This is a genomic window from Candidatus Accumulibacter contiguus (assembly GCF_012940005.1).
Taxonomy (GTDB): Bacteria; Pseudomonadota; Gammaproteobacteria; order Burkholderiales; family Rhodocyclaceae; genus Accumulibacter; species Accumulibacter contiguus.
Window position 1 is genome coordinate 1 of the sequence record NZ_SPMX01000003.1, and the last position, 114,248, is coordinate 114,248.

A 114,248-nucleotide genomic window follows, 5' to 3' on the forward strand; every position below is an offset into this window, starting at 1 on the left:
GAGGCGTTCTGCTGCGTCGCCTGGTTGAGCTGCCCCATCGCGCCATTGATCTGGCCGACGCCGGAACTCTGCTCCTGCGATGCGGCAGCGATTTCCTGCACGAGGTCGGAGGTCTTCCGGATCGATGGCACCATCTCGCCGAGCAGCGAGCCGGCGCGTTCGGCGAGTTTCACCGAGTCCTTGGCGACATTGCCGATCTCCTGCGCGGCGACCTGCGAGCGCTCGGCGAGCTTTCGCACCTCGGCGGCGACGACGGCGAAACCCTTGCCATGCTCGCCGGCGCGCGCCGCTTCGATGGCGGCGTTCAAGGCCAGCAGGTTGGTCTGGTAGGCGATGTCGTCGATGATGCCGATCCGGTCGGCGATGCTCTTCATCGCCTCGACCGTCCTGGCGACGGCCTCGCCGCCTTCGACGGCCTGCCGCGCAGCGGTCGAGGCCATGCCGTCGGTGCGCCTGGCATTCTCGGTATTCTGGACGATCGACGCGCTCATCTCTTCCATGCTGGCAGTGGTTTCTTCGACCAAGGCAGCCTGCTCGCTGGCCAACTGAGACAGCAACTGGGCGGTGTTTGACACCTGGCCCGAGGCGCCAGTGAGATTGTCCGCCGCACTCCTGACTTCGCCGATGACTTCGGCAAGCCGGGAAACCGTTTGTCCGATTGCGAAGGCGAGGCTGTCGTTGTCGCCGGCCCGTGTCTGGATCTGGACGGTGAGGTCGCCGCCGGCAACCTGGCGCATCACGTCACGTACGTAGGCAGGTTCGCCGCCAATGCTGTTCATGATGGCGCGGGAAATCATCAGCGAGATGATCGCGCCCAGCACCAACAAGCCGCCGCCGGCGCCGATCATGACGAGGAAAATCTTGTTGATGTCGGCCGAAATGGCCTCGACCGCTGCGCGGCAGGCCGTCGAAGGCGGCGAGGCCGTCGCCAGGACGGTCGAGGCGATGAAGAGCATCGCCGACCGGATCGGCATCATCGACGACATCGCCTACCAGACCAACCTGCTGGCCTTGAACGCCGCCATCGAAGCGGCGCGCGCCGGCGAGCATGGCAAGGGTTTCGCCGTCGTCGCCGCCGAGGTGCGAAAGCTCGCCGAGCGCTCGCAGGTCGCCGCGCAGGAGATCGGCAATGTCGCCAAGGACTCGGTGAAACTCGCCGAACGCGCCGGCTCGCTGCTCGGCGAGATGGTGCCATCGATCCGGAAGACCTCCGACCTCGTGCAGGAAATCGCTGCCGCATCGCAGGAGCAGAGTTCCGGCGTCGGCCAGATCAATGGCGCGATGGGGCAGCTCAACCAGGCGACGCAGCAGAACGCCTCGGCGTCCGAGGAACTCGCCGCCACCGCCGAGGAAATGGGCGCGCAGGCGCAGCAACTACAGGAATTGATGGATTTCTTCCAGTTGACCGATCACAGGCAGGGGTGCGAATAGATATGAAATTCGGCCAGAAATTGGTTCTCCTGGTCACGCTGCCGCTCTTGTCTTCCGCCGGATTTGGCATCTGGTTGTGGATGGTCGTCGGACACATCAACGATTCGGTAAAACAGACCCGGGACGAAAGTATCGTCTACGCCATGTTGGCGAAAGACATGGAGAAAGACGTCATTCAGGTGCAGCAGTATCTTTCGGACATCTCGGCGACCCGTGCTCTGGACGGTCTGGACGACGGCATTCAGAAGGCACAGGAGGCTCATGACAATTTCATGAAGAAGGCAGACCGCTTCCGGCAGATGTACGCCGCCGAAAACAACCCGCAGGCTCTGCAGGAAATGGAGGCCATCCGGGTCCGTCTTGGCGCCTATTTCAACATTGGCAACAAAATGGCCCAGGCCTATATCGCCGGTGGCCCGGCTGCAGGAAACCAGTTGATGAGCGACTTTGACGGTGCCAGTGAAGCATTGCAGGATGCCCTGGGCCCTTTTGTCGAATCTCAACTGCATGAAGCAACAAGCAATCTCAATGAAACCGAAGACGCCACACGGCAGCTGAGAAAGATCGCTGCCTTGCTGAATCTTGGCATCATTGTCGCTTCCTCGATCCTGGCAATCCTGCTGATCCGCGGCATCCTGGCGCAGTTGGGCGGCGATCCGGCGCAGGTGGCGAAGATCGTCGCGCAAGTCGCCGAGGGCAAGCTGAGCGTGCAGGTCGACATCCGCAGCAACGATTCCAGCAGCATGCTGGCCGGCATCAAGACGATGATTGCCAGACTCACCGAAATCATCGGCGAAGTACGTACCGCCGCCGACAACCTCAGCAATGCCTCGGGCCAGGTCTCGGCGACCGCCCAGTCGCTCTCGCAATCCTCCAGCGAGCAGGCGGCTTCGGTCGAGGAGACGACTGCGAGCATGGAGCAGATGAGCGCCTCGATCGTCCAGAACACCGAGAACGCCAGGATCACCGACAGCATCGCCTCGGCCGCTTCCCGGCAGGCTATCGAAGGCGGCGAAGCCGTCGGCCGAACCGTCGAGGCGATGAAAACGATCGCCGACAAGATCGGCATCGTCGACGACATCGCCTACCAGACCAATCTGCTGGCCTTGAACGCCGCCATCGAGGCGGCGCGCGCCGGCGAACACGGCAAGGGTTTCGCCGTCGTCGCCGCCGAGGTCCGGAAGCTCGCCGAGCGCTCGCAGGTCGCCGCGCAGGAGATCGGCAATGTCGCCAAGGACTCGGTGAAACTCGCCGAACGCGCCGGTTTGCTGCTCGGCGAGATGGTGCCATCGATCCGGAAGACCTCCGACCTCGTGCAGGAAATCGCTGCCGCATCGCAGGAGCAGAGTTCCGGCGTCGGCCAGATCAATGGCGCGATGGGGCAGCTCAACCAGGCGACGCAGCAGAACGCCTCGGCGTCCGAGGAACTCGCCGCCACCGCCGAGGAACTCGGCAGCCAGGCCGTGCAACTGCAGGAACTGATGACTTTCTTCCAGCTCGCCGACAGCAGCCGTGGCAGCACGGTGGGCGTCAGCGCAATGGCAGCGGCGGCTGCCGCTCCTGGCAAAGACTTCGAACAGTATTAAACGCCATGTTCAACCACCCGCTACCCGCCATGCAGCTTCCCGCATACTCTCCGAGGGCCTGCTGATGAGCAACCCGCGTGACCTCGAGCGCCTGGCGCGCCACGTCAATCCCGGCGGCTGGGCGATCGAAAACGAACGACCGATCGCCACCCTTCTCGGCTCCTGTGTCGCCGTCTGCCTGTGGGACCCGCAGCTCCGGATCGGCGGACTGAATCACTTCATGCTGCCGAAATTCGAGAAATCGGCCAACAAGGATCTCGACGTCCTGCTCTGCGGCAACTACTGCATGGAGGCCTTGATGAACGGCATGCTCGCCCGCGGCGCACAGAAGAAGCGCCTGCAGGGCAAGGCTTTCGGTGGCGGTAACGTCATTTCGTCGCTGACCGGCGTCAGCATCGGCCAGCGCAACGCCGAGTTCGCCCGCGAGTGGCTGGCGCGCGAGGGCATCCAATTGCTTGCCTCGGACATGATGGGTCCGTGGTCGCGCAAGGTGATCCTCGACCCGCAGACCGGCGAAGCTTTCTGCAAGCGTGGACAGACCAACCAGAGCATCGCCGAAGCGGAACAAAGCTACGCCAGCACCCTCTTCGTCGCGCCGAAGAAGACCGACATCGAGCTATTCTGAGGGCCTATGAACGATCCTGAATCCCCGATCACCGACCAGGAGTTCGCGCTCTTCCAGCGGTTGATCTACAAACTGGCCGGCATCAGCCTGTCGGATGCCAAGCGAGTGCTGCTCGTCGGCCGCCTCGGCCGCCGTCTCAAACATTACCGATTTGACACCTACTCCCAGTATTATCGGCTGCTGTCCTCCGGCGAGCATCCCGATGAACTGCAGCAGATGGTCGATCTGCTGACCACCAACGAGACCTACTTCTTCCGCGAGCCACAGCATTTCGATTTCCTGCGCGACGTACTCCTCAAGGATCGGTGCGGAGCAGGCACTTTCCGTATCTGGAGCGGCGCCAGTTCGAGCGGCGAAGAGGCCTACTCGATGGCGATGGTGCTCGCCGAGCATCGCAGCGATGGACCCTGGGAGGTATTCGGGTCGGACATCAGCCTGACCGTCCTGGCGCGAGCACAGGCCGGGGTGTATACGCAGGAGCGTATTTCCGGCATTCCGCCAGACTACTTGCGCAAGTATTGCCTGAAGGGCGTGCGCTCGCAGGAAGGCAAGCTGCTGATCGACAACCGACTCAAGCAGCGCGTCCGTTTCGCGCAGGTAAACCTGACGCAGCCGATCACCGGCGTCGGCGACTTCGACGTGATTTTCTTGCGCAACGTGATGATCTATTTCGATGCCGAAACGAAGCGCAAGGTGATCGAGAACATGCTGCCGCACCTGAAACCGGAGGGCTATTTCATCGTCGGCCATTCGGAATCGCTGCACGGCATCAGCACCCGGCTGCAGGCCCTGAAGCCGACCATTTATCGGCGAGCAAGGTAAAGGTAAAGGCACCGGCCTGCGAGCCTGGCATGCAGTCGTGGCGACCAACTGCACCGCCCTGGAAGCGGCGATGTTCACCGGACGTCTGGTTTTTTCACGGGCGCGCAATGGTGCTGACCTGCAAGCCAGGGATATCGTTCGCCCACACCCGTTCGTTAAGGAGCATGACTCGGGCGTTCAGCCAGCGCAGATGCTCTTTCAATTTCTTCCGGTGAACATCGAGTCTTGGCTTGATTGCTTGCGAAGTTAGTCCGTGGCTATCGATTTCCATCCAGAGAACGACGACCAGTTGTACCTTCGGCGATGCGCAGGCCTTGCCAATTCTCGTCCAGTCACGATCGAAAGTTCGTCCCGCGCCGACAATACCGGCGATACTGTCGCGAACCTTCTGCGCGACTTCGCGAGCCAAGTCCCCGGTTGATGCGTCGATACGGTCCCGGTTTTGCGTGTGATATGCTCTGAAGTCCTTGACTTCGATAAAGAACACGACCTCTTCATCAGACGCTTGCCCGCAAAAATCGACTGCTCTTGATCCCTCCACTGCTTTCTGCAGAGCCTTGCTGCATGCTTCGTCGTCGTACTTGGCAACGATCCATTGGTCGCCGAAGGCAAACCGTTGGCGCCCTTCATGAAACTCGACCGGACCACGCCTCACTTTCTTTCCCCTTTCACTGATGATGCTCCGGCCTGTTTGTTCAACAAGCGGCGCATGAACTCTGACTGACGGTCGTAGTGGTCTGCAAACTCGCCGACTAGATCGTTGTCTGTCAGATCGGCCAAGGTATTCCCGGTTTGAACAGTGAAGTCTGGACTGACGCTCAAGCCGAAGAATCGGATGTCCGCACTTTCCGCCATCGGAAAAAGTTCGGAGAACTCCATGGCCATCGACAATTCACTGGTCAGGAGATAATCGTGGGTGGAAACGAATATTTGAATGCCAAAGGCGGCCAATTTGCGTAGTATCTCGGCCACCACGCTCACCAATCGAGGGTTCAGGTTGGCCTCGGGCTCATCCCAGAAAAGCACGCTGTTTTGCAATAGCGACCCGTTCAGAACCAAATGAGTAAGGCTGGCAAGTTTGCGGTGACCTTCGGCGACCAGGTGAGCCTCGAGATTCCCTTCAGGCGATGTGAGGTAGAAGCGGTTCCCTGTCAGGCGGACACTACCGCCGAGAATCTTTTCTAGTGGTTCAGCGAGGGATCGGGCACGCGCTAGGCGAGGTCCGAGGAGAGGACTGCCCGACAAGAGCACGCAAATGTCTCTATAGGTTTCATCGAAAGAAAGTTCTCGGGTTTCATAGGCCTGGATGAAGCCTTCGTACATTGCCAGTGTTTCTCTTGAGGGCAGAAAGATCGCCGGGCCACTCATGCTGGCTTCGACAGAGTCCACATGCAAGTTACCCAGGGTAGTCAACCGCCAAGCAATCTTGCCGCTATCGGTGGTAACGGATATTGTTGCTTTTGCGCGCCCGGTTGTTCGGGTGACTAGCCGACTGATGGCTTGGCCGTCAGGTTTGAAAACGCCCGCCAGTTTTTTTTGCTAGTTCCTGCTGAAAAATGCGCGCACGGTCTGTCGTTTGATCAGGTGGAAGGCTCTTGATGATCGCATAGAGCAGTTTCATCAGGTGAGACTTGCCACTTCCGTTTTTCCCAATGAATACGTTCACTCCCGGTGAAAAGTCGAAACTGGCCTGTTTCAGTACGGTGAACTTGCGAATATCTGCGCCTAGAATTTTCATGCTAAATTGCCTTCGATCGATTATCGAGGCGATATTCGCCTCACTTGAGGAGCAACCGGAATACCTAATGGTTGAACATAAATTCTTCAAATCCCCGCAACAGAACATCACCGAAGCCGATCAGGCTTTCAACAACTCTTCCCGATTTCCCAGCCAGCGCTGCAAATGCCGCCCGGCGCGCTCGGGATCGGTGCGCAACAGGTGCACGGCCAGGGCTTGCGCGAGTTCGACGAGATCGGCATCGCCTTCGAGGTCGGCGTAGCGCAGCAGCGGCACACCCGACTGGCGGCTGCCGACGAACTCGCCGGGACCGCGTAGATGCAGGTCCTGGCGAGCGATCTCGAAACCATCGGTGTTTTCAAAAATGATCTTCAGACGTGCCCTTGCGGTCGGCGACAAGGGCTGCTGATAGAGCAGCACACAGACCGAATCATGGCTGCCACGACCGACGCGTCCGCGCAACTGGTGAAGTTGCGAAAGTCCGAAGCGCTCGGCGTGTTCGATGACCATCAAGGTGGCGTTGGCGACGTCGACACCGACTTCGATGACAGTGGTCGCGACCAGGACATCGATCTCGCCGGCGACGAAAGCGGCCATCACTGCCGCCTTTTCATCGCTGCGCAGACGGCCATGCACGAGACCGATGCGCAGATCGGGAAGTTCGGCACGGAGCACTGCGCAGGTTTCCAGCGCCGCCTGCAGTTCGAGCTTCGCCGACTCCTCGACCAGCGGACAGACCCAGTACGCCTGGCGTCCTCCGGCAACGACCGCGCGCACCGCGGCAATGACCTGCTCCCGACGAGTATCGGAAAACAGCCGCGTCCTGACCGGCGATCGTCCCGGCGGCATTTCGTCAATCACCGAAACGTCGAGGTCGGCGTAGTAGCTCATTGCCAGCGTGCGCGGAATCGGTGTCGCGGACATCATCAACTGGTGCGGGTTGCCGCCCTTGCGCCGCAACTCGAGCCGCTGCATGACGCCGAAGCGGTGCTGCTCGTCAACGATGGCGAGACCGAGACGGGCGAAATCGATGCTCTCCTGAATCAGCGCATGCGTTCCGACGACCAGTTGCGCGGTCGTCGCGGCCTGTAACTGCCTGGCCTGCTTGACGCTCTTCCTGAGGCTGCCCGCCAGCCAGAGGACTTCGACAGCGAGCGGCTCGAACCAGGCGCGCAGCTTCAGGAAATGCTGTTCGGCGAGGATTTCGGTCGGCGCCATGAAGGCCGTCTGATAACCCGCCTCGATGGTCTGACAAGCAGCCAGTGCCGCGACGATGGTCTTGCCGCAGCCGACATCTCCCTGCAGCAGACGCTGCATCGGGTAAGGCTCGGCAAGGTCGCCGGCAATCTCGGCCGCGACGCGCTGCTGCGCGCCAGTCAGCGCAAAGGGCAGCGAGGCCTTGAAACGGCGGGCGAGCCGACCGGCGCCCGCCAGCACCGGCGCACCCTTGCTGCGGCGCGCCAGGTAGGCCCGGCGCAGCGAGAGCTGTTGCGCCAGCAGTTCGTCAAACTTGATTCGCCGCCAGGCAGGGTGGCTGCGGGTCTGCAGCGCCGCTTCCGAGGCTTCGGGCGGCGGCGCATGCAGGAGGGTCACAGCGGTGCCAAAAGGCAGCAGTGAATGACGCTTGCACCAGTCGAGGTCGAGCAATTCGGTCAGGTCGGCATTCTGCAGCGCGCGCGCGATGAGTCGGCGCAAGCTGGCCTGCGACAAACCGGCCGTAGTGGGATAGACGGGGGTCAGGGACTCGGGCAGCTTCTCTTCATCGGCCAGGATACGGTAGCGTGGATGCACCATCTCGGGGCCCAGGAATCCGCAGCGGATTTCGCCGAAAAGGCGCAGCCGGTACCCGCATGCGCGCGCGTTTTCCAGCGCCCGCTGCTGGCTGCCGTAGAAACTCAGGAAACGCAGGTCGAGAACGCTGCTGCCAGCGTTCGCATCGCTGACCCGGACCAGCAGTTGGCGACGCGGCGCCGGCCGGACCGAAAGATCGATGATCCGGACCTCGACCTGCACCGGAACACCGCAGGGGGCGTCAGCGATGGCGGTGATGCGCGTTTCGTCCTCGTAGCGCAGGGGAAGATGCAGGACGAGATCGTCGCGCCGATGCAGACCCAGCTTTTGCAGCCGGTTCCGGATGACTGGCGGCGCATCGATTGCGTCCTCGGTCGGCATCAGCCGTCGACCACCATCACCGCGTCGGCTTCAACCAGCGCGCCGCGCGGCAGGGAAGCCACGCCGACCGCGGCGCGGGCCGGAAAAGGCTCAGAAAAATAGCAGCCCATCACCGAGTTGACGGTCGAGAAATGTGCCAGGTCGGTGAGAAAGACGTTGAGCTTGACGACATCGGCCAGCGAGCCGCCAGCCGCTTCCGCCACGGCCTTGAGGTTGTCGAAAACGCGAACGATCTGCGCGTCGATCCCGTCGACCATTTGCATGCTGGCCGGATCCAGGCCGATCTGGCCGGAGAGATAGATGGTATTGCCGACCTGGACCGCCTGCGAGTAGGTGCCTATCGCCGCGGGCGCATGCGGGGTTGAAATGATCGTTCTGGCCATGCTGATGTCCTCTACAATGAGTGCTTGAAAATGGAGATGGTAAATGACGACGACGCTGATCGCCAATCTCGAAAAACTGCTCGGCGGCCCGCGTGACGGCGCTGTGCTGCGTTATTCACTGGGCAACGAGTATCTCAAGGCCGGCCACTTTGAACAAGCGGCAATGCACCTGCGGGCAGCGGTCGAGATCGATGCCCGCTATTCGGCAGCATGGAAACTGCTCGGCAAAGCGCTGCGCGAGAGCGGTCGCAGCGCCGAAGCCCTCGCTGCCTATGAACAGGGGATCGTCGTCGCCGAAAGCCGGGGGGACATTCAGGCGGCCAGGGAGATGACCGTTTTTGCCCGCCGCCTGCGCCGCCAACTGCCGGCGGCAGAGAACTGAGCCATCAAGGCCGGCTGACCTTGCCGACCGTGATCAGTCCGTCGATCCCAAGCCCCTTGATCTTTCGGCGAGCCGCCTCGGCCTCGGCACGCGTCCGGAATGGGCCGAGCTGCAGGCGCAGCTCCATGCTGGCAGGGATGCCTTCTGCGACAAACCTTGCCTGCAGCGCTTCGGCTTGACGCACATCCGGCAAGACTCCGGACTGCACGACGTACCCCGACAGCAGGCGTGCTGCTGGCACAGCGAGCGGTTCGGCCGCGGGAGCGCTTTCTTCGCCAGCCGCCGCGGCAAGGTTCGCTTGGCCGGACGGCGACGACGACAGTTCCACCGATGGCAGCCCCTTCTCAAGCGCTGCACCGCTGGCTTGCGGCTCCGCGACGAGTGGCACGAGCGGCGGCGTTTCGGCAGGCGGTGCAGCGGCTTTCTCGGGGGGGAGGCGGTTTTCTGACCGGCACCGGCTGGGTGAACCGTGGAGCCGCGGGCATCTCTTCATCGGCCATATTCAGGTAATCGAGCAGCAGCAGCGCAGCCAGTGCAGCCAGGATCAAGAGCGCGGCAACACCCATTTGCCACCACAACTGACGCTTGAGATCGGCTTGCCCTGGCCAACCCGACGCGGCAATGGCGGGTGTAGCCGGTGGGGAAGCTGCTGGCTGCGAGTGGCCTGGCGGTCGAGTCGCCATTTTCCGGGCGCGGCTAACGATCATGACTTTTCCAGGCACCCCCGATCATGAAAGTCATGACCGTTTCCCTCTCCCCCGACCCCTCCCCCGCGAGGGGGGAGGGGAGATTCGTGAGTCGCATACGCGACTTTCACATTAAACACCCTCGTAGCGGTTGCGCGCCAGCGCCACCACCAGGTCTGCCTCGGCACGGGCAATGCCGCAATGATGCGCGATGGTGGTCGCGTCATGCCCCTGGATCGCCATTTGCATCGCATCATTGTAGAGTGGCGATGCCGTCTGCGCCGATCCCGTCGATTGCCCGGCCTGTTGCCGGAAATCCTCGCGCGCGGCCAGCACTTCAGCGCGCAACTCATCCACCTCGCAGCGCAACTGATAAACTTCGCGCTGCAGGGAATCGATCCACGCCTGCCCGGGAATCTCCGCTGGTGGCTCGTTCCAGGCGAATTCCGGCGGCTGCGGATCGGCATGTGCCGGCGAGCCAGGGGCGACGGACGCTCCGGTGGACGGGGGAGCTTCGACCGCAGCGGCTGGATCGACTACTGCCACGCTGGCCACCGACGCCGGTTCCTGGACCGCGGTGTAGGCGGCCACCGCTGCTTGCGCCGCCAGCGGCGGTAGCGCAGCGACGCCGCGTTGCAGACGCCGCATGCGCAGATAGAGGACGATGATGTAAGCGACCAGCAGCACGATGACCGCGATCAGGCCTTCGCGCCAGCCCAGACTGCCCAGTAGATCGAGATCCATTGCACGCCTTCGTGACCTTGTCCGGCGGACATTATGCCAGACACTTGCGCTGCCTCAAGCACCATCTTGCAGCGCTGTCCAGGTCCGCACTCGCCGCCAAGGCACGAAGGCACGAAAAAAGCCTCGACCGGAAAATCCGGACGAGGCCATCGACCAGCCAGAGAAATCCTAGCGGATCGCTTCGAACAGCCCGGCAGCGCCCATGCCGGTACCGATGCACATGGTGACCATGCCGTAGCGCTGGCCGGTGCGTTGCATCCCGTGCAGCAGCGTTGCCGTCCGGATGGTTCCGGTGGCGCCGAGCGGATGACCGAGAGCGATCGCTCCCCCGAGCGGGTTGACCCTGGCCGGATCGAGGTTCAGTTCGCGGATCACGGCCAGTGCCTGCGCGGCAAAGGCTTCATTGAGTTCGATCCAGTCCACCTCGTGCTGCCCGATTCCGGCCCGCTTGAGCAGCCGCGGAATGGCTGCGACGGGGCCGATGCCCATGATCTCGGGCGCCACGCCGGCCACCGAGAAACCGGCAAAGCGTGCCAGCGGCTTGAGGTTGAACTGCTTGAGGATCTTTTCCGAAACGACCAGCACGGCGGCGGCACCGTCAGACATCTGCGAGCTGTTGCCGGCAGTCACCGAACCGCGCGCGGCAAATACCGGCCGCAGCCTGGCGAGGCCTTCGCTGCTGCTGTCCGAACGTGGTCCCTCGTCGTTCTCGGCCAGGTATGACTTGACCGTCACTTCACCGCTCTGCAGGTTCGGCACGCGTGCCGTGACCGGGTAGGGCGTAATCTCGGCCTGGAAGTGGCCGGCGGCGATTGCCGCACAGGCTTTCTGGTTCGAGGCGACGGCAAAGGCGTCCTGGTCCTCGCGCGAGATCTTCCACTGCGCAGCGACCTTCTCGGCGGTGATGCCCATCCCGAAACCGATCGCGTAATTCTCTTCCTTCTCGAATATCGCCGGGTTCATGGCGATCTTGTTGCCCATGATCTGGTTCATCAAGGACATCGTTTCGGTACCGCCTGCGATCATCACATCGGCTTCACCGAGGCGAATGCGATCCGCGGCCATCGCCACCGTCTGCAGGCCGGAAGCGCAGAAGCGGTTGACGGTGACACCGGGAACGGTGTTCGGCAAGCCGGCCAGCAGCAGGCCGATGCGCGCGACGTTCATGCCCTGCTCGGCTTCGGGCATTGCACAGCCGACGATGACGTCCTCGACCAGTGCCGGGTCAAGCCCCGGCGCCTGCGCCATGACCGACCGGATGGCGTGCGCCAGCATGTCGTCGGGACGAACGTGGCCCAACATGCCCTTGCGTCTGCCCACCGGCAGGCGGGTGGCGGCGACGATGTAGGCGTCCTGAATCTGTTTGCTCATGATCTGTTCTCCTTGCTCGCTCAGTTACGCAGCGGCTTGCCGGTTTCCAGCAGGTGCTGGATACGTTGCTGGGTTTTCGGGTTCTTCAGCAGTTCGACGAAAAGCTTGCGCTCGACGCTCAGCAACCACGGCTCATCCACCAGTGATCCGGTCTCGATGTCGCCACCACACAAGGCGGTCGCCGCAGCCTTGGCCACCGTGTAGTCGTGTGCCGAGATCATGCCGCCTGCCTGCATGTTGGCGAGCATCATTTCGCAGTTGGCGATGCCGGTACGCCCGGCAACCTTGACCCCGCGCGGCGACAGGCGCGGGTAATAGCCCGCCTCGGCGAGGCCGCGCGCTTCGCGCAGCGCCACGTACAGCAGCTCGTTGGCGTTGAACACGATCTTGTCCGAATCGACGGCAAAACCGAGTTCTCTGGCTTGCGCACCGCTCTTCGACACCGTGGCCATGGCGATGGTCATGAAAACCGGCTGGATGAACTCGAAGGGATCGTTGCCCGCAGTCTTCGCTGCGTGCTGCGCGGCGCGCATGGCGAACTCCTTGCAGCCACCGCCGGCTGGAATCAGGCCGACACCGGCTTCCACCAGACCGATGTAGCTCTCGAGCGCGATCACCCGCTTGGCCGCGTGCATGACGAATTCGCAACCGCCACCCAGGGCCATCCCCTGCACCGCTGCAATCACCGGCACCTTGGCGTACTTGAGGGACATCGACGTGTTCTGGAATTCGCCGACGTATTTTTCGAGCAGCTCGAAATCGCCGGCGGCAATCGCCTCGGCAACTTCCTTGAGGTTGGCACCAAAGGCGAATGGCGCTTCGTGCCACAACACCAGTCCCTGATAATCGGCCTCGGCACGCGCCACCACTTCCTGCAGACCGATGATGACGTCACGGCCGAGCGTATGGTTGCGCGATTTGATGCTGGCGATGGCGATACCCGCATCGATCTGCGGCAGCGTCCACATGCGGACGCCTTCGTTTTCCCAGACCGTGCTGCCGGCGACTGCCTGTTCACTGAGGATGCGCTCGGGGAAGATCTGCCGCTGATACACCGGCAAGGTCGAGCGCGGCCGGTAGGCGTCGGCACTCGCTGAGTAGGAACCCTGCGTGCCATGCACGCCTGCCTGTGCAACCCGGCCAAAGACCCATGCCGGCAGCGGGGCCGGGCTCATCGCCCGGCCGGCGTCGATGTCGGCCTGGACGGCTTCGGCAATCGCCTGCCAGCCAGCCGCCTGCCAGCTCTCGAACGGGCCCTGCGACCAGCCGAAGCCCCAGCGCATCGCGAAATCGAGATCGCGGGCGTTGTCGGCAATGTCGGCGAGGTGATAAGCGGCGTAATGGAAGATGTCGCGGAAGATCGCCCACAGGAACTGCGCTTGCGGATGCTCGCTGGCGCGCAACTGGGCAAACTTCTCGGCCGGGTTGCGATTCTTGAGGATCGTCAGCACGCTTGGGTCGATTTCGGCCGCACTGTCACGATAGTCCTGCAGCGTCAGGTCGAGCACCTTGATCGCCCGGCCATCCTTGCGGAAAATGCCGCAGCGCGTCTTCTGGCCGAGCGCGCCCTTGCCGATCAGTGCCGCCAGCCATGCCGGCACGCCGTAATGGGCATGCCAGGGATCTTCGGGCAAGGTGTCCTGCATGGTCTTGACGACATGTGCCAGGGTATCGAGGCCAACGACGTCGGCGGTACGATAGGTGGCACTCTTCGGGCGACCGATGATCGGACCGGTCAGTGAATCGACGACGTCGAAACCGAGTCCGAGGCGCTGCGTGTGATGCATCACCGCGAGCATCGAGAAGACACCGACACGGTTGGCGACGAAGTTCGGCGTATCGCGCGCACGCACGATGCCCTTGCCGAGGCGCGAGACCAGCCACGCTTCGAGATGGTCGAGCAGCACCGGATCGGTGGTTCTGGTCGCGATCAGTTCGACGAGATGCATGTAACGCGGCGGATTGAAGAAGTGGATGCCGCAGAAGCGCGAACGCAGCGCTTCCGGCAGACCTTCGGAGAGGCGATTGATCGACAGCCCCGAGGTATTCGAGGCGATGATCGCAGCGGGCGAAACGAAGGGTGCGATCTGGCGATACAGATCGTCCTTCCACTCGGTCTTTTCGGCAATGGCTTCGATGATCAGGTCGCAATCCCTGAGCAGATCGAGGTGCTGCAAATAATTGGCGGCGTCGATGTAGCCGACGCGATCCTTCGTCGCCAGCGGTGACGGCTCGAGCTTCCCGAGCGCGTCGATGGCTTTCCTGACGATCCCGTTGGGATCGCCTTCCTTGGCCGGCAGGTCGAAAAGCACCACCGGCACTTCGGCATTCGCGAGGTGCGCTGCGATCTGCGCGCCCATCACGCCCGCTCCGAGTACGGCGGCCTTGCGTACGATGAAGTTGCTCAAGCTGTCCTCCTTGTCTGGTCGTCTACGCTCGCCGGGAACACCCCGCAGCGGCTCTGCACAAAGCCGCTCAAACGAACGTTTGAATTATACGCTGTCTGGGTACACCGTCAACCGAAATGGGAAGAATCTTCAGGGCAATGCGCTCGTCACAGGCAAAAGAAAAGCCCCGGAATCCGGGGCTTTTCTGGCGAACCGTGGAGCGCGATCAGAAAGCGATCGAGTACTGTGCGCCGAGAATCCAGACGCTGGAATCGTAGTCACCAATGACCGTGCCACGACCTTCAGCGCTCTTGTTGCTGTTGATCTTGGTGTTCTGAAGGTACAGATACGCCAGGCCGAGTTCAAGCGTCTGTTCCTTGGCCGGCTTCCATTGGGTGCCGAAGGTGAACCATGTACGATCGTTGTCCGGCAATGCGGTCAATCGTGTACTCGCATTCTTGACCGGCGTCTGGTCATAGGCGAGACCAAACATGAATTTCAGCGTGTCGGTGTAACGGTAGTTCGCCCCCAGGGCAACACGCCAGGTATCCTCGAAGAGCGCGGTCAGCGTCTCCGCAGTCCGGCCGGTCTGCGGTCCCGAGGTACGGACGATGTCTACATTCTTGATCGAACTCCAGCCCGTCCAGGAGACATCTCCCAGCATCTCCCATTGATCGCTGAGTTTCTGCGTCACGCTCAGAACGAAGGTATCCGGCACCTTGATATCGGCCTTGACCTGGCTCTGCCGGCCGGAGTTGATCAGCGCCAAGGCCGTCGCGTTGGCTGCCGGCGTGCCATTGCTGCTCAGTCTGGACGTGCCATCGGTATGGTATTGAATTGCCGAGCGATACGATACGCCGACCTTGGTCGTCGGCGAGAGGGTAAACAATGCACCGAGGTTCCAGCCCCAGGCATCGTCGTCGATACTCAGGTGCGCTCTGACCCCGGATGCGCCCGGGACGATGGCTGCCTGACGATAGTAATCCGCCTCGATTTTCTGCCAGCTCACGCCGGCGCCCAGCGATACCATGTCGTTGACCCGATAGGCAATCGACGGATTGATATTGATTGTCTTGATGTCGAACTCGTCCGACTGCGCACTGCCCTTCCAGGGTTTGTCGTACTTCGTCTTCAGGCCAAAAGGTGCTCCGATGCCCAGACCAAGGTACAGATCCCGGTTTACCGCCCAGGACAGGTAGCCATTCGGAACGACCGCCCAGCCACCCGCGTCGCCACCGTCACCCGCGGCATTGAAGACACCCACCTGGGACGCGCTGTTGTCGAACTTGAAACTCGGTTTCACCGCCGTCAGGCCACCGGAGACTTCACGCGCCTGCAGTTGCGTCATTCCTGCCGGGTTCCAGAAAATCGTGCTGGCATCGCTGGCCTTGGCTGCGGAACCGGCGTAGGCATTACCCAGGCCGCTACCCTGCTCAAGCAACTGGAAACCGGACGCACCTGCACTGCCTGACAAGGCCACCAGCAACAAGGCCGGAATCATCTTCATCGTAACTTTTTGTGACATGGTCATCTCCCCTCTGGATGTGATCTTTCCGTGGCTATTCCGCCACGCGTCAAAAGTAATTTGCCGCCCTATGCTAAGACCACCGTCCAGAAAAATCTTCAGCTATTCAAGGTTTGGCAGCTCCCTTTTCTGGCCCTGTTGGTTAATTGCAACAGGTCAGGCAGCTTGACTCCCCAGATAATTCAGCGGTCCGCCGGTGAAGGGCGCAAATCCGGTCCCGAAGATCACTCCGGCATCGGCCAGATCGGCATCGGCGACGACCCCGTCGTTCACCAGTTGCTGCGTGCGCTCGAGCAGCGGTTTGAGCAGACGAGCGGCGAGTCCGGCCGGGACGCTCCCGGCCAGACCCTTGTTCGGCCGGCCACCGGGGTAATCGTAGAAACCCCGGCCGCTCTTCTTGCCGAGGTGACCGGCGTTGAAACGTTCCAGCAGGCACCTCGGTGGCTCGGCAGCAGTCCCTGCGAGGCTCTTGCCAGCAGCCATCGCAACGTCGAGTCCGACCATGTCAACGAGTTCGATCGGGCCCATCGGCATGCCGAAAGCGAGCATCGCTTCGTCCACGGTTTCCGGTGCGAGGCCCTCATCGACGGCGCGCATCGCTTCGAGCAGGTAAGGCCCGAGAACGGCGTTGACCAGGAAACCCGGCGCGCTCTTCACCGGCAGCGGCAGTCGCTCGATCTGTTTGACGAAAGCGGTGGCGCGTTGCTGCATTTCCGGGTCGGCAGCCGCCGTGGCGACGACTTCGACGAGCGGCATCTTCGCGACCGGGTTGAAGAAATGAATCCCGATCAATCGTTGCGGCCGGACCAGTACCGTGGACAAATCCTCGATGCGCAGGCTCGAGGTGTTCGTCGCCAGGACCGCGTCGGGCGGGATCACCGCTTCGAGTTTGCTGAGCAGCTCGCGCTTGGCGTCGAGGTCTTCGAAAATCGCCTCGATCACCACGTCCGCCTGGCGTGCTCCGTAGCCTTCCGGGTCGGGAATCAGCCGGTCCATCACCTTGCGCAGTTCGCGCGGGTCTTTGATGCGCTGGCGCCACGCCGCATAGGCGCGTTGCAAGGCCGGGGCGATGCGCTCCATTCCCTGATCCTGCAGGGTGACGGTCAGCCCGCGCAACGCACACCAGGCCGCGATGTCGCCGCCCATCACGCCAGCGCCGACGACATGCACGCGCCTGGCCGCGAAGCTGCCCGCCTTGCCGAAACTCTTCAGGCGCTCCTGCAGGAAGAACACGCGCAGCAGATTGCGCGCCGTCGGCGAACGAACGATGCGGTCGATCAGTGCCGGTGCTGCCAGCGCATTCCCCTGGTGATTGGCCCAGATGTCGATGATCGCGTACGGTGCCGGATAATGCTCGCGGCGCGCGCGCCTGCCGACCTGCTTTCTCGCGGCACTCGCCAGCAGGCCCTTGAACGGACCATTGAGCAGGCGCTGCAGCAGGGGCGGACGGCGGCGCGGCTGATCGGCGAGCACCAGCAATGCCGCGGCGCTGTCCATGACGCGCGCCGGTACGCAGTCGTCGGCAAGGCCAAGGCGTTTCGCCTTGCCGGCATCGATCGTCTTGCCGGTCAGCATCATGTCGAGTGCCGCCTGTGGGCCGATTCGTTCCGGCAGGCGCAGCATGCCGCCCCAGCCCGGCACGATGCCGAGCATGACTTCCGGCAGGCCCATCCGGGTCGAGGGCTCGTCGACCGCCAGCAGGTAACGACACGCCAGCGCCAGTTCGAGGCCACCACCGAGGCAGTGACCGCGTACCAGCGCCAGCGTCGGATACGAAACGGCGGCCAGACGGTTGAAGAGCTGCCAGCCACGTGTCACCAGATCGAGCCCCTTTTCAGGCGTATCGAGCTGCGTGAACTCCTGTATGTCGGCACCGGCGATGAAGCCGGCCGCTTTCCCCGAACGGAAGATCAGCCCTTGCGGCGGGCTGCGATCGAACTGATCGAGAAGCAAGGCGAGTTCGTCCATTACCGCACTGGAAAGTGAATTGGCCGATTCGCCAGCCTTGTCGAGCGTCGCCCAGGCGAGACCTGCGGCATCGACATCGAGCCGCCAGTGCCGGTAGTCATTTTCATGGATGTGCATGCTTTTCCCCGTCTTGCCCTGGTCGGTTGATCGTTTCCACCAGCATTGCCCCGCCCTGGCCGCCACCGATGCAGATTGCGGCGATGCCGCGCCTTGCCCTGGCGTGCTGCAGCGCCTGCAGCAGATGCAGGACGATGCGGGCGCCGGAAGCGCCGACCGGGTGACCGAGTGCAATGGCGCTGCCGTCGACGTTGAGACGCTCCGGCTGGATCACGCCGAGCGCGCCCGGCAGACCGAGCTGCTCGCGGCAGTAGTCGTCCGACTCCCAGGCAGCGAGGCAGCCGAGCACCTGCGCCGCGAACGCCTCATTGATTTCCCAGAGGTCGATGTCCGCCAAGCCGAACTGATGACGCTGCAGGATCGGCGTTGCGGCATGCACCGGACCCAGCCCCATTTGCGCCGGATCGAGACCGGCCCACTGGCTGTCGGTAATGCTGCCGAGCGGCTCGAGCCGCCATTTGTCGACCGCTGCCGCCGAGGCCAGGAGCAGCCACGCGGCCCCGTCGGTGATTTGTGAGCTGTTGCCCGGGGTCACGCGGCCATATTTGCGATCAAAAAAAGGCTTGAGCCTGGCAAGTCCGGCCATGCTCGAATCGGCGCGCACCCCGTCGTCTTCGCTGTAGACCTTGCCCTTGCCGTCAACGAGAGGGACGATCTCGCCGAAACGTCCGGCGGCTTGTGCAGCGACTGCGCGCTGGTGACTGCGAACACTGTATTCGTCCATCTGCTGGCGCGAGATGCCGAAGCGCCAGGCAAGGTTTTCGGCGGTCTGACCCATCAGCAGACCAACGACCGGGTCGGTCAGTCCCTTCAACAGGCCGATCACCGGGGACAGCGCCTGCGACGGACGCAGGCGGGCGAACATGCCGATCTTCTGACTGAACGTCCGGGCCTGCATCATCTGTGCAAACCAGCGCACCATTGCCTCGTTGTACAGCAGCGGCGCATGCGAGAGCGCGTCGACCCCGCCGGCAAGCACCAGTTGCGAGCGTCCATTCTGGATGTTGGCCATCGCCGAGTCGATCGCCTGCATGCCGCTGGCGCAGTTGCGCATTACCGTCCAGGCCGGCACCTGATGGCCGCAACCGAGACGCAGGGAAACGACGCGAGCGATATTGACTTCGTCGGGCGAGGGACTGGCACAACCGAGAATGATCTCGTCGAGTTCGGTCGGTGCGAACGGCTGGCGAATCAGCAATGCGCGGCCGGCCTGCACCGCCAGATCGCTCGCAGCGAACGGCCCGGGCGCATTGCGCCCCTTGAGGAAAGGCGTTCTCGCGCCATCGACGACATACACGGGCTGAAATCCCATGGGTTCTCCTTCTGCCAAACACGAAAGGCACGGAACAACGGCTCCGCGCCTTCCAGGGTTCGCTGAGCGGCGGTCTAGGCGGCTTTGTGCAGCAGCGGCTGTTGCCGCGCATGCCCGAGATCATGCGGGAAATCGTCGACGCGGATGACGATGTCGCGCAGTTCATTCCGCCGCTTGAGCACGGCGTACTCCGCAGCGGTGACGATGCCGGCAGCAAAAGCCGCGTGCGCCAGATCGCGGACGTTGGCGTCCGGATTGTCGGCCAGCACACCGCTCTTTTCGGCGGCACGAATCTTGGCTTCGATCGGTTCGGCGGCAATGGTTGCCGCCAGCGCCAGTTCGAGTGCGCCGACGGCTTCGCTTTCAACCTTGGGCAGGTAGGATTCGGCGGTCAGACGGTCGCGCGCAGCCGACGGTTCGATCAGCAGCTTTGCCACCTGGTGACCAATCCGGTCGGAAGGCACGTCGTAGGGGTGGCCGAGCGGGAAGACGAGACGGTAGAGCATGCGCGCGATCCAGCGCACCGGGAAGTTGGCAATCACCCCGTCGAACGCCATCTGCGCCTTGTACATCGCATCCCACATCGCCCAGTGCATCAGCGGTGCGTCGGCCGGTTGACGCCCTTCCGACTCGTAGCGCTTGAGCGTCGCAGAGCACAGATACAACATCGACAGAATGTCGCCGAGCCGCGCCGAGAGTTTTTCGCGGCGTTTCAATTCACCTCCCAGAACCAGCATCGAGATGTCTGCGAGGAAGGCGAAAGCCGAAGAGAAGCGCGTCAGCTGCTGGTAGTAGCGCCTGGTTTCCGGAGCGACATTGGCCGGCACGGAGACGAAATGCGAGCCAGTCAGTCCCTTTCTCAGCGCACCGAAGGCATGTCCTATGGTGAACAGGAGATGGCCGAAAAAGGCCTTGTCGAAGTCGCGCAGACCCTGTTCCTCATCGGGGTTGAAAGCCGACTTCATCTCCTTGAGCACATACGGATGACAGCGGATGGCCCCCTGGCCAAACAGGATCATGCTGCGCGTCAGGATGTTTGCACCTTCGACGGTAATCCCGATAGGCAGTTGCTGATAGGCACGGCCGATGAAGTTCGATGGTCCCAGACAGATCCCCTTGCCGCCGACGATATCCATACCGTCATTGACGACCTGGCGGGCAAGCTCGGTGACATGATACTTGGCGATCGCCGAGACCACCGACGGCTTCTCGCCGAGGTCGATGGCGCCAGCCGTCATCGTGCGCACGGCATTCATCATGTAGGTGTAGGCGCCGATGCGCGTCAGCGGTTCTTCAACGCCTTCGAAGCGCCCGATCGCCATCTTGAACTGACTGCGAACACGCGCGTATGCACCGACCGTGCGAGCCGTCAACTGTGCCATGCCGGCGTTCGATGACGGCAGCGAGATCGAGCGGCCAGCCGCCAGACACTCCATCAGCATCCGCCACCCCTGGCCAACCATCGCCGGGCCACCGATCACGTAGTCGAGCGGCATGAAGACGTCCTTGCCGCGCGTCGGGCCATTCATGAACATGGCGTTGAGCGGGAAGTGGCGGCGACCGATTTCTGCGCCGGGGGTGTCGCGCGGCACCAGGGCACAGGTAATGCCGATGTGCTTGCTGCTGCCGAGCAGGCCATCCGGATCATAGAGATGGAAAGCCAGACCCAGGATGGTGCACACCGGACCGAGAGTAATGTAACGCTTGTCCCAGGTCACGCGCATGCCGAGCACTTCCCGGCCCTGCCACATGCCCTTGCAGACGATGCCGACGTCGGGGATCGAGCCAGCGTCGGAACCGGCCCAGGGACTGGTCAGGGCGAAGGCGGGAATCTCGATCCCCTTGGCCAGCCGCGGCAGATAGTGGTTCTTCTGTGCCTCGGTACCGTAGTGCAACAACAGTTCGGCCGGACCGAGCGAGTTGGGCACCATCACCGACACCGACAACGCCGAACAACGCGTCGATAGTTTGGTGACGATCTGCGAGTGGGCATAGGCCGAGAACTCGAGACCGCCATACTTCTTCGGGATGATCATCCCGAGGAATCCCTTGTCCTTGATGTACTGCCATGCCTGTGGTGGCAGATCGTGCAAATCGTTCGTCACCTGCCAGTCATCCACCAGCGCACAGGCCTGCTCGACCTCGTTGTCCATGAAGGACTGCTCTTCGGGCTTGAGTTTCGGCACCGGATAGGCGAGCAGCTTGTTCCAGTCGGGATTGCCGCGGAACAGTTCGCCGTCCCACCACACCGTCCCGGCCTCGAGCGCGACGCGCTCGGTTTCCGACATCTGCGGCAGAATCCGTTTGTAAGTACTGAAAATGGGCCGGCTGACCAGCGCTCGCCGCAAGGGGCGAACGCCGAACAGCGCGACAAGACTCACCAGTGTGACACCGATGATGATCGAGACGACCGTTGTGATCATTGCTGCTTCTCCTATTGCTGGTCCTGGGTCTTGGGTGTTGTAGCTTGGACCTTGCGCTGTGCGCCTTGTCCCTTGAATATCAGACCGTCTTCGAGGACGGTTCTTGTTGTTACTATGGAAGTCGCGAGCGACTCACGAATCTCCCCTCCCCCCTCGCGGGGGAGGGGTTGGGGGAGAGGGGAACGGTAGCTCATGAAACTGTGGCAAGGGTGCCCGCAGGCCACCGAGCAGGAAAGGCATCAGCCGCTGCGCCAGGCGTCTGGCCAGCGCGGTGTCGCCCGGATCATCGGCGCTCTCGCCTGCGAGATCGCCCAATTCACAGCCGGTGACGACCTGCAGCACATCGGTTCCGGCGATCGCGTAAGACATGGCGCCAAGCATGAAATGCAGGCGCCAGACAATCTCCGCTTTGGGAACATCCGGCAAGGCGCGAAATAGTGCCAGCTTGTAGCGATCGATCACCTGCGCATACTCACCGGCAAAAAAGGTGCGGATGAACTCGGCCGGTTCGGTCAAGGTACGGCCGAGCAATCGCAGAAAGGTCATGCCACCCAGCGACGGATCCTCCCCCATCCGCAACAAGGTGCCGAAAAACGCTTCGAGTATCTGCGACGGCTTGAGCGGTGCACCGGCAGCCTGCGCTTCGAGTTCGTCAAGTGCCTGCAGGCGCTGCTGGTTGAGCCAGGCCAGGCGACGCCGGAAAACCTCGCACAGCAATGCCTCTTTCGACCCGAAATGGTAGTTCACCGCGGCCAGGTTGACTTCCGCCGCGCTGGTGATGGTCCGCATCGACGTCGCTTCGTAGCCGTTTTCCATGAACAGGCGTTCGGCAACGTCCAGAATGCGCTCACGGGTATCACTCGTTGTTTTCTGATCGGACATAGGATCGCTGGCCCAGGAATAGCGGATTTGCACGCTCGAAATGCTTGTCATCCTCACTTCGATCAAACGTTCGTTTTAATGTTAGGGCCATCGCCTCCCAAATGCAAGAGTTTTTTGCCTCTTTCTGCGTCCATCTTGAGACCTGGCTCGACAACAGGGCATACTCCGGGGATCAGCCACCCGATCGACAAGCCAGAACCATGCGCCGTGCCGCCTCTTCCTACCCTGCAGCCGAGTCACCCGCGGCCGCCGACAGTCATCTCTGGTTGACCCTCAACAAGTTGCTTCCCTATCTGTGGCAATACAAGTGGCGAGTCTTGCTGGCCCTCTCGTGTCTGTTCACGGCCAAACTGGCCAATGTCTGTGTGCCGCTGGTTTTCAAGGAGATGATCGACAGTCTGAGCAGCACGCAACAGGCACTTGCCCTGCCTGCCCTGCTGCTGCTGCTTTATGGTGCGCTGCGTTTTTCGACCTCCCTGTTCACGGAGCTGCGCGAGATTCTCTTTGCCCGCGTCACACAACGCGCCGTACGCCGGATCGCGCTGGAAGTTTTCCGCCACCTGCACCAGCTTTCGCTCCGCTTTCATCTGCAAAGGCAGACCGGTGGTGTTTCGCGCGACATCGAACGTGGCAGCCGATCGATCTCGAGTCTGATCAGCTATACGCTCTATTCGATCCTGCCGACTCTGGTCGAAATCACGCTCGTCCTGATCATCCTGTTTGTCAGGTACGACAGTGCCTTTGTCCTGATCACCCTGGCTTCGCTGACGGCCTATGTGGTATTCACGGTCAAGGTCAGCAACTGGCGGATCGCCATTCGCCGGAAACTCAACGAGATGGACTCGGCAGCAAATACTCGCGCCATCGACAGCCTGCTCAACTACGAAACGGTCAAGTACTTCAATAATGAGGAATACGAGGCCCGCCGCTACGATCAGCAGATGCATCTGTGGGAAGACGCGGCGACCAGGAGCCAGGTCTCCCTGTCCTGGCTCAATCTCGGCCAACAGATCATCATTGCATTGGGGGTCACTTTGATGATGTGGCGAGCAGCCAGTGGTGTGGTCGCGGGCTCGATGACCATCGGCGATCTGGTGCTGGTCAACGCTTTCCTGATTCAGCTCTACATGCCACTCAACTTCCTCGGCGTGGTGTACCGCGAAATTCGCCAGTCACTGGCCGACATCGAGCGCATGTTCGACCTGCTCGCCGTGCACCGGGAAATCGCCGATGTGCCGGACGCCATTCCCCTCATGGCTGGCCCAATGGAGATCCGCTTTTCCGATGTGGACTTTTTCTACGAGTCCAACCGGCAGATTCTGTACGGCGTTGATTTTGTGATTCCGGCCGGGCGCACCCTCGCTGTCGTCGGCGAGTCCGGTTCCGGAAAATCGACCCTGGCACGGCTGCTCTACCGCTTCTATGACATCAGCGGCGGTCATGTCCGGATCAACGGCAGCGATCTTCGCCAACTCACCCAGGCGAGCCTGCGCGCAGCCATCGGCATCGTACCGCAGGATACCGTGTTGTTCAATGACACCATTTTCTACAACATTCAGTACGGCCAGCCCGAAGCCAGCCGCGAACAGGTGCTTGCCGCAGCCAGCGCGGCGCAACTCGCGGCGTTCATCGAACTGCTCCCCGATGGCTACGAAACGCGGGTGGGCGAACGCGGACTGAAGCTTTCGGGAGGGGAAAAGCAGCGGGTCGCCATCGCTCGCGCGCTGCTCAAGAACCCGCCGGTGTTGATTTTCGATGAAGCGACTTCGGCACTCGACTCGAAAACCGAAAAAGCCATCCAGGCGAGTCTCGACAATGCGGCACGTGGCCGCACGACGCTGGTGATCGCCCACCGCCTATCGACGATCATGAATGCCGACGAGATTCTGGTAATGGACGCCGGTCGCATCGTCGAACGCGGATCGCACCTCAAACTGCTCGACGCTGGCGGCCTGTACGCGCAGATGTGGGCCCTGCAACAGTTGGAGGAGTCCGGCGACAAGGCCGCAAGCGAGTCGCCGGCCACGCATGAGTTATGACCAATGCATTCTGCCGGCGAAAAAAAGCCAAGCAGAGCCTGGCTATTGTTCATTCGGCCGACCGGCCGCAAAAGCGATTATTCGGTGACGGCGTCGACTTCCGGCCGATCCATCAACTCGACATACGCCATCGGTGCATTGTCGCCATCGCGAAAACCACACTTCAGAATCCGCAGATAGCCGCCATTGCGGGCCGCATAACGCGGCCCGAGTTCGTTGAACACCTTGACCACCATGTCCCGATCGCGCAGTCGGTCGAAAGCCAGGCGACGGTTGGCCAGGTTCGGGTTCTTGCCGAGAGTGATGATCGGCTCGATGACGCGCCGAAGCTCCTTGGCTTTCGGCAGGGTCGTCTTGATGGCTTCTTCACGAAGCAGAGAAACGGTCATGTTACGCAACATCGCCAGACGATGGGCGCTGGTACGATTCAGTTTACGAAGACCCAAACGGTGACGCATATCAATTCCTTCCTGTTCTTGTCCGGCTGCTCATTTCTCGAGGCCGGCGGGAGGCCAGTTCTCAAGCTTCATGCCCAGTGTCAGGCCGCGCGCGGCCAGCACTTCCTTGATTTCATTCAGCGACTTGCGACCGAGATTGGGCGTCTTGAGCAGCTCGTTCTCGGTGCGCTGGATCAGATCACCAATGTAATAGATGTTTTCCGCCTTCAGACAGTTGGCCGAGCGAACCGTCAACTCCAGGTCATCCACCGGACGCAACAGCAAGGGGTCGACCTGCACCGTCTTCTGATACTCGATAGGCAGCGCCGTCCCGGCGAGGTCGGCAAACACCGAAAGCTGCTCCATCAGGATGCGCGCAGCCGTCCGGATGGCCTCTTCCGGCTCGATGGCACCGTTGGTTTCGATGTCCATGATCAGCTTGTCCAGATCGGTCCGCTGCTCGACACGCGCGCTCTCGACTGCGTAGCTGACCCGGCGAACCGGGCTGAACGAGGCGTCAAGGATCAGCTTGCCAATATTCTTGCTGCCATCGCCAATCTCGCGGAGGTTGCCAGCCACATAACCCCGCGAGCGCTCGACCTTCATTTCCATCGCCAGCTTGCCACCGGCAGAGAGGTGGGCAATGACATGCTCGGGGTTGATGATCTCGACGTCGTGCGAGACATCGATGTCGGCAGCCCGAACAACGCCCTTGCCTTCCTTGCGGAGTTGCAGGACGACTTCTTCCCGGTTGTGCAGCTTGAAGACGACCCCCTTGAGGTTCAACAGGATATCGACCACATCCTCCTGAACCCCGTCAATGGTCGAGTATTCATGCAGTACGCCTTCGATGCTGACCTCGGTCGGCGCATAACCCGGCATCGACGACAGCAGAATCCGACGCAGTGCATTGCCCAGAGTATGCCCGTAACCGCGTTCAAACGGCTCCATGACCACTCGTGCATGCACCGGCGACAAGCTCTGCACATCGATGATGCGCGGTTTAAATAGTCCACTGCTTTGCATGTACTGTCCTTTGCCTGATTCCGTCAAGCCTCGCCACTACTACTTCGAATAGAGTTCGATGACGAGACTTTCGTTGATCGTCGGCGGCAGTTCGCTACGTTCCGGGTGTGCCTTGTAGGTGCCTTTTGCCGCTTTGGCGTCCACTTCAACCCACTCGGGAAAGCCACGCGCTTCGGCAGCGACCAGAGCGGCCTTGACGCGAAGATGAGCTTTCGCTTTCTCGCAGACTTCTACGACGTCGCCGGGGCGAACCTGGTACGAGGGAATGTTTACGCGCCGACCGTTCACGAGTACGCCGTTATGTCTGACCACCTGGCGCGACTCCGCTCGCGACGCCGCGAAACCCATGCGGTAGCAGACACTATCGAGGCGAGCCTCAAGCAATTGCAACAGCACCTCACCAGTGACGCCCTTGCGACGGTCAGCCTCTTTGTACACCTTGCGAAACTGTCCTTCAAGGACGCCATAGATGCGGCGGATTTTCTGCTTTTCCCGCAGGTGAACACCATAGTCGGACAAGCGTTGCCCGGACTTCTGGCCATGCTGACCGGGTGCATACGAGCGACGTTCGATCGCGCACTTGTCGGTGAAGCACTTTTCCCCCTTGAGGAACAATTTTTCGCCTTCACGGCGACATTGACGGCATTTCGGATCGAGATTGCGAGCCACTATTTTCTCCTTAAATCCGACGCTTCTTGGGCGGCCGACAACCATTGTGCGGGATCGGCGTGACATCGGTGATCGCGGTGATCTTCATACCAAGCGCATTGAGCGCGCGCACCGAAGACTCTCGCCCTGGGCCAGGCCCCTTGATACGAACTTCGAGGTTTTTGACGCCACACTCGACGGCAACCCGGCCGGCAGCTTCAGCGGCAACCTGGGCAGCAAAAGGAGTGCTCTTGCGTGAACCCTTGAAGCCGGCCCCACCAGACGTCGCCCACGACAGCGCGTTACCCTGGCGGTCGGTGATGGTGATGATCGTATTGTTGAACGAGGCATGGATGTGAGCAACACCTTCAGCAACGTTCTTTCTGATCTTAACTTTTTTACGAACTTTTGCAGCAGTCTTGGCCATGGTCAGGTCCTAGTCTTTCATCATTTCTTGCCGGCGATCGGCTTCCGCGGTCCCTTGCGAGTACGCGCATTGGTGCGCGTCCGCTGGCCACGAGACGGCAGGCCCTTGCGGTGACGAAGGCCACGATAGCAGCCCAAGTCCATCAAGCGCTTGATGCTCATCGTGACTTCGCGACGCAGATCACCCTCGACACTGTATTTGCCGATCTGGTCACGCAAACGATCCAGTTCAGCCTCAGTCAGGTCCTTCATTTTTGTTGAACGTTGAACCCCAGCAGCATCACAGATTTTCTGTGCGCGCGGACGTCCGATACCGTAAATGGCAGTTAATGCGATCTCGGCATGCTGGTGGTTCGGGAGGTTTACGCCTGCGATGCGGGCCATCGATTCACCCCAAATAATCGAAACTTCAAGTTTATGCCTTCAATCGACTGACGACTCACCATGGGTGGGTCGCAGCGATCAACCCTGACGCTGTTTGTGACGTCGATCCATACAGATCACACGCACAATACCGTGACGCCGAATAATCTTGCACTTGCGGCAGATGCGTTTCACAGATGCCAGCACTTTCATGATTCACTCCTGATTCCCCGGCCCGAGGCGCAGCCAGCCTGTCGCCGGGTTGTTGCTTGGATTGCTGCGTAGATTCTTTGTTGATTCTTGTAGAAACCATTCACTTGGCGCGGAAGACGATGCGCGCACGACTCAGATCATAGGGCGTGAGTTGCACGGTCACCTTGTCGCCCGGCAAAATGCGGATGTAGTGCATGCGCATCTTGCCGGAAATGAAACCCAGCACCATATGGCCGTTTTCGAGCTTCACCCTGAAGGTGGCGTTGGGAAGGTTCTCGATAACCTCTCCCTGCATTTCGATCAAGTCTTCCTTTGCCATTCTATTTCGCCGGTGAGCCTTTGAAGTTAGCCTTTTTCAACAGGCTCTCGTACTGGTGTGACATCGCATAGGCCTGGACCTGCGTCATGAAATCCATCGTTACCACCACAATGATCAAGAGCGAGGTGCCGCCAAAGTAGAACGGCACATTCCATTTCAGGATCAGAAACTCCGGCAACAGACAGACGATGGTGATATAGCCCGCGCCAACCAGGGTCAATCGCATCAGGATCTTGTCGATGTAGCGTGCGGTCTGATCCCCTGGTCGAATTCCAGGAACGAATGCCCCGCTTCTCTTCAGGTTGTCAGCAGTTTCCCTGGAATTGAACACCAGCGCCGTGTAGAAAAAACAGAAGAAAATGATCGCCGCAGCGTACAACATGACATAGATCGGTTGCCCCGGAGAGAGTGCACCGGCGATGTCCTTCAGCCAGCGCACCGACTCTCCCGATCCGAACCAGCCGGCAATGGTTGCCGGGAAAAGGATGATCGACGAGGCAAAGATCGGCGGTATCACGCCTGCCATGTTCAGTTTCAGTGGCAGGTGCGAACTCTGCCCGCCATAAATCTTGTTGCCCACCTGACGCTTCGCGTAGTTGACCAGAATCTTGCGTTGCCCGCGTTCAACGAAAACGACAAACGCAGTGACCAGGACGACCAGAAGGCTGATCACGATTGCCGTCAGCGGATGCATGGCGCCAGTACGAACCAGTTCAAGGAGCCCACCTATGGCGTTTGGCAATCCGGCCGCAATACCGGCAAAGATGATGATCGAGATCCCGTTGCCAATCCCACGCTCAGTGACCTGCTCACCCAGCCACATCAGGAACATCGTTCCAGTGACCAGTGTGGTCACGGTAACGAAGCGAAACAGCATTCCCGGGTCAATCACCAGCCCAGGTTGTGACTCGACTGCGACAGCAATTCCAATTCCCTGAAACAATGCGAGAAAGACCGTACCATAACGGGTGTACTGCGTGATCTTGCGACGCCCGGCTTCGCCTTCCTTTTTCAGCGCCTCGAGCTGGGGGCTGGCGTGCGTCATCAGTTGCATGATGATCGACGCAGAAATGTACGGCATGATCCCGAGGGCAAAAATCGTAAAACGCGAAAGCGCCCCGCCCGAGAACATGTTGAACATGCCCAGAATGCCACCCTGCTGCTTGTTGAACAGCTCGCTCAAGGTCTGTGCGTCGATGCCGGGAACCGGGATGTGCGCGCCAATCCGGTATACGACCAGCGCACCTAGCAGGAACCACAGCCGACGCTTCAGATCGCCGAACTTTCCACCTTTGCTGACCGTGCTGGAACTAGTTACCAAAAAAGATCACCCTTGCCTGCTCGTTATTCCGAAACGCTGCCGCCGGCAGCTTCGATAGCCGCACGTGCACCCGCAGTCGCTCCGACACCCTTGAGGGTGATCTTACGATTGATCTCGCCCGAGAGCACCACCTTCGCCGACAGCGCATGCTGCGAAACCAGATTGGCCTGCATCAGCGTCGCCAGGTCGATCTCATCCACGGGCAAACGCGCGATCTCCGACAAGCGTACCTCACAGTTGCGAGCGTTGGTCAAGGACTTGAAGCCACGCTTCGGCAGGCGGCGCTGCAGGGGCATCTGGCCACCTTCAAAACCCACCTTGTGAAAACCGCCGGCGCGCGACTTCTGCCCCTTGTGACCACGACCACAGGTCTTGCCAAGACCGGATCCGATGCCTCGACCCACACGCTTCTTGGCCGGTCGTGCGCCATCGGCAGCTTGCACGGTATTGAGTTCCATCTCAGCCCTCACACTTCAGGAGGTACGAAACCTTGTTGATCATCCCGCGCACCGCCGGTGTATCTTCAAGAACCGAAATACTATTTACACGTCGAAGGCCCAGACCGCGCACCGTCGCGCGGTGAGATTCCTTGGTGCCGATCAGGCTCCTGACGAGTGTCACTTTCACTTTCTTCTCAGTCATTTCTCACCCCAGGATTTCGGCAACGGCTTTGCCACGTTTGGCGGCAACCTCCGCCGGTGTGGTCATCGCCCGCAAACCGTTGATCGTCGCGCGGACGATGTTATAGGGATTGGTCGACCCGTGCGCCTTGGCGACCACATTGGTCATTCCAATCACATCGAAGACAGCCCGCATGGCGCCACCTGCGATGATCCCGGTACCCTCGGGCGCCGGTTGCATCATTACTCTCGACGCGCCATGATGGCCGACGACGGTGTGCTGCAAGGTTCCACTCTTGAGACTGACCTTGATCAGATTCCGGCGCGCCTCTTCCATGGCCTTCTGGACCGCTACCGGAACTTCGCGCGACTTCCCCTTACCCATACCCACCCGACCGTCGCCGTCACCAACCACGGTAAGCGCTGCAAAACCGAGGATACGACCGCCCTTCACCACCTTGGTCACTCGGTTGATCGAGATCATCTTCTCGCGCATGCCGTCGTCAGGCTTTTTCGGCTTGTTGAGGTTTCCTGCTTTGCGGTTTAGCCATTGATTACTCCAATTCTTTGCCGTGCGATCAGAACTTGAGACCGGCTTCACGCGCCGCATCTGCCAGCGCCTTGATCCGCCCGTGGTACCGGAAACCGGAACGATCGAATGCCACCTGGTCGATTCCGGCCTGTTTCGCGCGTTCAGCGATCAACTGACCGATCGTTTTTGCCGCACTGATGTCTCCACCGTTTGGCAGCGTCTTGCGTACTTCCGGCTCCAGCGACGATGCTGCTGCAAGAACCCTCGTCCCGCAAACCGAAATCACCTGTGCGTAGATGTGGCAGTTGCTGCGGTGCACGGACAAACGTACTGATTTGAGTTCGGCAATCTTGGCACGGGTCTGGCGAGATCTGCGCAAACGCGCCTGTTTTTTGTCAATCATCTGAGCACCCTTACTTTTTCTTTTTCGTTTCCTTGATCACGACGACTTCGTCCGCATAACGCACGCCCTTGCCCTTGTAGGGCTCCGGTTTGCGATAGGCACGAACCTCGGCCGCTACCTGGCCAACCAGCTGCCGGTCAATCCCCTTGATCACAATCTCGGTCTGTGTCGGAGTCGCAGCACTGATGCCTTTCGGCAACTGGTAGGCGACGGGATGCGAAAAGCCAAGGGTCAGGTTGAGCGTATCACCCTGCACCTGAGCACGGTAACCGACGCCAACCAGGCTGAGCTTACGCTCAAAACCCTTGCTGACTCCGGTGACCATGTTGGCAACCACGGCACGAACGGTTCCGGAAAGTGCATCGGATTGAGCCACCCCATCGACGGGTTTGCACAGCAGGCTGTCGCCCTCCTGCTCGACGGTCACCGCCGGGTGGGAGACAAAATCCAGAGCACCTAGAGGACCCTTGACCGAGATGGATTCTGCCGAGAGATCGACGGTGACACCCGGAGGGAGAAGAATTGGTTTCTTTGCAACGCGGGACATGGCTAACCCTTACGCGACGAAGCACAGCACTTCGCCACCGACATGGCTAGCGCGCGCCTTACGATCAGTCATGACGCCCTTGGGTGTCGACACGATCGCCACCCCCAGCCCGTTCATGACCTGCGGAATATCACCTACACCTCGATAAATGCGGAGACCTGGCCTCGAAACACGATCGATGCGCTCGATCACCGGACGGCCAGCATAATACTTCAGGCCAATCTCGAGAACCGGCTTACCGTCATTCGGACTCACAGCAAAGTCCTCAACATAGCCCTCGTCTTTCAAGACCTGGGCGATGGCGATTTTTACCTTGGAAGACGGCATGGCGACGGAGCCCTTGCTTGCCATCTGGGCATTTCGGATGCGTGTCAGCATATCGCTGATCGGATCACTCATACTCATTATGTTCTCTCCTGCCTACCAGCTAGCCTTGATCATTCCCGGCACCTCGCCTTGCATCACGAAATCGCGCAGCTTGCCACGACCCAAACCGAACTTCCGATAGACGCCCCGCGGACGGCCGGTCAGCGAACAGCGGTTACGGAGCCTGACCGGGCTGGCATTGCGTGGCAAGGCCTGCACTTTCAAGCGCGCCTCAAAGCGCTCTTCCACAGAACGACTCTGGTCGGACACAACGGCTATCAGTTCAGCACGCTTTTTGGCGTACTTTTCAACCATCTTGCGCCGCTTTTCACCACGGTTGATCACAGCGAGTTTCGCCATTTCGTCTCAGTTCCTGAAGGGAAATTTAAACGCGCCAAGCAAGGCACGCGCCTCTTCATCGGTCTTGGCAGTAGTAGTGACACTGATGTTCATGCCGCGAAGCGCATCGATCCTGTCGTACTCGATTTCAGGAAAGATAATCTGCTCCTTGAGGCCCATGTTGTAGTTGCCACGTCCGTCGAAACCTTTTCCGGAGATGCCGCGGAAGTCGCGAACCCGCGGCAGTGCAACGGTAACCAGGCGGTCGATAAATTCGAACATGCGCGGTCCGCGAAGAGTGACCATGCAGCCGATCGGATAGCCGGTACGTATCTTGAAACCGGCAATCGACTTGCGAGCCTTGGTGCTCACCGGCTTTTGCCCGGCAATCTTGACCAGGTCGCTCATCGCGTTCTCCAGAATCTTCTTGTCGGCGACCGCCTCACCGACCCCGATATTCAGGGTGACCTTGGTGATCCTCGGCACTTCCATTCTCGACTTGTACCCGAACCTCTGGGTCAACTCGTTCACCACAGTGGTGTTGTAATAATCCAGCAAACGCGCCATGACTACTCCTTAGGCCCCCAACACTTCGCCATTCGACTTGAAAAAAACGCACCTTGGTGTTGTCTTCAAGTGTTCTGAAGCCGACACGATCCGCTTTTCTGGTCACCGGGTTGTAGAGCGCGACATTCGAAATGTGCAGCGGCATTTCTTTTTCGACAATGCCGCCGGCGATACCCTTGACCGGATTCGGCTTGACATGCTTTTTGGCACGATTGACGCCCTCCACCAGGACATGCTCGGCGTCGACACGGCGAAGCACGTTTCCACGCCTGCCCTTGTCCTTACCCGCGATCACGAGAACGTCGTCGCCTTTACGAATCTTTTCCATGGCCTTCCTTACAGCACTTCCGGAGCCAGGGAAACGATCTTCATGAAACGGTCACCACGCAACTCGCGTGTCACCGGCCCAAAGATGCGCGTTCCAATCGGCTCCATCTTGTTATTCAGGAGTACAGCCGCGTTGTGGTCAAACCTGACGAGCGACCCGTCAGGACGGCGTACGCCCTTGGCGGTACGCACCACCACGGCGCTATAGACATCACCCTTCTTGACGCGCCCACGTGGCGCCGCATCCTTGATGGTGACCTTGATAATGTCGCCGACACCAGCGTAGCGGCGCTTCGATCCGCCTAACACCTTGATACACATCACCGAGCGTGCACCGGTGTTGTCGGCGACGTCGAGAGTACTCTGCACTTGAATCATCTGTCACTCCAACTTGGCCCGCTGAGGCGGTCAGTCTTGGAACCCGCAAGGGGAGGAACGCTCAACATCGAAATACCGTCGAGCGCGGGAAAACCTAGAATTATAGCGGCTTTAGCAACAAAAAGCAAGCTCTAAATCGCAATAGCACGTTCCAGAAGCTTCGTGACCACCCATGTCTTGGTCTTCGAAAGCGGACGAGACTCCTGAATTTCAACAACGTCACCGATTTTCGCCTGGTTGTTGTCGTTGTGTGCGTGGTACTTGCTGGAACGGACGATGATCTTGTTGTACATGGCGTGCTTGACGCGACGCTCGACGATCACCGTGACGGTCTTTTCCATACGGTCACTGACGACGCGCCCGATCAGAGTGCGCGTGTGGCTGGTGGTCTCGCTCATTGTTGAACTGCCTTTTCATGAAGAAGCGTGCGCACGCGCGCGATCTGACGACGCACTTTGCCAATCTGACTGTTATTCGACAACTGCTGTGTAGCAAGCTGCATGCGCAGGCCAAACTGGGCTTTCAGCAGGTCGAGCAATTCCTTGTTCAACTCGTCGACGGTTTTTGCTCTGAGTTCACTGACTTTCATGATCAACCCACCATACGCGTAACGAAAACCGTTGGAATCGGCAGCTTGGCGGCAGCAAGCGCAAAAGCTTCACGCGCCAGGCTCTCGGCGACCCCATCCATCTCATAGAGAACCTTGCCCGGCTTGATTTCAGCCACGTAGTACTCCGGGTTACCCTTGCCGCTGCCCATCCGGACTTCGGCGGGTTTCTTGGATATCGGCTTGTCCGGGAATATGCGGATCCAGATCCGGCCACCGCGCTTGATGTGCCGCGTCATGGCCCGCCGCGCTGCTTCAATCTGGCGGGCTGTCAGCCGCCCGCGACCAATCGCCTTGAGCCCGTACTCACCAAAACTCACCTTGGCACCCCGCAGCGCAAGGCCGGTATTACGGCCCTTCTGCTCTTTACGGTATTTTCTTCTAGTTGGCTGCAGCATCTGTGGTTCCTGCCTTTCTTACTCGTTTCACGGGTGCCTTCGCTTCCGTAGCGGCGCCCTCGGTCTTCACAAGCTCTTCCTGGCTGTCTGACCTTGCCTTCAGCGTACGTGTCCTGTCGGCCGGGTCAGCGGGGCGAGCGGAGCGACGGGGACGGCGCTGGTCGTCAAGTGCCGGCTCGGTGGAAACCGTTGCCGGCTCCTGGCGATTGAGAATCTCGCCCTTGAAAACCCAGACCTTGACGCCGATCAGACCGTAGGTGGTCAGAGCTTCCGAGGTTGCATAGTCAATGTCAGCGCGCAAGGTGTGCAGCGGCACGCGGCCTTCACGGTACCATTCGCGCCGGGCAATCTCGGCACCGTTGAGGCGGCCGGAACTCATGATCTTGATGCCCTGCGCGCCCAGTCGCATCGCGTTCTGCATCGCCCGCTTCATGGCGCGGCGGAACATGATGCGCTTCTCGAGCTGCTGCGTAATCGAGTCGGCGATCAACTGCGCATCCAGCTCGGGTTTGCGGATTTCTTCGATACTCACATGGACCGGGACGCCCATGATCTTCTGCAGAGCTCCCCGCAAGTGATCGATCTCCTCGCCCTTCTTGCCAATCACCACACCCGGACGAGCCGAGAAGACGGTAACGCGTGCGTTCTTGGCCGGACGCTCGATGAGGATGCGTCCAACCGAAGCATGTTTCAGCTTCTTCCGCAGGAATTCGCGAACTCGAACATCTTCGTTGAGCATGCCGGCGAAGTTCTTGCTGTTGGCGTACCAGCGTGACGACCAATCACGCGTAACGGCCAGACGAAAACCAGCAGGATGAATCTTTTGTCCCATTCTTGTTCCTCAGTTGCCGACGGTCAGAAAAACGTGACAGGTCGGCTTGACGATCCGGTTGCCGCGCCCCTTGGCTCGCGCCGTAAAGCGCTTGAGCACCATGCCTTTTTCGACACAGATAGTCTTTACCTTCAGTTCGTCAATATCGGCACCGACATTGTGTTCGGCGTTGGCAATAGCCGACTCGAGTACCTTCTTGATAATTGCGGCGCCTTTCTTTGGGCTGAACGTCAGAATATTGAGCGCCTTATCGACCGGCAAACCTCGAATCTGATCGGCCACCAGCCGACCTTTCTGGCTCGACAGCCGCACACCGCGCAAAACAGCACGAGTTTCCATATTCATTCCTTTACTTCTTGGCCTTCTTGCCAGAGGTGTGGCCTTTGAAGGTACGGGTCAGAGAAAACTCGCCCAGCTTGTGCCCAACCATGTTCTCGGTGACGTACACCGGAACGTGCTGCTTGCCGTTATGAACGGCAATGGTCAGACCCACGAAATCCGGCAGTACGGTTGACCTGCGCGACCACGTCTTGATCGGGCGCTTGTCGCCCGTCGCACGCACCGCGCTCACTTTATTAATTAGATGGGCATCTGCAAACGGGCCCTTTTTAACGGAACGTCCCATGGTTCTCTATCCCTTAGCGTTTTTGGCGGCGCTGCACGATCATCGACGTCGTGCGCTTGTTGCGACGGGTGCGATAACCTTTGGTCTTGGTACCCCAAGGACTGACCGGGTGCATACCCGCTGCTGTCTTGCCTTCGCCGCCACCGTGCGGGTGGTCGATCGGATTCATTGCGACGCCCCGCACTGTCGGGCGAATGCCGCGCCAACGATTGCCACCGGCCTTGCCTATGGAACGCAGGCTATGCTCTTCGTTACCTACCTCACCGACGGTCGCGCGGCACTCGACATGCACTCGACGAATCTCGCCGGAACGCAAGCGGAGCTGCGCGTGCACACCTTCGCGGGCCAGCAACTGTACCGAGGTACCAGCAGATCGCGCCAACTGTGCGCCCTTGCCAGGTACCATCTCGACGCAATGAATCGTTGTACCAACCGGAATATTACGGATCGGCAAGGTGTTGCCCACCTTGATCGGCGCTTCGGAACCACTGGAGACCTGCTGACCAACGGTCAGACCTTTCGGCGCGATGATGTAACGGCGCTCACCATCGGCGTAACAAAGCAAGGCAATGTTTGCGGTCCGGTTCGGATCATACTCAAGGCGCTCGACCTTTGCCGGAACGCCATCCTTGTTGCGCTTGAAATCAATCAGCCGATAGTGCTGCTTATGGCCACCACCCTGGTGCCGGGTCGTGATCTGGCCGTTGTTATTCCGACCAGCGTTCTTCGATTGTGGCTCGAGCAGTGCGGCAACTGGCTCGCCCTTGTGCAAATCTGCATTGACGACCCGGATGACGGCGCGACGGCCCGGCGAGGTCGGTTTGACTTTGACGAGTGCCATCAGACGCCCCCTCCATCGACGAAATTAATCTCCTGACCCGTCTGCAGACAGACATAGGCCTTCTTCCAGTTCTTGCGCTGACCCATCCTACGGCCAAATTTCTTGTGCTTGCCCTTGACGTTCGCGATCTGTACCGACTTGACGGAAACCTTGAACAGCAACTCGACAGCGCCCTTGACTTCAGGCTTGGTCGCATCGGATAACACACGAAAGATCACCTGATCGTGTTTGTCGGCAATGAAGGTGGCTTTTTCGGAGATCTGTGGTGCGAGCAGCACTTGCATCAGACGTTCTTGATTCATCCCAGGATCTCCTCAAACTTGGCGAGCGCACCTTTGGTCATCAGCACTTTCCGGAACTGGACCAGCGATATCGGGTCGGCTTGCTGGACTTCGACAACCAGGATGTTCGGTAGATTGCGCGATGCCAGGAACACGTTTTCGTCGAGAACATCCGTGATCACGAGCACCGAATCGTAGCCCATGCCCTTGATCTTGGACGCAAAAAGCTTCGTTTTCGGAGCTTCGATGGTGATCCTGTCGACCACCGCCAAGCGATCTTCGCGAACGAGCTGCGAGAGGATTGACGCCATCCCGGCGCGGTACATCTTGCGGTTCAACTTGTGACTGAAGTTCTCGTCCGGTGAACTCGGAAAGACTCGGCCACCACCTCGCCAGATCGGCGAAGATGACATGCCAGCGCGAGCGCGGCCCGTACCTTTCTGGCGCCATGGCTTCTTGGTGGTGTGCCTGACATCCTGGCGATCTTTTTGTCCACGGTTGCCGCTGCGACCGTTCGCCTGATAGGCTACCAAGACCTGGTGGATCAGCGCTTCATTGTATTCGCGGCCGAACAGCGTATCGGAAGCTTCGAGACGGCTCGCTTCCTGACCTTGCTCATTGATCAACTTGAGTTCCATTTATGCCCCCGCCTTGACTGCAGGGCGCACAATCACGTCCGACCCCTTGGATCCTGGAACTGCACCCTTGAGCAACAGCAACTGGCGTTCCACATCGACACGAACGACCTCTAGGTTTTGTTGGGTACGTTTGACAGCGCCCAGATGACCCGCCATTTTCTTACCCGGAAAAACGCGACCCGGATCCTGTGCCATTCCGGTTGAACCGAGCGCCTGATGCGAGACAGAATTGCCGTGCGCAGCACCCTGGGATTTGAAGTGATGCCGCTTGATCCCACCTGAAAAGCCCTTGCCGATGGTCTGACCGGTGACATCAACCTTTTGGCCGACGGCAAAGATGCTGACCGGGATCTGGTCGCCAGGCTGCAACGCAGCGAGGTCGGTAGCGGGAACGGGAAACTCCTTCAAGACGTGACCGGCTTCTACACCCGCCTTGGCAAGGTGCCCCGCGAGAGGCTTATTCACGCGCGATGAACGACGCTTGCCGAAAGCCACCTGAACGACCGAATAGCCGTCGTTCTCCGGCGTTTTGATCTGGGCGACGCGATTATTCGACACATCGAGCACAGTTACCGGGACACTCACACCATCGTCGGTAAAAATGCGCGTCATGCCGACCTTGCGCCCAACAAGGCCTAGACTCATGCTTATTCTCCTCTAACCGGCTACGATTGGCCGGCGAGCGCTGCGAACAAAAACGGGCAGTGATCACTACGCGACTGCCCGGCGAAAGGCGGCGATTATAGCCGCCAGCGGGTGCTTACTGCAACTTAATTTCGACGTCAACACCGGCGGGAAGATCGAGCTTCATTAATGCATCGACCGTCTTGTCGGTCGGATCGATAATATCCATCAGCCGCAGATGCGTGCGGATTTCGAACTGGTCGCGTGAGGTTTTGTCAACGTGCGGGGAACGCAGAATATCAAAACGCTCGATGCGCGTTGGCAGCGGCACCGGACCCCGGACGACGGCGCCGGTGCGCTTGGCGGTTTCAACAATTTCCTGGGCAGACTGATCGATCAAGCGATAGTCGAAGGCTTTCAGGCGAATACGGATTTTCTGGCTTTGCATTATTATTCCAAAGAGCGATCGGTGGAGCCGAAGCCCCACCAGAAATGTGCCGGACTACTCGATGATTTTCGCCACCACGCCGGCGCCGACGGTACGTCCTCCTTCGCGGATCGCAAAGCGCAGGCCTTCTTCCATGGCGATCGGGGCAATCAGCTTGACCGTCATCTGGACATTGTCCCCTGGCATGACCATCTCGACGCCTTCCGGCATGGCGATGGCGCCGGTCACGTCCGTCGTCCGGAAGTAGAATTGCGGACGATAGTTGTTGAAGAACGGCGTATGACGCCCCCCCTCTTCCTTCGACAGACAGTACACCTCTCCGGTGAAATGCGTGTGCGGCTTGATCGAACCCGGCTTCGCCAGCACCTGCCCGCGCTCGACGTCGTCACGCTTGGTGCCGCGCAGCAGCACGCCCACGTTGTCGCCGGCCTGACCCTGGTCGAGCAGTTTGCGGAACATCTCCACACCCGTGCAGATCGTCTTCACCGTCGGCTTGATGCCGACAATCTCGACTTCTTCACCCACCTTGACAACGCCCCGCTCGACACGGCCCGTCACCACCGTACCCCGACCGGAAATCGAGAACACGTCCTCGATCGGCAACAGGAAAGGTTTGTCGATCGCCCGCTGCGGCGTCGGAATGTAGGCATCCAGCGCATCCGCCAGCGCCATCACCGACTGCTCCCCCCAGCGGACCCCGTATCGCCTTCCAGCGCCTTCAGCGCCGAACCCTGGATGATCGGCGTGTCGTCTCCCGGAAAATCGTACTTGGACAGCAGTTCGCGCACTTCCATGTCGACCAGCTCCAGCAACTCGGCGTCGTCCACCATGTCGCACTTGTTCAGATACACGACAACGTACGGCACACCCACCTGACGCGCCAGCAAAATGTGCTCGCGCGTTTGCGGCATCGGGCCATCCGCCGCCGAAACCACCAGAATCGCGCCGTCCATCTGCGCCGCACCAGTAATCATGTTCTTGATGTAGTCGGCGTGACCCGGGCAATCCACGTGCGCATAGTGACGCTTGGACGTCTCGTACTCGACGTGCGCCGTATTGATCGTGATGCCGCGCGCCTTTTCCTCGGGCGCGGCGTCGATCTGGTCGTAGGCCTTGGCAACACCGCCAAATTTCTTCGCCAGAATCGTCGTGATCGCCGCCGTCAACGTGGTCTTCCCGTGATCGACGTGCCCAATCGTGCCGACGTTGACGTGCGGCTTCGTACGCTCAAATTTTCCCTTGGCCATTTACCGGTCCCCAAGACGTTAGAAGTTAATAATCTACAGCACCAAGCAGTGGTGCCCATGGACAGAATTGAACTGTCGACCTCTCCCTTACCAAGGGAGTGCTCTACCGCTGAGCTACATGGGCATCGCTCGAGAAGCTTGAAACATAATTTTGCGGCCAACCTGGAGCGGGTGAAGGGAATCGAACCCTCGTCATAAGCTTGGAAGGCTTCAGCTCTACCATTGAGCTACACCCGCAAAAGCATTGCCCGAAGAACGATTTGACAGCATCACCAACAGCGGCGTTTCTGTGGAGGGAGAAGGATTCGAACCTTCGAAGGCAGAGCCGTCAGATTTACAGTCTGATCCCGTTGGCCACTTGGGTATCCCTCCAGCTAACAACCCATAATTCTGACGCCACATTAAAGAACTGTCAAACCATTTTTTTGGCCAACAAGAAATTATAACCCAGCCAGGGTTTCCTCGCCTAGTTCTTTAGTTCTTTCCTCACGGATCGTGCGTCTATCATTTTGCCGTGCAAGTAAACTTGCGGCAGAATGTTAAGCTTGGTGTTGTCGCCTCGAATACAAGGAACCTGATGTCTGAACCGGAAGACTACGATCCGACTTGGTCCGTACGCACACAAGCGGCGCCATCGCCTCCGGCAGTTGAGGCGGCAGCGGGCGGTGACATTGTCGGCAACGCCCTGCGACTGGGTACCAAGATCGGCGAATTCGAGATCACCGACCTGATCGGGATAGGTGGCTTCGGGATCGTCTACCTCGCTCACGATCACTCGCTTGGACGTAACGTCGCGCTCAAGGAATATATGCCCTGGTCCCTGGCAGCGAGAGTCGACGGCCTGACCGTCGTAGTCAAGTCGGCTCGCCTGGCGGAAACCTTTGCGATCGGCTTGCGAAGCTTTGTCAATGAAGCGCGGATGCTGGCACAGTTCGATCATCGCTCGCTGGTCAAGGTGTATCGCTTCTGGGAAGCCAACGGAACGGCCTACATGATCATGCCGTTCTACGAGGGCGTTACCCTCAAGCACGCCCTGCAGAAGATGCCGGGGCCGCCGGACGAGGACTGGCTGAGGGCCGTGATCGACCCCTTGCTCGAAGCTCTGGAAGTTCTTCACAAGGAGAACTGTTTCCACCGCGACATTGCCCCGGACAACATTCTCTTGCTGGCCGACGGCCGCCCGGTACTGCTGGATTTCGGTGCGGCCCGGCGGGTGATCAGCGACAGGACGCAAGCGCTTACGGTGATCCTCAAGCCGGGTTATGCGCCCCTGGAGCAGTATGCCGAGGAGTCGCATGATAAACAGGGTGCGTGGACCGACATCTATGCCTTGTCGGCCGTGGTTTACAACGCGATTACCGGACGGCCGCCGACGCCGTCGGTCGGCCGAACGATCAAGGATACGATGGTGCCGCTGACGCAGGCTGCCGCTGGTCGTTACAACGAAGGCTTCCTGCACGCCATCGATCGCGGTCTGGCGGTCAGACCCGAGGATCGCCCGCAAACGATTGCCGAGTTCCGTAGCCTGCTGGCAAAAAAAGAGAGGCCAAACGGCAAGCCACCTGGCCTGCCCCCGGAGACCGTGACGCCGATGAGCAGTGGGCCGGTAACGGAGAAACGCAGCAAGGTGGCACTCTATACTGGCTTGGCAGGTGCGATGATTTTGATTGCCGGTGGCGCGTTCTACGCCATCAGGTCGACTCCGGACAGCACACCGCCGCAGGCGCCCCCCGCTGCGCTGGCTCCGTCAGCTACCACCGAAGCGCGTTCTGCAGGTACCTCGGTGACGCAGCAGGCGACGGCTGCCAAGCCTGCCACGGCTCCTGCCGAGTCATCGGCAACTCCGACAGCGCATATTCAGACGGCGGACAAGAAGGGACTGACCGAGCAGCAATTGGTGGAACTTCTGCTTGGCAAGAATGGCACGACCAGCCCTTCAGATGGCACCGTCAAGCCGTTTGACCCGGTCGACATGCTGCAGGAGATTTATCAACAGCGCGACCAGGAGCACGTCGTGGCAGTGGTGCCGGAGAAGGCAAAGGTGAGGATCGACCAGGACAAGCTTCGCTTCCGCGTGAGTTCGCTCAAGCCGGGCTATCTGTACATCCTGATGGTGGGTACTGACCACAAGCAGTTCAACCTGCTTTTTCCCAATGCCATCGACGCCGACAACGGGATTGCCGGCGACGGAGAACTGAATCTGCCTCGGCCCGGTTGGGCGATGACTGCGGCTGGGCCGCCAGGGGTCAATCGTTTCGTCGCCATCGTTTCGGAAAACCGTCGGGACTTCACTGCCGCCGGTCTTAAAAAGGTCGATCCCTTTGCCGAGTTCCCGATCAAAGTGGCCGAGCGAATCGCGCGCGAGCCACGTTCCGGTGCCGGCAATCCTTTTGCCGGCAAGGTGGTTTGCCCGGCCGGTCGCCGCTGCTCTGCCAGCTATGGCGCGGCGCTCTTCGCGATCGAAGAGGTGAACTGAGTGGCGCCACCTACCGCGGGGGGGCGCCCGAAAAGCTTTGCCTGCCTTTATTTGTCGAGCCGCTTGATCGTCACACGGCGGTTTTCCGGAGCGTCAGGACGGGCTGGATTGAGCAGTTCGGTCGGTCCCTTGCCAACGGGTTTGAGGCGGCTCCGTTCGACCTGGTGGCTATCGGACAAATAGCCAACGACGCTTTCGGCGCGTGCCTGCGATAACTTCAGGTTGAGTTCGTCGCCGCCGCGCGGATCAGAATGGCCCTCGATGGTGAAACTGAAGGGGACAAGCTTTTCCGAATTCAATGCGCGACCCACGACATCCAGAGACTGCTTGCCTTTCGGCGTGAGAGTTGCCGAGTTGGTCTCGAAAATGATCAGCAATGATGCCGCCGCCGGCTTGCTGGCTGTCGGCGAACTCTCCTCGCGCATGACGTTGATCGAGCGTGATTTCGGCCTCGCTGGCCTCGCTGCCGTCTCCGGAGCGAGCATATCGATCAGCGCTCGCTCGTTGATTTCCTCGGGCCTGAGCACATATTCACCCTGCGCGTACGAGACCATCGGTGCCAGCGCACAGAACAAAAATCCCATAAGTCTGACGTATTTCATGTGATCACTCCCAGAACACAATTCCACATTGATCGAAATCAACCTCGTGCACCATGCTGTCGGCAGCATCGTCACAGTGTAGTGTACTGTTAACCCGCCCGCAGCATCCATCTACAAAATTATCCCGACGCCAGCCGCATCGAACCTCCTCGCTTCTTCGTTCATGATCGCTGCCAATCATGGGTGCGCAAAGCCGCGATGATCCCTGCATCGGCTGCTCCGGTCAGGATCACCCGCTGCATGGCAAGCGCCTGCGCCAGTTCGGCGATACGCTGGTGTGGCACGAACATCGGCGTACTGCGCAGCAAGGAGCGCGCCGGCGCGTCGAGCAGATCGACCAGATTACGCAAGCCTTCGCTCGATGAAATCGTCAGCGCGTCGAGTTGGCCTCTGCGCCATAGTGCCTGCAGCGGGGCCGCGTCAGCCGGTGCCGAGCGCTGGTAGCAACTCACCTCATCGACTTCGGCGCCCCGTTCACGCAGCGTATCGGCCAACAGCCCACGGCCACCATTGCCGCGAAAGATCAGCACACGCTTGCCAGCGACGCATACTCGCTGCATTTCCGGAAGTTCGAGCAGCGCCTCCGAATCGAAGCGCTCGACCGGTGCCAGCGCATTACCAATCCCATAACGGGCGAGCAGCGCGACGCTGCTCTGGCCAATCGCCACCGCTCGCAGACCCGACGGCCACCCCTGGCTGGCAAGAATCGCCGGCAGACTGAAATCGACGGCATTCGGGCTGATGAAGATTGCCAGCGAATAGTTTCCGAGGCGCACGATCGCCGCCTGCAAGGGAGCAGGGTCGGCAAGCGGAGTAATCTCGAGCAGTGGAAAGATCACCGGCTCGCCACCCTGCTCGGCAATCCAGTCAGCCAGACGCGTCGCCTGTGCGCGCGGGCGCGTCACGACGATCGTCCGGCCTCGCAAGGACTTCGTCATTGGCCGACTGCGAGCTTCTCGAGGATGGCATCCGCCCCCTGCTCACGCAGCCTCTGCGCGAGCCTGCGACCGATCGACTCGTCATCTTCCGGCGCGCCGTGCAGGTCCCCGGCGACCATCTGCCTGCCGTCCGGCGTCGCGATGAAGCCACGCAGCCAGAGGCGACCGTTCTCGAGCACTGCGTAGGCAGCGAGCGGCAGCTGGCAGCTACCGCCCAGGGCACGCGAAAAAGCCCGTTCGGCGCGCACGCAGTGCGCGCTCTCATGGTCATTGAGCGGTCCCAGCAGCGCCATGATGTCGGCACGCACCGACGCGACCTCGACTCCGAGGACTCCTTGCCCTGGTGCCGGCAGCGACTGCTCGGGCGTCAGGAGGGACCTGATCCGCGCCGCCAGGCCCAGCCGAATCAGACCCGCGGCAGCAAGGATGATCGCATCATACTCACCGGCATCGAGCTTTCTGAGCCGCGTATCGAGGTTGCCGCGCAGGCCACGGATCACGAGTTGCGGATATCCGGCACGCAGGATTGCTTCGCGACGCAGGCTGGAGGTGCCGACCAGGGCTCTGGCCGGCAACTCGTCGAGTCCGGCAAAGCGGTTCGAAACAAAGGCATCACAAGGATTTTCACGCGCCGAGATGGCCGCAAGGACGAAGCCATCCGGCATTTCCATCGGCAGATCCTTCATCGAATGCACGGCGAGGTCGGCGCGGCCCTCCTGCATCGCGACCTCGAGTTCCTTGATGAACAGCCCTTTACCGCCGATCGCCGACAAGGGGCGGTCGAGAATCTGGTCGCCGCGAGTGGTCATGCCGAGGATCTCGACGCAACTCTGTGGGTATAATTCCATCAGGCGACTGCGAACGTGCTCCGCTTGCCATAGGGCAAGGCGCGACTCACGCGAGGCAATGACAATATGCGAATGAACTGGCTTTGCTGAGTTCAAGGCAGGATTCCGGTTATGTAAAGCCGTACCGCCGACACGCGCAGGCAGCTTCGTCGCCAACCATGCCGACATCAAGAGCAGGATTCTAGCATGCCTGCGAACCCCGTTTGGCGAGGCCAATCGCTGGATGTGTGGACGATCAGGGAGCGAAATGATGGGCGAAGGACTTGACCAGCGGCCACTGCCGGCGACTGACGGGAAGCCGTTCAGGAATGTCGCGCAGCATTGCCTGCCACTGCGTCTCGGCATCGTCGGAGCCACTCTTCTCGAAACCGACAAGCGCCTCCCTGGCGACCAGAACGCTGCGGTGCAGGCGGAGAAACTGCTCGCCAAACTCCTGTTCGAGATGAGACAGCGACTCGTCAAGTAGGTATTCCCGATCACGGGTACGCGCTGTGACGTACTTCAGGTCAGCTTTGAAGTAAATGATCCCGGCCACTGGAATCAGCAGCAAACGACCACGTTCGTGGCAGGTGAGGTGGCTGCGGGCCGCCGGTTGCAGCGGAGCAGGTGACCTTGATGTAGGCGGCCGTAGTGGTCGAACCTTCTGTAAGGCGGCGAGCAAACGCTGCGCCCGCACCGGTTTCAATAGATAGTCCACGACGTTGAGTTCGAAGGCTTGCACCGCGTATGCATCAAAGGCAGTGACAAAGATTACCGCCGGCGGCTGTGCAAGTTCCGACAGACGACGCGCGAGCGCAATTCCGTCCATCCTGGGCATCTGAATGTCGACCAGAGCGACGTCCACCGGTCGGCTGGCGACCGCTGCCAGGGCGAGCAAGCCGTTCTCTGCTTCGGCAACGAGTTCGTTGGGCAGCACCGGTGCAAGATCAGCCAGCAGATCCCGCAAGCGCACGCGCGCGGGCGCTTCATCATCGACAATCATCACGGAAAGGACGCCGGGCGAAACTACGGGAATCATGGCGAGTGATCGCGACAAGGGAGAACGATATGTACCCGATACTCGCGCTGACCGTCTACGAGGAGCACTTTATCGATCTCGATACGGGCTTCCAGATCGTAGTACAGTGCCAGCCGTTCGCGAATGTTATCCAGTGCCATGTGGTTGCCACGCTGATGCTCGGCATCGCCGCCGCAGGGATTGACGAGGTCGATGTGCAATTCGTAGCCACGCCGCAGCATGCGAATACGAATCGTACCGCTCTCCCCGGAAGGTTCGATACCGTGATAGACGGCATTCTCCAGCAACGGTTGCACCATCAGCGGCGGCACCTTGAGATTGGCCGGCAGATCAGTCACCTCCCATTCGACGTTCAGACGTTCGCCAAGACGCAGCTTTTCGAGGTCAAGATACTGCCGACACAAAGCCATCTCTTCGGCCAGTGGGATCAGTTCCCGATGGTCACGCATGAACGCCCGAAAGAGTTCGGCCAACTCTTCAAGCGCTGTCTCGGCGCGCCTCGGATCAAGACGAATCAGCGAGATGATGGCATTCAGACTGTTGAACAGGAAATGCGGCCGGATGCGAGCGGTCAGCGATTGCAGGCGCGCTTCGACAAGCGCTGGCGACAATGCGCTGGCGCGCAAGGCCAAGTAGAACAGCATCAACGCCGCCGCCGCCCCGCCGAGCAGGCCGGCTCTCAGCAGGCGCGACCAGCCACCCTCGTCGAAGGTCAGAAAGCGCCAGAGATCGGACAGGAGGATCGCTGAACCGGCGGCCAGCAGCACCACCAGCGCCCGTCCGATCCAGATGGCAGGGTGCCGCAAGCGCTTCCCGAGCAGTGCCAGAAGGGTCAGGTTGAAGAGCAGCAAGGGTTGCACCCAGACGGCCAGTTCGCTGTAACGCTGCACACTGTCGCCAACCCCTTCGCTCTGCACCAAGGCCGCGAAAAGTGCCAGCAGGTTTACCCCGAGCAGGATGCGCAGTATGACTCCGGCATTACGGAAATCCGGCAACGGCTGACCGGCCAGGTTTTGCTTTATACTTGTCATCACTCGAAATGGCGCCTGCACAAGGTTCTACGAGTGATTTTAGCCCAGGAACCTGTACCTTATGAGCCAATCGGATTCTTCCCTCTATACATGGGCCGGCCGTTTCTCCGAGCCGATGTCCGACCTTGTCAAGCGCTACACGGCATCGGTGGATTTCGACTGGCGAATGTGGCGTCAGGACATTCGTGCCTCGCTGGCACACGCCACGATGCTGGCCCGACAGAACATCATCAGCACCAACGATCTGGCCGATATCGAGCGCGGTATGGCGCAGGTGGTGAGTGAAATCGAGACCGGCAACTTCGTCTGGTCACTTGACCTCGAAGACCTGCACCTGAACATCGAGAAGCGCCTGACCGCTCTCGTCGGCGACGCCGGCAAGCGCCTGCATACCGGCCGCTCACGCAACGATCAGGTCGCCACCGACATTCGTCTGTATCTGCGTGACTCCATCGACGACATCGTCATCCTGCTCGGCAAATTCCAGGACAGGCTGCTCGATCTTGCTGAAAAGGAAGCGGCCACGGCGCTGCCCGGCTTCACCCACCTGCAGGTCGCGCAGCCGATTACCTTCGGCCATCACCTGCTGGCCTATTTTGAAATGGTGCGACGTGACGCCGAGCGCTTTGCCGACTGTCGCCGACGCACCAACCGTTTGCCCCTCGGTGCGGCCGCCCTGGCCGGTACCACCTATCCGATCGATCGTCAGTTCGTCGCAGATTTGTTGGGTTTTGACGGGGTTTGCGAAAACTCGCTCGATGCCGTTTCCGACCGCGACTTTGCGATCGAATTCTGTGCCGCCTGCGCATTGCTGATGATGCACATCTCGCGCCTGTCCGAAGAACTGGTCCTGTGGATGAATCCTCGTTTCGGCTTCATCAGGCTCGCTGATCGATTCTGTACCGGCAGCTCGATCATGCCCCAGAAGCGGAATCCCGACGTACCCGAGTTGGCGCGCGGCAAGACCGGCCGCATCTACGGTCATCTGACGGCCTTGCTGACGCTGATGAAAGGCCAGCCTCTGGCCTACAACAAGGACAACCAGGAAGACAAGGAGCCGCTGTTCGACACCATCGACACGGTCAACGATACCCTGCGCATCTTTGTCGAACTGATTCCCGGTATCACCACCAACCCGGAAAACATGCGTGATGCCTTGCGCCAGGGATTTGCCACCGCCACCGACCTGGCCGACTACCTGACCCGCAAGGGCCTGCCTTTCCGCGATGCCCACGAGGCCGTCGGCCTGGCCGTTCGCCGCGCCGAAGAACTCGGTGTCGACCTGGCGCAGCTTTCACTCGGAGAACTGCAGCGCTTCTCAACGCGGATTAGCGACGATGTGTTTGCGGTACTGAGCATCGATGGGTCGCTGGCGGCGCGCCGCCACGTTGGCGGCACGGCACCGGAACAGGTTCTGGCGGCGATCGCGCGCGCGCGTCGCGGCTAGGCACCCCACCTTGCTGGCATGGAGAAGATCGGCAAATACACACTTGTCCGGGAAATCGGCCATGGCGCAACGTCTACCGTCTACCTCGGGAACGACCCTTTCAGCCAGCGCGAGGTCGCGGTCAAGGTCGCCTTTCCGGACATTCTGAGAGATCCCAAACGGGGCAGGCTATACACACATATCTTTCTCAATGAGGCCGCACTGGTCGGCAAGCTGTCGCACCCGCACATCGTCCAGACTTATGACGCGGTGGTCGACGATCACCTCTGTTATATCGTCATGGAATATGTAGCGGGCGGCACGCTGGAGACAGCCTGTGCAGCCGGTCGGCTGCTGTCATTCGAGCGCATCGTCGAGATCATTTTCAAATGCACGCGAGCGCTCGATTTTGCATTCCGGGCCGGCGTCATTCATCGTGACATCAAGCCAGCCAATATCCTCGTCGAGGGTTCAGACCCGAACGTGGGCGAGATCAAGATCTCCGATTTCGGCGCCGCGATCATTGGCTCGCCCGATCGCACCCTGATTCTCGGCATGGGGTCGCCAGCCTACATGTCACCGCAACAAGTGAAAGATCACACACTCGATCACCAGACCGACATCTATTCTCTCGGCGTTGTCATGTACCAGTTACTGACCGGACAACTTCCATTTCAGGCCCGCAACAGTTATGACCTGATCTACCAGATCATCCACTCGGAGCCGCGCCGGCCTTCGGCGCTACGCCCGGATATTCCGTTGTCGTTGGACAACATCGTCGCGCGCGCGATGAGCAAGAAACTCGAGAACCGTTACGCTAACTGGGCAGAGTTCGCACGCGATCTGGCGCAGACTTGCCGCGGCCGAAGCCTGGACGTTCCCGCTGAGCAGATGGCGGATGTCGAAAAATTCGACACCCTGCGTGCGTTCGCCTTCTTCGCGGATTTCTCTGATGTCGAGCTTTGGGAAGTGCTGCGTTTTTCTCAATGGATCCGCGTTTCTCCTGGTGAGGTGATCATTCAGGACGGCAACGTCGGCGATTGTTTCTATTTCCTCGCCGAAGGTGAACTGAAGGTCCTCAAGAACGGCATGATCCTTGATCTGCTGACCACCGGAGAGTGTTTCGGAGAGATGGCGGTGATCGGCAAAGCGAACTCGACACGTGGCGCGGATATTGTCGCTCTGACCGATGGCAAGCTGGTGAGGATTACCGAAAGCGCTTTACAGGACGCTTCCGCTGCCTGTCGAATGCATTTCTACCAATCTTTTCTGGCTGTCCTCAGCGCGCGCCTGACATCGTCGAACGTCCGTCTGGTGTCCTTCTGAGGCATCCCCAAGATGCGCCAGCCAGCGGACCACTAGTGACCGCAAAATGGAGCCACACCGTTGACGCCCATCAGGGCCTGCCTTTGGTAGCTCGTGCGAACGATGCCGGTAGTGCCATCGAATAGCACATCGAAGCGTGCAAGCTGGTTCCACGCGTCGCAAAACTGCCACTCCCAGACCAGTTCGTCGCGCGCCTTGAAGTAGTTGGTCCACTGCGGCACGGGTGGACCGATCAGACGCAGCACCGACTCCTGGTCGCTCTTCCCCGGCTCGATGCGAGCGAAATGCTCCATGTCGAGTACCGCCTCAATCTGCCGCAGCCGCCCATCGGGATCGATGAAGACCATGAATGTCTGAGCACCTGCCGGCCCACGCGGATACGCCAGTTGCTCGCTGCCGTCAGCGTTCTTCCAGCGGAGTGCCGGCGCGCCCATCGTCGCCATCACTTCCGGCAAGGTCGCCACACCTGGCTGCAGACTCCAGCCGCTGTAGCCGGCGCAAGCCGATAGCAGGGATACACTGACCACGGCCCACAGGTATTGCCAGCTCGAGCGTTCAGTATCCATCTCGCGCTTCGACCATCCGTCAGAGCGGATCGGCGAGCCCTTCGAACAGTTTCTGCAACTCACCCTCTTCATACATCTCGCGCATGATGTCGCAGCCGCCGATAAACTCGCCGCGCACGTAAAGCTGCGGAATCGTTGGCCAGTTGGCATATTCCTTGATACCGTTGCGAATCTCCGCATTCTCCAGCACATCCACGCTGAGGAAGCCGGAAACACCACAGGCTTTCAGAATCTGCACGGTGACCGCTGAAAAACCACATTGCGGAAATTGTGGCGTCCCCTTCATGTAGAGGACCACCGGATTATTCGTGACCTGCTCCTTGATCAGTTGCTGCACATCCATCATCAAACCTCGTCATTACTATAGTTGATAGAAACAATCGGGATTAGTGTACCGCTTGACACCACCCATCGTCAACGCAGACAAGCACCGCTGACTCGTTCGACCTGCGACAGATCCAGCCAGGAAGCCACGTCGGACAAGCCTGCACTCCACAACAGATTACGCACATCGGCTGACTGATTGTAACCGTGTTCGATCAGCAGCCAGCCATCCGGCAGCAGATGTCTGGCTGCACCGCCGATGATTGCGCGAATACAGGCCAGACCGTCGCCGCCAGCGACCCCATCGCTTAGCGCCATCTGCGGCTCGAAGGGCAGACCGTTCTGCTGCAGATGCGGATCTGCATACGCAACATAAGGTGGGTTGGCAACAATCAGGTCGAAACGCGCCTCGCCGAGCGGTGCGTACCAGTCACCAGCAAAAAAGCTCACCTCCGCCGCATGCCGTGCGGCGTTGCGGCCGGCCACTTCGAGCGCCGCCAAAGACAAGTCGACCGCGCTGACAGTGGCTGCCGGGTACAGGCACTTGAGGGTCACCGCCAGTACCCCGCAACCCGTACCGAGATCAACAATCCTCGGTGCGGGTAATGACTGCAGTCGTTGGATTGCCAGTTCGACCAGCAGTTCCGTTTCGGGACGTGGAATCAGCACTGCCGGGCTGACCTGAAACTCGAGCGTGTAAAATTCTGCCGAGTTCACCAGATACGCCAGCGGCTCTCCGCCAGAACGACGCTTGACGAGTGCCGCGAGTCGAGCCACCTGATCGGTCGACAAGGCTCGGGTCGGTCGTACCAGCAGGTCGACATGCGTACAATCGGCAACATACTCGACGAGCAAACGCGCATCCAGTCGATCAATGCTCTGGCTGGCCACACGCCAGGCCTCGCCGATGCTCGTCACCAGCCGCAGCATTCAGCGCAGGCCCATTGGCCCTGGCCACTGCCCAAGACACGCATCAGGGTCTGAGCGATCGCTTCATGCGCTCTCGGCGAGCATCGCCAGCTGATCAGCCTGATACTCTGCGGTCAGCGCAGCGATCAGCTCATCGAGATCGCCGTCCATGACCGCCTCCAGCTTGTACAGCGTCAGGTTGATGCGGTGATCAGTCACTCGCCCCTGCGGGAAATTATAGGTTCGAATTCGCTCCGAGCGATCACCACTGCCAATCAGATTCCTGCGCGCCGACGCGATGTTCGCATGTTGCTCACGTTCCTGCATGTCCCGGATACGCGCCACCAGCACGGACAGCGCCTGCGCCTTGTTCTTGTGCTGCGACCGATCATCCTGACATTCGACGACGATGCCCGTCGGCAGATGAGTGATGCGTACGGCCGAATCGGTCTTGTTGATGTGCTGCCCGCCCGCCCCTGAGGCCCGATAGGTATCGATGCGAATCTCGGTGGGATTGATCTGTACCTCCTCCAGTGCATCGGCTTCGGGCATCACCGCCACCGTACAGGCGGATGTGTGGATACGGCCTTGCGTCTCGGTATCCGGAACACGCTGCACGCGATGAGCACCCGACTCGAACTTGAGTCTGGAGTAGACGCCATTCCCGATAATGCGCGCAATGACTTCCCGGTACCCGCCGAGGTCCGAAATACTTGCGGAAACGACATCCACTTGCCAGCCCCGGCGCTCGGCATAGCGCGTGTACATGCGGAACAGATTGCCTGCAAACAGTGCTGATTCGTCACCGCCCGTGCCGGCGCGAATTTCAAGAAAGACATTGCGATCGTCCTTGGCATCCTTCGGCAGCAATAGTTTTTGCAGTTCTGCCTCGATCTCCGGCAGGCGTTCCCTGGCACCTGCCACTTCAGCTTCAGCCAATTCCCGCATCTCCGGATCAGCCAGCATATCGAGCCCCGCAGACAGATCAGACTGGAGCTGCCGCCAGGCCTGAAACAGGGAAACCACCGGGCCCAGTTCGGCATGCTCGCGCGACAGTTTGCGGTACTCGTCCATGTCGCGTGTCGCCTCGCCACTGGCCAGCATGCGGTCGATCTCGTCGAGACGACCGGTCAGATGCTCAAGTTTGTCGCAAATACTCTGGTTCATTAGCGTGAAAGTCGCGTCAGCGACTGACAAATCCTGATGAGTTGGCACATGCGCACCGTTATTCGCCGAGGTGGGATTCCACATGCAGGTGGAAAAGCTGTGCCGCCAGGGATGGCAAGTCATCCCGGCCTCCGCTGGCCTGACTCAGCGCCTGTGTTGGTGCATGCAGGAACTTGTTGGTCAAACGGAGTGAAAACTGCTCGAGCACACGCGCCGGGTCGTCCCCTCTGGCCAACAACTTGAGTGCATGTTCCATCTCGTGCCGACGCGATCGTTCAGCCGCATCGCGCAGCGCGCGAATGACCGGCACTGTACCACGCGTTGCCAGCCAGCGCAGGAATCCATCGACACGCTCGGCAATGATTGCTTCCGCGTCAACGACTGCTGCCTGACGCGACTCGAGCCCCGAAGCGACCAATTGAGCGAGATCATCAACCGTATACAGGAAGACATCGTCCATATCGCCCACCTCGATCTCGATATCACGCGGGACAGCGAGATCGACCATGAACATCGGGCGGTGACGGCGCATCTTGATGGCACGCTCGACCATGCCCAGACCAATGATCGGCAGCGGACTGGCCGTACAGGAGACGATGATATCGAACTGCGACAATCGCTCGCCAAGCTCTTCGAGGCGGATCGCCGTTCCGCCAAAACGATCCGCAAGCGCCCGTCCACGCTCAACCGTTCGGTTGGCAACAAGCACCTGTTTCGGCCGTTGTTCCGCGAAATGCCTGGCGCACAGTTCGATCATCTCGCCGGCGCCAATCAACAGGAGCCGCTGATCTGCGATCCGCTCGAAGATGCGCTCGGCCAGGCGCACCGCGGCGGCGGCCATGGAAACGACGTTGACCCCGATCGCCGTCGTCGAACGTACCTCCTTGGCGACGGCAAACGAATGCTGGAACAGCTTGTGCAAGGTGGTACCGAGGGTGCCGGCTTCCTCCGCCACACGTACTGCTTCCTTCATCTGGCCGAGAATCTGAGGCTCACCAAGAACCATCGAATCGAGTCCGCTGGCCACCCGGAAAGCATGGCGAACGGCATCACGTTCGGGATAGGTGTAGAGGTATGGCTCAATCTCGTGGTGTGCAAGACAATGATAGTCGGCAAACCACTGGCTTGCCGCCTCAGGCACATCGGTAGCGAAGTACACTTCAGTGCGATTACAGGTGGAGAGAATCGCCGCCTCTTGAACCGATTTGCAGCGCGTCAGGTCGGTCAGCGCCTGGTGCACCCTTTCCGCATGAAAGGCCACCTGCTCACGTACCGACAGAGGTGCTGTGTGGTGGTTGATACCAAGCGTAAACAGCGGCATTCTTGGAGGTCGGTAGGCAAGGCAAATGGCAGGAAAGACAAGGATTATATCATTGACACCACATACCCCCGCGCGAGCCTGCGCATTCAGAGCACATCCGGCCCCGGCTTGCCGATGAAATACCCTTGCGCGTAGTCCACACCAAAACTGCGCAACATGTTCAAGGCGCGTTCGTCTTCAACGAACTCGGCGACGGTCTTCTTGCCGAATCCTCTTGCCACCTCGGTCAGTGCCCGTACAAAGACCTGGTCGTCCGGACTGTCAACCAGCGTGCGCACAAACGATCCGTCGATCTTGACATAATCAACAGGCAATTGCTTGATATAATTGAAAGAAGAAAAACCTACGCCAAAATCGTCGAGCGAAAACGAACAACCGAGTTCGCGCACAGCTTCCATGAACGCGCGGGCAGCAGAAAAATCCGACACGGCAGCCGTTTCGGTAATTTCAAAGACGACATGGCTGGGCAGCAGCGGGTTGCGGGAAAGCTCGTCGCGGATGAAGGACAATAGTCTGACATCGTTGATGCTGACGCCCGACAGGTTGATCGAGAACTTGTAGTATCTCCCGACGGCAAACAAGGCCAACATCTTGCCAAACACCTGATGGATCACGTAGCGATCGATCTCGCGTATCAAACCGCTGTTTTCGGCGACTTCCATGAACGCACCAGGTGGAATCAGCGACCGGTCGGCGTCCCGCATGCGCACCAGCGCCTCGTAGTGACTGACTTGCCGCGCACGGATATCCTGAATCGGCTGGTAATGGACGACAAATCCCCCATCCACCAGAGACCGGTTGATCATCTCTTTCCAGTGCAGACGCTCTTGTATCTTCTCCTGCTCACCTTCACCCTCGGAGTAGAGATGCCAGCCTCCCCCGCCCTTGGCCTTGGCCTGATACATGGCGATGTCGGCATTGGCAAGCAGTTCCTTGACGTCCATCTTGGCCTCGGAAAAAACCACGATCCCGATGCTGGCGGAAACCCGATGGTTCGCTCCCAGTTCGGGAAACTTGATTTCGGCAAGGCGTTTGTTGATTTTCTCGGCCACCTGGATGGCGCCGTCGTGGTCGCACTCATGCAGCAGGAGCCCCAGTTCGTCACCGCCCAGCCTCCCCAGCAGATCGCTGGCACGTGCCAGGTTACCGACCTGGTCGGCGACGATGCGTAACAGGGCGTCTCCCGCCTGATGGCCGCTCACGTCATTGACGTATCTGAACTCGTCCAGGTCGAGATACAGCAAGGCCCCATCATGCCCCGAACGTCGCGCGCTGATCAGGGTTCGATCGAGCTCGTTCTGAAAATGCTGCCGATTGACCAGGCCTGTCAGGGGGTCGTGTTCTGCCAGATAAGTGACATGCGACTCGGCGCGCTTGCGTTCGGTGTGGTCTACCCCGACCGACAGGATCATCATCGCATCGCCAGCATGGCCGGACAGGCGGGAATGGCTCCAGGTGATTTCGTACGACTGGCCGCTCATGCCCAGCAGAATCGACTCCATCTGCACGTGCCGACGATGCCCAGCGGCGATTTCGAGGAAAGCCTGCTGAACAGTCGATACCGACGATGATCCGGCCTGGCCGAGCAACTCGAAAAAACGCTTGCCGAGGAGTTCTTCCTCCCCCCAGTCGAACAACATGCGCCCGTATCGATTGAGCGTGCGGATTCGACCGTCGGCGGACTGCGTCAGGATGATGACCTGCGCGGTATCTAAGAGGCTCTTGTTGAAATCGCGCTCGACCGATATCCGCTGCAACATTCTCTGGGTCGCTGCAGAATGCGCAGCCACCTCCTTCTCCAGCGTCTCCAGGCGATACGACAGGGCGATCGCAGCCTCATCCAGGCTATCGATTTCATCATCGAGCAAACGCCGTGCGCGTGGCGCAATACGTGCACGCGCTTCGGCAAAGGCCCGGCGGCCGAGCAGGGGTATCGCCAGCACGGCCCGGGTCATGCGTTGCAGGGGTGCGTGTACCAGCAGCGCCAGCAACAGCAGCGACAGCAGCGAGGCCAGCAACTCGCCCTGCAAGCGGCTCAAGACCGATTGGCGAATGTCGGCCAGGGCATCGGTCAGATCGTCGATGACCACCATCATCGCCGGCAACTGCTCGCCCCTGGGAGCATCCAGAGCCAGAAACGACAGTTCGAACTGCTTGTCGTCGTAAGGCAGCGAGAGGTAGGCATGGCCACGTGTGTGAAGGATCGGGGGAATCGACCTGAGTTGATGCAGCAACTCCCGATATTTTCCCTTGCTGCTCAACTCGATCACCCGCAAGCCCACCTGTGGCAGGAAGGCCTCGTCTACCGCAAGCCCGGCCGCAGGCGAGGTCGGGATGAGAACCCCGAGATCAGCACCACCAGACACACTTGGAAAGGAGTTAACCACCTCAGCCGGCGAACTGCCCAGGACCACCGCCCCGGCCACCCGACCAGCCGACAGAATCGGTGCCGCCGCAAACTCGGTACACACCTGCCGGCAGCGCGTCCAGTGCATGGCTTGCTCACTCTTGATAACGGCGCGCACCTCTGCATCGTGATCCGGATCGGCCAGCACATTGCTGGGCCAGGTAGCCAGTGGCAAACCGGTCTTCGCATAGACCTGCAGCGAGTCGATACCCAGGCCGAGTTGCAGGGCCGCCCAGTAACTGTCGAGGTGATTTCGCAGCAGTTCATTCCCGGACGGCGTCTGGAACCGGCTCACGCCGACAGAATCGAGAGCAGCCAGCACACCCGCGAGCCCCTGCAGGCGCTGCCCGAAGTCATCGCGCAAAGCGAAGGCCTGCAGAACGAGACGCTTGCGGGTCTCTGCACGCTGCGTTTCGAAGCGCGTCGTCAGATCGTGAAAATGTAGCCAGGACAAGGCCCCGTTGACCGACAGCATCACCGCACCCAGGGTCAGCAGGACCTTCCACCTGAGGCTAAGGAATCTCGAACCGCTGCGCGCTTTCGACGCAGATGGACTATCCGACATTGGCGGCGATTAAAAGCGGAAGGAAGCTTGCAGCATGAAGTTGTCCCAGTAGCGACGCAAAGCCTGCACGCTCGGGTTGTCCTGCACCGCCAGAAAACCCGTACCGTCAACCCGATGCACTTCGGCGCGCAACATGAACTGTGGGGTGACGTCGAAACGAAGCCCAGCCGTCCAGTCCTTGGCAAAGCGGGTAAAACCCGGCATGCCGGTGGCGGCAGCAAATCCCTTGCCGTCACGATCCTGGTTGTCGGCGTAATAGGCGTCGTAACGCAGCAAGGCCTCCCAGCGTGGTGCCAAGCGGTAGCTGCCTTGCAGATAATAGCTGCGTCCATCGGCAGTGCCATTGTAAAAAAACCGACCAAAGTCCGAAACCGAAGTTCGGCGGAAAGCGTATTCGCTGGTCAGGCTCCAGTTCTCGGCGTTGAACTGGGCAGACAGAATCAGTGGCGTCAGCTTGAATCTCCCGGCCAGCAGTCGGTCGCCAAAGCCCGGCTTGTAGCGCAGGTCGAGACGAGTGGCGGTCAAGCCCAGACGATACATCCCGCCAGAGCCCTCGTAGAAGACCTGGAAATCCGGCGCGAGACTGGAATCGAGACTGCCGGGCCGTTGCAAGCCGACCAGAGCCACTTTGGCAGCATCCGTATCGGTCTGCGGCTGGCCGTAAGCGAAACTGGCGAACAGACTTCCGGCATCGCCATAGCGCTCTGCGTAGATCTCGCCCCCGTCGGCTGACACAGTCAGATTACGTGTTCTTTCGAAATAGATCGATTGGGGCAGAATGATGCTGGGGCGTGTGAACGGCACGTCGCGGGTCTTGTTGTACAAACCATAAGCGGTTTTGATCCGTCCCAGGCGAATCCCGGCGCGTCCATCTTCTCTCGACAGCGGCGTCCAGTCGATCAGCCCATAATCGAGCCGCACGCCACCATCATCGGTGCCTCCCGCCCGATGTGAGAGCAGTTCGGCTGCCAGTTGCACATCGGAAGTCAGGCGCCATGACGCATTCGCACCCACTTCTGTGAAATCCCGGCTTACCCGGTCGTCGCTGCGCCCGAAAAAATTGTTGTCGGTGGTGTTCACCAGTGTCAAGGACGCAAAACCGTGCAACTGGAAATCACCGCCCAGCAGGTCCAGTGCACGCACCGCTGCGGTCCACAGCAAGCACACGCCAATCAGCGCGACGCAAGACGCGGCCCTAGCGAATCTTGAGAACACGCACATTCGTATTAACCTCGCTCGCCTTGACGTAACCAATCGCCCCCGGCGTGGATGCCACTCTGGATATCATTTCCTGCGTTGAAGCGACCTGCTCGGGGTATTGGCCCTGCCCGGAAAACACCTGTCGATCCCAGGCCATTCGCAATTGCTGGGGAAACACCTGCAGCACGGTCTTGCTGAAGGTGGCATGTTCGGGCGCTTCATCCCTGAGAACGAATACCTTGACCGGGGTGTCGGTGGGCCAATTCTGCAGGCGCATGCCAAAGATGGCGCGCAGGGAAGCTCGCGGAATGGTCTCTTCGCTGGTCGCCGGGTAGGCGATCGCAACCATCGCCAGCTCCGGCGTCTGGGCATGCGCCACAGCGGCAAGCAGCACGTTCGCCAGCAGGTAGAGCAATAGCGATCGCCACAACAAAGTCACGAATTTAATGGGAATAATTTTATTCATCAAGACACATGCTACCAGACAAAGCCCTCCGCCGACTCGGCCAGCATCGGTCGACAGAGTCTTTGCTCCTGCGCTCAGCCGATAAACCACTACGGCTGATTCAACTAGATTCCCGATCCACCCTCTTCCATGGTCTTTCCTGGTGCGGCAAAAACCCTGATCTGACGAGGCTTGAGCCATACTTGCTGTCCTTTGGCGAGCGCCAATATCGTGGCCCGCTCGCGAGTCAACTCAACCTCGATCAATTCCGAAGCATGCGCCAGCTCGACACGCACCCATGGCCCGATGGCATGCACTTCTTGTACCGTTGCCTCCAGGCCACCGGTCAGCGGGTGGTGTTCGATTTCGATATCGTGCGGTCGGACAAAGGCCGTAACAGCGCTTTCCGGCACGTCTTCGCGACGCTCCGCAGCGACCTCCGCCCAGGCACCATGGACACGGCTGTGAAAGACGTTGACATTGCCAAGGAACTGATAGACGAAAGGTGTTGCCGGACTCGAATACACCTCGTCGGGAGAGCCGATCTGCTCGATCCGCCCCTGCTTCATGACCACCACGCGGTCAGCAACCTCCAGCGCCTCTTCCTGATCGTGCGTCACGAAGACGCTGGAAATCTGCATTTCATCGTGCAGGCGCCGCAGCCAACGCCGCAGTTCCTTGCGCACCTGGGTATCCAATGCACCGAAGGGTTCATCGAGCAGCAGCACCCTCGGTTCAACGGCGAGCGCACGTGCCAGAGCGATACGCTGACGCTGACCGCCTGAAAGTTGCGATGGATAGCGATCGGCCAGCCAGTCGAGCTGCACAAGCTTGAGTAATGCCATGACCCGGCTATGGATCTCGGCCTCTGCCGGACGCACTTTTCTCGCTTTGACGCGCAGACCGAAAGCGACGTTTTCGAACACCGACATGTGCCGGAACAAGGCGTAGTGCTGGAACACAAAGCCGACCTTGCGATCGCGTGCATGCACATGTGCCGTTTCCTCGCCAGCGAACAGCACCTGCCCAACGTCGGCGGTCTCCATGCCGGCGATGATGCGCAGCAGCGTGGTCTTGCCGCAGCCTGACGGACCGAGCAAGGCGACGAGTTCGCCCGTCGGAATGTGCAGGTTGATGTCTTCCAGTGCCACAAAGTTGCCGAAGCGTTTGCCGATCGCGCGTATTTCGATGCTCATCAGGACAGTTCAGAAAAGGTTCTTGCAGGGCTCGCGTACAAGCGAGATGGAAAAATCAGGAGCAAGCTGCGGCCCCTGTCTCAGGTCTCAGGTCTTTTCTGCCGGCAAGTCCGCCGACAGCATGCTGTTTTCGCGGCGCATTCGCCATTCAACGATGGTCTTGGCAAGCAATGTCACCAGCGCCAGCAAGGCCAGCACCGATGCCGACGCAAAAGCGCCTACCGCGTTGTACTCGTTGTACAGAATTTCCACATGTAACGGCAGGGTATTGGTCTCGCCACGAATATGCCCGGAAACCACCGATACCGCACCGAATTCGCCCATCGCCCGAGCGTTGGCAAGGATCACGCCGTACAGCAGACCCCACTTGATATTCGGCAGCGTCACGCGGCGGAACATCTGCCAGGCACCGGCACCGAGCGAGAGGGCAGCCTCCTCTTCTTCCTTCCCTTGCGACTGCATCAGCGGGATCAACTCGCGGGCGACGAACGGCGAGGTAATGAACAGGGTGACAATGATGATCCCTGGCAGCGCAAATACCACCTTGATGTCATGTGCCGACAGCCATGGCCCGAAAAGCCCCTGGGCACCGAAGATCAGCAGAAAGACCAGACCCACGACTACCGGCGATACGGCGAACGGCAGATCGATCAAGGTAATCAGCAGACTCTTGCCCCGGAAATCGAACTTGGCGATCGCCCATGCCGCAGCGACACCAAAAACGATGTTGAACGGTAGCACGAAGAGTGCGACAAAGAGTGTCAAGCCAATCGCAGAACGGGTTTCGGGATCGTTCAAGGCGCCGGCGTATGCTGTCCAACCTGCGGCAAAAGCCTCTACAAAAACCGCCAGCAAAGGCAGGGCGAGAAAGAAGAAGAGGAATCCGAGCCCGACACCCAGCAGCAGAGCACGTAACCAGCGTGGCTCGGCGTTCACCCGCCGCAAGTGCCCGCTCACCGGCGCGCTCCCATGCTTGGCGAACACTCACTGTGCCGATTCGCCGCCCACCACTGCAAGGCGTTTACGGCGAGCAGCATCACAAAGGAAATGACCAGCATGACCATCGCCAAGGCGGTTGCGCCAACGACATCATACTGTTCAAGCTTGGAGATGATCAGCAAGGGCGTGATTTCCGAGATCAGGGGCATGTTGCCGGCAATGAAAATGACCGATCCGTACTCTCCGACCGAACGTGAAAAGGCCAGCGTGAAGCCGGTGAGTAGCGCGGGGAAAATCGCCGGAAAGAGGACACGGATCAAGGTCTGCCAGCGCGAAGCACCAAGTGATGCGGCAGCCTCCTCGACCTCCGGCTCGATATCCTCGATCACCGGTTGTAGCGTGCGAACGACAAAAGGCAGGCCAATGAAAGTCAGGGCAACGACGATGCCAAACGGCGTGAACGCCACCTTGACGCCTAACGGCTCAAGGTATCGGCCAATCCAGCCATTGTCCGCATAGAGGGTGGCCAGAGTAATTCCGGCCACCGCCGTCGGCAAGGCAAAGGGCAGATCGACCAGGGCATCAATGGCACGCTTGCCTGGAAACGAGTAGCGCACGAGAATCCAGGCGACGATCAGACCAAAGAAGGCGTTGACCGTCGCAGCCAGCAAAGATGCACCGAAGGTCACGCGATACGAAGCCAGTGCGCGTTCGCCAGTGGCGATCGCCCAGAACTCGGCCGGGCTCAGGTGACTGGCCCGGAACGCCAGACCGGAAAGCGGCAGCAGGATCAGCAGCGACAGATAAGCCAGGGTACAAGCCAGCGACAGTCCGAAACCGGGCAGGATCTGTCGGCGGGAAGCCGACATCAAACGGGATGATGACCTGGCAGCCACGGCAGAGCGCCTACTTCTGCTGATAGATCTGGTCGAAAGTCCCGCCATCCCTGAAGTGCGTCGGATAAGCCTTGGCCCAGCCGCCGAAAACCTCGTCGACGCTGAAAGTCTTTATCGGGGGAAACTGTGCCGCATATTTTTTCAGTATCTCCTGGTTTCGCGGCCGCAAATAGTTCTGAGCGGCGTTTTCCTGGCCTACCGGCGACCATAGGAAATCCAGATAAGCCTGCGCCGCCTTGCGCGTACCTTTCTTGTCGACCACCTTGTCAATGATGGCAACGGGAAATTCGGTGAGGATCGACAACGAAGGGTAGACCACTTCGAATTCGCCCTTGCCAAACTCACGGGCAATCAGTTCGGCCTCACTCTCGAAGGATATCAGCACATCACCGATCTTCCGCTGCATGAAAGTGGTGGTTGCATCACGCCCTCCGGCGGCGAACAAGGGGGCGTTCTTCAGCAGCCGGCCAACGAAATCCTGCGCGGCCCGGTCGTTAGCACCGGCCTGAGTGAGTGCGTAGCCCCACGCGGCAAGATAGGTGTAACGGCCATTGCCGGTATTCTTGGGATGCGGCAGGATCACCTGGACTCCCGGTTTGACGAGATCACCCCAATCCTTCAAGCCTTTCGGGTTACCCTTGCGAACGATGAACACCATCGTCGACGTGTAGGGTGACGCATTGTTCGGAAATTTCTTCGCGTAGTCCCTGGCCACCAAACCTTTCTCGGCGAGAAAGTCGACATCGGACGCCTGATTCATGGTCACCACGTCGGCTTCCAGGCCGTCGGCGACGGCCCGCACCTGCTTGCTCGATCCCGCGTGCGACTGTTTCAACTCGATCGACTCACCGGAAAGCGCTTTCCAGTGTTTCTGGAACATCGGGTTGTAGTCTTTGTAAAAATCACGGGCAACGTCATACGAGACGTTGAGCAGGCTGCTGCCTTCGGCCAGAACCAAGGAGGCAGACAAAGTGAGCACAAGGGTCAGGAACAATTGGCGAATCACTCGAAACATACGCTACTCCATCAAATGCCGGAAAGTGTGATCACTATAGCCAAGGCTGTTAGAACTGTATAGCATCAGTGATTATTTATTTATACTTATTAGAAATATAGCGCATGGAAACCGACAATAAAAAAAGCCACGGCGCAGCGTGGCTGGTCATCCCTAGAACCGGATCAAACGCGTGTCGGCAGCCTACCCGTTGCTGATGCACTTTCCATCCAGCGCTTGATGCGATTGGCGTCACCAATGCGGGTTTGCTTGCCGGCTGAGTCCAGCAGCACGATCACGACCGGTTTGTCTGCAACACGCGCCTGCATCACCAGACATTTACCGGCTTCCTGAATGTAGCCAGTCTTCGACAAGCCGATCTCCCAGGTCGGGCTGCTGACCAACTGATTGGTATTGTGGAAGTCGAGCTCGCGGCCCTTGACTTCAGCCCGCACACCGGGAGTCGTCGAGAACTCGCGAATCAGGGGGTAATGATGTGCAGCCGCAACCATCCGTGCCAGATCGTGCGCCGTGGAGACGTTGTTGCTGTTGAGCCCGGTGGGATCCTCAAAATGCGAACTGCTCATCCCGAGCGACGCCGCCTTGCGATTCATCGCCGCCACGAAAGCCGGCAAGCCGCCAGGGTAATGACGTCCAAGGGCATTGGCTGCACGGTTCTCGGAAGACATCAGAGCCAGCAGCAGGGCCGTCTCGCGCGAGATCACCGTGCCTACCCCGAGGCGCGAACGGCTGCCGCGCAGGTAGTCGACATCCTCATCGCTGATCGTGATCGGCGACTGTAGATTGGGCATGCTGTCGAGCACGACCATCGCTGTCATCAGCTTGGTAATCGACGCAATCGGCACAATGGCGTTGGCATTTTTTTTCGTACAGGGGCTCACCACTGTCCTGGGCGATCACCAGTGCCGAGCCCGATTGCACGGCCAGACGTCCCGGATCCTGCCAGAAATCGACATTACCGGCGAGAACTCTGGTCAGATTCCTTTTCTGAACCGCATGCGTCAAGCCACCGCTTGTCTCCAGCGGGGCGTACTTGCTGATCTGCGAGACGCGAGCGGAGCGTACGGAGTGTACGGACTCGGCCTTTGCTACCCGAACCACTGCCTTGTCTTTCCGGTCCACGGGTGCAGCCATTGCGTGCCGACCTGGCACACTCTTGGCGGCTGTTGGCTCAACCTTGTTCTTGTTCGTCGAAGACTTGGTGGAACTCGTCCGTGCCAGGGGCTCGACCTTGGCCTTCTGGGCAACCGGCTTGACCATACTCTTCTCGGCCACCGCCTCCTTCTTGCCCTTCTGTACGACCGGCGAGGCCTTGCTCTTCTGTGACTCAGCCTTGCCTTTGCCCTTCTCCATCGCATGGGCCGCTTCCATCGGCAGCATCGCCGTTCCCAACATTGCGCCCAGCAGCAACGCTGCCCTTAATTTGATCCGCATCGCAAGCCTCCTGCACGATTCAATTGATTTTACGATTCTACAGCAACCCATTGTCTGATCACTATAGATCATGAAAAAAGAACGGGATAGACGAATGATATGATAAACCACTTCAGGCGCATTCAGGATTCTTCCAGAAAAGCTTTGACCTCTTCTCGACGCGCCATCGTGTCCTGGTAGCCGAGATCGATCAATGCTCCGGTGTAGGGCTTTTCGAAGAGAAGGTAGCTGGTCAAGGCACCGCCGCGCCGATTCATGGCCCCCAAGCCGCGCAGCAGTGTTCTCACCGCCAGGGGCAGCGCACCCGCGTGGCGTGCTGCAAGATAATCAATACGTTCGGATGGAGTGATGATCAGGGACTGCACCGAGCGCAGAGCAATGTCGCCGCTGGCCCGCAACTCCTCGGGGATCTTCGAGAGTGTCTGATTGATTCGCTCCATACGCTCCACGTCAACCGCCAGACTATCCAGAAAGATCGATGACAGCGCATGCCCGGCAATCTGCGCCAGGGTCGGATAGCTTCGGGAACTCTGCCGTCCCGTCGTGTCGTTCAATTGTGCGACGCCGATGATCAGGATCTTCTCTGCGCCAAGATGGATCGCGGGCGAGATCGGGGCCAGCTGGCGCATCGACCCATCGCCAAAATATTCGCGATTGAGGTACACCGCGGGAAAGATGAAAGGCAGCGCGCTCGATGCCATCAGATGTTCAACCGAGAGATGTGCGCGACAGCCGACTCGATGCGTGCGCCGCCACCTCTCCACCTCGGGATGCGCCTGAAAGAAACTGACGCCGTGACCCGTCGTGTAACCGGATGCGGTAATGCTTACAGCGTAAAGTGAGCCGTTGGAGAGGCAACGATCGAGGTTGCCGAAATTCAGCCTCTGTTCGAGAAGCTTGCGCAGCGGCCGATTGTCCAGCAACGAACGCGGGCTGCGCCGGATCATCCAGCCCAGCAGCAGGGCACTAAGCCAGCTGACCCCGGCAATTCCCATGCCAAAAGGATCGGCGCGATAGATCTGCCCGGCGTGCATGTTGCGCCAGACATCCGCCAGCGCTTCGACGGCAGCGCTGAAGTTGTTGGCATAACACGCCAGGGTGGCTGCGTTGACGGCACCGGCCGAGGTGCCGCAAAGAATCGGGAAGGGATTCTCGATAGGGTTGCCAAGCAATTCGCGAATGGCCAGCAGAGCGCCCACCTGATAAGCAGCCCGCGCGCCACCGCCACCGAGAACCAGGGCAGTTTTGCTGTTCGCCATTGTGCTTCAGTGGGGTCCGCTTGCAGAGTCCGATGCCGTCGTGATCGTCACCGGCGGATCGGCAGCAACCTCGAAAACGGAGACGGCTGCCACTCGAGGAGCAGCACTCAGCGCTCGTTCATCAGTTTGTCGACCACGGTCAAAGCGGTCATGTTGACAATCCGTCGAACCGTCGCCGTCGAAGTCAGGATATGTACCGGGTGCGCAGCCCCGAGCAGGATCGGGCCAATCGTCAGGTTGTCGCCAGAGGCAATCTTCAGCAGGTTGAATGAAATATTGGCCGCATCTAGCGTCGGCATGATCAGCAGGTTGGCAGTCCCCTTGAGACGCGCATCGCTGGGGAATACCCGCTGCCGGATGTGCTCGTCAAGTGCCGCATCACCGTGCATCTCGCCCTCCAGTTCGAGGCGCGGCGCGCGTTCCTTCAATAGCTGAAGCGCTGCGCGCATCTTCAGCGCAGTTGGCGTGTTCGCCGAGCCGAAGGACGAGTGCGACAGCAGTGCGACACGCGGTGTCACGCCGAAGCGGCGAACCTCGTCGGCAGCCAGCAGCGTCATGTCCACCAACTGCTCCGCCGACGGGTCGTAGCTGATGTAGGTATCGGCGATGAACAGCGTGCGATCCGGCAGCACCAGCAGACTCATCGCATAGAGGTTGCGAACCCCCGGTGCCAGTCCGATGACATTCTCCACATACTCGCGATGCACGTCATGGCGGCCGAAAGTGCCGCAGATGAGACCGTCTGCGTCACCCATGCGCACCATCATCGCGCCGAACAGCGAAGCGCGACGCCGTACTTCGCGCCGGGCAAATTCGGCCGAAACCCCTTTGCGCTCCATCAAACGCCGGTATTCCCGCCAGTAAGGTTCGAAGTGCTCGTCGAAAAACTCGTTGTTGTCGGCGTTGACGACGTCGAAGTCACCCCCCGGAGACACGCGCAGGTTCAGCGCCTCGAGCTTGCGGGCGATGTCGTCCGAGTCACCGATCAAAATCGGCCTCGCGATTCCCTCGTCAACGATCACCTGCACGGCACGCAGCACGCGATCGTCTTCCCCTTCAGCGAAAACGATGCGTCTGGGTGCCTGCTTGGCCTGCGAGAAGACCGGTTTCATGATCAGGCCGAAGTGATAGACGAATTCGTCCAGACTTTCCCGATAGGCTTCGAGATCCTTGATGGGCCTGCTCGCCACCCCGGAGGCCATGGCCGCCTCGGCAACCGCCGGAGCAATCTTGCCAATCAGACGTGGATCGAAAGGATTCGGAATCAGATACTCCGGTCCAAAGTTGGAGTGCTTTTCGCCATATGCCTTGACCGCAACCTCCGATTGCTCGACTCGCGCCAGTTCAGAGATCGCCCGGACTGCGGCGAGCTTCATCGCTTCGGTAATGGTGGTCGCGCCGACATCAAGAGCACCGCGAAAAATGAAGGGAAAGCACAACACGTTGTTGACCTGGTTCGGGTAATCCGAACGGCCAGTCGCAATGATCGCATCGTTGCGAACCGCCTGCACGTCTTCGGGCCGAATTTCCGGATCGGGATTCGCCAATGCCATGATCAGTGGTGCCGGCGCCATCCTCGCCACCATCTCCTGCTTGAGGACACCACCAGCCGACAGCCCGAGGAAGACGTCGGCACCCTCGATGACTTCCCCGAGCGTGCGTGCATCGGTGCTCTTGGCATAACGCCCCTTGATTTCGTCCATGTCCTCGACGCGGCCCTCATAGACCAGACCCTTGATGTCGGTTACCCAGATGTTCTCGACCGGAATGCCCAGCATCACCAGCAAGTCCAGGCAGGCGAGTGCGGCGGCGCCGGCCCCCGAGGTGACCAGCTTGACCTGATGCAGTTCCTTGCCCTGCAGGAACAGACCATTGAGAATAGCCGCGCCGACGACGATTGCCGTGCCGTGCTGATCGTCGTGAAAGACCGGAATCTTCATTCTTTCGCGCAGTTTCTTCTCGACATGGAAGCACTCCGGCGCCTTGATGTCTTCCAGGTTGATGCCACCAAAAGTCGGTTCCAGGGAAGCGATGATTTCCACCAGGCGATCAGGATCGCGCTCCTCGATTTCCAGGTCGAAAAACGTCGATATTGGCGAACTTCTTGAACAACACGGCCTTGCCTTCCATCACCGGCTTGGCGGCCAGCGGGCCGATCGCTCCGAGGCCAAGTACCGCGGTACCATTGGTGATGACGCCGACCAGGTTGGCGCGCGAGGTCAGCGTGCTCGCTTCGCCCGGTAAAGCAGCAATCTCTTCGCAGGCCGCAGCCACCCCCGGAGAGTAGGCCATCGACAGATCGTACTGGTTGGCCAATTGTTTGGTCGGCTGTATCGATACCTTGCCCGGCTTGGGATGGCGATGATAGAACAGGGCGGCAATACGTAACTGGTCTTTTTCTTTGTTCATCGTTCACTCTCCTGACGAGTATCAATTCGGACCTGTGGCATAATTACACAAACTCCGACCTACTTGTAGCACAGACGCCTAGCATGCTGTTATCCGCCCTGCACCAGGCTTGTTTTTCACCCGCCGCGACCGACGCGCCGCACCCAAATGGGCCGGAAATCCATTCCGCCTTCCGGCCGTTTTTCCCTGCCCGCGCCGCTCCACGGTAACTTCTGCTTCTCTACCTTCCTTCGAGAGTAATTACCATGAACCAGACTGTTTCCATCAATGCCCCCGATTACGTCAAACATGAACGCCTGAAGCAATGGGTTGCGGAGATTGCAGCCCTCACCGAGCCGGCCAATGTCGTCTGGGCCGACGGTTCTGAGGAAGAATACGACCGGCTTTGCGCCGAGCTGGTCGCTGCCGGCACCTTCACCAAGCTCAAGAAGCGCAAGAACTCCTTCCTCGCATTTTCCGATCCATCCGACGTTGCGCGCGTCGAGGATCGTACCTACATCTGTTCCGAGAAGAAGGAAAACGCCGGCCCGACCAATAACTGGGAAGATCCGGCCAAGATGCGTGGAATCCTCAGCGGCCTGTTCAAGGGCTGCATGAAGGGTCGCACGATGTACGTGATCCCCTTCTCGATGGGTCCGATCGGCTCGCCGATCGCGCAGATCGGCATCGAGATCAGCGACAGCGCCTACGTGGTGGTCAACATGCGCATCATGACGCGCATGGGCAAGGCGGTGTTCCCCGTTCTCGGTACCGATGGCGAGTTCGTTCCCTGCGTGCACTCGATCGGCGCTCCCAAGGAGCCCGGCCAGACCGATCCGCGCTGGCCATGCAACCCGACCACCAAGTACATCGTACACTATCCGGAAACCCGCGAAATCTGGTCGTACGGATCGGGCTACGGCGGCAACGCACTGCTCGGCAAGAAATGCCTGGCTCTGCGCATCGCGTCGAACATGGCCCGTGACGATGGCTGGATGGCTGAACACATGCTGATTCTTGGCGTTGAATCGCCCAGCGGTGACAAGCACTACGTCGCCGCCGCTTTTCCGTCGGCCTGCGGCAAGACCAACTTCGCCATGCTGGTCCCGCCGAAGAGCCTCGGCGACTGGAAGATCACCACCATCGGCGACGACATCGCCTGGATCAAGCCACGTGTCGGCAAGGATGGAAAAACCCGCCTGTACGCGATCAACCCGGAAGCCGGATTCTTCGGTGTGGCGCCTGGCACCAACGACAAGACCAACTTCAATGCCATGGCCTCGCTCGCCGAAAACACCATCTTCACCAACGTCGCGCTGACCGACGACGGCGACGTCTGGTGGGAAGGTATGGGTCCGGCGCCAGCACACGCCATCGACTGGCAGGGCAACGACTGGACGCCGGAAATAGCCAAGGAGAAAGGCACCAAGGCCGCACATCCGAACTCCCGTTTCACTGCCCCTGCTTCGCAATGCCCGTGCATCGACGAGAACTGGGAAAGCACCGAAGGTGTGCCCATTTCGGCTTTCCTGTTCGGTGGCCGGCGCGCCTCGACGGTGCCACTGGTCTGCCAGACACTGGACTGGGAGCACGGCGTCTACGCTGCCGCCACGCTCGGTTCTGAAACGACTGCAGCCGCCTTCGGTCAGCAGGGCGTCGTTCGTCGCGACCCGTTTGCCATGCTGCCGTTCTGCGGCTACCACATGGCCGACTACTATAGTCACTGGCTAAAGATGGGCAGCGCAGCCGACACACCCGTGCCGATCTTCATGGTCAACTGGTTCCGGATGAACGAAAAGGGCGAGTTTGCCTGGCCAGGCTTCGGGGACAACGCACGCGTCCTCAAGTGGATCATCGAACGCTGCGAAGGCAAGGCTGCCGCCAGACAGACCATCCTTGGCTCGATGCCCAACTACGAGGACATCGACTGGTCCGGTACTGAATTCTCCAGAGAAGAGTTCGCCGGTGTCACCAGCCTCGACAAAGAGGCCTGGCTGAGCGAACTCGAAGGCGTCAAGGACTGGTTCGCGAAGATGGGCGACAAGATGCCTGCCCAGCTCGTAGACATCCGCGACAAGTTCGAGAAGGCATTCCAGGCAGCCTGAGCATCAGAGAACATCAAGAGGCCGCCTCCGGGCGGCTTTTTTTGGCCAGCGTCATGTCTTGTGGTTACACTGCCGGCTTTCACCAGACCGATTCCAACCATGCCGACCTTTCCCGCCAGCCGCCTCGCCAACATAGCCCCCTTTCATGTCATGGAGTTGATGGCACGCGCCAGGGCACTTGAAGCCGAAGGTCGCGACATCATCCACATGGAAGTCGGCGAACCCGACTTCCCAACGCCGGAACCGATCATCGCCGCAGCACGAGCAAGTCTCGAGAGCGGCCACGTGTTTTATACACCCGCGCTTGGCCTCCCCGAGTTGCGCCGCGCCATCGCCGACTTCTACCAGACACGCTACGGCATCAACATCCCCGCCACACGCATAGCAGTCACAGCGGGGGCTTCCGGTGCCCTGCTGCTGACCCTCGCCTGCCTGGTCGAAGCGGGCAGTGAGTGGCTGCTCAGCGATCCCGGTTATCCGTGCAACCGTCACTTCATCCGCTGCTTTGAAGGCGTGCCGGTCGGCATGCCGGTCGGCCCGGCGAGCAACTTTCAACCCACCCTGGCCCATCTCGAGGCGCACTGGAACGAACGCTCAGCCGGAGCGCTGCTCGCTTCCCCGGCCAACCCCACCGGTACCATGCTGGGCGGTGAAGAACTGGCAGCGATGGCCGAATTCGTTCGCCAGCGCCAGGGACAATTGATCGTCGATGAGATCTACCACGGCCTTACCTATGCAGGTGACGCTCAGACAGCACTGCAGTTCGGCGAAGACATCTTTGTCGTCCAGAGTTTTTCCAAATATTTCAACATGACCGGCTGGCGTCTTGGTTGGCTGGTCGTCCCCGAACGCTTCGCCCGCGACATCGAAAAGCTCGCACAGAATCTCTACATCTCGCCATCGACACCGGCGCAGCACGCCGCAATCGCGGCTTTCGCACCGACGACGATCAGTATCCTCGAAGCACGGCGCGCGGAGTTTCGGCGCCGGCGCGACTTCCTGGCGCCGGCGCTCGCAGACCTCGGTTTCCGACTGACGGCCAGACCGGAAGGTGCCTTCTATATCTACGCCGATTGCAGCGCCCTGACCAGCAACAGCGATCGCTTCGCTCGCGACCTGATCGAGTCGGCCGGTGTTGCTGCCACACCCGGCCTCGACTTCGGCACACATGCGCCGGAGAGGCATTTGCGCTTTGCTTACACGACCAGGCTCGAACGTCTGGCCGAGGCGGTTGACAGAATCCGTCGCTTTCTGGGCTGAGGGTCGAGAGTTGACCTTCCCCCTATCTGCTCTTGACCTGTCCCTGCTCGATGCGCCATGGCGCTCGGGGCAACGTTCCGGGAAAATTCCCGATGGCAGCTAGGCGCTGCCAGTCGAAGCAGGGGCCGGGATCGGTCTTGCGACCTGGAGAGATGTCGCTGTGCCCGACAAGCGCCGTGATCGGGTAGTGAATGCAGAGCCGCCGCAGCAGTTGCAGAAGACGGAGGTACTGCAGGTCCATGAATGGCAGATCGTCACAACCCTCCAGTTCAATCCCCAAGGAAAAGTCGTTGCACCGCGATCGCCCCTGCCAGGAAGAGAGGCCGGCATGCCAGGCACGCTGCCGGCAGGAGACAAACTGGATCAACTCGCCATCGCGGCGAACGAGAAAATGTGCCGAAACGCGGAGATGACTAATCTGCGCAAAGTAGGGGTGAGCAGCGGCGTCGAGTCGATTGGTAAATAAGCGCACGATATCCTCACTACCGAACTGCGCCGGTGGCAGGCTGATGGCATGGACAACGATCAGCGACACGCTCTCGCCCTCCGGGCGCTCATCACAATTGGGCGATTCGATATGCCGAGCGCCCTCGAGCCAGCCGTCAGACCGGACCGGACCTGCCGCCCCAGGCAAGGAGATCACTCTTCGATACCGAGGCGCTCGATGCGGTAACGCAGCGAACGGAAAGTCACGCCGAGCAGCCTGGCCGCTGCAGTACGGTTGAACGCCGTCTTGGCCAAGGCCTCAAGGATCGCCTGCCTCTCGACACGGTTGATGTAGTCGTCGAGCGTTTCACCGTCGCGGCCCACGCTATCACTGGCCGTCTTTTCCGGCGCCAGCTGCAGATCGTCGAGAGCCACCGTCCCATCGTTACACAGTGCCGTGGCCCGCTCGAGGATGTTTTCGAGCTCCCGCACATTGCCTGGAAAACTGTACGCTTTCAGCGCCGTCAGGGCTTGTGCTTGCAGCCGTGGCGGTTGTGCCCCGCAGATGCGTACCAGCAGCGCCTCTACCAGTGGCTCGACATCCTCCTCGCGTTCGCGCAAAGGCGGCATCTTGAGTTCGATGACGTTCACTCGGTAATAGAGATCCTGGCGAAAGGTTCCGGCATCAACGCAGTCACTGAGCAAACGGTGAGTCGCCGAGATGATGCGCACGTCGACGCCTTCTTCGACTGTGCTGCCAACCTTGCGTATCTTCTTTTCCTGAATGGCTCGCAACAGTTTGACCTGCATCGGCAGCGGCAAATCAGCCAGTTCGTCGAGAAACAGCGTTCCTCCATGAGCTGCCTGGAAGAAGCCCTCGCGATCGCCGTCCGCACCCGTGAATGCGCCCTTGCGATAACCGAAGAATTCGCTTTCCATCAGATTCTCGGGAATCGCTCCACAATTCACCGGCACGAAGGGCTCGGCACGACGGGCACTTTGATCGTGTATCAGGCGCGCGGCCAGTTCCTTTCCTGTCCCCGATTCCCCGGAGATATAGACCGGCGCCTGGGTACGGGCCAGCTTCTCGATCATGTCACGGACATGTTCAATCGCCGCCGAGTGCCCGATCAGTTGGGCGGCAAGACCGGGTGCTTCATCCCCGACGACGCCAGCCCGCCGACGCGGCAGACTGAGAGCAGATTTGATCAAGCTGCGCAATTGCTCCAGAGCTACCGGTTTGGCCAGATAGTCAAAAGCGCCTGCCTTTAACGCAGCCACCGCGTTCTGGGTACTGCCGAAAGCGGTGATCACCGCCACGGGGGTCTCTCCATAGCGCTCACCGATCAGCCGCACGATCTCCAGACCCTCTCCGTCCGGGAGACGCATGTCGGTGAGACACAGTTGATAGCGCTGCTGCCCGAGCAGCAGTCGCGCCTCCGCTACGCTTGCCGCACAGTCTGCGGAGAGTCCCATGCGCGCCAGCGTCAGATCGAGAAGCTCACGAATATCCGCCTCGTCGTCGACCACCAGCACTCTCGCCAACTCGCCGCGCGGGCGCCTTTCCGTTTTACCTGCTAACACCCGACCGCCCTCCCCAAGAGACAAAAATCGGCACCTGGCCCTAGCCCTGGCTTCTGGAGTTCAAGCTGCGCGCCATTCGCTTCGCACAACTCGCGTGCAATAAAAAAGACCCAGGCCGGTACCACGATGATGTGTGGTAAAGAACGGCTCAAAGATCTGTTCGCGGCAAGCCTCATCGACGCCCTGACCATCGTCGATCACATGCAGTTCCAACTGATCATCGGCCCGGGCATCACAAACCAGCAGGCGAACGCTACCGGCAGCACGCTGCGAATGCCGCAACGCGTTGCCCAGAAGATTCCATAACACCTGATGAAAATGCGAACGATCGAAACAAAGAATGGCCCGGCCCGACAACTCCAGGCGGACCACATCTGCCGGCAAGTTCTCCTTGACCCGGCATTCCTCGATGAACAAAGGCAGCGCCTCGCGCAGGTCGATCCGTTCACGGTAGCTGCGGTCACGGCGACCAAGTTCCAGAATATCACTAACGATGCGCTCCAGACGCTGGGCATTGTCAAGAACGATGCGCAGCAGGCGCTCATACAGCTGGCCTCGCCGTTCTTCACGCAACAACTCGCCGGCATGACTGATCGCCGATAGCGGGTTGCGAATCTCGTGCGCGATGTTGGCGGTCAGCCGCCCGAGTGCAGCCAGTTTGATCTGCCGTGCCTGCTCCTGCAGACGGCCGATATCCTCAAGAAAAACAAGCACATCATTTTCAGTGCTGACGGTGCGAATGAAGCGCGCTCGCAATTGTATGCCACTCGCCGGCACGTTGACCAGCGCCGCCTCTTCGCCGGGGTTCTGGCACCAATTGACGAAACCCTGCGCCAGTTCGGGCGAGCACTCGCTGATCCCCTTGCCGCCATGCAATGCCAGCAGTTGCCTGGCGCGGGGGTTGCTCTGCCTGACCTGACCATCGCTGCTGAGCACCAGAACACCATCCTGCATCTCCTCGATCACGCGCTGGCTGATCACCGTCTGATTATTCAGGTCAACACCGCGCTGCCTTGCCAGCACTTCGTTGGCGATCACCCGACGAGCCAGCAGGCGAGCCGAAACGGCTACCGCAAAAAACCCGGCACTGAAGACCCCGGCATGGAAGAATCCGGCCGCATCGAAATCGTTCTGCAGTGCCCGATAAGACTGTTCGAACAGCACAGCGAGCGTTGCCATCGCCGCATAGAACAGCACCAGGCGACCCTGCCCGACCAGACCGGCACCGGCCAGTGTCACCAACAGCATCGATCCCAGTCCGCTACCCAGCCCGCCGCCAACATGAATCAGCAGCGTCATCACCAGTACATCAACCATGACGCTCGCAGTGAGCTGCATGCTGGCATGCTGACGATGGCGATACGCCACGATCACCGTCAGCGCAGTACTCGCCAGGTAGATTCCGGCCAGCATCAGGTGCTGCAAACCCTGATGCGGAGTGAGCACAGGAAAGGCGGACGGGTACAGCAGCGCGGAGCAGAAAAGCAGCAAGGCTACCGCAAAGCGGTAGAGGTTGAAATAGCGCAGCGATTTCCAGTGCGTCTCGGAGAAGCGCTCGATGCCAACCTCTGGCGTGCTCAACATGACCACTCAGGTGCCGTCGGACTGGGCTTCACGAAGGTGGGCAACGCAGCAGTAGTAACGATCATTGGCCAGAATGCTCTCGCTGACTGGCTGATTGACACCACAGTGGGCACATTGAACCATGCGCTCGGCTTCGAGTTCTTCGGTCGGCGGTCGAATCGTGCTGCGCGCCGTGCACGACTTGCGCCAGGCCCACCAGACAAACCACACCAGCCCGATTAACAGTAAAAATTTTGTCATTGCCAGAGAAGTCCTGCAGAACGCACAAGCATAGCAGAACGATGGCGAGCAGAGAGCATCGCCAATCGGATTCGGGCAATCGTCCGGGTTGAAGACCGGTGCAGCGCGTGTGTCGGGAAAGACCGACAGGCAACGGTTGGTCGGGGCGAGAGGATTCGAACCTCCGACTCCTGCGTCCCGAACGCAGTACTCTACCAGGCTGAGCTACGCCCCGACCGATGCGATTACAGCGCTAATAACTTCTAGCTACTGCAAAGAGGCATAATTCTAACAAGGAATCCTTGTATTGAGAAGTAGGTACGAGATCCAGCGCAATCGCAGCGCGCTCAGCCTCCGCCTTGGCCTTCTGTTTTGCGTATTCGAGCGCCCCGGTGGCGCGAATCGCTGCCAACACCTCAGGCAAGTCGTCACGCCCACCACTCTCTATCGCGCGTCGTACGCAAGCCGCCTGCGCTGTAGTCCCATTCTGAAGTACGAAAATCAGCGGCAGTGTCGGCTTGCCTTCAGCCAGGTCGTCGCCAAGATGCTTGCCGGTCTCCTGTTCGGCGCCCGAATAGTCAAGCACATCGTCAATCAACTGAAACGCCGTCCCCAGGTGTATGCCGTAGGTCGCCATCGCCTGCTCGATGGCAGCAGTGGCACCACCAATGATCGCCCCCAGTTGCGCCGCCGCCTCGAACAGCTTCGCCGTCTTGTAGCGGATGACTTGCAGGTAGCTCGCCTCATCGAGGTCTGCATCATGACAGTTCATCAATTGCAGCACTTCGCCCTCGGCAATGACGTTGGTCGCGTCTGACAACACCTGCATGACGCGCATGTCATTGACTGCAACCATCATCTGAAAGGCTCGCGAATACAGGAAGTCACCCACCAGCACGCTGGCCGAATTACCGAACATCGCGTTGGCGGTTTCACGACCGCGCCGCAGGTCGGAAGCGTCGACCACATCGTCATGCAGCAAGGTGGCCGTGTGGATGAACTCGATCACCGCCGAGAGTTCGTGATGATATGCACCGCGATAACCCAGCGCGCCAGCCGAGAGCAGCACCAGCGCCGGACGCAGTCTCTTGCCGCCGCTCTGCACGATGTACTCGGCGACCTGCCGGACCAGCACCACATCGGAATGGAGGCGCTGGCGGATCACTGCGTCAACCGCTTCCAGGTCGGACCTGATCAGGTTGTATAACTGCTCCATTCTCACCACACAGCACCTTGGCACAAAAAACTCCGCGATCTTAGGCGCCGACCCGTCCTGCGTCAACTACAGGAACTGCCAAGCAAAATATCCGGTGCTCGCTGCCCGCGCAGAAGGAAGTCCGGGTCCGCTAGCCGCTTGACGAGGCGCCCGCCGTCGAAGAACCCGCCGAGCCGCCGCGGTTGCTGCCCGCCACCATCCGGAATTCATAGAGACGGCATTCCAGCGCCCCATTGAACAGGGGTGTCTTCCTGCTTGGAGTCAGGCGGAGCATTTTCGGCAGACGAGTGTCGGCGCTGATCAGATAGCAGTTCCAGCCAGCGAAGCGGCGCTTCAACGCACTGCCGAGCAGAGGGTAGAACTGTGCCAACTCGTCATGGTCGGAGACGCGCTCGCCGTAAGGCGGATTACTGACCATCACGCCATGCTCGGCCGGCGCCTTGATTTCGAGCAGGTCGCCGGTGCATAAGGTAAGCGCCGGCAGCAGTCCGGCGCGGTCGAGATTGGCCAGCGCCGCGCGCACGGCGACCGGCGAGATATCGCTGCCAAAAATTCCCGAATCGGTGGCCAGCGTTTCCCCGGCACGCGCGGCATCGAGCAGCCGCTGCCAGGTCGCCGAATCAAAATGGCGTAACTGCTGAAAGGCGAAGGAACGCCCGGCCCCGGGCGCCACACCGAGCGCGATCTGTGCGGCTTCGAGCAGAAAGGTACCGCTGCCGCACATCGGGTCAAGCAGAGCGACGCCGGGCTGCCAGCCGCTGAGGCGCAGAATGCCGGCGGCGAGATTTTCCTTGAGCGGCGCATCGACGGTCTTCTGGCGATAACCGCGCTGGTAGAGCGGCGCACCCGAAGTATCGAGATAGAGCGTGCATTCGTCCTTGCTGATGAAGCCGTGTACCCGCAGGTCCGGATGGCGGGTATCGACACTCGGACGCTTGCCGGTCTCGCGGCGAAAACGATCGCAGATCGCGTCCTTGATTCGCAGGGTCACGAATTCGAGGCTTTTCAGTGGGCTCTTGACGGCGTTGACGTCTACCCGAATGGTCTGCTCGGGAACGAACCATCTCGGCCAGGGGGTGTCGAGTGCCAGGCGGTAGATATCTTCTTCATTGCCATAAGGCGCCAGCGCCACGCGCCAGAGAATGCGCGTGGCAATCCGCGAATACAGATTGGCGCGGTAGCAGACCGGCCAGTCGGCAAGGAAATGCACACCACCGAAGATCGGTTTGAGATCACGCGCACCCGCCGCCACGAGGTCTTCAAGCAGCAGTTGCTCCAAGCCGCGCGGGCAGCTTGCAAAAAACTTTTCCACGATGGTTTGTCTCCCGACAGGCGAAACTAGAACGGCTTGACCACGGCCAGGTAAGTCACTGCCAGCAGCAGCAGCACTGGCAATTCGTTGAAATAGCGGTACCAGACGTGGCCGTGGAGCTTACGACCGGCCTGGAAGTCGCGCAAAAGCCGACCACAATACGCGTGATACGCCAGCAACGCCACCACCAAAGCAGTCTTTGCGTGCAACCAGCCACCCGAGAAACCGAAACCAAACCACAGCCAGAGACCCAAGGCGACGGCCAGAACGGCAATCGGGGTCATGAAACGAAAGAGCTTGCCGGCCATCAGCAGCAGGCGATCACGCTCGGCGGCGCTGTCCGGCGCAACCATCGCCAAATTGACAAAAATCCGTGGCAGGTAGAACAGGCCGGCAAACCAGCTGACCACCATCCAGAGATGCAGAACCTTGACGATCAACATCCGTGCTTCCTTTCCGCGCAGGCCGCTGCGACGCCATCCTCGACGCGGGCATAGCGCAGCCTGGCGTGCAGTTCCTTCTTGATCCGCTGGTTGCTCAGACGGCGTGATTCGCTCATGAAAGACAACTGCAGCGGCGACAGTTGCTGCTCGGCGTCGCGACGCGAAAGGCGAGGTACGCGCGGCAGACCGAAACGATCGGCAACGAGATCAAAATACTCACCCATCCTGATTTCCGAATCGTCGGTCGCATGATAGATACGGTTGCTGCGCCCGTAACGAAGCGCGGCGCAGGTCAGCATCGCCAGATCCTCGGCATGAATATGGTTGGTATAGACATCGTCAGCCGCGCACAGCGCCGGCGTACCTTTTTGCAAACGCTCGATCGGCAGGCGATCCGCAGCATAGATGCCGGGGACACGCAAAATGCTGACGACCACGCCTCGGTGGCCAAAAGCGCGTAACTGGCGCTCGGCATCAACGCGGCGGCAGGCACGCGCCGTCGTCGGCCGCAAGCTGCGCGTTTCGTCGATCCGTTCCCCCTGGCAATCGCCATAGACGCCGCTGGTGCTTATATACACGATGCGCTGTGGTAGACTCCTGCCACGAGCCAGCGCGGCGAGCAGGCCACTGGTGCGGGTATCACGCCGACATCCTGGGAGACTTCGTCGGTCAGCATTCGGCGGCGGTGCCAGATGGACAATGACGTCAGCGAGACCAGCGATGCGTTGCAGGCTGGCTGGCTGATCGAGGTCGGCCACGACGGGTCGGGCACCCTTTTCGCGCCAGAAGGAACTCTGCCCAGGATCGCGTAACAGCGCGAAAACGCGATAATGGCCAAGCAGACGGGGAAGCAAGCGGCTGGCAATGTCACCGCAGCCGACGATCAATAGTTTTTGCACTGTGCAATTTTACCGGATTAGGACATCAGCGGAGAGTCCATGGGTTTTCAGGTCAGTGTTCAGCCGAGCCGGCACACTTTTCACGCCGAACCGGAAGAGACCATTCTCGAAGCAGCGCTGCGTCAGGGATTGAGTCTGCCATACGGCTGCCGGGATGGGGTTTGTGGCAGCTGTCGGGGCAAGGTCCTGAGCGGCGAGCTGGCGCACGGCAAAGCCCAGCTCGAAGTGCTCAGTGAGGCCGACCGCCAGGCCGGCTTTGCCCTCTTTTGCTGCGCCATGGCGAGAAGCGACCTGTGCCTGGAGAGCCGGGAAGTCCGCTCGATCGAGGATATTCCGATCAGAACCTTGCCAGCGCGCGTGCACAAGCTCACGCGCGCCGCTCCGGACGTGATCATCATTGACCTCAAACTGCCCGCCAACGAGCGCCTGCAGTTTCTCGCCGGCCAATACGTGGACATTCTGCTCAAGGAAGGCCGGCGCCGCTCGTTCTCGCTGGCCAACGCACCGCACGCGGACGACTTTCTTCAACTGCATGTTCGGCAGGTGCCGGGTGGCCAGTTCACCGGGCAGGTCTTCGACACCATGAAGGAACGCGACCTCCTGCGTCTGCGCGGACCATACGGCAGTTTCTTCATGCGCGAGGACGCCGGCAAACCGATGCTGCTGGTTGCTGGCGGCACCGGCTTTGCGCCGATCAAGGCGATCGTCGAACACGCCATCGCGGAAGAATGCACCAGGCCAATGCACATCTATTGGGGTGGTCGCTGTCGCGCCGACCTTTACCTGCTGGCCCTGGCCGAATCGTGGTCTGTGCAGCATCCCCATATTGATTTCACGCCGGTCCTGTCCGACTCGCCGGAAGCGGAACACTGGCCGGGTCGACGCGGCCTGGTGCATGCAGTGGCCATGGCCGATCACCCCAGGCTTGCTGACTACCAGGCCTATGTCTGTGGTTCACCGGCGATGGTGACTGCCGCCAGGCAGGACTTCCTGACTCACTGCCAGTTGCCGCCAGAGGAATTCTTCGCTGACTCCTTCGACTTTTCTGCCGATACCCTGGAGGCGATGAGCGCGAAGCGTGCGCTTCATGCACCGAATACGAGTGGTTCTTCCGATACCAGGGTTACTCCAGATGAATGAAGTTTTCATGTCCCGCCAGGCGCTGGTCAATCGCCAGTGCCGGATCATCGCCACCCGTCTGACACTGCACCTGAGCAACGGCGATGGCATGGAGGACGCAGTGAGCACCCTCAGCGCGCTGGCCGGGGTCTGGCCACCTGGAGGGAAGCCGGTGTTCATCAGTTGCGGCAGCAGCAGTGATGCCCGCCTGCTCGACTGGTCGACTCCGGAAAACGCGACCATCGAATTCTCGGCGGCAACGCTGCTCAGCCCGCAGGGACCGGACCTGATCGCCGCGCTGGAAACCTGGCAGCCGACGGTGTGCCTGCATTTTGATCCGCAGGCAGCGCAAGCCCTGACGATCGGCGTGCCATACCGCTTTATCGGCTTCGACGCACAGCGCTTCACGCTGTCCCAACTCAAGCTGCTCGCAGCCCGGACACGCTCGATCGGCATCGGCATCGCGTTCAATGTCGAAACACCCGAGGATTTCCGGGCCTGCATCGATGCGGGAATGACTGCCGCTGCCGGCTGGTTTTTCACCTCGCCAAGTGGCGTACCGGCAAAGAAGCTCAATGCCGGGCAGGCGAACATCGTGCGGGTGCTCAATCTGGTCCGCAAGAACGCCGACGTCCGGGAAATCGAAGAAGCGCTCAAGCTCGATGTCGCGATTTCGTACAAGTTGCTGCGCTACATCAATTCAGCCGGTTTCGGCCTGTCCTGTGAAATCCAGTCGTTCCGGCACGCCGTCAGCATGCTCGGCTACGACAAGCTCAACCGCTGGTTGTCACTGCTGCTATCAACGGCAAGCAAGGACCCGATGGCGCCCGCATTGATGTACACCGCCCTGCTCAGAGCGCGCCTGATGGAGCTGCTCGCCAGCGATCTGGTCGACAAGTCGGAGTACGACAACCTCTTCATCACCGGCGCTTTCTCTTTGCTCGACGCCCTGCTCGGGGTCGGTATGGAGCAGGTGCTCGAGGCGATGCGCCTGCCTGATCCGATCTGCGATGCCCTGCTCGGCAGGGGTGGTCGCTATCAACCCTTTCTCGATCTGGCGCTGGCCAGCGAGCGCCAGGATGGCGCGGTGATCGCCGGCCAGGCGGCCATGCTCGGACTGACCGCCACGCAATTCAACCGCGCCCAGGTGCAGGCGCTGGCTTTCGCCGATGCGATGGAGTTCTAGGGCCAGCGCTGTGGCAAGTGCCCGCAAGCGCCCTATTCGCCCAGATAGCAGGCGCGCACTTTCGGGTCGGTGAGCAACTTCTTCGACTCGTCGGTCAGCGTGATCTCGCCGCTCTCCATGACGTAGCCACGCTGACTGACTTCCAGCGCCAGCTTGGCATTCTGCTCGACGAGCAGGATGGTCATGCCTGCGCTGGCCACCGCACGAATCACCTCGAAGATTTTCTGCACCATGATCGGCGCGAGTCCCATCGACGGTTCATCGAGCAACAGCAGCCGCGGTTTGCTCATCAGCGCCCGGCCAATCGCCAGCATCTGCTGTTCACCACCCGAGAGCGTTCCTGCCAGTTGCTGCGCTCTTTCCTTGAGGCGGGGAAAGTGCCCGAGCACCTGTTCGAGGTCGCCCTCGATCTCCGTCTTGTTGTTGCGGGCATAGGCACCCATACGCAGGTTCTCGAGGCTGCTCATGCGCGGGAAGACCCCCCTGCCCTCCGGAACCAGAGCAATCCCTTCACCGACCAGGCGGTGTGGCGGCAAAGCCAGCAGTTCCTTGCCACGATAGCGGACGCTGCCACCGGCGGGGTCCAGCAGTCTGGACAGCGCTCGCAAGGTGCTGCTCTTGCCGGCACCGTTGGCACCGATCAGCGCCACCATCTCGCCTTCATTGACATGAAAGGTGATGCCACGAACCGCCTGGATACCACCATAGGAAACGCGTAATCCGTTAACTTCAAGCATGATTCATCGTTCCCTTCAGGCCACCGACCCACCAAGGTAGGCCTCGATCACGCGCGGATCCTTCTGCACCACTACTGGCACGTCCTCACAGATTTTCTCGCCGTAGTCGAGTACCGCCACCCGCCCACACAGCCCCATCACCAGTTTGACATCATGTTCGATCAGCAGAACCGTCACACCATCCCGGCAGATGCCCTCGACCAGCACGCGCAAAGCCTCGGTCTCGGTGCCGTTCATTCCGGCAGCCGGTTCGTCGAGCGCGAGCAGCTTGGGTTCTGTGGCCAGGGCACGGGCAATCTCGAGGCGCCGCTGATCGCCGTAGGACAGATGCTTGGCGTAGTCATGTGCCCGCTCATGAATTCCCACGTAGTGCAACAGTTCTTCGGCGCGACGAGCAATCGCCGCCTCTTCGGCACGGGTGGTCGGGTTGCGGGTGATCGCGCCAAAGACGCCGGCGTGTGTGCGCAAATGGCGTCCAACCATGACGTTCTCGATCGCCGTCATGTTCCCGAACAGGCGAATGTTCTGAAAAGTGCGGGCGATTCCGACGGCGGCGGCCTTGTGCGGCGCATCGGCTTCGAGTTTGACACCGTCAAAGATGAAATGGCCGCTCTCGTTCTTGTACAGGCCGGTCAGGCAATTGAAGAAAGTGGTCTTGCCGGCGCCGTTCGGCCCGATCAGGCCATAGATCTCGCCTCGGCGAATGGTCAGCGAAACGTCATGCAAAGCCTTGACACCGCCGAAATGTTTCGCGACCTCATGGGCCTCGAGGAGAAGTGGTACTTGGTTCATGGTCAGTCCGCACTCTCGGCCAGTTCGCGGCGACGCTGTGACGATGGCCACAGACCAGCCGGTCGGAAGCGCATCACGAGTACCAGAGCGAGGCCGAAGACCAGCATCCGCAAGCTCTCCGGATCAATGATCATGCGCCCGAAGAGCGCGCGTTGCAGCGGCTCGATGCCATAGCGCAAGGCTTCGGGAAGACCAGTCAACAACACCGCACCGAGTATGACCCCGGGGATATGGCCCATGCCACCGAGAACGACCATCGCCAGAATGGTGATCGATTCCATCAGCGAGAAGCTCTCGGGACTGACGAATCCCTGCATCGCTGAAAAGATGCCGCCGGCGATACCGCCGAACGAGGCGCCCATGGCGAAAGCCAGCAACTTGATGTTCCGGGTATTGATCCCGCAGGCCTTGGCAGCAACCTCGTCCTCGCGAATGGCCTGCCAGGCGCGACCGATGCGCGAATCCTGCAAGCGGATATTGACGACGATCACCAGCAGCGCCAGGGCAACCAGCAGAAAGTAGTACTTCTGTGGACCGGAAAGCGTCACGCCAAGGAAGGTACTGGTCTGGGCGAACGAAAAATCGCCAATCCGGATCGGATCGATCAGGGTAATTCCCTGCGCGCCGTTGGTGACGTTGATTGGCGCGTTCAGGTTGTTCATGAAGATGCGGACGATCTCACCAAAACCGAGCGTCACGATCGCCAGATAGTCGCCACGCAACTTCAGGGTCGGTGCGCCGAGCAGAACTCCAAATACACACGCCAGTCCGGCGCCCAGCGGCAGAATCACCCAGAATGGCAGGTGAATACCGAAATGCGGCGATGCCAGGAGTGCGTAGGTATAGGCGCCGACCGCGTAGAAGGCGACGTAACCGAGGTCAAGCAAACCGGCATAGCCGACGACGATATTCAGACCCAGTGCCAGGAACATGTAGAGAATCGCGAAGTTGGCAATACGCACCCAGGCCTGGCCACCCAGTGCGGCAACGAAAGGCACGGCCAGCAGGACGACAGCGAGCAACAACAGACCCAGCCAATGTCGCTGCCAGGAAACCGAGACGGAGCTCCGGATGCGGCCGTTCATGCGCGATCTCCAGTACGTTCACCAAACAGGCCCGAAGGGCGAAACATCAGGACGATGATCAGCACAATGAAAGCAAAGATGTCCTGGTAGTGGCTGCCCAGAAAGTCACCGGTCAGATCCCCGATGTAGCCGGCACCCAGGGCCTCGATGAGGCCGAGCAACAGGCCGCCGGCCATGGCGCCCGCGAGATTGCCGATGCCACCGAGAACGGCCGCCGTGAAGGCCTTCAGGCCGAGCATGAAACCCATCTGGTAATGCGCAATCTCGTAATATGAACCGACCATGCAACCCGCCACCGCTCCCAGTGCCGAGCCGATGATGAAGGCCATGGCGATCACGCGATTGATATCGACCCCCATCAGCGAGGCCACGTGCGGGTTTTGCGCCGTCGCCCGCATGGCCATGCCGATGCGCGTGCGGTGCACCAGATAGATCAGCCCCAGCATCACCAATGCCGCAAGAGAAACGATCGCAACCTGTACGTTGGTGAAACTGGCGCCGCCAATCTCGTAAATCTGCTTGTTGATCATTGGTGGGAAAGTAATGTAATTGCGGCCCCAGATGATCATCGCCACATTCTGCAGGACGATCGACATGCCGATCGCGGTGATCAAGGGGGTCAGTCTCGGCGCATGCCGCAATGGGCGATAGGCAACCCGTTCGAGAGCCCAGCCGAGCACCATGCAGACCACCACCGAAACCAGCAAACCAACGCCGAGAATCAGCAGCGGCGACATGCCGGAAGAAGCGAGAGAAACGATCACGGTGAAAGCGACCATCGTCCCGATCATCACCACCTCACCATGAGCGAAGTTGATCAGACCGATGATGCCGTACACCATCGTGTAGCCGAGAGCGACCAGCGCATAGACGGCGCCCAGAGTGAGGCCGTTGATCAACTGCTGGAGAAGTGTGTCCATGGTCAGGCTTTCCGCAACAAGATGCTGATGGCGAACCGTCGGTTCCGACTCATGCCACCAGGGTTGTGGGGAGGTGCGGAAGCAAGGCGCGGTTGATGCTGAGCGGATGCGGATGTCGGTGGGGAATGGCCGCAGCCATTCCCTCTCTAGCGGATGCCCTTACTTCGCGGGGGCACTACCACCTTCAGACTTCAGGGTGACGAGTTTGCCATCCTTGATCTCGAAAACCGTAATCGCGCCGTTCTTGATGTCGCCCTTCTCGTCGAACTCGATCTTGCCGGTCACGCCATCATAGGAGGTCTTGCCAACTTCCGGCAGATACTTGACCGGATCAGCCGAATTGGCGCGCTTCATGGCGTCGATCAGGACCATCACCGCATCATAGCTGTACGGCGAATAGATCTGGATCTGGCCATACTTCTTGGTGAAGTCTTCGAGGAACTTCTGGCCATTCGGGAGCTTTTCGGGGGGCAGACCGGCTTGTGAGCAGATCACGCCTTCGGAGGCCGGACCTGCGAGTTTGATCAGCTCGGGCGAGCAACCGCCATCGCCAGTGGTGAACTTGGCCTTGATGCCCAGTTCCTTCATCTGTTTGAGCATCGGACCACCGACCGCATCCATGCCGCCGAGGAAGACCACGTCGGGATTCTTGGCCTTGATCTTGGTCAGAATGGCCTTGAAGTCAGTCGCCTTGTCGTTGGTGAACTCGCGGGCGACAATGGTCGCACCGGCCGCCTTGGCGGCCTTCTCGACCTCATCCGCCAAACCCTGACCATAGGCCGTACGGTCGTCAATGATCGCCACCTTCTTGGCGCCCATGTCCTTGACCGCATAGGTACCGACCACCGAGCCCTGCTGGATGTCGTTGGCCATCACCCGGAAAGCAGTATTGAAGCCCTGCTGGGTGTACTTCGGATTGGTTGCCGACGGCGAAATCTGTGGCAGGCCGGCCTGGTTGTAGATGGCCGATGCCGGAATGGTGGTACCCGAGTTCAGGTGACCGACGACGCCGGCGACCTTGGCATCCACCAGTTTCTGGGCCACGACGGCACCGGTTTTCGGATCCGCCTGATCGTCCTCGCCGAGCAGTTCGAACTTGATGACCTTGCCATCGATCTCGACCTTTTTGGCATTGGCATCGTCGACGGCCATCCGGGCACCGTTTTCGTTGTCCTTGCCGAGGTGCGCAATCGGGCCGGTCAGCGGCGCGACGTGACCGATTTTCACGACCATCTCCGGCTTCGGTGCCGGCGCAGGGGCTGCAGCAGCCGGGGCTGGGGCAGGCGCAGCGGCCTTGGGCTCTTCCTTTTTCCCGCAACCAATGATCGCCATAGAGGCGGCCAGAACGACGAGTACACCAGGTATACGTACATGGTTCATAAATTTGATCTCCAATATTGTGTGCTTACCGGGCTAACGAACGGGCGATTGTCCAAGCACATCAGGACCTTGTCAACCGGCATATGATTTTTCGGCCGGCACGCCCTGCTCCCAAAGTGGGTCATCAAAACAAAAAACCGGCACGCCGCCGGTTTCTTCTTCATTCAACCATCACTTCTGGCTGAGGATCCACTTCACGAGTTTGGTCGCCTCATCGGGCGTGACGGACGGATTCGGCGGCATCGGTATCTCACCCCAGGCGCCCTTGCCGCCCTTGATGACTTTCGCAGCCAGCATCGCTTCATCCTTGGCCGTGTACTTCTTGGCCACGTCCTTGTATGACGGACCGACGACCTTCTTGTCGACCGCGTGACACGATAGACAGTTCTTCGACTTGGCTAGGGCTTCGGCGTCCTGAGCCTGGACAGCACCTGCAGACATCACGCCGGCAGCAGCCAGCAGGCACACGTAGATCGTTTTCATGCTTTTACTCCGTTCAGATAAAGGGTTTGCAACATTCCGATGATATTTCAGTTTGACCGGCTTGGAAAGCTTCTTGATCGGCCTATCGGCCTTTCCGATACCGTCAGCCAGCCTTACCCTCCATCAACGCATCGACAGCGCCAATCGTTGACCCTGCAAGAATCTGCCGTCGTGCACGCCTGCTCAGATCCGCTTCAACTGCCTCAGGTCGCGCACCGCTCCGGTCGCCGCCGAGGTGGCCATCAGCGCATAGGCCTGCAATGCCTGTGAAACGACCCGCCCGCGCTTGCACTGCGGGCGCCAGGCAGAATCGGCCCTGGCGTCCATCGCCGCGCGCCGCCTGGCCAGTTCGAAATCGGCAATGGCCAGATGAATGCAACGCCCGGGAATATCGATTTCGATCACGTCGCCTTCTTCAACCAGGCCGATCGCGCCACCTTCAGCGGCTTCCGGTGAAACATGCCCGATCGACAGCCCCGAGGTTCCTCCTGAAAAGCGGCCGTCGGTGAGCAACGCGCAGACCTTGCCCAAGCCTTTCGACTTCAGGTAAGACGTGGGGTAGAGCATTTCCTGCATACCCGGTCCGCCTTTCGGCCCTTCGTAGCGAATCACCACCACCTCGCCTGCCTTGATCTGGTCGCCGAGAATCGCCTGCACGGCATCGTCCTGACTCTCGAACACCCGCGCCTTGCCGGCAAACACCCAGATACTCTCATCCACACCGGCGGTTTTCACGATACAGCCGTCACTCGCGATATTGCCGTAGAGCACGGCCAGTCCGCCGTCCCGCGAATAGGCGTTGGCCTGGTTGCGAATGCAGCCGCGCGCGCGATCGAGATCGAGATCTGGATACCTCCGGTTCTGCGAGAAAGCCTTCTGCGTCGGAATGCCGCCCGGTGCCGCCTGGTAGAACTCGAACACCTGTGGGTCTTCTGTACGGATCACATCCCAGCGGTCGATCGCTTCCCCGAGTGTTCTTGCATGCACGGTCGGCACACCGCGATGCAGCAGACCGGCACGGTCGAGTTCGCCGAGAATCGCAAATATGCCGCCGGCTCGATGCACATCCTCCATATGATAATCGGGTGTCGCCGGAGCGACCTTGGCCAGACAGGGAACCTTGCGCGAGATACGGTCGATGTCGTCCATCGTGAAGTTCACACCCCCCTCCTGCGCAGCCGCCAGAATGTGCAACACGGTATTCGTCGAACCGCCCATCGACACATCCAGCGTCATCGCGTTCTCGAAGGCTGCGAAACTGCCGATGGCGCGCGGCAGCACCGAGACGTCGTCCTGCTCGTAATAGCGGCGGCAGAGTTCGACGATCTGGCGTCCCGCCTGCAGAAACAGCCCTCGACGGTCCGCATGGGTAGCCAGAAGACTGCCGTTGCCGGGCAGGGAAAAGCCGAGCGCCTCGGTCAGGCAGTTCATCGAGTTGGCGGTAAACATCCCCGAACACGAACCACAGGTCGGGCATGCCGAGCGTTCGAAGGTATCGACTTCCTCGTCTGAACAATTGCTGTCGCCGCCCTTGACCATCGCATCGACGAGGTCAACCGCAATCACCTTGCCACCCCATTTCACCTTGCCGGCTTCCATTGGACCACCGGAAACAAAGATCGTCGGAATGTTCACCCGCATCGCCGCCATCAGCATGCCGGGTGTGATCTTGTCGCAATTCGAGATGCACACCATCGCGTCGGCACAGTGCGCATTGACCATGTATTCGACGGAGTCGGCGATCAGATCGCGCGAGGGCAATGAATACAGCATGCCATCATGCCCCATGGCAATCCCCGTCGTCGATGGCGATGGTGTTGAACTCCTTGGCTACGCCACCGGCAGCCTCGATCTCGCGCGCCACCAACTGACCCAGATCCTTGAGGTGCACATGTCCGGGAACGAACTGCGTGAAGGAATTGACGACGGCGATGATCGGCTTGCCGAAATCGCCGTCCTGCATGCCAGTGGCACGCCAAAGGGCGCGCGCGCCAGCCATGTTGCGACCGTGCGTCGAAGTACGGGAACGATAGTGTGGCATTGCTGATCTCCAATCCGGAACACGCCCGAGGGTGGCGCGATATAATGCGAATTCTATCCGAAAGCCCCTGGGGTGTTCGTTCCGTGTTGATTCATCCGCAGTTCAACCCTGTCGCGCTTTCGCTCGGCCCGCTGAGTGTGCACTGGTACGGACTGATGTACCTCCTTGCCTTTCTCCAGTTCTGGGGGCTTGGCCGGCAGCGAATCCTCACCCATCCGCAACTTTCGCAAGCCGGCTGGACGGTACAACAACTCGATGACCTGCTGTTCTACGGCGTCCTTGGTGTGATCGCCGGTGGCCGTCTGGGCCAGGTTCTGTTCTACGAGCCGGGCTACTATCTCACGCAGCCACTGCAGATCTTCGCCATCTGGCGAGGAGGTATGTCGTTTCACGGTGGTTTTCTCGGTGTACTGCTCGCGATGTGGCTGTACGCGCGCAAAACTGGCAGGACGTGGCTCGAAATCACCGACTTCATCGCGCCGCTGGTGCCGCTCGGCCTGGCTGCCGGGCGAATCGGCAACTTTATCAACGGAGAGCTGTGGGGGCGTGCGGCTGATCCTTCCTTGCCATGGGCGATGGTTTTCCCCTGGGTGGACGATTTGCCGCGCCACCCCTCGCAGCTCTACCAGGCTGGACTCGAAGGCCTCGCCCTGTTTGTGGTCCTGTGGCTGTATTCAGGTCAGACGCGGGCACGCGGCGCCGTTTCCGGGGTCTTTCTCATCGGCTACGGGGTCCTGCGTTGGATCGCTGAGTATTTCCGGTCGCCGGATGAGGGAATCTTCGGATTTTCGTACACCGTCAGCATGGGGCAGTGGTTGTCGCTGCCGATGATTGTTGTCGGGATCATTTTTATCGTCATCGCGAATCGTCAGCACATCTGAGTTGACGCGTCGCTGACCGCGAGACGGAGGAGAAAGAAATGGCAGAAGGGATGGTAGTGCGGGGGCTGCGCCGCGTGCGTACGCTACTCGCTGACGGTGGTGCTGCGCGCAGCCTGGATGGCAAACAACTGGTACGCATTCGTGGTCTGCTTCATGAATGCGCCAGCGGCATCGGTGGTGAGGTTTCGGCAAGGCAGCGTGCCGGCCGTCTCGCGGAAACCTATTTGCGTCTCAACGACGAGGGGCGCGCCAGCTTTCTGAGAATCGTTGCGACCGAATTCGGTCCCGACCCGCAGCTGGTCGCCAAGGCGCATGCGGACTATCAGGCGGCAATTGGCAGCGACGCACAGTGGACTGCCGAGTCCGCCCTGCGCAACGCCATGCGCTCGTCTCGCCTGCGCATCCTGACGCAATTCAACACCCTCTCACACGGCGTCAAGTTCCTGGTCGACCTGCGTGCCGATCTGCTGCGCTTTGTCGAAAAGGATGTCGCCCTGCGTTCGCTGGATCGCGAACTCGAATCCCGGCTGGGTGCCTGGTTTGACGTCGGCTTCCTGGAACTGCAGCGCATCACCTGGAGTTCACCGGCAGCACTGCTCGAAAAACTGATCGAGTATGAGGCGGTACACCAGATCCGTTCCTGGAGTGATCTCAAGAACCGCCTCGATTCCGACCGTCGCTGCTACGCCTTCTTTCATCCACGCATGCCGATGGAGCCGCTGATCTTCGTCGAGGTGGCGCTGACCGAACATCTCGCCGACAATGTGCAAACACTCCTCGACGAACATGCACCGGTATTCGATGCGCACAGGGCAAACACAGCGATCTTCTATTCGATTTCGAACACCCAGGTCGGCCTGCGTGGCGTTTCGTTCGGTAATTTCCTGCTCAAGCGGGTTGTGGACGATCTGAAACGCGATTACCCGCGCCTCGTCAACTTTGCCACCCTCTCTCCCCTGCCCTCGTTCCGGCACTGGGCCGAGAAGAACCCGGAGTCCTGGCCGCATGCTTTCAGCGCCGCCGACCTCGAACGGATCAAACGCCATTTGACGCCGGAAATGCCGCAACCGGCCAACGCCAGCGAGCTTGCAAAGCTGCTTGCCGACGCACGCTGGATGAATGACGCGCGCCTGGCACGTGCCCTGCAACATGGCCTGCTGCGCCTGGCCGCACGCTACCTGCTGACCACCGGCAAGGGCGGGCGGCCTTACGACCCGGTTGCACGCTTTCACCTGGGCAATGGCGCGCGCATCGAACGTCTCAACTATCTGGCCGATACCTCGGCACGCGGCCAGCAGCAGTCGTATGGTCTGATGGTGAATTATCTTTACGACCCTGATACTATCGAAGCGAACGTCGAAGCCTTTTCGCGTAGCGGCGAGATTGCTGCCGCTGCTGCCATACGTCGTTCTGCCCGCGACTGAGATTGCACATCAGAAATATCCCCTTTTTTCATCCTGCCAAGAGAAAGAACATCCATGAATCCACGTCCCTTCAAAGTCCTCGGTATCCAGCAAATCGCCATCGGCGGCCCCGACAAGCTCAAGCTGCGTCAACTCTGGGTTGACATGCTCGGTCTCGAAATCACCGGCAACTTCGTCAGCGAGCGCGAAAACGTTGATGAAGACATTGTCGCAATGGGCAAAGGACCGTTCAAGGTCGAAGTTGATCTGATGCAACCGGTCGACCCTGACAAGAAACCGGCCGTGCATGCCACGCCGCTGAATCACGTCGGTCTCTGGATCGACGACCTGCCAAAGGCGGTTGAATGGCTTGCTGCCAACGGCGTTCGCTTCGCGCCGGGCGGAATCCGCAAGGGTGCCGCCGGCTTCGACATCACCTTTCTGCATCCGAAGGCGAGTGCCGAGTTTCCGATCGCCGGTGAAGGCGTGCTGATCGAAATGGTACAGGCACCGCCAGAAGTGATCGAAGCCTTCGCCAAACTCGGCTGAGAACAGGCACACTGCCCGGAACCGGCAGCCCTCGGCAAGGGGCCTGACCGACCATTCGCTCGCGCAGATACTTCATTGGACGGGCAGTCAGGCGCTGCCCGTCCGCTTGGCGCATTCTGCTCAAATTGCCACTGCATAGATCCCGCACTCCTGGCTCTGGCTTACGCCATGACGCCACCGACAGGCGCCTGCATCACAAGCGTTCGGCACGACGCTCGCTTGCCGCAAGCCATGTGCGCCAAACACCGCTGCCAGTTTGCCTGATGAGCCTCGATGGATTGCACGTTTTGTGCACCGGATTGTTCTTTTTTGCGCAGAAAAGAACGATAATTGTCGGCCCGGGAAACTCCCGCGCAACGAGGAGTAGAACCATGCCAACAATTCGAGTCCACAGTAGAACTCGGCTCGTTCGTTCACCGAGCCCTGATCCGGCTGGGCAAGCCGTGGGCGGCCTGCGCCGTGGGACGTCGTCCGTGACCGCATCCCCGGCCACGAGACGTTTCATCCCTTACCAGTTTTCGCCACACCAAGGAGGCACCAATGAGTGAAGTCAAAACCGCACAAGAAGAAGTCGAACCCGAAGCCACCAATACGGAACATGGGACCACGGAGCAGGCAGCCTCTCCGCCAGCCGCTGCAGTCAAAATAGTGGCGCCCAAGGCGCCTGCGAAAACAGAAGCAAAGAGCGTCGAACCGAAGACGGTGGCAAAACCCGTCAAAATCAAGAATCAAAAGGCGCCAAGAGGGAAAGCGGTAGAACCGAAGGTGGTAAGTACCCCCCCAGGCAAGGTCAATCTGAACGAAAGCGCGCACAACACTCGCAAGCCGGCGCTCAGGACCAAGGATTACGAAGAAACGCTGTCGAAGCTGCAGATCGAACTCGTCAAACTGCAGGAGTGGATCAAGTTCAAGAAACTGAAAGTCGTCGTCCTTTTTGAAGGGCGCGATGCAGCCGGCAAGGGCGGTACGATCAAGCGTATCACCGAGAGCCTCAGTCCGCGCGTCACCCGCGTTGCCGCATTGCCTGCACCGACCGACCGTGAGCAGACGCAGTGGTATTTCCAGCGCTACGTACAGCACCTTCCCGCCGGCGGCGAAATGGTCCTGTTCGATCGCAGCTGGTACAACCGTGCCGGTGTCGAACGGGTCATGGGCTTTTGTACCGAAGAAGAATACCGGGAGTTTCTGCGTACCTGCCCCGAATTCGAGCGGATGCTCGTCCGCAGCGGCATCATCCTGATCAAGTACTGGTTCTCGGTCAGTAACGAAGAGCAGGAACGCCGATTCCAGAAGCGCATCTTTCATCCGGAAAAGCACTGGAAGCTCAGCCCGATGGATCTCGAGTCGCGTGCGCGCTGGGTCGAATACTCCAAAGCCAAGGACGCCATGTTCGCGCACACCGACATCAAACAGGCACCCTGGTATGTTGTCGACGGCGACGACAAGAAACGCGCCCGTTTGAACGTCATCACGCATCTGCTGAACATGATCGACTACGAGGACCTCACGCCAGAGCCGATCGTCCTGCCGCCCCGTCAGGACGAGGGTGGCTATGTGCGCCCGCCGATCTCCGACCAGACCTTCATTCCGGAAGTGTACTGAGGTACTGAGACACCGAAAACCCCGCGCTCGCGGGGTCTTGACTTTGAACGAGCCTCTGTTCCATCGCCGAACCAGCGCCCTGCCGCTAGGCCAGCCCTCTGGTAGTAAGCGACCGCATATCCCTGCTCATTGACCCTGGTCACGCCGACCCCTTCGCCACAGGATCGTTCTGGCCGGGGGCGTGGCCACCTGCTCGACAGCCCCCAAACCGATCCGTCCTTGGCCGAAGCGCAGACTTCCTCACCCGGAGTCATCGGCGCGATGTATTTCGAGCATCGCGCAACTCCTTTCAGAATCGGAATACAATTCGTTGCCGCTTGGCTGCACCACACCCCTTGCCGCAAAGTACGCCGTGGCATGGACTGGAACCTGAGGACGACTGCACGGGTCAACTGGCAGGTTTGGTCGTCGTCGGCGGCACAATATGAATTGGACAAGTCAAGATGAGTACCGTCAACGCAGAAGAACCCGAAAAAAAAACGCTCGGTCTCTAGAAAGCCTCTTGCCACAGCAAAACCGATTGGCGACGCAGTGTATCCCTTCAGGTCCGACGAGCGGCCGTTCATCGTCGGGATCGGAGCCTCGGCCGGTGGCCTGGAAGCGCTGAGTCTGCTCTTGCCGAGCCTGCCAAAGAATCTTGGGCTGACTTACGTCGTCGTGCAACACCTGTCGCCGACCTACCGCAGCATGATGGCGCAGTTGCTGGGTCGCGAAACGACGATGCCGGTCCGGGACATCGAGGACGGAATGTTGCCCGAAGCAAATACGGTCTATATCACGCCACCGAATCGCAATCTGACGCTGCTAGCGGGTCACTTCCGGCTCGTCGAACCCACCAAGGAATCAATGCCCAAGCCATCGGTCAACCGTTTCTTCGCCTCACTGGCCGAGGAAGTCGGCGAATCAACGATCGGCATCATCCTGTCCGGCACCGGCTCTGACGGTGCGGCGGGAATCCACGCGATCAAGGCGGCGGGCGGTTTCACCTTTTCCCAGGATCCCGAAACCGCCAAGTATAACGGCATGCCCCAGTCAGCAATCGATACCGGCAGCGTGGATTGGATTCTACCGCCCGAGACGATGGGCGCCGAGATCAGTCTGATTGTCCTCAACCGCGGACTGATCCCGGTGGCCACGCAGGCGGCAAGTGCCCCGGCAACGCTCAAGACACTGCTCGGCAAGGTACGCAGCCGCACCAAGGTCGATTTCTCGCAGTACAAGGAACCGACCTTGTGGCGACGGATCGAGCGGCGAATGGCGGCAAACCATGTCAGTACGCTACAGGATTACCTGCAGGTGGTCGACGACACGCCGGTCGAACTCGACCGGCTGTGCAAGGACATCCTGATCTCGGTCACCGCCTTCTTTCGGGACAGCGATGCCTTTGCCCGCCTCGACAAGGTGGTTGGCGACATTCTCGCCAACAAACAGCCCGGTGACGACATCCGCGTCTGGACCGCGGGCTGCGCCACCGGCGAGGAAGCGTATTCGCTGGCCATCCTGTTTTCCGAACGTCTGGGAGCTTCCTTCGATCAGTACCGACTGCAGATCTTCGCCACCGACATCGACCTCGACGCGATGGCTCTGGCACGGCGCGGCGTCTTTGCTGCCGCCAGTCTGGCACACATGGATCGCAGTCGCATCCGCGCCCATTTCACGCCACACGGTGACCGCTACGAGATCAACAAGAACCTGCGTGACGTGGTCATCTTTGCCCGTCAGGATCTGGTGCAGGATCCGCCATTCTTACGCCTCGACCTGATCAGTTGCCGTAATGTGCTGATTTATTTCCAGAGTGAGTTGCAGGCCCGGCTGCTGTCGGTGTTCCATTACGCGCTCAATCCGGGCGCCTACCTGTTCCTCGGCAAGTCCGAGGGGATTTTCCAGCAGGAGGCGCTGTTCGGCGTGGTTGACAAGGAAGGGCGCCTGTACCGCCGGCACGGGGTCGCTGCCCGACTGCCGCTGCTACGTTCCGAGATGGCCATTCCGGCCGCCGGTCTGAACCAGCATCTGAGGCCGGCCAAACCTACCACCCCGCTGGGTTTCGAGAACATCCTGCTCGAGGCGGCTGGGCGGTATTTCATCCCGACCAGCATCCTGATCAACGGCAAGTTCGAAATTCGCCACATTCACGGTGACGCCAGCCGGCTGCTCAATGTTTCGCCCGGCAAACCGGCTTTTGACCTGATCTCGCTGATCCGTCGCGAGCTGCGCACCGAGGTGCAGGTGCTGATGCGACAGGCACAGGTCAAGCAGACTGTGGCGCACGGGCGGCCACGGCACATCAAGGCGCTCGACCCGAATCGTGGCGTCCGTCTTTCGGTGCACCCGGTTCTGGCTCCCGGCAACGAAACGCTGTTCATGGTCTGTATCGAGTGGATTCCGGCGCGGCCGGCAAGAATACCATCGAGGACAGCAACAACGTCACGGACAAGGAACTCGAAGACGAACTGGCAGCAACGCGCGAACATCTGCAGACGCTGGTCGAGGAACTCGAGACCTCGAACGAGGAAATGCAGGCGCTCAATGAGGAGATCCAGGCCTCGAATGAGGAAATGCAGGCATCGAACGAAGAACTCGAGGCGTCGAACGAGGAACTGCAATCGACCAACGAAGAGCTGGCGACGGTCAATGAGGAATTGCAGATCAAGACCGCGGAAACACAGGAACTCAATATCGAACTGGAATGTATCCAGAACAGCGTTGACTACCCCTTGCTGGTGCTTGATCAGAAATCCGCCCTGCAGCGCTTCAACAGCGCAGCCGCACGGCTGTTCAGGCTCGGCGCAGCGCAAATTGGTCGGCATCTGCGCGATCTGGCGCTGCCGGACATGCCCGATCTGGTCACCGATAGTCAGCAGGTAATCGACACGCAGAACGCCCTCGACCGCCAGATCGTCAACGCCAACCGGCGTCACTATGCGCTGCACATCGCACCGCTGTTGCGCGACGCGCAGCGCAGCGCCGGCGTGATCCTGCTGTTTGCCGACAATACCAGCCTCTACGAAATCGAACGTTCGGCACGCGAAACACAGGTCAGGTTGCTCGCGGTGATGAACAACTCGGTCTCGCTGATGGCGGTCAAGGACGCCACTGGTCGCTACCAGTTTGCCAACCCCAGGTTCGAACAGACTTTCGGCTTCGCCACCGGGCAGGCCATCGGCAAGACCGATCTGCAGCTCTTTCCCGACGCTGTATCGAAGATCTTCCGCGAGAGCGAACTCGAAGCGATGCGTCTGCGCAAGGAGATCGAACGTGAAGAAACCCTGCCTCTGGCTGGTGGCGATCACCACTTCCTGGCGGTTCGCTTTCCGCTCTTCGACAACGACGGGGCGATCACCGGACTCTGCTTCCAGGCCACCGACATCACCGCCCGCAAGCGCGCGGAGGAAAGTTTGCGGCTGGCAGCGATGGTCTTCGATCGCGCTTCCGAAGGCGTCATGGTGACCGATACCGAGCAATGTATCCTGACCGTCAATGACGCCTTCACGACCCTCACCGGGTTCACCCGCCAGGAGGTCGTCGGCAGGAAGCCCAGCCTTCTGCGATCCGAAAAGACGCCGCCCGAGCTCTACGTCGAAATGTGGGAGCGGGTCAATCGTCTAGGCGTCTGGCAGGGCGAGATCTGGAATCGCCGCAAGAACGGCGAGGCTTTCCTTGAATGGTTGTCGATCAATACCGTCAAGGACAAAAGCGGCAAGGTGGTCAACTACGTCGGCATGTTCAGCGACATTACCACGGTGCGCGAGTCGCAGCAGCGCGTCGAGTATCTGGCAACCCACGATGAACTGACCGGACTGCCCAACCGGGCATTGTTCAATGACCGCCTGCATCTCGCTCTGGCACGTGCCGAGCGATCACGCGAGAGTATCGGCGTGGTGTTCATCGATCTCGACAACTTCAAGGTGGTCAACGACACCCTCGGTCATGCCACCGGCGACAAATTGCTCAAGCAGGCGGCGCTGCGCCTGCTCGACTGCGTGCGCGCAGAAGACACGGTGGCACGCCTGGGCGGCGACGAGTTCGTGGTCCTGCTCGAAACCGCCGATCGCCACGAAGCGACGCTGACCGCTGAGCGTTTGCTGAGCACCTTGAGTGCCAGCTATCAGTTCGACGAGCACGAATGCTTCATCAGTGCCAGCATCGGGCTGAGCATGTTCCCGGAAGATGCTACCGATGCCAGTGCCTTGATGCGCAATGCCGACTCGGCGATGTATCGCGCCAAGGATCACGGCAAGAATGCCTTTCGCTTTTTCACCGCCGACCTGGCCCATCTGGCGACACGGCGCCTGGCGCTGGAAACGGGATTGCGCCGCGCCATCGAAAACGCCGAGCTGCTCATTCATTACCAGCCGCAGGTCAACCTCGAAAGCTATCGCGTCGTTGGTGCCGAAGCACTGTTGCGCTGGCAATACAACGGTGAAGTCGTGGATCCGGTGGTATTCATTCCGGTCGCCGAACAAAGCAACCTGATCGTGGCCATCGACGAATGGGTGCTTGGCGAGGCTTGTCGTCAGATCGCCGAGTGGGACCAGGCAGGGCTGCCGGCAGTACGCATCAGTGTCAACATCTCGGCTCGGCATTTCCGCAAGGAAGGCATGGCTGCCGACCTGATGCGGATCGTCAATGCACATGGCGTCTCACCGCAACGGCTGTGCATCGAGATCACTGAAGGGGTGTTGATGGACTTCGAGCGTGCCCAGCGCATGCTGGCCGAACTCGTGGCTTTCGGTCTGATGATCAGCATCGATGACTTTGGTACCGGCTTTTCCTCCTTGTCGTACCTCAAGCGCTTCCCGATCCACGAACTCAAGATCGCGCGCGGCTTCGTCGACGGCATATCGAGCAATGCCGATGACCGCGCAATTGGTTCGGCGATCATTGCGTTGGCGCGCCACCTCGGGATGAGCGTTGTCGCCGAGGGCGTCGAAATGGCCGATCAGCATGCCCAACTCGACGCTTCCGGCTGCCACAGCGGCCAGGGTTATCTCTATGCCCGACCGCTGTCGCCAGAAGACTTTGCCGAGTGGCTGCGCGCACGCAACACGCCCTGATTCATTCAGTTCGTGCCGTTACCTTGGGCGGACTCATCTCTATCCTCAACACCTGGATTGTCCTCATCCATGAGTCGCTGCTCAAGGCTTTCGAGCAGCCCACTGGCGGCATCCTCGATCATGTCGAGCACCAGGTCGAAGCCATGCCCAAGACCATAGTAGGGATCAGGAACTTCATCGTCGTCGAAGTTCTTTGAATAGCTCATCAGCAATCCCAAACGGTCATGTTTGTCCGGGGGACAGATGCGTTTCAGCACCGCGAGGTTGTTGTGGTCCATCGCCAGAATCAGGTCAAAGTACTCGAGATCCTGCGCCGCCACCTTGCGCGCGCGCATGTCGGACAGATTGTACTGACGAACCGCCGCGGCACGCTGCGTCCGTTGATCCGGTGCCTCACCCGCGTGATAGCCGTGCGTCCCTGCCGAATCGACCTCGATCCTGTCTTCGAGGTTCCGTTGACGAAGAAGGTGGCGGAAAACGCCCTCGGCCGTTGGCGAGCGACAAATGTTCCCCATGCAAACAAATAAGACCTTGATCACCGTCCTTTTTCCAAATTCCAGATACGTTTGTTCCCAGCCTCAGATCGACTCGTCCAGAACCGGCAGCCACAGGTCTGTCGCGCAGATCACTGCTCCCTGCAGCAAACAACGATCATCGCCCGCTACCCGACCCATTGGCTTGCGCCGGTGGCATGCTGCCGACGCGGTCGAGGCCTTCATCATCCGTCGAAAAGGCCACCATTGCAACCTTGTGCCAGCATTTCAGGGGATTTGGCGGATGCCGCCGCTTCCCGACACGCGGCTTGTCTCTTCGCAGCCTCCCATCAATGGGGCCGGGATGGCGGCTTCGATCCGGCTTTCCGGCCAGGTACTGGGCGTGTTTCTTTTCTGGCCGCAGTACTTCTGGGCGCCGGCATCTCGGTCGGCTTGGGCTTGCGCCGGTTCTGTTCGGGAGCTGGCTTGTCGGCATAAGGGTTAGTCGAGACATTGAACTGGATTTGCAGCGGTGTCCCCTGCAACTGGAAAACCTCCCGGAAGGTATGCTCGAGGTAGCGTCGATAGGAATCCGGGATCTTGTCGAGGGCATTGCCGTGAATCACGATCAGCGGCGGGTTCCTGCCACCCTGGTGCGCATAGCGCAGCTTCGGCCGGAACAGGCCGCTGCGCGGCGGCGCCTGTCGAGCCACCGCATCGATCAGCGCACGCGTCAGTTTGGGTGTCGGCAGATCGGCAGTAGCCGCCTGGTAGGCGGCATCCACTGAGCGGAAAAGCGCTTCGAGACCCTGCGCCTTGAGCGCCGATACGTAGTGGAAGCGGGCGAAATCGATGAACGACAACTGGCTTTCGAGAGCACTCTTGATCTGCTCGCGAACGTAGGCATCGAGTCCATCCCATTTGTTCACGGCAACCACCAGCGCACGCCCGGATTCGCGGATAAAGCCGCCGATGTGCGCATCCTGGTCGGAGATGTCCTGACGTGCGTCTACCACCAGAATCACTACCTGCGCGTCCTCGATCGCCTGCAGCGTCTTGATCACCGAAAACTTCTCGATGGCCTCGAAAACCTTGCCGCGGCGGCGCAGGCCAGCGGTGTCGATGAGCGTATACCGGCGGCCACCGCGCTCGAAATCGACTTCGATGGCGTCGCGAGTCGTTCCTGGCTGATCGAAGGCGATGACCCTTTCTTCGCCGAGCAGCGCGTTGATCATCGTGCTCTTGCCGACATTCGGGCGGCCGACGATGGCGACCTTGACCACATCACTGTCGATGTAGCCTTCCGGCGGCTCCTCATACGGGGCGAGCGCCTCCTCGATCAGCGTCCTTACCCCCTCGCCATGCGCCGCCGAGATCGCAAAAGGTTCACCGAGACCGAGTTCGTGGAAATCTGCGACGACGAGCCCGTGGCTCATGCCTTCGGCCTTGTTCACGGCGACCAGTACCGAACGGCCGGATTTGCGCAGGCGGTTGGCAATTTCCCTGTCGAGGAGGGTGATTCCGCTACGACCGTCGACCACGAAAACCACGACGTCGGCCTCAAAGATCGCCTGCTCGGTCTGGCGCGCCATCTGGTACATGATGCCATCTTTGGCGAGCGGCTCGAAACCGCCGGTGTCGATCACCAGATAGGGTTTGTTTCCGAGTCGGCCATGACCGTAATGACGGTCACGCGTGAGACCGGGGAGATCGGCAACCAGGGCGTCGCGAGTCCTGGTCAGGCGGTTGAAAAGCGTTGATTTGCCGACATTGGGTCGCCCGACGAGAACCACGCTCGGCTTCATTGGATCTCGATCGCCAGCACGCGCCCGCTGGCTGTTTGCACGACCAGGTGGATCCCCTGTCGCTGCAGGGGCGAACGCACCGCGCTGCCATCGGTCTGCTGGCGCGCCGCGAATGAACCATCGTCGCGATTCAGAAAATGGACGACACCCTTGACATCCGCCACGGCGATCAGATTGCGCATCGGAAACGGCGCCGTCAGCCGTCGCAGGAAGAGCTTGTCCTGCTTCCAGAGGCTGGCACCGCTGGCCTTGTCGAGCGCATGCACGGCACCCTTGTCGTCGGAAACGTACACGTAACGGCTGTCGATCGCCACGCCGGCAGCGCTCGAAATATCGCGTGACCAGATCAGGTTGCCGGTCCCCAGGTCGAAACAAGCAACGCGCCCCTGGAAAGCAGCCGCACAGATCATGCGTCCATCAATGACCGGGACACTGGTGACATCGGCAACACGGTCGAGTTCGGTGGCCCCTTTCGGCAAGGCGACCGTCCCCTCCCACAGCGGCGCGCCGTTTTCTGCGCTCACCGCAATCAGCTTGCCGCCGGGAAATCCGGCAAAGACATACTTATCGATCAGCACCGGGCCGGCCGCCACACGCAAGGACAGCGGCGTGCTGGGACGTTGATAGACCCATTTACGCCTGCCGTCGAACGAGTCATAGGCAGCCAGGCGATGGTCGCCACTGCGCACGATCACCAGGCCCGAGCCCACCGCCGGCGGCGCAACGATCTCGCTGCTGGCGCGGGCTTTCCACAACAGGCTGCCGTCGGCTGTGGCAAAAGCGAACAACTCGCCCTTGGCGGTGCCGACCACGAGCATCCGCTGATCTGCGCCGACCCCCCCCCGAGAGCGGCTTCCCGGCATTGATTTTCCAGACCTGCTGGCCCTCGTCGAGGCGAACGACCGTACCGTCCATGGCCGCCGCGTAGACCGAGGAATCGACCACAGCGGGAACGAAAGTATGGTCGCCGGCCTTGCCGACATCTGCCGACCACAGCACTTGCAGCGCATCAGTCGGCTCGATCGCCTGTAGTTCAGCCATCTTCGGCCCACTCGGGCCCGAAAAGGGATTCAAGGCATCGAGCGTCGAACAAGCGCCCAGGAACAGCGACAGCCCTGCCGCCACGAGCAGGGGGTATCTCATCAGCTCGACTCCCCAAGTGCATCCAGCTTCTGCTGCAGCGCTTCACGATAGGCGGCATTGGCCTGGCGGTCCTGCAGCGTATTTTTTCCCTTGCCGCTCGGGTCGGTCTCATCCAGCTTGGCCAGCGCGGTCCGATAAGCCGCACGCGCCTCGGCGGTCTTGCCCTGAGCGTCGAGAATGTCGCCGCGCGTATCCTGGAAACGGACTGTGAAGCCGGCACTCGGCGCGCCATCAAGCTGCTTGAGCGCCTCATCGTAGGCCTGCTCGTCGAGCAGCACGCTGGCCAGACGCAAACGCGCGAGATCCCGCAGTTCATCCTTGCCGTGTTCCACCACCCAGAGCAACTGCAGCTTGGCGGTTTTTGCATCGCCGGCAGCAAACGTCGCCTTGGCGGCCATCAAGGCGGCCAGGGGCGCGTACGCGGTTCCCGGGAATTTCTCGAGCAATTCTCCACTCGCCGCCTTGATGCGCTGCGCGTCGTTTTCGAGAACGGCCTTCTGCATGACGCTGTAAACCAGCGAAGCCTGTGCCGCCTGATTGCGCTGATACCAGTTCCAGCCCTGCCAGCCGACCACGCAGATCGAGGCAGCGGTCACGATGCCGGCCAGCAGATTACCGTACTGCTGCCACCACGCCTTCATTTCGGCGATTTGTTCCTGCTCTTCGAGATCGTAAGTTGCCATTACGAGTCTTCCCCATTCAAAATGGAAGCCATGATCGTGTCGGCGAGGTCGTCGACACGCACCCGCGTCTGTTCATTCGGCTGCTCGCCAAGCGGGCGCAGCGGCTTGAGAGTCACCTCGCCGACCCTGGCCTCGTCATCGCCGATGATCACGGCAAAGGCCGCGCCCGAAGCGTCGGCTTTCTTCATCTGCGTCTTGAAGCTGCCGCCGCCACAATGGAAAAGGACATCGATGCCGCGGTCGCGCAGTCTCTCGGCGACGCGCGCCGCGAGACGCGAAGCGGCACTGCCCTGATGCACGACATAGACATCGACGGCCGCAGCCCTGGCTTCGCCACCGGCTTCACGAATCAGCGCCAACAGCCGCTCGACACCCATTGCAAAACCGCAGGCCGGTGCCGGCTTGCCGCCGAGCTGCTGCACCAGACCGTCGTAACGACCACCGGCACAGACAGTCCCTTGCGCGCCGAGGCGGTCAGTGATCCACTCGAAAACCGTCAGATTGTAATAGTCGAGACCGCGCACCAGGCGCGGATTGATCTGGAACGGCAAACCGGCGTCGCGCAGCACCTGCTGTACGCCCTCGAAATGCGCCAGCGACTCGGCACCCAGGTGATCGATCAGTTGTGGTGCCCCGATGATGAGGTCGTGCAAAGCCGGGTTCTTGCTGTCGAGGATGCGTAGCGGATTGCTGTGCAGGCGCCGCCGGCCATCGTCATCAAGCGCTTCGCTGTGCCGCTCGAAGTAGCTGATCAACTCGGCGCGATGACTGGCTCGTTCCGAGGATTGGCCAAGCGTGTTGAGCTGCAGGGTGATGCCATCGAGACCGAGGTCGTCCCAGAGGCGGGCACCCATCAGGATCTGTTCGGCATCGATATCCGGACCGGGGAAACCCAGCGCTTCGACACCGACCTGGTGAAACTGGCGGTAGCGTCCTTTCTGTGGCCGCTCGTGCCGGAACATCTGGCCCAGATAGTAAAGCCGCTGCGGTTGCTGCGCGATCAGGTTGTGCTGGATGACGGCACGCACGCAGCCAGCGGTACCTTCGGGACGCAGCGTCAGAGGCTCGCCATTGAGACTATCGACAAAGGAGTACATCTCCTTCTCGACGATGTCGGTCACTTCACCGATGGCGCGCTTGAACAGCGGTGTCGGTTCGACGATCGGCAGGCGTAACGGGCGGTAGCCGTAACTCTTGAGCCACGAGCGGATGGTTTCCTCGAACAGGTCCCAGAATTCGGCCTCGTCCGGCAGGATGTCGTTCATCCCGCGTACCGACTGGATCTTTGCAATCATCATTGGCCTGCGGACTTTCTCTGATACGTGCGAGCCACATAAGCATCGACGATATGGGTGAATTCCTCGGCGATATGCTCGCCGCGCAGGGTGACGGTCTTGGTACCGTCCTCGAACACCGGCGCTGCCGGCACTTCGCCGGTACCCGGCAGGCTGATGCCGATGTTGGCATGCTTGCTCTCGCCCGGCCCGTTGACCACGCAACCCATCACTGCCAGGGTCATATTCTCGACGCCGTCATAGTCGGTCCGCCACTGCGGCATGCGTTGGCGAACGTGCTCCTGAATCGACTGCGCGAGTTCCTGAAAAAAGGTACTGGTCGTCCGCCCACAACCCGGACAGGCGACGACCATCGGGGTGAACGCCCGCAAGCCCATGGTCTGCAACAGTTCCTGCGCGACGATCACTTCCTGGGTGCGTTTGCCGCCGGGTTCAGGGGTCAGCGAGACGCGGATGGTATCACCGATGCCTTCCTGAAGCAGCACCGCCATCGCCGCCGTCGACGCGACGATGCCTTTGGAGCCCATACCGGCTTCGGTCAGGCCGAGGTGCAGAGGATAGTCACAACGGCGCGACAACTCGCGATAGATGGCAACCAAATCCTGCACGCCGGAAACCTTGCAAGAGAGGATGATGCGTTCCCCCGGCAGACCGATGGCTTCAGCGCGTGCGGCTGATTCGAGCGCCGAGGCAACCATTGCTTCGCGCATCACTTCGACTGCATCGCGCGGGTCGGGGCGACGGGCGTTCTCGTCCATGATGCGCGCCAGCAGATCCTGATCGAGGCTTCCCCAGTTCACCCCGATACGCACCGGTTTGTCATACCGGCAGGCAATCTCGATCATCTGCGCGAATTGCTCATCGCGCTTGCGGCCGTGTCCGACATTGCCCGGGTTGATGCGATATTTGGCCAGCACTTCGGCACACGCCGGATGTTCGGCGAGCAGGCGATGACCGTTATAGTGAAAATCGCCGATCAACGGTACGTCGACACCCATGCGGTCGAGGTGGGCGCGGATCGCCGCCACGGCTGCCGCAGCTTCGGGGGTATTGACGGTGATGCGCACCAGTTCCGAGCCGGCGCGCGCCAGTTCTGCGCATTGAATCGCCGTCCTGACGACGTCGACGGTATCGGTGTTGGTCATCGACTGGACGACCACCGGCGACTCACCTCCCACCGTGATCTGGCCAACCCTGACCGGACGCGTGCGCCGACGTACTGTACCAGGCAATGGATGGCTCACGGCTCGTGCCCTGGCCGGCACCGGCTCATTCGACGGTCAGCCGGGCGACGTCGCCCTTGCTGCGCGGTGAGAGCTCGATCATCCGGCCCTGGTACTCGACCGTCACCTGCGTTGCGTTGCCCACCACCAACGAGTACGGCGGCTGCCCCACGACCTCCCGCTTACTACCGGCCGGGCTCAACTCGGCAAAGATGATCTGGTTGCGGCCATCGCGAACCTCGACCCAGGCGGGTTGCGCGAAACTCAGCCGCAGACCAAGGCCGCTGCCCGGCGCGTCTGCAAGCACCGTCGCATTCGGTGTCGACAGTACCGTCACCGATTCGCCGGCCGCGGCGGGCGGTGGAGCAAGCGTTGTGGCAGCCGGCTGTTGGACAGGCGCATCACGGGCGAGCAGCGCCGTCAGTTTTCCCTGCCAGAAGTCCGCCGGGGCATAGAAATAGGCCAACACCGCCAGCCCCAACAGCAACAAGCCAGCCAATACGGCAAGATAATCGCGGCGCTGCACGCGCCGGCTGCTGGTATTCGGCAGGCTGGCGGTGGTTCCGGCTGACACCTCAAGCTGCGCTTTTTGCTGCAGCTGTGCGGCATCCAGCCCGTGCATCAGGACATCGGCGTCGAGATTGAGCAGGCGCGCATAGTTACGGACGAAGCCGCGGATCATCGTGTTGCCGGGCAATGACGCCCAATCCTCGGCCTCGATCGCTGCCACCTGCCGAGGACCCAGCTTGAGCGACTGCGCCACCTCGGCCAGGCTCATGTTTCTGGCCTCGCGGGCGGAACGTAATTGCTGGCCGACGCTACCGCTCACGGGTGCCAGCACTTCGCCGCTCTCCCCCTGCTCGCGGGACGGTTCCGCCACTGGCAGCTCGGGCGCTGCCGGCGTTGGGAATCGGGAAGGTTCACTCATTCTTCACTCATTCGAAGTTGCCTCTCAGCAGTTCCTGCGCCTCGGGCGAGAGCGGAAATTTTCGCCGCAACTGACTGCCGTACCTGGCTTCAGCGACACGCTCACCGAGTCGGCGCTCGACTCGCACGCCCAGCCACAATGCCTCGGCACTTGGCTCGGTCCTGCGCAACAGATCCGAGAGCTGCTGCTTGGCCAGCTCCAGATAACCGCGTTGGTAATTGATTCTGGCCAGTTGCAGCAAGGCCTGCGGGTTATTCGGCGCGATGTGCAGGCTCTGCTGAATATAGTTCTCGGCAACCGCAAGGTCTCCAAGTTTGGCGTAACAGGCGCCAGCGTTCAGATAAGCCTTCTCGGGGGTCTCATAGAGCGGGTTCTTGATCGCTTGCTGAAAGAACGTGATCGCTTCCTTCTCCCGCCCCACCTGGCACAGGAACCAGCCGTAATTATTGTTGATCTCGGGGTCGTTGGCGTCGATGCTCAAGGCTCGACGAAAGTCCTGGTCGGCAGCCTGCATCTCGCGTATCCGGAAGCCCGCCAGGCCGCGTGTCGCATAAGCCTTGGCATAGTCGGGGTCGATGTCGATGGCAATGGTCAGCTCTTCAAGAGCCACCGCCAGATTGCCATCCTGGAGATAGAGCGAACCCAGCTCGGTATGCAGTTTGGCGCGCGTGCGAGCGTCGCGAGGCTTGGTCGGGGTACGCGAGTCGGCCGCCTCTTCGGCCTCCTTCTGCCTGGTCGCCTGCGAGACGCCTGTCGATGAACAGGCAGCGAGGCACAGACAGGCAACAATCGCCAAGGCCGTCTTCCTCAACTGCAGACCTCCTGACGATCGAGGTGGATAGCGAAGCTTCGCCGACCCGTCCGCTGCGTTCTGTCGAGAACCTGCCCGGCCAGTTGACCACAGGCGGCATCAATGTCGTCACCGCGCGTCTTGCGGGTGGTGGTCACGACTCCGGCGTCGATCAGCAACTCGGCAAAACGCCGAATGCGTGTCGCTGGCGAACGCCGATAGGGCGAGCCCGGAAAGGGATTGAAGGGAATCAGGTTGAATTTGCACGGTACGTCGCGCGTCAGGGTCAGCAACTCACGCGCCTGCGCATCGGCGTCATTGATCCCGTCGAGCATGACATACTCGAAGGTCACAAAGTCACGCGGTGCTTTCTCGAGGTAGCGCCGACAGGCGGCCAGCAGCTCACGCAGGGGGTATTTCCGGTTGATCGGCACCAGTTCATCGCGCAGGCGATCATTCGGTGCGTGCAGGGAGACCGCCAGCGCTACCGCGCATTCGTCGCGCAGACGATCCATCGCCGGCACCAGACCCGAGGTGGATACCGTGACCCGGCGGCGCGACAGGCCATAGGCATGGTCATCAAGCATCAGGCGCAGTGCTGTCACCGTATTGTCGAGGTTGGCCAGCGGCTCGCCCATGCCCATCAGTACGACATTGCTGATCACCCGCTCGGACAGCCCCTCCTGCTCCTGGCAAGCACCCAGCACCTGCCTGGCCTGCCATAACTGACCAATGATCTCGGCCACCGTCAGATTGCGATTGAAACCCTGTTTGCCGGTCGAGCAGAACGAACAGTCGAGCGCGCAGCCGGCCTGCGTTGAAATGCACAGCGTTCCCCGATCAAGCTCGGGGATATAGACGGATTCGACGGCGTTCCCGCCACCGACATCAAACAGGAACTTGCGCGTTCCGTCGCCCGCGACCCGGTCGGCAATGAGCACGGGCGGCACCACCACCGCCAGGGTCTTCAGTTTCTCGCGCAGACTCTTGGCAATGTCGGTCATGGCGTCGAAATCACGCTGCCCGAAGCGATGCAGCCAGCGCAGCAGCTGCCTGGCGCGAAACGGCTTTTCACCATTCTCGGCGAAAAAAAGCCGTCAGGCTGGCGGCATCAAGATCGAGAAGATTGACCGTCATCTGAGCGTGTTGCCCCGCCCCCGCCCTAGCGGCCGGAATAGACGTTCATCGCCGGGAAGAAGAAGGCGATTTCCACCTTCGCCGTATCCTCGCCGTCGGAACCATGAACGGCGTTGGCGTCGATCGACTCGGCGAAATCGGCGCGGATCGTTCCCGGATCGGCCTTTTTCGGATCCGTCGCCCCCATCAGTTCGCGGTTCTTGGTGATCGCATTCTCGCCCTCAAGAACCTGGATCATCACCGGGCCGGAAATCATGAAGGAAACCAGATCGTTGAAGAAAGGACGCTCCTTATGGACGGCGTAGAAGGCGCCAGCTTCCTGCGGCGACAGCCAGACCAGTTTGGCAGCGATGACCTTCAGGCCATTCGTCTCAAAACGGGAGTAGATCTTGCCGATCACATTCTTCGCAACGGCGTCGGGTTTGATGATGGAAAGGGTACGTTCGATGGCCATGAGTCATTCTCCAAAGGCAGGTAAATCAACAAAAACAACGACAAATCATATCGGTAGACACATAACCTTACATTATACTCTGACCATGAGCATTCGTGGAGTGATCGCGGCTTCCGAGCCGCATACGGCACTGGCCGGAGCGCGTCTACTGCGCCGCGGCGGCAACGCGGTCGACGCGATCGTCGCCGCCAAGTTCGCCGCCACCGTCACCGAGTTGCCTCTGACCTCGCTCGGCGGCGGCGGTGCCTGTATCTGGGGAGACGCCAGGGACGGCTACGAAGTCCTCGATTTTTTTTGCTGTCGCGCCGGGGCGTGGCCTCGAAGCGTTTCCAGAACTGGACTTTGCGCCGGTGACCATCGATTTCGGCCAGACCAAGCAGGTCTTTCACATCGGCAGAGCGGCGGCAGCGGTTCCCGGTGAACTGGTCGGCCTGCTTGAATTGCACCGGCGCGCCGGCCGCCTGCCCTTGCGTGAGGTCGTAGCGCCGGCAGCAGCCTGGGCGCGCGATGGATTCCTGGTCAGCCCGCAGATCGCGATGATTATCGGCCTGATCGCGCCGATCGCCAAATCGTCGCCATCGGCAGCATCTCTGTTCCTCGCTGGCGGACGCCTGCCGCAAGCCGGGGATCGCCTGGCCAACCCCGACCTCGGCGATTTTCTGCAGGCACTTGGCGAAGGCGATCCGGAAACCCTGGTCGCCACATATTGGGCTTCGCTGGTCGAACACTTCGGCCCTGCACATGGCGGGCTGATGACCACGCAGGATGTTGCCGCCTACTCGCCAGTCGTGCGCGAACCGCTGCGTGTCCCCTATGGCCCCTACAGTGTGTTGACCAACCCGCCGCCGGCCGCCGGCGGTGGCCTGATCGGCGCCGGGCTACGCATCGCCGAGAGCCTTGGCATCGGCCACGAGGCGTTTCTCTCACGCGATCATCAACTCGCAGTGGCGGCGATACTGGCAACCGTATCGCAGATTCGCCAGTCGGGTTACGACCACCGACTGCATGCCGACCCGGCGTCGATCCGTGCCCTGGTTGCCGGCGACGGCATCCCGGCCTGGGTCGAGTGGGCACGAGCGCGCGCTGACGAGAACCCGCTCGGCGCGACCACGCATATCTCGGTGATCGACGCCGAGGGCATGGCCGCGGCAATGACCACCAGCAACGGCGAAGGTTGCGGCCACGTCCTACCGGGACTGGGAATCCACGTCAACAATTTCCTCGGCGAAGACGACATCAACCCGGTCGGCTTCCATCGACTGGCAGCGGGAAGCTGGATGAGCACGATGATGTCACCAACGATCGTCGTCGCCGGCGATCGGCCGTGTTTTGCCCTCGGCAGCGGTGGGTCGAACCGGATTCGCAGCGCCATCCTGCAGGCGCTGCTCAATCTGCTGGCCTATCGACGCCCGCTCGACGAAGCGCTGAACGCCGCCCGCCTGCATGTCGAAGGCAGCAAGCTGTGGTTCGAGAACGTCGGCCTCGCAACGGCTACGGCTGACGCCCTGCAGCAGGCCTGGCCGGCAGCGACCCGTTTCGACTCGACGAGCATGTTTTTCGGCGGGGTCAACGGCGTCGCCAGCGCCAACGGTCGTCTGTCTGGCGCCGGTGACCGCAGACGTGGCGGCGTCGTGGTGGTCGCCGAGGCATAGCCGGATTCAGCGGACCTTGATCTCGAAGACCGGACGCGTTTTCCACGTAGTAAAGTCATCGTCAAGGGTGCTGATCGACCGGCGCGGCGGAGTGATCCGGTAGCTTGTCCAGAACCGCCTGCCAACGAATGACGATTTCAGGGAAGATGGCCGGCGACCGTTCTCCGGCCATCTCGACGATTTCCGGGCCGCCGTAGAGTCCGTCCTTCAGCGTGTAGAGGGTAATGACGCGGTCGACCGGGTGAACGAGCCAGTATTCGCGGACACCGGCGCGTTCGTACAGGGAGCGTTTGGTCAGGTGGTCGTGGCGGGCGGTGGCCGGGGAGAGAACCTCGATGATCCAGTCCGGGGCGCCGCGGATATGGTTTTCGGTGACCTTGGCCGGGTCGCAGACCACCAGAATATCGGGCTGGACGACGGTCGTCACCTGCTCGTCAGCTTCGTTCGCTGCCGGCAACAGGACGTCGACCGGAGCGATCAGGGCGCGGCAGGGGGTGCCATCCAGGGCTTGATCGATCTGTCGGAAAAGCTGACCAGTCAGAATTTGGTGGCTGATCGTCGGTGCCGGCGCCATCGCGTAAGCTACGCCGTCGATCAGTTCCCAGCGTTCATCATCGGGCCACTGCCGGTAGTCGGCATAGGTAAAGCGGTGTCCCGTGGCTCTCGGCAAAGCCATGCTATTGACTCCGGCAGTGCACACCTTGGCATTGTGCCTTGAGGTCTGCCCGCAAGGCAAGCGAAAGAGGGAGAGCCTTGTCCAACGTGGTATGAGCCTGAACGAGGACTGCATTTTCATCCAGCATACTGTCGCGTCCGGTTCGATAGATCAAGCTGGTCGACCACCTCCACGATGAATCACGCCAAGCGATCCTGGTTCAGCCAATCGCCGCTGGGCGCAGACGTGGCGGCGTCGTGGTCGCCGAGGCATGGCCGGATTCAGCGGACCTTGATCTCGGTCCACATCCGCGACAGTGAACGGCGCGTTTTCGGGTCGAAATCACGCAACATTTCGAGTCGCAAGAGCTCGTCCGGCGGCGGGAAGATACCAGGATTGCCGGCAATCTCGGGAAGAATGAACGGCGTCGCTGCCGCGTTCGGGTTGCCGGCGCCGATCAGGTTGGAAACATCGGCGGCGTTGGCGCCTTCGAGCATGAAATCGATAAACTGGTGCGCGAGGTCGGGGCGGCCGCCGGATTTGTGCAGGACCAAGCTGTCGACCGCCAGCACCGCACCTTCCTTCGGCATCCGGAAGTCGATGGTGAATGGGCGCTTCGCTTCCAGCGCGTCCTGCTGGGCCCGATACATGTCGCTCGAGTAGCCGTGCGCGACCCAGATGTTGCCGATCGCCAGATCCTTGATGTAGGTGCTGTTGGAAAAAGTCGCCCAGTACGGCTTGGCGCGCAGGATCAGGCGCTTGGCTTCATCCCAGCGAGCCGGATCACTCTCCTGAACCGAGTAGCCGAGGTATTTCATCGCCGCGGCCATCAGTTCACGCTGGCTGTTGAGGACCGTCACCTTGCCTTTCAGTTTCTCCAGGTAACGCGGCTCGAAGATCAGCGCCCAACTATCGGTCGGCAGGCCAAGTTCGGCCAGCCGGCTGGCGTTGTAACCGAGCAGTGTCACCGTGGTCGCATAGGGCACCGCGTAGTGCATGCCGGGATCGTACCAGGGGTTGCGAAACTCGGCCTTGACGTTCTGCAGATTGGGCAGTTTGCTCTTGTCGAGCGGACGCAGCGCGTTCTTGCGGAGCAGCGTTTCGACGGCGTTACCCGTGGGAACGATCAGATCGTAACCGATCGCACCGGCCTCGAGCTTGGCCAGCATTTCCTCGTTGTCGGAGTAGAAGTCCTGTTTCAGCCGACAGCGACATTGCGCCTCGAACCGATGCACGGTGTCGTCCGAGAGGTAGGTATTCCAGATGTAGAGATAGAGAACGTCTTCAGCATGCGCCAGCATCGCGAGGACGGCGAGCAGCACTGCAACGACGCTGGCGCGCAGCGCTTTCATGCCCTGCCCTGCAGCGTGTCAGGTGCAAGTTTCGACGCCAGCGCGATCAAGGTCAGCGTCAGCGCCATCAGCAGCGTAGACACGGCGTTGACTTCGGGACTCACGGCCACCTTGATCATCGAGTAGATCTGCAGCGGCAGCGTCGTGACGCCAACGCCGGCGACAAAGACAGTGATCACGAAGTCGTCGATCGAGAGCGTGAAGCTCATCAGAAAACCGGCCAGGATGCCCGGCAGGATCAAGGGCAGGGTGACGCGCCGGAAAGTCTGCCACGGGCTGGCGCCGAGATCCCGGGCGGCTTCGAAAATGCTCTCGTCCATCCCGGCCAGACGAACACGGACGATGATCGCGACGAAGCCGATCGAGAAAGTGATATGCGCGATCAGGATCGAGATCAGCCCGAGCGTCAGGTCGAGCACCTGCCGGAAGAATAGCAGGAGCGAGACCCCGAGCAGAATCTCGGGCATCGCCACCGGCGTCAGCACCAGAAAAGGCAGACCGCGCAGAACACCCGCTCGCCAGCGCTGCATGGCAATACCGGCCATGGTACCGAGCACGGTCGCCACGCTGGCCGCAGTGATGGCGATGAACAGCGAGTTGGCTGCGGCATTCAGCATCTCGGTATCGTCGAAGAGCGTGCCATACCAGCGGGTCGTGAAACCGACCCACTCGGCATTGAGCAGCGAATCGTTGAAAGAGAAGATCACCACCACCGCCAGCGGCAGGTAAAGAAAGGCGTAGACGGCCAGGGCCGCAGCCCAAAGCCAGAGCGACTGGCGAGGACGCGCCATCAGGCACTCCCCCGGCGTGGCCGCCCGGCCCAGGCCGACAGTCCCGCCAGCGCCAGCACCGCGGCGGTCAGCAGCAGCGACAAGGTCGAGCCGAGAGGCCAGTCGCGGTTGTCGAGGAACTGTTCCTTGATCAGGTTGCCGACCAGCAGGTCGCGCGTGCCGCCGAGCAACTCGGGAATGGCGAACATGCCGAGGACCGGAATGAAGACCAGTGCCGAGCCCGCCCAGATACCGGGTAGCGAGAGCGGCAGGGTGATTCGCCAGAAGCGCGTCCAGGTGCCGGCACCGAGATCCTGGGCCGCTTCGAGCAGTGCCGGGTCGTGCTGCTCCAGGTTGTTGTACAGTGGCAGAACCATGAATGGCAGGTGTACATAGACCATTCCGGCGATTACTGCGAAAGGCGTATAGAGTAGATTGGCCGGGCCAAGAAGAATGATCCAGGCGTAAATACGGATCAGGAAGTTGCTGGCCAGAGGCAGGATCACCAGCAGCACCAGCAGATCGCGATGACGCCTGTCGCTGCGGGCGATCAGCAAGGCCAGCGGATAGGCCATCAGCAGGCTGATCAGGGTGGTGGTCACGGCGACCAGGAAGGAACGGCCGAAGATCTCGGCATAGATCCAGTCGCCGAAGAAGAACTGGTAGGTTTCCAGTGACAGGGTCAACTGGCCATTCTGTAGAGCCGGTACCAGTCCACCGAAGTCACCCGGCTGCTGGAACGAGGCACCGACCATCAGCAAGGCCGGGGCAAGGAAAAAAACCACCAGAAACAGGGTTGGCGGCAGGCTGACCAGCCATTTGGTCAACGACTCTCCTCGGCCGACCGGGCGGCTGGCTGTTTCAGTCACGCAGGTAGACCCCTGCATCACGTTGCCAGCCGACTGCGACCGGGGCGCCGCGTTCGAGGAACCTGGCGCGTCCGGGAACCGCGTTGGTGAGCATCGCCTCGAGCACCACCCCATTTTCCAGAGCAATCTTGTAAACGGTGACGTCGCCGAGGTAAAGGTGGTCGCGCACGCGGCCATGGAAGTGGTTGTCCAGCTCGGTCAGGTCCCCGGCGGTGACGATGCGCAGTTGTTCCGGACGGACGGCAAAGGCCCCATGCTCGCCGGTGCTGGGCCCGACTACCGGCGTGCCGATAATCTCTCCGAGTCCAGCGGCGAACAGGCGCAGTCCATCTTGACCGGCCGCTCGCACTTCGACCGGCAGCAGGTTGATGGTCCCGATGAAATCAGCAACAAAGCGGTTGCGCGGATAGCCATAGATCTGCTCGGGAGCACCGACCTGTTCGATCCGCCCATTATTCATGACTGCGATGCGGTGCGACACCGCCAGCGCCTCCTGCTGCGAATGGGTGACGAAGACGAAGGTGATGCCGACCTCGCGCTGCAACGCGATCAGCTCCCCTGTGATCTGCTCGCGCAGTTTGGCGTCGAGTGCCGCCAGCGGTTCGTCGAGCAACAGCAGGCGCGGCTTGTTGATCAGCGCACGCGCCAGAGCGACGCGCTGCCTTTGTCCGCCGGACAATTCGCGGGGAAACTGGCGAGCCTTGTTGGCCAGGTGCACCAGTTCCAGCGCCTCCTTGAGACGGCTACTGATCTCGTTCTGAGACTTGCCCGCCATCTGCAAGGGAAAAGCGACGTTCTGCGCCACGGTCATGTGCGGAAACAGCGCATAGCTCTGGAAAACCGTGTGCACCGGTCTTTTCTCGGGCGGAATGCCGGCCAGCCGTTGCGCGTCGAGCAGCAACTCGCCGGTGTCCGGCTGATCGAATCCGGCGATCAGGCGCAGCAAGGTGGTCTTGCCACAGCCCGAGGGACCAACCAGGGTAAAGAACTCGCCGGCCTCGATCGACAGGGAAACGTCGTCGACGGCCTGGAGTTCGCCAAAACGGCGGCTGACATTGCGGATCTCGAGTAGCGCCA

At 60.4% G+C, this 114,248-nt stretch carries 110 protein-coding genes, 4 tRNA genes and 8 pseudogenes (1 of these 122 running past the window's edge); 21 read left to right on the forward strand and 101 right to left on the reverse strand.

All coding sequences use genetic code 11. From position 1 onward, the window contains the following. Positions 1-749, reverse strand: a pseudogene (locus E4Q08_RS00810) (methyl-accepting chemotaxis protein); the annotation flags it as partial. A gap of 130 nt (positions 750-879) precedes the next feature. Here E4Q08_RS00810 and E4Q08_RS00815 point away from each other — a divergent pair. The 4 genes and pseudogenes from E4Q08_RS00815 to E4Q08_RS00830 form a co-directional block, all read left to right on the forward strand. Beyond that, positions 880-1,431 (forward strand): annotated as a pseudogene (locus E4Q08_RS00815) (methyl-accepting chemotaxis protein); the annotation flags it as partial. A gap of 2 nt (positions 1,432-1,433) precedes the next feature. Then, positions 1,434-3,017, forward strand: a complete 1,584-nt coding sequence (locus tag E4Q08_RS00820; protein ID WP_169069006.1) for a methyl-accepting chemotaxis protein — start codon at positions 1,434-1,436, stop codon at positions 3,015-3,017. 64 nt (positions 3,018-3,081) lie between these two features. Next, the gene (locus E4Q08_RS00825) at positions 3,082-3,642 is read left to right on the forward strand and encodes a chemotaxis protein CheD (protein ID WP_169069007.1); all 561 of its coding nucleotides are present in this window, start codon (positions 3,082-3,084) and stop codon (positions 3,640-3,642) included. A 6-nt stretch (positions 3,643-3,648) separates the two neighbouring features. Further along, a complete protein-coding gene (locus E4Q08_RS00830; RefSeq protein WP_169069008.1) occupies positions 3,649-4,464 on the forward strand; it encodes a CheR family methyltransferase in 816 nt (271 codons plus the stop codon). A gap of 94 nt (positions 4,465-4,558) precedes the next feature. Here the strand turns inward: E4Q08_RS00830 and E4Q08_RS00835 are convergent, their stop codons facing one another. The 5 genes from E4Q08_RS00835 to ridA all read right to left on the reverse strand — a co-directional run bounded on the left by E4Q08_RS00835 (position 4,559) and on the right by ridA (position 8,757). Then, on the reverse strand, positions 4,559-4,951 hold the full coding sequence (locus tag E4Q08_RS00835) for a hypothetical protein (RefSeq protein WP_169069009.1): 393 nt from the start codon (positions 4,949-4,951) through the stop codon (positions 4,559-4,561). A 164-nt stretch (positions 4,952-5,115) separates the two neighbouring features. Beyond that, positions 5,116-5,832, reverse strand: a complete 717-nt coding sequence (locus tag E4Q08_RS00840; RefSeq protein ID WP_169069010.1) for an AAA family ATPase — start codon at positions 5,830-5,832, stop codon at positions 5,116-5,118. Between the two features lie 139 nt (positions 5,833-5,971). Beyond that, on the reverse strand, positions 5,972-6,202 hold the full coding sequence (locus tag E4Q08_RS00845; protein WP_169069011.1) for an AAA family ATPase: 231 nt from the start codon (positions 6,200-6,202) through the stop codon (positions 5,972-5,974). Positions 6,203-6,322: 120 nt separating this feature from the next. Next, the gene (gene recG, locus E4Q08_RS00850) at positions 6,323-8,374 is read right to left on the reverse strand and encodes an ATP-dependent DNA helicase RecG (protein WP_169069012.1); all 2,052 of its coding nucleotides are present in this window, start codon (positions 8,372-8,374) and stop codon (positions 6,323-6,325) included. Continuing rightward, the gene (gene ridA / locus E4Q08_RS00855) at positions 8,374-8,757 is read right to left on the reverse strand and encodes a deaminase RidA (RefSeq protein ID WP_034913164.1); all 384 of its coding nucleotides are present in this window, start codon (positions 8,755-8,757) and stop codon (positions 8,374-8,376) included. Before ridA ends, recG begins: the two co-directional genes overlap by 1 nt. Positions 8,758-8,800: 43 nt before the next feature. Here ridA and E4Q08_RS00860 point away from each other — a divergent pair, with 43 nt between their 5' ends. Then, positions 8,801-9,139, forward strand: coding sequence for a tetratricopeptide repeat protein (locus E4Q08_RS00860; protein WP_169069013.1), 339 nt, complete (start codon positions 8,801-8,803; stop codon positions 9,137-9,139). A gap of 4 nt (positions 9,140-9,143) precedes the next feature. On the opposite strand, the gene E4Q08_RS25385 is transcribed toward E4Q08_RS00860, so the two are convergent. The 10 genes from E4Q08_RS25385 to E4Q08_RS00910 all read right to left on the reverse strand — a co-directional run bounded on the left by E4Q08_RS25385 (position 9,144) and on the right by E4Q08_RS00910 (position 22,554). After that, entirely contained in the window at positions 9,144-9,527 is a 384-nt protein-coding gene (locus E4Q08_RS25385) for an SPOR domain-containing protein (protein ID WP_169069014.1), read from the reverse strand. Then, a complete protein-coding gene (locus E4Q08_RS00870; RefSeq protein ID WP_169069015.1) occupies positions 9,484-9,846 on the reverse strand; it encodes a hypothetical protein in 363 nt (120 codons plus the stop codon). Before E4Q08_RS00870 ends, E4Q08_RS25385 begins: the two co-directional genes overlap by 44 nt. Positions 9,847-9,957: 111 nt before the next feature. Then, complete coding sequence (locus E4Q08_RS00875; RefSeq protein ID WP_169069016.1) at positions 9,958-10,569, reverse strand: DUF2802 domain-containing protein; 612 nt, start codon at positions 10,567-10,569, stop codon at positions 9,958-9,960. A 168-nt stretch (positions 10,570-10,737) separates the two neighbouring features. Next, on the reverse strand, positions 10,738-11,940 hold the full coding sequence (locus E4Q08_RS00880; RefSeq protein ID WP_034913159.1) for an acetyl-CoA C-acyltransferase: 1,203 nt from the start codon (positions 11,938-11,940) through the stop codon (positions 10,738-10,740). 20 nt (positions 11,941-11,960) lie between these two features. Continuing rightward, on the reverse strand, positions 11,961-14,348 hold the full coding sequence (locus E4Q08_RS00885) for a 3-hydroxyacyl-CoA dehydrogenase/enoyl-CoA hydratase family protein (RefSeq protein WP_169069017.1): 2,388 nt from the start codon (positions 14,346-14,348) through the stop codon (positions 11,961-11,963). Between the two features lie 205 nt (positions 14,349-14,553). Beyond that, positions 14,554-15,852 (reverse strand): OmpP1/FadL family transporter, encoded by a 1,299-nt coding sequence (locus tag E4Q08_RS00890; RefSeq protein WP_169069018.1) that lies wholly within the window; start codon positions 15,850-15,852, stop codon positions 14,554-14,556. Between the two features lie 156 nt (positions 15,853-16,008). Beyond that, entirely contained in the window at positions 16,009-17,937 is a 1,929-nt protein-coding gene (locus E4Q08_RS00895; protein WP_169069019.1) for a 3-hydroxyacyl-CoA dehydrogenase NAD-binding domain-containing protein, read from the reverse strand. Beyond that, a complete protein-coding gene (locus E4Q08_RS00900) occupies positions 17,924-19,249 on the reverse strand; it encodes an acetyl-CoA C-acetyltransferase (protein ID WP_169069020.1) in 1,326 nt (441 codons plus the stop codon). Before E4Q08_RS00900 ends, E4Q08_RS00895 begins: the two co-directional genes overlap by 14 nt. 74 nt (positions 19,250-19,323) lie before the next feature. Continuing rightward, positions 19,324-21,672 carry an acyl-CoA dehydrogenase gene (locus E4Q08_RS00905; RefSeq protein WP_169069021.1) on the reverse strand — a complete coding sequence of 783 codons (2,349 nt, stop codon included), beginning with the start codon at positions 21,670-21,672 and terminating at the stop codon, positions 19,324-19,326. A 132-nt stretch (positions 21,673-21,804) separates the two neighbouring features. Beyond that, positions 21,805-22,554, reverse strand: coding sequence for a TetR/AcrR family transcriptional regulator (locus E4Q08_RS00910; protein WP_169069080.1), 750 nt, complete (start codon positions 22,552-22,554; stop codon positions 21,805-21,807). Positions 22,555-22,754: 200 nt separating this feature from the next. On the opposite strand from E4Q08_RS00910, the gene E4Q08_RS00915 reads away from it, so the two are divergent. Then, positions 22,755-24,593 (forward strand): ABCB family ABC transporter ATP-binding protein/permease, encoded by a 1,839-nt coding sequence (locus tag E4Q08_RS00915; protein ID WP_169069022.1) that lies wholly within the window; start codon positions 22,755-22,757, stop codon positions 24,591-24,593. 77 nt (positions 24,594-24,670) lie between these two features. Here the strand turns inward: E4Q08_RS00915 and rplQ are convergent, their stop codons facing one another. The 33 genes and pseudogenes from rplQ to E4Q08_RS01080 form a co-directional block, all read right to left on the reverse strand. Further along, positions 24,671-25,051 carry a 50S ribosomal protein L17 gene (gene rplQ, locus E4Q08_RS00920; protein ID WP_169069023.1) on the reverse strand — a complete coding sequence of 127 codons (381 nt, stop codon included), beginning with the start codon at positions 25,049-25,051 and terminating at the stop codon, positions 24,671-24,673. A 30-nt stretch (positions 25,052-25,081) separates the two neighbouring features. Next, entirely contained in the window at positions 25,082-26,056 is a 975-nt protein-coding gene (locus E4Q08_RS00925) for a DNA-directed RNA polymerase subunit alpha (protein ID WP_169069024.1), read from the reverse strand. Between the two features lie 39 nt (positions 26,057-26,095). Continuing rightward, the gene (gene rpsD, locus E4Q08_RS00930; protein ID WP_034910010.1) at positions 26,096-26,725 is read right to left on the reverse strand and encodes a 30S ribosomal protein S4; all 630 of its coding nucleotides are present in this window, start codon (positions 26,723-26,725) and stop codon (positions 26,096-26,098) included. A gap of 10 nt (positions 26,726-26,735) precedes the next feature. Continuing rightward, positions 26,736-27,131: a 30S ribosomal protein S11 gene (gene rpsK, locus E4Q08_RS00935; protein WP_034910014.1), complete on the reverse strand. Its 396-nt coding sequence runs from the start codon at positions 27,129-27,131 to the stop codon at positions 26,736-26,738. A 20-nt stretch (positions 27,132-27,151) separates the two neighbouring features. Then, entirely contained in the window at positions 27,152-27,514 is a 363-nt protein-coding gene (gene rpsM, locus E4Q08_RS00940; RefSeq protein WP_034910016.1) for a 30S ribosomal protein S13, read from the reverse strand. Positions 27,515-27,592: 78 nt separating this feature from the next. Then, entirely contained in the window at positions 27,593-27,706 is a 114-nt protein-coding gene (gene rpmJ / locus E4Q08_RS00945) for a 50S ribosomal protein L36 (RefSeq protein WP_169069025.1), read from the reverse strand. A 100-nt stretch (positions 27,707-27,806) separates the two neighbouring features. Then, positions 27,807-28,025, reverse strand: coding sequence for a translation initiation factor IF-1 (infA, locus tag E4Q08_RS00950; protein ID WP_042335087.1), 219 nt, complete (start codon positions 28,023-28,025; stop codon positions 27,807-27,809). Between the two features lies 1 nt (position 28,026). Beyond that, positions 28,027-29,346, reverse strand: coding sequence for a preprotein translocase subunit SecY (secY, locus tag E4Q08_RS00955; protein ID WP_034910018.1), 1,320 nt, complete (start codon positions 29,344-29,346; stop codon positions 28,027-28,029). A gap of 23 nt (positions 29,347-29,369) precedes the next feature. Then, complete coding sequence (rplO, locus tag E4Q08_RS00960) at positions 29,370-29,804, reverse strand: 50S ribosomal protein L15 (protein ID WP_034910019.1); 435 nt, start codon at positions 29,802-29,804, stop codon at positions 29,370-29,372. 1 nt (position 29,805) lies between these two features. Continuing rightward, complete coding sequence (rpmD, locus tag E4Q08_RS00965; protein ID WP_034910021.1) at positions 29,806-29,988, reverse strand: 50S ribosomal protein L30; 183 nt, start codon at positions 29,986-29,988, stop codon at positions 29,806-29,808. A 3-nt stretch (positions 29,989-29,991) separates the two neighbouring features. Further along, positions 29,992-30,462: a 30S ribosomal protein S5 gene (rpsE, locus tag E4Q08_RS00970; RefSeq protein WP_248594615.1), complete on the reverse strand. Its 471-nt coding sequence runs from the start codon at positions 30,460-30,462 to the stop codon at positions 29,992-29,994. An 82-nt stretch (positions 30,463-30,544) separates the two neighbouring features. Continuing rightward, positions 30,545-30,898, reverse strand: coding sequence for a 50S ribosomal protein L18 (gene rplR, locus E4Q08_RS00975; RefSeq protein WP_169069081.1), 354 nt, complete (start codon positions 30,896-30,898; stop codon positions 30,545-30,547). Between the two features lie 13 nt (positions 30,899-30,911). Continuing rightward, entirely contained in the window at positions 30,912-31,448 is a 537-nt protein-coding gene (rplF, locus tag E4Q08_RS00980; RefSeq protein WP_169069027.1) for a 50S ribosomal protein L6, read from the reverse strand. A 9-nt stretch (positions 31,449-31,457) separates the two neighbouring features. Beyond that, the gene (gene rpsH, locus E4Q08_RS00985) at positions 31,458-31,853 is read right to left on the reverse strand and encodes a 30S ribosomal protein S8 (protein WP_169069028.1); all 396 of its coding nucleotides are present in this window, start codon (positions 31,851-31,853) and stop codon (positions 31,458-31,460) included. Between the two features lie 15 nt (positions 31,854-31,868). Then, the gene (gene rpsN, locus E4Q08_RS00990) at positions 31,869-32,174 is read right to left on the reverse strand and encodes a 30S ribosomal protein S14 (protein WP_034910027.1); all 306 of its coding nucleotides are present in this window, start codon (positions 32,172-32,174) and stop codon (positions 31,869-31,871) included. Positions 32,175-32,180: 6 nt separating this feature from the next. Continuing rightward, positions 32,181-32,720 carry a 50S ribosomal protein L5 gene (gene rplE / locus E4Q08_RS00995; RefSeq protein WP_034914329.1) on the reverse strand — a complete coding sequence of 180 codons (540 nt, stop codon included), beginning with the start codon at positions 32,718-32,720 and terminating at the stop codon, positions 32,181-32,183. A 9-nt stretch (positions 32,721-32,729) separates the two neighbouring features. Continuing rightward, positions 32,730-33,048: pseudogene (gene rplX / locus E4Q08_RS01000) on the reverse strand (50S ribosomal protein L24). Positions 33,049-33,056: 8 nt separating this feature from the next. Further along, positions 33,057-33,425: a 50S ribosomal protein L14 gene (rplN, locus tag E4Q08_RS01005; protein ID WP_034914334.1), complete on the reverse strand. Its 369-nt coding sequence runs from the start codon at positions 33,423-33,425 to the stop codon at positions 33,057-33,059. Positions 33,426-33,556: 131 nt separating this feature from the next. Next, complete coding sequence (gene rpsQ, locus E4Q08_RS01010) at positions 33,557-33,823, reverse strand: 30S ribosomal protein S17 (protein WP_034914337.1); 267 nt, start codon at positions 33,821-33,823, stop codon at positions 33,557-33,559. Then, the gene (rpmC, locus tag E4Q08_RS01015; protein ID WP_034914340.1) at positions 33,820-34,014 is read right to left on the reverse strand and encodes a 50S ribosomal protein L29; all 195 of its coding nucleotides are present in this window, start codon (positions 34,012-34,014) and stop codon (positions 33,820-33,822) included. Before rpmC ends, rpsQ begins: the two co-directional genes overlap by 4 nt. A 2-nt stretch (positions 34,015-34,016) precedes the next feature. Continuing rightward, a complete protein-coding gene (gene rplP / locus E4Q08_RS01020) occupies positions 34,017-34,430 on the reverse strand; it encodes a 50S ribosomal protein L16 (protein WP_034914343.1) in 414 nt (137 codons plus the stop codon). Beyond that, positions 34,414-35,262 carry a 30S ribosomal protein S3 gene (gene rpsC, locus E4Q08_RS01025; protein ID WP_169069029.1) on the reverse strand — a complete coding sequence of 283 codons (849 nt, stop codon included), beginning with the start codon at positions 35,260-35,262 and terminating at the stop codon, positions 34,414-34,416. Before rpsC ends, rplP begins: the two co-directional genes overlap by 17 nt. 9 nt (positions 35,263-35,271) lie before the next feature. After that, the gene (gene rplV / locus E4Q08_RS01030; RefSeq protein WP_169069082.1) at positions 35,272-35,601 is read right to left on the reverse strand and encodes a 50S ribosomal protein L22; all 330 of its coding nucleotides are present in this window, start codon (positions 35,599-35,601) and stop codon (positions 35,272-35,274) included. Between the two features lie 10 nt (positions 35,602-35,611). Next, entirely contained in the window at positions 35,612-35,887 is a 276-nt protein-coding gene (gene rpsS, locus E4Q08_RS01035) for a 30S ribosomal protein S19 (RefSeq protein ID WP_169069030.1), read from the reverse strand. Between the two features lie 13 nt (positions 35,888-35,900). Continuing rightward, positions 35,901-36,728, reverse strand: coding sequence for a 50S ribosomal protein L2 (gene rplB, locus E4Q08_RS01040; RefSeq protein WP_169069031.1), 828 nt, complete (start codon positions 36,726-36,728; stop codon positions 35,901-35,903). Beyond that, positions 36,728-37,030 carry a 50S ribosomal protein L23 gene (gene rplW / locus E4Q08_RS01045; RefSeq protein ID WP_169069032.1) on the reverse strand — a complete coding sequence of 101 codons (303 nt, stop codon included), beginning with the start codon at positions 37,028-37,030 and terminating at the stop codon, positions 36,728-36,730. The genes rplB and rplW overlap by 1 nt, the downstream gene beginning before the upstream one ends. Continuing rightward, positions 37,027-37,647 carry a 50S ribosomal protein L4 gene (gene rplD, locus E4Q08_RS01050; RefSeq protein ID WP_169069033.1) on the reverse strand — a complete coding sequence of 207 codons (621 nt, stop codon included), beginning with the start codon at positions 37,645-37,647 and terminating at the stop codon, positions 37,027-37,029. The genes rplW and rplD overlap by 4 nt, the downstream gene beginning before the upstream one ends. Beyond that, complete coding sequence (gene rplC / locus E4Q08_RS01055; RefSeq protein ID WP_169069034.1) at positions 37,648-38,292, reverse strand: 50S ribosomal protein L3; 645 nt, start codon at positions 38,290-38,292, stop codon at positions 37,648-37,650. It abuts the gene before it with no gap. 115 nt (positions 38,293-38,407) lie between these two features. Further along, positions 38,408-38,719 (reverse strand): 30S ribosomal protein S10, encoded by a 312-nt coding sequence (rpsJ, locus tag E4Q08_RS01060; protein WP_169069035.1) that lies wholly within the window; start codon positions 38,717-38,719, stop codon positions 38,408-38,410. A gap of 54 nt (positions 38,720-38,773) precedes the next feature. Continuing rightward, positions 38,774-39,966, reverse strand: a pseudogene (gene tuf / locus E4Q08_RS01065) (elongation factor Tu). 49 nt (positions 39,967-40,015) lie between these two features. After that, positions 40,016-40,090: transfer RNA gene (locus E4Q08_RS01070), tRNA-Thr, on the reverse strand. A 39-nt stretch (positions 40,091-40,129) separates the two neighbouring features. Beyond that, positions 40,130-40,203: transfer RNA gene (locus E4Q08_RS01075), tRNA-Gly, on the reverse strand. Between the two features lie 53 nt (positions 40,204-40,256). Then, positions 40,257-40,338 (reverse strand) — tRNA-Tyr (locus E4Q08_RS01080). 205 nt (positions 40,339-40,543) lie between these two features. On the opposite strand from E4Q08_RS01080, the gene E4Q08_RS01085 reads away from it, so the two are divergent. Continuing rightward, positions 40,544-42,442, forward strand: coding sequence for a serine/threonine-protein kinase (locus tag E4Q08_RS01085; protein WP_169069036.1), 1,899 nt, complete (start codon positions 40,544-40,546; stop codon positions 42,440-42,442). A 47-nt stretch (positions 42,443-42,489) separates the two neighbouring features. On the opposite strand, the gene E4Q08_RS01090 is transcribed toward E4Q08_RS01085, so the two are convergent. The 5 genes from E4Q08_RS01090 to E4Q08_RS01110 all read right to left on the reverse strand — a co-directional run bounded on the left by E4Q08_RS01090 (position 42,490) and on the right by E4Q08_RS01110 (position 46,879). Next, complete coding sequence (locus tag E4Q08_RS01090) at positions 42,490-43,155, reverse strand: OmpA family protein (RefSeq protein WP_248594616.1); 666 nt, start codon at positions 43,153-43,155, stop codon at positions 42,490-42,492. Positions 43,156-43,205: 50 nt separating this feature from the next. Next, a complete protein-coding gene (locus E4Q08_RS01095) occupies positions 43,206-43,982 on the reverse strand; it encodes a uroporphyrinogen-III synthase (RefSeq protein ID WP_169069037.1) in 777 nt (258 codons plus the stop codon). Next, the gene (hemC, locus tag E4Q08_RS01100; RefSeq protein WP_169069038.1) at positions 43,979-44,998 is read right to left on the reverse strand and encodes a hydroxymethylbilane synthase; all 1,020 of its coding nucleotides are present in this window, start codon (positions 44,996-44,998) and stop codon (positions 43,979-43,981) included. The genes E4Q08_RS01095 and hemC overlap by 4 nt, the downstream gene beginning before the upstream one ends. Before the next feature lie 67 nt (positions 44,999-45,065). Next, positions 45,066-45,848: a LytR/AlgR family response regulator transcription factor gene (locus E4Q08_RS01105; protein WP_169069039.1), complete on the reverse strand. Its 783-nt coding sequence runs from the start codon at positions 45,846-45,848 to the stop codon at positions 45,066-45,068. After that, positions 45,845-46,879, reverse strand: a complete 1,035-nt coding sequence (locus E4Q08_RS01110; protein ID WP_169069083.1) for a sensor histidine kinase — start codon at positions 46,877-46,879, stop codon at positions 45,845-45,847. Before E4Q08_RS01110 ends, E4Q08_RS01105 begins: the two co-directional genes overlap by 4 nt. 61 nt (positions 46,880-46,940) lie before the next feature. On the opposite strand from E4Q08_RS01110, the gene argH reads away from it, so the two are divergent. Next, positions 46,941-48,326 carry an argininosuccinate lyase gene (gene argH / locus E4Q08_RS01115; protein WP_169069040.1) on the forward strand — a complete coding sequence of 462 codons (1,386 nt, stop codon included), beginning with the start codon at positions 46,941-46,943 and terminating at the stop codon, positions 48,324-48,326. An 18-nt stretch (positions 48,327-48,344) separates the two neighbouring features. Then, positions 48,345-49,631 (forward strand): serine/threonine-protein kinase, encoded by a 1,287-nt coding sequence (locus tag E4Q08_RS01120; protein WP_169069041.1) that lies wholly within the window; start codon positions 48,345-48,347, stop codon positions 49,629-49,631. Between the two features lie 32 nt (positions 49,632-49,663). Here the strand turns inward: E4Q08_RS01120 and E4Q08_RS01125 are convergent, their stop codons facing one another. From E4Q08_RS01125 to E4Q08_RS01195, 16 genes and pseudogenes are all read right to left on the reverse strand, one after another. Beyond that, positions 49,664-50,197: a hypothetical protein gene (locus tag E4Q08_RS01125; protein ID WP_169069042.1), complete on the reverse strand. Its 534-nt coding sequence runs from the start codon at positions 50,195-50,197 to the stop codon at positions 49,664-49,666. 19 nt (positions 50,198-50,216) lie between these two features. Further along, positions 50,217-50,540, reverse strand: a complete 324-nt coding sequence (gene grxD, locus E4Q08_RS01130; RefSeq protein ID WP_034914457.1) for a Grx4 family monothiol glutaredoxin — start codon at positions 50,538-50,540, stop codon at positions 50,217-50,219. Between the two features lie 71 nt (positions 50,541-50,611). Continuing rightward, the gene (prmC, locus tag E4Q08_RS01135) at positions 50,612-51,451 is read right to left on the reverse strand and encodes a peptide chain release factor N(5)-glutamine methyltransferase (RefSeq protein WP_034914448.1); all 840 of its coding nucleotides are present in this window, start codon (positions 51,449-51,451) and stop codon (positions 50,612-50,614) included. 63 nt (positions 51,452-51,514) lie between these two features. Further along, complete coding sequence (gene prfA, locus E4Q08_RS01140; protein ID WP_034914451.1) at positions 51,515-52,597, reverse strand: peptide chain release factor 1; 1,083 nt, start codon at positions 52,595-52,597, stop codon at positions 51,515-51,517. Between the two features lie 58 nt (positions 52,598-52,655). Beyond that, positions 52,656-53,918, reverse strand: a complete 1,263-nt coding sequence (hemA, locus tag E4Q08_RS01145; protein WP_034914453.1) for a glutamyl-tRNA reductase — start codon at positions 53,916-53,918, stop codon at positions 52,656-52,658. A gap of 86 nt (positions 53,919-54,004) precedes the next feature. Next, positions 54,005-56,800 carry a bifunctional diguanylate cyclase/phosphodiesterase gene (locus E4Q08_RS01150; RefSeq protein ID WP_169069043.1) on the reverse strand — a complete coding sequence of 932 codons (2,796 nt, stop codon included), beginning with the start codon at positions 56,798-56,800 and terminating at the stop codon, positions 54,005-54,007. A gap of 99 nt (positions 56,801-56,899) precedes the next feature. Beyond that, a complete protein-coding gene (locus E4Q08_RS01155) occupies positions 56,900-58,051 on the reverse strand; it encodes a TonB-dependent receptor (protein ID WP_248594617.1) in 1,152 nt (383 codons plus the stop codon). 34 nt (positions 58,052-58,085) lie between these two features. Next, a complete protein-coding gene (locus E4Q08_RS01160) occupies positions 58,086-58,556 on the reverse strand; it encodes a substrate-binding domain-containing protein (protein WP_169069044.1) in 471 nt (156 codons plus the stop codon). Between the two features lie 104 nt (positions 58,557-58,660). Next, positions 58,661-59,731 carry a sulfate/molybdate ABC transporter ATP-binding protein gene (locus tag E4Q08_RS01165; protein ID WP_169069045.1) on the reverse strand — a complete coding sequence of 357 codons (1,071 nt, stop codon included), beginning with the start codon at positions 59,729-59,731 and terminating at the stop codon, positions 58,661-58,663. A gap of 87 nt (positions 59,732-59,818) precedes the next feature. Continuing rightward, positions 59,819-60,688: a sulfate ABC transporter permease subunit CysW gene (cysW, locus tag E4Q08_RS01170; RefSeq protein WP_308240024.1), complete on the reverse strand. Its 870-nt coding sequence runs from the start codon at positions 60,686-60,688 to the stop codon at positions 59,819-59,821. Then, on the reverse strand, positions 60,685-61,539 hold the full coding sequence (cysT, locus tag E4Q08_RS01175; RefSeq protein WP_034914883.1) for a sulfate ABC transporter permease subunit CysT: 855 nt from the start codon (positions 61,537-61,539) through the stop codon (positions 60,685-60,687). The genes cysW and cysT overlap by 4 nt, the downstream gene beginning before the upstream one ends. 37 nt (positions 61,540-61,576) lie before the next feature. Beyond that, positions 61,577-62,581, reverse strand: a complete 1,005-nt coding sequence (locus tag E4Q08_RS01180) for a sulfate ABC transporter substrate-binding protein (protein WP_169069046.1) — start codon at positions 62,579-62,581, stop codon at positions 61,577-61,579. 164 nt (positions 62,582-62,745) lie between these two features. Next, a complete protein-coding gene (locus tag E4Q08_RS25950) occupies positions 62,746-63,399 on the reverse strand; it encodes a serine hydrolase family protein (RefSeq protein ID WP_372703479.1) in 654 nt (217 codons plus the stop codon). Further along, on the reverse strand, positions 63,335-63,961 hold the full coding sequence (locus E4Q08_RS25955) for a hypothetical protein (protein WP_372703480.1): 627 nt from the start codon (positions 63,959-63,961) through the stop codon (positions 63,335-63,337). The genes E4Q08_RS25950 and E4Q08_RS25955 overlap by 65 nt, the downstream gene beginning before the upstream one ends. A gap of 176 nt (positions 63,962-64,137) precedes the next feature. After that, positions 64,138-65,274, reverse strand: a complete 1,137-nt coding sequence (locus E4Q08_RS01190; RefSeq protein WP_169069047.1) for a patatin-like phospholipase family protein — start codon at positions 65,272-65,274, stop codon at positions 64,138-64,140. A gap of 107 nt (positions 65,275-65,381) precedes the next feature. Beyond that, positions 65,382-67,683, reverse strand: a pseudogene (locus tag E4Q08_RS01195) (NADP-dependent malic enzyme). Positions 67,684-67,928: 245 nt separating this feature from the next. Between E4Q08_RS01195 and E4Q08_RS01200 the strand changes: the two are divergent. Both E4Q08_RS01200 and E4Q08_RS01205 read left to right on the forward strand, forming a co-directional pair. After that, positions 67,929-69,767: a phosphoenolpyruvate carboxykinase (GTP) gene (locus E4Q08_RS01200; protein WP_169069048.1), complete on the forward strand. Its 1,839-nt coding sequence runs from the start codon at positions 67,929-67,931 to the stop codon at positions 69,765-69,767. A gap of 99 nt (positions 69,768-69,866) precedes the next feature. Next, entirely contained in the window at positions 69,867-71,027 is a 1,161-nt protein-coding gene (locus tag E4Q08_RS01205) for a pyridoxal phosphate-dependent aminotransferase (protein ID WP_169069049.1), read from the forward strand. Between the two features lie 22 nt (positions 71,028-71,049). Here the strand turns inward: E4Q08_RS01205 and ampD are convergent, their stop codons facing one another. The 9 genes from ampD to E4Q08_RS01250 form a co-directional block, all read right to left on the reverse strand. Further along, positions 71,050-71,661 (reverse strand): 1,6-anhydro-N-acetylmuramyl-L-alanine amidase AmpD, encoded by a 612-nt coding sequence (gene ampD / locus E4Q08_RS01210; RefSeq protein WP_169069085.1) that lies wholly within the window; start codon positions 71,659-71,661, stop codon positions 71,050-71,052. Between the two features lie 5 nt (positions 71,662-71,666). Then, positions 71,667-73,037: a sigma-54-dependent transcriptional regulator gene (locus E4Q08_RS01215; protein ID WP_169069050.1), complete on the reverse strand. Its 1,371-nt coding sequence runs from the start codon at positions 73,035-73,037 to the stop codon at positions 71,667-71,669. Between the two features lie 60 nt (positions 73,038-73,097). Further along, positions 73,098-74,621, reverse strand: a complete 1,524-nt coding sequence (locus E4Q08_RS01220) for a two-component system sensor histidine kinase NtrB (protein ID WP_169069051.1) — start codon at positions 74,619-74,621, stop codon at positions 73,098-73,100. A gap of 6 nt (positions 74,622-74,627) precedes the next feature. Continuing rightward, complete coding sequence (locus E4Q08_RS01225) at positions 74,628-74,861, reverse strand: PP0621 family protein (RefSeq protein ID WP_034914629.1); 234 nt, start codon at positions 74,859-74,861, stop codon at positions 74,628-74,630. A gap of 137 nt (positions 74,862-74,998) precedes the next feature. Then, positions 74,999-75,075: transfer RNA gene (locus tag E4Q08_RS01230), tRNA-Pro, on the reverse strand. 18 nt (positions 75,076-75,093) lie between these two features. Beyond that, the gene (locus E4Q08_RS01235; protein WP_211203268.1) at positions 75,094-76,056 is read right to left on the reverse strand and encodes a polyprenyl synthetase family protein; all 963 of its coding nucleotides are present in this window, start codon (positions 76,054-76,056) and stop codon (positions 75,094-75,096) included. 130 nt (positions 76,057-76,186) lie between these two features. Further along, complete coding sequence (locus E4Q08_RS01240; RefSeq protein WP_034913862.1) at positions 76,187-77,371, reverse strand: THUMP domain-containing class I SAM-dependent RNA methyltransferase; 1,185 nt, start codon at positions 77,369-77,371, stop codon at positions 76,187-76,189. Between the two features lie 23 nt (positions 77,372-77,394). Then, positions 77,395-77,811 (reverse strand): CopD family protein, encoded by a 417-nt coding sequence (locus E4Q08_RS01245; RefSeq protein ID WP_034913860.1) that lies wholly within the window; start codon positions 77,809-77,811, stop codon positions 77,395-77,397. Beyond that, positions 77,805-78,710: an SDR family oxidoreductase gene (locus E4Q08_RS01250; protein ID WP_034913857.1), complete on the reverse strand. Its 906-nt coding sequence runs from the start codon at positions 78,708-78,710 to the stop codon at positions 77,805-77,807. The genes E4Q08_RS01245 and E4Q08_RS01250 overlap by 7 nt, the downstream gene beginning before the upstream one ends. Positions 78,711-78,749: 39 nt before the next feature. Here E4Q08_RS01250 and E4Q08_RS01255 point away from each other — a divergent pair, with 39 nt between their 5' ends. Next, positions 78,750-79,850 (forward strand): CDP-6-deoxy-delta-3,4-glucoseen reductase, encoded by a 1,101-nt coding sequence (locus E4Q08_RS01255; protein WP_169069052.1) that lies wholly within the window; start codon positions 78,750-78,752, stop codon positions 79,848-79,850. Next, the gene (locus E4Q08_RS01260) at positions 79,843-81,015 is read left to right on the forward strand and encodes an EAL and HDOD domain-containing protein (protein ID WP_169069053.1); all 1,173 of its coding nucleotides are present in this window, start codon (positions 79,843-79,845) and stop codon (positions 81,013-81,015) included. The genes E4Q08_RS01255 and E4Q08_RS01260 overlap by 8 nt, the downstream gene beginning before the upstream one ends. Positions 81,016-81,047: 32 nt before the next feature. On the opposite strand, the gene E4Q08_RS01265 is transcribed toward E4Q08_RS01260, so the two are convergent. The 7 genes and pseudogenes from E4Q08_RS01265 to ilvD form a co-directional block, all read right to left on the reverse strand. Then, the gene (locus E4Q08_RS01265) at positions 81,048-81,752 is read right to left on the reverse strand and encodes an ABC transporter ATP-binding protein (RefSeq protein WP_034913855.1); all 705 of its coding nucleotides are present in this window, start codon (positions 81,750-81,752) and stop codon (positions 81,048-81,050) included. A gap of 15 nt (positions 81,753-81,767) precedes the next feature. Beyond that, positions 81,768-82,544: an ABC transporter ATP-binding protein gene (locus tag E4Q08_RS01270; protein WP_034913852.1), complete on the reverse strand. Its 777-nt coding sequence runs from the start codon at positions 82,542-82,544 to the stop codon at positions 81,768-81,770. 2 nt (positions 82,545-82,546) lie between these two features. Continuing rightward, positions 82,547-83,629, reverse strand: a complete 1,083-nt coding sequence (locus E4Q08_RS01275) for an ABC transporter permease subunit (RefSeq protein ID WP_169069054.1) — start codon at positions 83,627-83,629, stop codon at positions 82,547-82,549. Then, a complete protein-coding gene (locus E4Q08_RS01280; protein WP_169069055.1) occupies positions 83,626-84,549 on the reverse strand; it encodes a branched-chain amino acid ABC transporter permease in 924 nt (307 codons plus the stop codon). Before E4Q08_RS01280 ends, E4Q08_RS01275 begins: the two co-directional genes overlap by 4 nt. Positions 84,550-84,708: 159 nt before the next feature. Next, entirely contained in the window at positions 84,709-85,929 is a 1,221-nt protein-coding gene (locus E4Q08_RS01285; RefSeq protein WP_034919115.1) for a branched-chain amino acid ABC transporter substrate-binding protein, read from the reverse strand. Positions 85,930-86,100: 171 nt separating this feature from the next. Next, positions 86,101-86,412 (reverse strand): c-type cytochrome, encoded by a 312-nt coding sequence (locus E4Q08_RS01290; protein ID WP_034919112.1) that lies wholly within the window; start codon positions 86,410-86,412, stop codon positions 86,101-86,103. 183 nt (positions 86,413-86,595) lie between these two features. Beyond that, positions 86,596-88,453 (reverse strand): annotated as a pseudogene (ilvD, locus tag E4Q08_RS01295) (dihydroxy-acid dehydratase). 83 nt (positions 88,454-88,536) lie between these two features. Here ilvD and lgt point away from each other — a divergent pair. The 6 genes and pseudogenes from lgt (at position 88,537) to E4Q08_RS25545 (ending at position 97,942) form a co-directional block, all read left to right on the forward strand. Next, complete coding sequence (gene lgt, locus E4Q08_RS01300) at positions 88,537-89,334, forward strand: prolipoprotein diacylglyceryl transferase (RefSeq protein WP_169069056.1); 798 nt, start codon at positions 88,537-88,539, stop codon at positions 89,332-89,334. 38 nt (positions 89,335-89,372) lie between these two features. Continuing rightward, positions 89,373-90,758 carry a malonyl-CoA decarboxylase gene (locus E4Q08_RS01305; protein ID WP_169069057.1) on the forward strand — a complete coding sequence of 462 codons (1,386 nt, stop codon included), beginning with the start codon at positions 89,373-89,375 and terminating at the stop codon, positions 90,756-90,758. Positions 90,759-90,812: 54 nt separating this feature from the next. After that, positions 90,813-91,286, forward strand: a complete 474-nt coding sequence (locus E4Q08_RS01310) for a VOC family protein (RefSeq protein WP_034919104.1) — start codon at positions 90,813-90,815, stop codon at positions 91,284-91,286. Between the two features lie 795 nt (positions 91,287-92,081). Further along, positions 92,082-92,888 (forward strand): polyphosphate kinase 2, encoded by an 807-nt coding sequence (gene ppk2 / locus E4Q08_RS01315; protein ID WP_211203271.1) that lies wholly within the window; start codon positions 92,082-92,084, stop codon positions 92,886-92,888. Positions 92,889-93,419: 531 nt separating this feature from the next. Beyond that, positions 93,420-94,790, forward strand: a pseudogene (locus tag E4Q08_RS25540) (chemotaxis protein CheB); the annotation flags it as partial. 473 nt (positions 94,791-95,263) lie between these two features. Further along, entirely contained in the window at positions 95,264-97,942 is a 2,679-nt protein-coding gene (locus E4Q08_RS25545) for an EAL domain-containing protein (protein ID WP_308240025.1), read from the forward strand. A 5-nt stretch (positions 97,943-97,947) separates the two neighbouring features. Here E4Q08_RS25545 and E4Q08_RS01340 read toward each other — a convergent pair whose 3' ends face one another. The 10 genes and pseudogenes from E4Q08_RS01340 to ndk form a co-directional block, all read right to left on the reverse strand. Next, complete coding sequence (locus tag E4Q08_RS01340; protein ID WP_169069060.1) at positions 97,948-98,481, reverse strand: low molecular weight protein-tyrosine-phosphatase; 534 nt, start codon at positions 98,479-98,481, stop codon at positions 97,948-97,950. Between the two features lie 284 nt (positions 98,482-98,765). Further along, a complete protein-coding gene (gene der / locus E4Q08_RS01345) occupies positions 98,766-100,220 on the reverse strand; it encodes a ribosome biogenesis GTPase Der (RefSeq protein WP_034912315.1) in 1,455 nt (484 codons plus the stop codon). Next, positions 100,217-101,083: an outer membrane protein assembly factor BamB gene (gene bamB, locus E4Q08_RS01350; RefSeq protein ID WP_308240026.1), complete on the reverse strand. Its 867-nt coding sequence runs from the start codon at positions 101,081-101,083 to the stop codon at positions 100,217-100,219. Before bamB ends, der begins: the two co-directional genes overlap by 4 nt. A gap of 279 nt (positions 101,084-101,362) precedes the next feature. After that, complete coding sequence (locus tag E4Q08_RS01355; RefSeq protein WP_034912321.1) at positions 101,363-102,046, reverse strand: YfgM family protein; 684 nt, start codon at positions 102,044-102,046, stop codon at positions 101,363-101,365. Further along, positions 102,046-103,341 (reverse strand): histidine--tRNA ligase, encoded by a 1,296-nt coding sequence (hisS, locus tag E4Q08_RS01360; RefSeq protein WP_034912323.1) that lies wholly within the window; start codon positions 103,339-103,341, stop codon positions 102,046-102,048. Before hisS ends, E4Q08_RS01355 begins: the two co-directional genes overlap by 1 nt. Continuing rightward, positions 103,341-104,585, reverse strand: a complete 1,245-nt coding sequence (gene ispG, locus E4Q08_RS01365; RefSeq protein WP_034912325.1) for a flavodoxin-dependent (E)-4-hydroxy-3-methylbut-2-enyl-diphosphate synthase — start codon at positions 104,583-104,585, stop codon at positions 103,341-103,343. Before ispG ends, hisS begins: the two co-directional genes overlap by 1 nt. Before the next feature lie 25 nt (positions 104,586-104,610). After that, on the reverse strand, positions 104,611-105,492 hold the full coding sequence (locus E4Q08_RS01370; RefSeq protein ID WP_169069061.1) for a helix-turn-helix domain-containing protein: 882 nt from the start codon (positions 105,490-105,492) through the stop codon (positions 104,611-104,613). Positions 105,493-105,499: 7 nt separating this feature from the next. Next, complete coding sequence (gene pilW, locus E4Q08_RS01375) at positions 105,500-106,303, reverse strand: type IV pilus biogenesis/stability protein PilW (protein WP_034912336.1); 804 nt, start codon at positions 106,301-106,303, stop codon at positions 105,500-105,502. Continuing rightward, positions 106,300-107,419, reverse strand: a pseudogene (rlmN, locus tag E4Q08_RS01380) (dual-specificity RNA methyltransferase RlmN). Before rlmN ends, pilW begins: the two are co-directional and overlap by 4 nt. A 25-nt stretch (positions 107,420-107,444) precedes the next feature. Beyond that, complete coding sequence (gene ndk, locus E4Q08_RS01385) at positions 107,445-107,873, reverse strand: nucleoside-diphosphate kinase (protein WP_169069062.1); 429 nt, start codon at positions 107,871-107,873, stop codon at positions 107,445-107,447. Positions 107,874-107,958: 85 nt separating this feature from the next. On the opposite strand from ndk, the gene E4Q08_RS25280 reads away from it, so the two are divergent. Both E4Q08_RS25280 and E4Q08_RS01395 read left to right on the forward strand, forming a co-directional pair. Further along, positions 107,959-108,294 carry a gamma-glutamyltransferase gene (locus E4Q08_RS25280; RefSeq protein WP_169069063.1) on the forward strand — a complete coding sequence of 112 codons (336 nt, stop codon included), beginning with the start codon at positions 107,959-107,961 and terminating at the stop codon, positions 108,292-108,294. Further along, positions 108,224-109,525: a gamma-glutamyltransferase gene (locus E4Q08_RS01395; protein ID WP_169069064.1), complete on the forward strand. Its 1,302-nt coding sequence runs from the start codon at positions 108,224-108,226 to the stop codon at positions 109,523-109,525. Before E4Q08_RS25280 ends, E4Q08_RS01395 begins: the two co-directional genes overlap by 71 nt. 61 nt (positions 109,526-109,586) lie before the next feature. Here the strand turns inward: E4Q08_RS01395 and E4Q08_RS01400 are convergent, their stop codons facing one another. The 5 genes from E4Q08_RS01400 to E4Q08_RS01420 form a co-directional block, all read right to left on the reverse strand. After that, positions 109,587-110,201, reverse strand: coding sequence for a Uma2 family endonuclease (locus tag E4Q08_RS01400; protein WP_169069065.1), 615 nt, complete (start codon positions 110,199-110,201; stop codon positions 109,587-109,589). A gap of 260 nt (positions 110,202-110,461) precedes the next feature. Continuing rightward, the gene (locus tag E4Q08_RS01405) at positions 110,462-111,532 is read right to left on the reverse strand and encodes a polyamine ABC transporter substrate-binding protein (RefSeq protein WP_169069066.1); all 1,071 of its coding nucleotides are present in this window, start codon (positions 111,530-111,532) and stop codon (positions 110,462-110,464) included. Continuing rightward, the gene (locus tag E4Q08_RS01410; protein ID WP_034910344.1) at positions 111,529-112,323 is read right to left on the reverse strand and encodes an ABC transporter permease; all 795 of its coding nucleotides are present in this window, start codon (positions 112,321-112,323) and stop codon (positions 111,529-111,531) included. Before E4Q08_RS01410 ends, E4Q08_RS01405 begins: the two co-directional genes overlap by 4 nt. Continuing rightward, positions 112,323-113,189, reverse strand: a complete 867-nt coding sequence (locus tag E4Q08_RS01415) for an ABC transporter permease (protein WP_169069067.1) — start codon at positions 113,187-113,189, stop codon at positions 112,323-112,325. The genes E4Q08_RS01410 and E4Q08_RS01415 overlap by 1 nt, the downstream gene beginning before the upstream one ends. Next, on the reverse strand, positions 113,164-114,248 hold the 3' portion of the coding sequence (locus E4Q08_RS01420; RefSeq protein ID WP_034910347.1) for an ABC transporter ATP-binding protein. 1 nt of this gene lie beyond the right edge of the window; the window shows 1,085 of its 1,086 coding nt (coding positions 2-1,086); only part of the start codon is in view: it crosses the right edge, with 2 bases visible at positions 114,247-114,248; it ends in the stop codon at positions 113,164-113,166. Before E4Q08_RS01420 ends, E4Q08_RS01415 begins: the two co-directional genes overlap by 26 nt.

Bases quoted from the DNA above. Each gene is read 5' to 3' on its own strand.
- E4Q08_RS00820 (WP_169069006.1), top strand. From the start codon at position 1,434: ATGAAATTCGGCCAGAAATTGGTTCTCCTGGTCACGCTGCCGCTCTTG.
- E4Q08_RS00825 (WP_169069007.1), top strand. From the start codon at position 3,082: ATGAGCAACCCGCGTGACCTCGAGCGCCTGGCGCGCCACGTCAATCCC.
- E4Q08_RS00830 (WP_169069008.1), top strand. From the start codon at position 3,649: ATGAACGATCCTGAATCCCCGATCACCGACCAGGAGTTCGCGCTCTTC.
- E4Q08_RS00840 (WP_169069010.1), bottom strand. From the start codon at position 5,832: ATGAGTGGCCCGGCGATCTTTCTGCCCTCAAGAGAAACACTGGCAATG.
- E4Q08_RS00845 (WP_169069011.1), bottom strand. From the start codon at position 6,202: ATGAAAATTCTAGGCGCAGATATTCGCAAGTTCACCGTACTGAAACAG.
- recG (WP_169069012.1), bottom strand. From the start codon at position 8,374: ATGCCGACCGAGGACGCAATCGATGCGCCGCCAGTCATCCGGAACCGG.
- ridA (WP_034913164.1), bottom strand. From the start codon at position 8,757: ATGGCCAGAACGATCATTTCAACCCCGCATGCGCCCGCGGCGATAGGC.
- E4Q08_RS00860 (WP_169069013.1), top strand. From the start codon at position 8,801: ATGACGACGACGCTGATCGCCAATCTCGAAAAACTGCTCGGCGGCCCG.
- E4Q08_RS00870 (WP_169069015.1), bottom strand. From the start codon at position 9,846: ATGATCGTTAGCCGCGCCCGGAAAATGGCGACTCGACCGCCAGGCCAC.
- E4Q08_RS00875 (WP_169069016.1), bottom strand. From the start codon at position 10,569: ATGGATCTCGATCTACTGGGCAGTCTGGGCTGGCGCGAAGGCCTGATC.
- E4Q08_RS00880 (WP_034913159.1), bottom strand. From the start codon at position 11,940: ATGAGCAAACAGATTCAGGACGCCTACATCGTCGCCGCCACCCGCCTG.
- E4Q08_RS00890 (WP_169069018.1), bottom strand. From the start codon at position 15,852: ATGTCACAAAAAGTTACGATGAAGATGATTCCGGCCTTGTTGCTGGTG.
- E4Q08_RS00895 (WP_169069019.1), bottom strand. From the start codon at position 17,937: ATGCACATCCATGAAAATGACTACCGGCACTGGCGGCTCGATGTCGAT.
- E4Q08_RS00900 (WP_169069020.1), bottom strand. From the start codon at position 19,249: ATGGGATTTCAGCCCGTGTATGTCGTCGATGGCGCGAGAACGCCTTTC.
- E4Q08_RS00905 (WP_169069021.1), bottom strand. From the start codon at position 21,672: ATGATCACAACGGTCGTCTCGATCATCATCGGTGTCACACTGGTGAGT.
- E4Q08_RS00910 (WP_169069080.1), bottom strand. From the start codon at position 22,554: ATGTCCGATCAGAAAACAACGAGTGATACCCGTGAGCGCATTCTGGAC.
- E4Q08_RS00915 (WP_169069022.1), top strand. From the start codon at position 22,755: ATGCGCCGTGCCGCCTCTTCCTACCCTGCAGCCGAGTCACCCGCGGCC.
- rplQ (WP_169069023.1), bottom strand. From the start codon at position 25,051: ATGCGTCACCGTTTGGGTCTTCGTAAACTGAATCGTACCAGCGCCCAT.
- E4Q08_RS00925 (WP_169069024.1), bottom strand. From the start codon at position 26,056: ATGCAAAGCAGTGGACTATTTAAACCGCGCATCATCGATGTGCAGAGC.
- rpsK (WP_034910014.1), bottom strand. From the start codon at position 27,131: ATGGCCAAGACTGCTGCAAAAGTTCGTAAAAAAGTTAAGATCAGAAAG.
- rpsM (WP_034910016.1), bottom strand. From the start codon at position 27,514: ATGGCCCGCATCGCAGGCGTAAACCTCCCGAACCACCAGCATGCCGAG.
- rpmJ (WP_169069025.1), bottom strand. From the start codon at position 27,706: ATGAAAGTGCTGGCATCTGTGAAACGCATCTGCCGCAAGTGCAAGATT.
- infA (WP_042335087.1), bottom strand. From the start codon at position 28,025: ATGGCAAAGGAAGACTTGATCGAAATGCAGGGAGAGGTTATCGAGAAC.
- rplO (WP_034910019.1), bottom strand. From the start codon at position 29,804: ATGGAACTCAATACCGTGCAAGCTGCCGATGGCGCACGACCGGCCAAG.
- rpmD (WP_034910021.1), bottom strand. From the start codon at position 29,988: ATGACTGAGAAGAAAGTGAAAGTGACACTCGTCAGGAGCCTGATCGGC.
- rpsE (WP_248594615.1), bottom strand. From the start codon at position 30,462: ATGCGCGAGAAGATGATCTCGATCAACCGAGTGACCAAGGTGGTGAAG.
- rplF (WP_169069027.1), bottom strand. From the start codon at position 31,448: ATGTCCCGCGTTGCAAAGAAACCAATTCTTCTCCCTCCGGGTGTCACC.
- rpsH (WP_169069028.1), bottom strand. From the start codon at position 31,853: ATGAGTATGAGTGATCCGATCAGCGATATGCTGACACGCATCCGAAAT.
- rpsN (WP_034910027.1), bottom strand. From the start codon at position 32,174: ATGGCGAAACTCGCTGTGATCAACCGTGGTGAAAAGCGGCGCAAGATG.
- rplE (WP_034914329.1), bottom strand. From the start codon at position 32,720: ATGGCGCGTTTGCTGGATTATTACAACACCACTGTGGTGAACGAGTTG.
- rplN (WP_034914334.1), bottom strand. From the start codon at position 33,425: ATGATTCAAGTGCAGAGTACTCTCGACGTCGCCGACAACACCGGTGCA.
- rpsQ (WP_034914337.1), bottom strand. From the start codon at position 33,823: ATGAGCGAGACCACCAGCCACACGCGCACTCTGATCGGGCGCGTCGTC.
- rpmC (WP_034914340.1), bottom strand. From the start codon at position 34,014: ATGAAAGTCAGTGAACTCAGAGCAAAAACCGTCGACGAGTTGAACAAG.
- rplP (WP_034914343.1), bottom strand. From the start codon at position 34,430: ATGCTGCAGCCAACTAGAAGAAAATACCGTAAAGAGCAGAAGGGCCGT.
- rpsC (WP_169069029.1), bottom strand. From the start codon at position 35,262: ATGGGACAAAAGATTCATCCTGCTGGTTTTCGTCTGGCCGTTACGCGT.
- rplV (WP_169069082.1), bottom strand. From the start codon at position 35,601: ATGGAAACTCGTGCTGTTTTGCGCGGTGTGCGGCTGTCGAGCCAGAAA.
- rpsS (WP_169069030.1), bottom strand. From the start codon at position 35,887: ATGGGACGTTCCGTTAAAAAGGGCCCGTTTGCAGATGCCCATCTAATT.
- rplB (WP_169069031.1), bottom strand. From the start codon at position 36,728: ATGGCACTCGTCAAAGTCAAACCGACCTCGCCGGGCCGTCGCGCCGTC.
- rplW (WP_169069032.1), bottom strand. From the start codon at position 37,030: ATGAATCAAGAACGTCTGATGCAAGTGCTGCTCGCACCACAGATCTCC.
- rplD (WP_169069033.1), bottom strand. From the start codon at position 37,647: ATGGAACTCAAGTTGATCAATGAGCAAGGTCAGGAAGCGAGCCGTCTC.
- rplC (WP_169069034.1), bottom strand. From the start codon at position 38,292: ATGAGTCTAGGCCTTGTTGGGCGCAAGGTCGGCATGACGCGCATTTTT.
- rpsJ (WP_169069035.1), bottom strand. From the start codon at position 38,719: ATGCAAAGCCAGAAAATCCGTATTCGCCTGAAAGCCTTCGACTATCGC.
- E4Q08_RS01085 (WP_169069036.1), top strand. From the start codon at position 40,544: ATGTCTGAACCGGAAGACTACGATCCGACTTGGTCCGTACGCACACAA.
- E4Q08_RS01090 (WP_248594616.1), bottom strand. From the start codon at position 43,155: ATGGATGCTGCGGGCGGGTTAACAGTACACTACACTGTGACGATGCTG.
- E4Q08_RS01095 (WP_169069037.1), bottom strand. From the start codon at position 43,982: ATGACGAAGTCCTTGCGAGGCCGGACGATCGTCGTGACGCGCCCGCGC.
- hemC (WP_169069038.1), bottom strand. From the start codon at position 44,998: ATGTCGGCATGGTTGGCGACGAAGCTGCCTGCGCGTGTCGGCGGTACG.
- E4Q08_RS01105 (WP_169069039.1), bottom strand. From the start codon at position 45,848: ATGATTCCCGTAGTTTCGCCCGGCGTCCTTTCCGTGATGATTGTCGAT.
- E4Q08_RS01110 (WP_169069083.1), bottom strand. From the start codon at position 46,879: ATGACAAGTATAAAGCAAAACCTGGCCGGTCAGCCGTTGCCGGATTTC.
- argH (WP_169069040.1), top strand. From the start codon at position 46,941: ATGAGCCAATCGGATTCTTCCCTCTATACATGGGCCGGCCGTTTCTCC.
- E4Q08_RS01120 (WP_169069041.1), top strand. From the start codon at position 48,345: ATGGAGAAGATCGGCAAATACACACTTGTCCGGGAAATCGGCCATGGC.
- E4Q08_RS01125 (WP_169069042.1), bottom strand. From the start codon at position 50,197: ATGGATACTGAACGCTCGAGCTGGCAATACCTGTGGGCCGTGGTCAGT.
- grxD (WP_034914457.1), bottom strand. From the start codon at position 50,540: ATGGATGTGCAGCAACTGATCAAGGAGCAGGTCACGAATAATCCGGTG.
- prmC (WP_034914448.1), bottom strand. From the start codon at position 51,451: ATGCTGCGGCTGGTGACGAGCATCGGCGAGGCCTGGCGTGTGGCCAGC.
- prfA (WP_034914451.1), bottom strand. From the start codon at position 52,597: ATGAACCAGAGTATTTGCGACAAACTTGAGCATCTGACCGGTCGTCTC.
- hemA (WP_034914453.1), bottom strand. From the start codon at position 53,918: ATGCCGCTGTTTACGCTTGGTATCAACCACCACACAGCACCTCTGTCG.
- E4Q08_RS01150 (WP_169069043.1), bottom strand. From the start codon at position 56,800: ATGCTGTCGGTCAACGGGGCCTTGTCCTGGCTACATTTTCACGATCTG.
- E4Q08_RS01160 (WP_169069044.1), bottom strand. From the start codon at position 58,556: ATGAATAAAATTATTCCCATTAAATTCGTGACTTTGTTGTGGCGATCG.
- E4Q08_RS01165 (WP_169069045.1), bottom strand. From the start codon at position 59,731: ATGAGCATCGAAATACGCGCGATCGGCAAACGCTTCGGCAACTTTGTG.
- cysT (WP_034914883.1), bottom strand. From the start codon at position 61,539: ATGTCGGCTTCCCGCCGACAGATCCTGCCCGGTTTCGGACTGTCGCTG.
- E4Q08_RS01180 (WP_169069046.1), bottom strand. From the start codon at position 62,581: ATGTTTCGAGTGATTCGCCAATTGTTCCTGACCCTTGTGCTCACTTTG.
- E4Q08_RS25950 (WP_372703479.1), bottom strand. From the start codon at position 63,399: ATGACAGCGATGGTCGTGCTCGACAGCATGCCCAATCTACAGTCGCCG.
- E4Q08_RS25955 (WP_372703480.1), bottom strand. From the start codon at position 63,961: ATGCTGCCGATGGAAGCGGCCCATGCGATGGAGAAGGGCAAAGGCAAG.
- E4Q08_RS01190 (WP_169069047.1), bottom strand. From the start codon at position 65,274: ATGGCGAACAGCAAAACTGCCCTGGTTCTCGGTGGCGGTGGCGCGCGG.
- E4Q08_RS01200 (WP_169069048.1), top strand. From the start codon at position 67,929: ATGAACCAGACTGTTTCCATCAATGCCCCCGATTACGTCAAACATGAA.
- E4Q08_RS01205 (WP_169069049.1), top strand. From the start codon at position 69,867: ATGCCGACCTTTCCCGCCAGCCGCCTCGCCAACATAGCCCCCTTTCAT.
- E4Q08_RS01220 (WP_169069051.1), bottom strand. From the start codon at position 74,621: ATGTTGAGCACGCCAGAGGTTGGCATCGAGCGCTTCTCCGAGACGCAC.
- E4Q08_RS01225 (WP_034914629.1), bottom strand. From the start codon at position 74,861: ATGACAAAATTTTTACTGTTAATCGGGCTGGTGTGGTTTGTCTGGTGG.
- E4Q08_RS01235 (WP_211203268.1), bottom strand. From the start codon at position 76,056: ATGGAGCAGTTATACAACCTGATCAGGTCCGACCTGGAAGCGGTTGAC.
- E4Q08_RS01245 (WP_034913860.1), bottom strand. From the start codon at position 77,811: ATGTTGATCGTCAAGGTTCTGCATCTCTGGATGGTGGTCAGCTGGTTT.
- E4Q08_RS01255 (WP_169069052.1), top strand. From the start codon at position 78,750: ATGGGTTTTCAGGTCAGTGTTCAGCCGAGCCGGCACACTTTTCACGCC.
- E4Q08_RS01260 (WP_169069053.1), top strand. From the start codon at position 79,843: ATGAATGAAGTTTTCATGTCCCGCCAGGCGCTGGTCAATCGCCAGTGC.
- E4Q08_RS01265 (WP_034913855.1), bottom strand. From the start codon at position 81,752: ATGCTTGAAGTTAACGGATTACGCGTTTCCTATGGTGGTATCCAGGCG.
- E4Q08_RS01270 (WP_034913852.1), bottom strand. From the start codon at position 82,544: ATGAACCAAGTACCACTTCTCCTCGAGGCCCATGAGGTCGCGAAACAT.
- E4Q08_RS01275 (WP_169069054.1), bottom strand. From the start codon at position 83,629: ATGAACGGCCGCATCCGGAGCTCCGTCTCGGTTTCCTGGCAGCGACAT.
- E4Q08_RS01280 (WP_169069055.1), bottom strand. From the start codon at position 84,549: ATGGACACACTTCTCCAGCAGTTGATCAACGGCCTCACTCTGGGCGCC.
- E4Q08_RS01285 (WP_034919115.1), bottom strand. From the start codon at position 85,929: ATGAACCATGTACGTATACCTGGTGTACTCGTCGTTCTGGCCGCCTCT.
- E4Q08_RS01290 (WP_034919112.1), bottom strand. From the start codon at position 86,412: ATGAAAACGATCTACGTGTGCCTGCTGGCTGCTGCCGGCGTGATGTCT.
- E4Q08_RS01305 (WP_169069057.1), top strand. From the start codon at position 89,373: ATGGCAGAAGGGATGGTAGTGCGGGGGCTGCGCCGCGTGCGTACGCTA.
- E4Q08_RS01310 (WP_034919104.1), top strand. From the start codon at position 90,813: ATGAATCCACGTCCCTTCAAAGTCCTCGGTATCCAGCAAATCGCCATC.
- der (WP_034912315.1), bottom strand. From the start codon at position 100,220: ATGAAGCCGAGCGTGGTTCTCGTCGGGCGACCCAATGTCGGCAAATCA.
- bamB (WP_308240026.1), bottom strand. From the start codon at position 101,083: ATGCCGGGAAGCCGCTCTCGGGGGGGGGTCGGCGCAGATCAGCGGATG.
- E4Q08_RS01355 (WP_034912321.1), bottom strand. From the start codon at position 102,046: ATGGCAACTTACGATCTCGAAGAGCAGGAACAAATCGCCGAAATGAAG.
- hisS (WP_034912323.1), bottom strand. From the start codon at position 103,341: ATGATTGCAAAGATCCAGTCGGTACGCGGGATGAACGACATCCTGCCG.
- E4Q08_RS01370 (WP_169069061.1), bottom strand. From the start codon at position 105,492: ATGAGTGAACCTTCCCGATTCCCAACGCCGGCAGCGCCCGAGCTGCCA.
- ndk (WP_169069062.1), bottom strand. From the start codon at position 107,873: ATGGCCATCGAACGTACCCTTTCCATCATCAAACCCGACGCCGTTGCG.
- E4Q08_RS25280 (WP_169069063.1), top strand. From the start codon at position 107,959: ATGAGCATTCGTGGAGTGATCGCGGCTTCCGAGCCGCATACGGCACTG.
- E4Q08_RS01400 (WP_169069065.1), bottom strand. From the start codon at position 110,201: ATGGCTTTGCCGAGAGCCACGGGACACCGCTTTACCTATGCCGACTAC.
- E4Q08_RS01405 (WP_169069066.1), bottom strand. From the start codon at position 111,532: ATGAAAGCGCTGCGCGCCAGCGTCGTTGCAGTGCTGCTCGCCGTCCTC.
- E4Q08_RS01410 (WP_034910344.1), bottom strand. From the start codon at position 112,323: ATGGCGCGTCCTCGCCAGTCGCTCTGGCTTTGGGCTGCGGCCCTGGCC.
- E4Q08_RS01415 (WP_169069067.1), bottom strand. From the start codon at position 113,189: ATGCAGGGGTCTACCTGCGTGACTGAAACAGCCAGCCGCCCGGTCGGC.